Here is a 115343-nt window from a genome sequence, read left to right as displayed (position 1 = left end):
TCAGCTCGTCCAGGAGCGCCACGTCGTGGACCGAGTACGCGTCCCTGCGCAGCGAGCGGGCCAGCCGGCGCACCTCGCCCGGGTTGAGCACCCGGCGGGCCCAGCGGGACAGCCGCTTCTCGTCGGCCATGGCGTCGAGGACCTGCCGCGGGGTGAGCTCGGGCCACCAGGCGTCGAGGAAGGACAGGAAGCTGTCCTCGGTGGAGACGTCCTCGTCGAAGGAGGAACGCAGCTCGGCGGCGAGTTCGGGGTCGCTGTGCCGGGAGCCCGCGCCGGACCTGGAGTACAGGGCGTCGAGCAGCAGCCGGCGGGCGCGCGGGCGCAGCAGGTTGACCGGCGCGGTGCCGCCGAGGACGTTCTCGCGGATCCGCCGGAGGTCGTCGGCCTCCAGCTCCAGGCGCCGCCCGAAGGCGACGACGCGCAGCCGGGTCGGCGTGCCGGCCGGGGCCGCGGGTGCCTCGGGCTCCTCGCCCAGCTCGAGCTGCCCGTCCGCCGGGGCAGCCGCCTGCGCCGGGGCCTCCAGGGCGCCCCTGGCGGCCTTCCGCAGCACCTTGAGCATCCGGGAGGAGCCCTTGATCCGGGCGACCGCCGGCTCGTCGTACGCCGTGGCCTCGACGCCGTCGACGAGCGAGCCGACGGCGCGGATCGCGACCTGGCCCTCCTCGCCGAGCGAGGGCAGCACGCCCTCGGTGTACGAGACGAGCAGCGGCGTCGGGGAGACGATCAGGATGCCGCCCGCGTACCGCCGCCGGTCCTGGTAGAGCAGGTAGGCGGCCCGGTGCAGCGCGACGGCGGTCTTGCCGGTGCCGGGGCCGCCCTCGACGTACGTGACGGACGCGGCGGGCGCGCGGATGACCAGGTCCTGTTCGGCCTGGATGCTGGAGACGATGTCCCGCATGGTGTGGCTGCGGGCCTGGCCGAGCGCGGCCATCAGGGCGCCGTCGCCGATCGCGGGCAGCTCCTCGCCCTCCAGGTACGCGGTCAGCTCGGGGCGCATCAGGTCGTCCTCGACGCCGAGCACCCGGCGGCCCTTGGACCGGATGACCCGGCGGCGCACCACCCGGCCGGGGTCGACCGGGGTGGAGCGGTAGAACGGGGCGGCGGCGGGCGCCCGCCAGTCGATGACGAGCGGGGCGTAGTCGGAGTCGAGGACGCCGATCCGGCCGATGTGCAGGGTCTCGCCGATGTCGGCCGTGTTGTCCGGCCGCAGGGCGTCCTCGGCGGGCTCGACGGAGGTGTACGCGCCGTCCGGGCCCTTCTTGCCGTCCTTGCCGTACAGCAGGTCGATCCGGCCGAAGAGGAAGTCCTCGAACTCGTTGTTGAGCCGGTTGAGGTGGATGCCGGCCCGGAACACCTGGGCGTCGCGCTCGGCGAGCGCGCCGGGCGTGCCGACGTGCCCGCGCTGGGCGGCGTCGTGCATCAGGAACTCCGCCTCGTGGATCTTCTCCTCGAGGCGCCGGTACACCCGGTCCAGATGTTCCTGCTCGACACCGATCTCGCGGTCTCTGACCGTGTCGACCACACCGTCGGCTTCCTGCGCGGCCACCGGGGCCCCCTTCTCAACGTGCACTTGGGCAGCCGTCGAGCGTACGCCACGGTGGCCGTTATGTCAGGCGCCGACCTCCACGAGCCGGTCGCCGTCGAAGGTCCGCACCTCGAAGCGGTCGATCTCGTCCCGGTTCATGGCCGCGCCGCCGTGGACGTACAGCGGGTTCTTCGCGGCCTCGTTCGGGCTGTCCGGGATGCCGTACCCCCATTTGGGGACCGCCCAGGAGGTGACGATCTCCTCCTCCCCCGTCTTGGAGACGGCGACGAGGGTGCACTTCAGCGGACCCTTGACGTTCTTCAGTTCCAGGACCGTATGGGTGCCCCAGCCCTTCTTCTCCATGCCGACGGTGGCGCTGACCTTGGTGGTCGCGTCGGTGGCGGCGATCTTCTCCTCCATGTGGTGGAAGAAGGCGTCCTCGGCGGGGCTGGTGGGGTGCGGGTCGGCGGCGACGTTGTTCCGCCCGTCGCCGTCGCCGGAGGTGGCGACCACGGCCACGGCCGGCCCGCCGATGATCAGCGCGGCGGCCGCGGCGACCAGGTACATGGTCCGCCGGCGACGCTGGGCACGCTTGGCGGCGACCTCGTCGACCAGCCGGTCGAGCAGCTCGGGCCGGGGCGTCACGGGCGGCTCGACGACGGCGGGGCCCGGCGGCGCGGGGCGCGGTGCCGGCGGCCGGGGGGCGAAGGCGTCGAAGGCGTCGTCCGCGTACGGGTCGATGCCCGCCCCGGCGCCGGGGTCGCCGGTGCGCGGTTCGGGGACGGCGGCGGGGCCGGGGCCCTCGGCGAGCATCGCCAGCATCGGGGTCAGCCCGGCGAACTCGTCCAGATGGGCGGCGCACCGGGCGCAGCCGGCGAGGTGGGCCTCGAAGGCCGTGGCGTCCGCGTCGTCGAGCACGCCGAGCACGTACGCGCCGACGGCGTCGTGCGGCGACTCGCGGTCGTGGGCCGGGTCGCTGTCGTACGCGGTCATACCGACACCCCCCTCTCCTCCAGCGCGAGCTTCATCGAACGCAGTGCGTAGAAAACCCGGGACCGCACGGTCCCGCTGGGTATGCCGAGCGTCTCGGCCGCCTCGTTGACGGTACGCCCCTTGAAGTACGTCTCGACCAACACTTCCCGGTGCGCCGGGGTCAAATCGTCGAGTGCGTCGGAGAGGGTCATGAGCCACAGCGCCTTGTCGATCTCGTCCTCCGCGGGCATGACCTCCAGCGGTGACGCGTCGACTTCCTGCGGCCGGGCCTGCCGGCTGCGGTGAGCGTCGATGACGATGCGCCGGGCGACCGTCACCAGCCAGGGTCTGACGGAACCGGTGGCCTGGCCCAGGCTGCCGGCGTTCTTCCAGGCACGGATGAGCGTCTCCTGCACCACGTCCTCGGCGCGCTGGCGGTCGCCGGCGACGAGGCGGAGTACGTAGGCGAGCAGGGGCCCGGCGTGCTCGCGGTACAGCGCCCGCATCAACTCCTCGTCGGGGACGGGGGGCTGAGGACGTGCGGGACTGCCGCGATGCCGGGCCCTGTGCGGACGGTCATCGGCCACGGCGGCATCCTTGCGCACGCTGAACCTCCCGGTCGAGACCCTGTCGGACTGCTGTCCTCCTCCTTTACGCGGGGCTCCGGGATTCTGCTCAACGCGCGGCGGAATTTCTTTTCGCGGGGTGCCGGCGGCGGTGCCGGGCGACGCGTTCGCGGTTGCCGCACACCTCGCTGGAGCACCAGCGGCGGCGGTGTCCGCGGGAGGTGTCGAGGTAGCAGCGGTGGCAGTCGTCGCTCTCGCACTGGCGCAGCAGGGCGCGGGCGACGGGGTCGGTGAGCAGGTCGACGGCGTCGCGGGCGACGGCGGCGAGCAGCGCGCGGCACTCGGGTTCGCCGCTCAACACCCGGACGAGCGCCCCGGTTTCGGTGCGGACGGCGCGGGGCGCGGGCGGGGCGGCGGCCGCGGCGAGGGCGTTGAGGCGGTCCAGCGCGACGGGGTCGGGTCCGGCGCCCTGGAGCTGCGCGCGGACCAACGCGGTGACGCAGTCGCCGAGTTCGCGAAAACGGGCGACCCAGCGGGCGTCCAGGCCGTGCAGCGGGGTGGTGCCGGGGACCAGGCCCTCGGCGTGCAGCCAGCGGTCGAGGGCGTCGGCGCGGTCGGGCGGCTGGGCGGCCAGGTCGAGGCAGATCCGTCCGGCGTCGATCCGTACGGGGGGACCGGCGAGCACGGTCATGTCCCTGTCACCACCTCGCGGTCGGGGGACGGTCGGGGTGCCGCCACCAGAGTGCCCACGCGGGGCGCGGCCGACTAGGGGTGCGGCGGAGGATCGTCGTGCAGGATCCGCTGGAACAGGTGATGGTCGCGCCACGCGCCGTCGATGTGCAGGTAGTTCGGCGCGGTACCGATCCGCTCGAAGCCGGACTTGGCGAGCACGCGCTGGGAGGCGTGGTTGTCGAGCATCGTGCACGCCTCGATCCGGTGCAGCCCCAGCTCCTCGCGGGCGCCCCGGCACACCTCCGCGACCAGCTGGGTGGCGACGCCCTGCCCGGCGTACGCGGGGTCCACCCAGTACCCGAGGGAGGCGCTGCGGAACGGCCCTTCGACGATGCCGGAGAGCGTGGCCAGGGCGACGATCGCGTCCCCGTCCACGGCGACCCAGCGTTCCCCGCCGTCCGTGAGCCGCTCGGCCTGCCCCTCGGCGGTGTAGTACCGCTCGGCCCGGTAGGGCTCCCAGGGGCGCAGATACTCCCGGATGCGCAGCAGCGCGGCGGCGAGGGCGTGGGCGTCGGAGGGAGCGGTGGCGCCGGAGGGCACGACGGCGGGACGTATGTGGATCACCCGACCACCGTAGACGCCCGCGTATGGAACGTGGACGGAAATCCATGGTCCCGGGGGCGGCCGCCCGATTGACTGTGCCCATGACAGAAAACAGGGGCGGGACGGGACGGGGCGCCGTGCTCGGCGTGGCGACGGCGATGACGGGACTGGTCGCGGGGGTGTGGCTGGCCTATGTGTGCTCGGTGATGCCGGCACTGGCGCGCAGCGACGACAAGACCTTCGTCGAGGTGATGCGGAACATCAACGACGTGATCCAGAACCCGGTGTTCTTCACGCCGTTCTTCGGCGCGCTGATCCTCACCGGGGTCGCGGCCTGGCAGCAGCGCCGTACCCCGGCGAAGGGCTGGGTGATCGCGGCGCTGGTGCTGTACGTCGCGGTCTTCGTGGTCACCTCGGCGGTCAACGTCCCGCTGAACGACGCCCTCGCGGCGGCCAAGGACATCACCAAGGCCCGTACGGACTTCGAGTCCCCGTGGGTCGCCTGGAACACGGTCCGCCTGGTGCTGACGGTGCTCGGCTTCGGCTGCCTGCTGCGGGCGATGGCCCTGCGGGAGCGGTGAGCGGCGAGCGCTGAGGGGGCGGGGACGCAGGGACGGGCAGGGGCCGGTGATCGCCGGCCCCTGCCCGTCGCTCAGAGCGCTTCCGCGTCCGCGTACTTCTCCTCCGCCGGGGTGTCCAGGGCCAGCCGGTAGCCGCGCTTGACGACCGTCTGGATCAGCTTCGGCGCGCCCAGGGCGGTACGGAGCCGGGCCATCGCCGTCTCCACCGCGTGCTCGTCACGGCCCGCGCCGGGCAGCGCGCGCAGCAGATCGGCCCGCGAGACGACCCAGCCGGGACGCCGCGCCAGGGCGCCGAGCAGCGCCATCCCGGCCGGCGGGACCGGTCGCAACTCCCCGTCCACGAGGACCGCGTGACCGCGGATCTCCACGCTGCGGCCGGCCACCGGGAGCGTCCGGGCCCGGGACGGCAGCTCCCGGCAGAGCAGTTGCACCAGCGGCCCGAGCCGGAACCGCTCCGGCTGGAGCGTGTCGATCCCCTGGGCCTGGAGCGGCAGCGCGGTGACCGGCCCCACGCAGACCGCCAGCACGTCGTGCCGCAGCGCCGCGAGCAGCTCCGGCAGCGCGCCCCGGTACTCGGCCCGGGTCAGCAGCGAGACCGCCGCAGGGGCGCTGGTGAAGGTGACCGCGTCCAGCGTGCCGGCCAGCGCCCCGTCGAGGAGCCGGTCGAGCGGCGCGATGTCCTCCGGCGGCATCCACCGGTACACCGGTACGCCGACGACCTCCGCGCCGCCGGCCCGGAGCGCCTCCACGAACCCGGGCAGCGGCTCCCCGTGCAGCTGGAGGGCGATCCGGCGGCCCGCCACACCCTCCGCGAGCAGCCGGTCGAGGACCTCCGCCATGGACTCCGAGGACGGCGACCAGTGCTCCGTCAGCCCGGCCGCCCGCACCGCGCCCTTGACCTTGGGGCCGCGGGCCAGCAGCTCCACGCCCCGCAGGCAGGCCAGGAGTTCGTCCCCGTACCCCCAGCCCTCGGCCGCCTCGACCCAGCCGCGGAAGCCGATCGCCGTGGTGGCGACGACGACGTCCGGGGCGTTGGCGATCAGTTCCTTCGTCGCGGCCAGGAGCTCCGTGTCGTCGGCGAGAGGGACGATCCGCAGTGCCGGCCCGTGCACCACCGCGGCGCCGCGGCGGCGCAGCAGCGCGGACAGCTCGTCCGCGCGCCGCGCCGCCGTGACGCCGACGGTGAACCCCGCGAGGGGCCCCTGCTCTTGCTCGTTCATGGCAGTCGAGCCTGGCGGCACCGCGTGACAGTCTCGGTCCTCCCGCATTTCACCGCCGTTACGGACGTTACGGGCCACTGTGTCGCGGACCACTGCGGCTCACACCCCGGCGTAGCCGCGCTGCGCCTCGGCCTCGGCGGTCTCCGCCGCCTCGGCCGTGTCGGGCACCGTCGCCTGCCGGCGAAGGTATACCGCCCAGGTGACGACCATGCACGCCGCGTAGAAGGCCAGGAAGGCGACGAAGGCGGACGTCCCGGTGCCGGCCGTCTGGAAGGACTGCCGGAAGGCCAGGTTGATGCCGAGCCCGCCGAGCGCCCCGACCGCGCCGATCAGCCCCATGGAGGCCCCGGAGAGCCGGCGGCCGTACGCCTCGGCCTCCTCGCCCGCCAGGCCCTTGCGGTGGCCCTGCGCCAGGAAGATCGCCGGGATCATCTTGTACGTGGAGCCGTTGCCCAGGCCGGAGAGGACGAACAGTCCGATGAAGCCGACGAGGAAGACGGTGAGCGACTCGACCACGGACGCGTAGATCACCACGCCGGTCGACAGGGCCATCGCCGCGAAGGTCGACAGCGTGATCCGCGCGCCGCCGTACTTGTCGGCGAGGGAGCCGCCGACCGGCCGGATCAGCGAGCCGAGCAGCGGGCCGATGAAGGTCAGCGAGGCGGCCTGCAGCGGGGTCCGGCCGAACTGCGTCTGGAGCACCAGGCCGAAGGCGAAGCTGTACCCGATGAAGGAGCCGAACGTGCCGATGTACAGGAAGGCCATGATCCACGTGTGCTTCGCCGACACGGCCTCCTTGACCGCGCCGGTGTCGTTCTTCACCGGGGCCAGGTTGTCCATGAAGAGCGCGGAGCACAACGCGGCGACGACGATCAGCGGGATGTAGACGCCGAGCACGATCCGCGGGTGCGCGGCGCCGGCGGTGCCGATGACCAGCAGGCCGACGAGCTGGACCACGGGCACCCCGATGTTGCCGCCGCCCGCGTTGAGGCCGAGCGCCCAGCCCTTCTTCCGGAGCGGGAAGAAGGCGTTGATGTTGGTCATCGAGGAGGCGAAGTTGCCGCCGCCGACGCCGGTGAGCGCGGCCACCAGCAGGAACGTGTTGTACGAGGTCCCGGGCTCCATCACCGCGTACGCGAAGCCGGTCGGCAGGAGCAGCAGCACCGCGCTGACGATCGTCCAGTTCCGGCCACCGAAGCGGGCGACCGCGAAGGTGTACGGGATGCGGATCAGCGCGCCGACGAAGGTCGCGGTGGCGATCAGGAAGAACTTGCCCGCGGGGTCGATCCCGTACTGCGGCCCCATGAACAGGACCATCACCGACCACAGGCTCCAGATGGAGAAGCCGATGTGCTCGGAGAACACGGAGAACAGCAGGTTGCGCCTGGCGATCCGCTCTCCCTGTTCGTTCCAGAAGACCTCGTCCTCCGGCTCCCACCGTTCGATCCAACGGCCGCCCATCTCGCACCTCCACGGTGTCGGGTCCCAGAGCGTCCAGAGCTCTGGACCTCTCGCACTCCAGAAGGTACGGAGGGCTCGTTTCAGGCCGGTGCCGCGAAGTGACGGGTACGGAACCTTGCTCTCACGCGAACCGGCCGGGCCGTGTGAGACGCCGGGCTCAGGGTGCGGGCGGGCCTGACTCAGGGTGCGGGCGGGCCCGGCTCAGGGTGCGGGCAGCCCGGCTCAGGATGCGGGCAGCCCGGGCTCGCCCTCCGGAAGCCAGGAGCCGGGCGGCCGGTCCAGCCAGCCCTCCCTGGCCCCGATCTCCGCGGCCGCCGCGCGCAGGGCGTCCAGGCCCGGGTGCCGCAGCCCGTCGCGCCACACCATCCACACCGGCGAGAGCGGCACGGGATCGGTCAGCGGCCGCAGCACGCTGCCCGGCATCGGCGGGAAGTCGACGACGGCGAGCACCGGGGTGCGGTTCTTGGCCATCAGGCGGCGGAACTCCTCCTTGCCGACCGCGAGCGGCGCGGGCGGGGCGATGTCGATCCCGCGCCCGGCGAACAGCCGGGCCGCCAGATCCGTCCACTCGGACGTGCGGTCGTTGCCGGCGCCCGCGTAGATGCGCTCCCCGGCGAGCGCGTCGAGGGGGACCTCCGCCAGGCCGGCGAGCGGATGGTCCTCGGGCAAGATCACGGCCATCGGCTCGTACCGGACGAACTGCGCGCCGAGCCGCGCCCGCACCGCCGCGCCGAGCCCGCCGTACCGGCCGAAGGAGACGTCCAGCCGGCCGGCCAGGATCTCCCCGGCGGCCCAGGTCAGTCCGCTCTCGTAGCGGGCCATCAGCTCCTGTTCCGGGGCGCGTTCGCGGGCCCGGGCGAGGACCGCGGCGGTGGCCAGACCCGGGCTGTTGAGGTCGACGAGCAGCGGCCGGGCGTCGGCCCGGAAGGCGTCGGCGAGCGCGTCGTGCGCGGCGAGGACCCGCCGGGCGTGCGGCAGCAGCCGCTCGCCGTCGGGGGTGAGGGAGACCTGACGGGTGGTACGGACGAACAGCTCGGCCCCCAACTCCCGCTCCAGGCGCCGGATGTCCCGACTGAGGGCCTGCTGGGCCACGTACAGCCGGGCGGCGGCGCGGGTGAAGTGCAGTTCGTCGGCGACGGCGGTGAAGGCGCGGAGCAGTCGCGGGTCGAGGTCGGAGGAGGAGGCCACGCGGCATTCAACAACAGGAGTGCGTGAATCGCGATCGATTAGGTGTTGGACCCGCGCGGGGCCCCGCCGCGAACCTTGATCCATGCCGCAGACGACCCTCACCCTGACCCCGCACGGCCCCGCCCTCGCCCCCCGCTACCGCGAGGCCGCCGTGCCGCCCCGCCGGAGCACCAACCCGTACGCGCGGCTGTTCGCCGTCCCGGGCGCGAAGGCGTTCACGGCGGGCAACCTGGTGGCGCGGCTGCCGATGGGCATGTTCGGCGTCTCCGCCGTGATCATGATCGCCGGCCGGTACGACTCGTACGCGCTGGCCGGCTCGGTCACCGCGACCGGACTGGCCGCGACGGCGGTCGTGGCGCCGTGGACGGCGCGGCTCGTCGACCGGTACGGGCAGGCCCGGGTGGCCGTCCCCGCCACCGTCCTGTCCGTCCTGGGCACCCTGTCGATGCTGCTGTGCGTACGAGCGGGGGCACCGGCCTGGACGCTGTTCGTCTGCGCCGTGGCGACCGCGACCGCCCCCAACACCGGCGGGATGTCACGGGCCCGCTGGGCGCACCTCCACCGGGACGACCCGGCCGCCCGGCACACCGCGAACGCCTTCGAGCAGGCCGCGGACGAGCTGTGCTTCATGCTCGGGCCGGTGCTCGCGGCCTTCCTCTGCTCAGCGCTCTTCCCCGAGGCGGGCACGCTGGTGGCCGCGGCGCTGTTCCTCGGCGGGGTGCTGGTCTTCGCCGCGCAGCGCTCGACGGAGCCCCCGGTGGCTCCGCGCACCTCGGCGGGCTCTCCGCTGCGCGCGCCGGGCATGGCGCGGCTGCTCGGCGTCTTCCTGGCGACCGGCGCGGTGTTCGGCTCGATGGAGGTGGTGACGCTGGCCCACGTGGACGGACCGGTGGCCGGCCCGGTCCTGGGGCTCCAGGCGGCCGGGTCGTGCGCGGCGGGACTCGCGTACGGCCGGGTCCGCCGCTCGGCGGGGCTGCCCGCCTGCCTGGCCGCGATGACGGCCCTGATGACGCTTCCGCTGCTCGCCGCCGCGACCGGATCGCTGCTCGCGCTGGCCGGAGCGCTGCTGCTGGCCGGCATGGCGACGGCGCCGACGATGGTGACGGGCATGTCCCAGGTCCAGCGGCTGACCCCGCCGTCCCAGCTCAACGAGGGCATGACGCTCGCGGTGACCGCGCTGCTCGGCGGGATCGCGCTGGGCTCGGCGACGGGCGGCTGGACGGCCGATCACGTGGGAGCGGTGTACGGCTTCGCCATCCCGGCGACGGCGGCGGGAATCGCCCTGCTCCTCGCGGGCACCGCCACGCGCACGGCGAAGGCCCGGCTGCCGTAGCGGCCGGACCTCCTCGCCGTCGTCAGCCGGTGACGTCGACGACGTCCTCGCGGCTCCGGCTCGCGAAGTGCGTGGTGCCGTTGTCGTAGAACTGGGCCTGCCAGGTGCCGTCCGTCTTGGCGGTGAACTTCCTGCTGAAGCCGCCGTCGGCGGCGGTCGTGGTCGAGCCCATGTAGCCGTAGGCGGTGCTGCCGGCGGGCTTGAAGTAGAAGCGCACGGTCTGCGCCCCGTACGGCTGCCAGGTCGTGGAGGACGCGGCGCGCTGCTTGAGCTTGCCGGTGAGGGTGAGGTACTGGCCCTTGAGGACCGGCTCGGGGTTCGCGTTGAACTCCGCGACCGTGGTCACGGTCTTGGTCAGGCGAATGCGCGTGGAGGTCGACCCGGCGAGGTCGGCCTTGCCCGCGTACCGCAGTCGCCAGTAGCCGTCGACGGGCGCGTTCTCCAGCGTGGGCAGGTTGAACCACTTGCCGATGACGGTGTCCACGGTTTTGCGGGTGGACCAGGCGGTGCGGCCGTCGGCCGAGTACTGGAGCTCGACGGTGGCGGGGCCCGGGGCGGCCGATGTGGCGCGCTGGACGAGTATCCCCTCCGCCCACACCTTGCGGTACTTGTCGATGCCGATGCCCTCGTTCGTGAAGGCGGTTCCCGCCGTCACCGTGGCCGTGATGTCGGCGGCTGTGTTGTAGTCGAGCCACGGCTGCTGGTAGCCGGCGCTGGCCTTCCATGTCGAGGACTTCAGGACCCGCGCGGCCTTGCTGAACCGGCCCGCCGCGTCGCTCGTGAACTCGGGCAGGTAGGTGTTGGGGATCGTGATCCTCATCGGCGAGGCGACCGGCCTCTGCGTGCCGTCCTTGGCCGTACGCGTGATGCCACCGCGGATGGTGACGTAGGTGCCGTAGGGGGCGGTCACCGAGCGGGAGTCCTCGTCCAGAACGATCTTCACCTGCTGGCGCTCGACCGTGGGGGCCACGGTGACCGAGCCCGTGCCGTTGGCGGTGGAGACGTGCTTGAGGCTGATCCGGACCGAGTTCGAGCTCTCCGTACCCGCGTAGTCCACCGGCGCGATGAGATGCCCGGCGGCGTCGGTCGAGACCGTCCTGGACTGGCTGCCGAAAGCGACGGTCACCTGCTTGCCGGCGAGCGGGGTGGTCTTCCCGTCGCGAGGGTCGAGGGCGACCAGGTCGGAGGAGACGGTGGTGCTCAGGCTGTCGAGGTTGACCGCCTTGGGCACGGTGGTGTTCTGGAATCGGGCGAGCGCGCGGTAGTCGAGTTCCGCCACGTCCTTGCGCAGGATCGTCTCGCCCTCGGTGCCCTTGTACTCGATGTCCACGGTGTAGAGGCCGAGGTCGGCGAGGCTCAACGGGCCGGACCGGTACCAGTCCTCCATGCAGGAGGTGCTGCAGTCGTTGCTGTACGTGAATTCCGTGACGGTCTGTACCCGGGTCTCGCTGTCCTTCTTGCGGATGTGGGCCACGAAGGCCGGCATGGCGCCCACGGACATGATCTCGATGCCCTCGGCGCCAGCAGAGATGTTTATGCCGCCGACCGGGTCCGCGGCCTGCGCGGTACCGGGTGCGAGCAGGGTGCCGAGAACGGCGGTGGCGGCGACGAGCGCCGCCGAGGTGAACCTCTTCAAGGACTTCTCCCCAGGCAATCATTGATGATCATCTGGTGTGACCCGCCGGGCGGCGCCAGGGTTGTACACATGATCAAACAAACTGGCGAACCGGCATGACAAAGGCCCGGCGGTCGTGAGACCACCGGGCCTGTGCCCACATGGGATGAGTGGAGATGGCGGGAATCGAACCCGCGTCCAACGGTGCGGAACCAGGGCTTCTCCGTGTGCAGTCTGGTACGAGTTTCTCAGCCCTCCGGATCACCCAGACAAGTCCGGAACGGGCTCAGTCACTGTTTGATTTCCTCACCGGCCCCGTGACCGGGTCGGTGAGTTTAGATCCCTTGATGATGCCAGGATCCGGGTCGGGATCACCCCCGGGCTGACACTTCGCAAGTCGCTACTTAGGCAGCGAGGGCGAAGGAATCGCGCTTGGTGTTGGCGATTATTGGTTGCGACATATGGTTTACGAGATCATTGCCGCTTCCTCGACACGCTTCCCCTGCTTCGACATCCGCTGTCGAAACCGATCATCCCCATGTTGATTTTTCAAAGGTCGCACCCGCTGTGAGGTGCAGGGCCCATGGTACGTGACGGGCGGGCACGGTTGCCAGCGTATTAACGCCGCAGCTCAGGCGCCGTCGTCCGGCGTCGTCGTCCGGCGTCGCGGCTCGGGCCGTGGCTCGGGCCGTGGCTCAGGCGTCGCGGCTCAGGCCTGGGCCGCCCGCTGGCGCCGCTTCGCCGCCGCGATCGCGCGGTTCGTCTCGCGGGTGTCCTGCTTCTCCCGCAGGGTCTGCCGCTTGTCGTACTCCTTCTTTCCCTTGGCCAGCGCGATCTCGCACTTCACGCGGCCGTTCAGGAAGTACAGCGCGAGGGGCACGATCGTGTGACCCGTCTCCTGGGACTTCGACTCCAGCTTGTCGATCTCCGCGCGGTGCAGCAGCAGCTTGCGCTTCCGCTTCGCGTGGTGGTTGGTCCAGCTGCCCTGCATGTACTCGGGCACGTGGATGTTGTGCAGCCACGCCTCGTGGCCGTCGATCTGGACGAAGCCGTCCACCAGGGAGGCCCGGCCCATCCGCAGCGACTTCACCTCGGTGCCCATGAGGACCACACCGCACTCGTACGTGTCGAGGATGTGGTAGTCGTGGCGCGCCTTCTTGTTCTGCGCGATGAGCTTGCGCTCCGGCCCCTTCTCGGGGGTCTTCTTCTTTGCAGGGGTGCCCTGCACGTTCACGAGTCCCTTTGCCATAGTGCAGTCATTTTCGCACTACGACCCACCCCTGAGGCCACTCAATACCGTCCGGGCCCGCTTCTCCGCCGGTTCGCCCGCTCCGTCCCCGACGGTCAGGTCCGGGACGATGCCCCGGCCGTCCACGCCGTGTCCGGCGGGAGTGCGGTAGTGACCGACGGTGAGCTCGGCGACCGAGCCGCCGGGGAGGGCGCTGGGCATCTGCACGGAGCCCTTGCCGAAGGTGCGGGAACCGACCGTGACGGCCCGGCCGCGGTCCTGGAGGGCGCCGGTCAGCAGCTCGGCCGCGCTCATCGTGCCGCCGTCGATCAGCGCGACCACGGGTCTGTGGGTGTCGCCGCCGCTCTCCGCGTAGACCGCACGCTGTTCGCCTTCCACGTCGTACGTGGCGACCAGGCCGCCGTCGAGGAAGGCGGAGGCGGCCACCGCGGCCTCGGAGACCAGGCCGCCGGAGTTGCCGCGCAGGTCGAGCAGGACGCCGGCACCGGCCGGGGCGGCCCGTACGGCCTCCCGGACCCGCTCGCCCGCACCCTTGGTGAAGGCGGCGACGCGGATCAGCACCGCGCCGTCGTCGAGCCGCTGGACGGTGACCGGCTCGGTCGCGAGCCGGACCCGGTACAGCGTCGCCGTCCAGACCGCCCGGCCGCGCTCCACGCCGAGGGCGACGGCCGAACCGGAGACGCCGTCGCCGCGCAGCAGGGACACGACCTCGGAGACGGAGAGCCCGTCCACCGGCCGGCCGTCGATGCTGCGCAGCCGGTCGCCGGCCTGGAGCCCGGCGCGCCCGGCGGGGCCCTCGGCCCGTACCCGGGCCACCTCGACGCGCCCGTCGGCGGTGCGGCGGGCGGAGAGGCCGACACCGGTGTACGTACCGTCGAGGGCCTGCTCGAACTCCTCGTACTCCCGCCGGTCGTACACCGCGCCCCAGCGGTCGCCGCTGCGGCTGACGAACTCCTCCGCGGCCTGCGTCCCCGACTTCCCGTCGGCGATCGCCTCGGCGGCGGCCGCGGAGAGCGCCCGGCGGTCGACGGTGGCCCCGGCGGGGCGGGCGGCCTCGCTCAGGGCACGCGGCTCGTCGGGCTTCTCGCGCGGCAGCGAGTCGGTGACCACGGCGGCGGCGAGCACCCCGGCGAAGACCAACGTCAGAGCGGCCCCGGCGCCGCGGCGACGGGGCCTGCGACAGGATCCGGGGCCCAACATGCCGCCCACTCTAGGACAAGCGAAGAGCGCCGTACGGCTGTTGGCCGTACGGCGCTCGGGTGTTCGCGCGGTGCTCGTCACACCTTGAGGTACTTGCGCAGGGCGACGAAGGCGGCCATGGCGGGCATCAGCAGACCGATGGCGATGACCAGCGGCAGCTTGGCCAGCACGGCGTCCCAGCCGATGAAGTTGACCAGCTGCATCTTGTCGGCGAGCGCGAGGCCGTGGTCGATCAGGAAGTACCGGCCGACCAGCAGCATCACGCAGGCCACCGCGCCGCCGAGGAGTCCGGCGAAGGCGGCCTCCATGATGAACGGCATCTGGATGTAGAAGCTGGACGCGCCGACCAGCCGCATGATGCCGGTCTCTCGGCGGCGGCTGAAGGCCGAGACGCGCACCGTGTTGACGATGAGCATGAGCGCGATGATGAGCATCAGGCCCATGACGCCGAGTGCGGCGACGTTCATGCCGTTCATCAGGTCGAACAGGTTCTGCAGGATGTTCCGCTGGTCCTGGACGGACTGCACGCCGTCGCGGCCGGCGAAGGCCGTCGCGACGACCTTGTACTTCTCCGGGTCCTTGAGCTTGACCCGGAAGGACTCCTGCATCTGGTCCGGGGTGATGGTGGCGGCGATCGGCGTGTCGCCGTACTGCTCCTTGTAGTGCTTGTACGCCTCGTCGGCGGACTCCTTGTGCACCGTCTCGACGAGGTCCATCTTCTTCAGATCGGCCTCGATCTGCTCCTTCTGCTGACCGGTGACGGCGCCCTTGGCGCACTTCGGCGTGGTGGCCGCGTCACTCTTGTTGCAGAGGAAGATGGAGACGTTGACCTTGTCGTACCAGTAGTCCTTCATCGTGCTGACCTGCTCGCGCATGAGCAGCGCACCGCCGAACAGGGCGAGCGAGAGGGCTACGGAGACGATCACGGCGAAGGTCATCGTCAGGTTGCGCCGGAGGCCGACGCCGATCTCGGAGAGCACGAACTGAGCGCGCATGGCTGTGTTTTCCCCTACCCGCTCAGTGCTGGTATCCGTAGACGCCGCGTGCCTGGTCGCGCACGAGACGCCCACCTTCGAGCTCGATGACGCGCTTGCGCATCTGGTCGACGATGTTCTGGTCGTGGGTCGCCATGACGACGGTGGTCCCTGTCCTGTTGATGCGGTCGAGCAGTTTCATGATGCCGACGGAGGTCTGCGGGTCCAGGTTGCCGGTCGGCTCGTCCGCGATCAGCAGCATCGGCCGGTTGACGAACGCCCGGGCGATGGCGACGCGTTGCTGCTCACCGCCGGACAACTCGCCGGGCATCCGGTCCTCCTTGCCGCCGAGACCGACCAGGTCGAGGACCTGCGGGACGGCCTTGCGGATCTCGCCGCGCGGCTTGCCGATGACCTCCTGGGCGAAGGCCACGTTCTCGGCGACGGTCTTGTTGGGCAGCAGGCGGAAGTCCTGGAAGACGGTGCCGAGCTGGCGCCGCATGTGCGGCACCTTCCAGTTGGAGAGCCGGGCGAGGTCCTTGCCGAGGACGTGCACCTGGCCGTGGCTGGCGCGCTCCTCGCGCAGGATCAGCCGAAGGAAGGTCGACTTTCCGGAGCCGGACGAACCGACGAGGAAGACGAACTCGCCCTTCTCGATCTCCAGGGAGACATCCCGGAGCGCGGGGCGATTCTGCTTCGGATAGGACTTGGAGACGCTGTCGAATCGGATCACGGGTGCACCACGGTCGGCCGGGAGTATGGGTGTGCGTGACACTACGCGACCTGGCAGGGCCCGCGCAGTCGCCGTCCACGCTTGAGTGATTTATCCTCTATGCCCTTCCGGGCGGAACGGGTGGAATCCGACGGGGCGCGCCGAAAGCCTCGAGAGCTGGCACAGTGGTAGGGGAACGGTCGCGTTCCCCGGAGCGTTGTACGCGGAGAACGCGCCGCGCGGAGGACTCGGGAGAGGAGAGCGCATGACCTACGACCGACTGGTGTGCGCCAACTGCGCGGCGCCCGTCGCGGAGGGCCGCTGCCCCGTCTGCCGGGCGAACCGGGAGCGGATGCAGCAGGAGGGCCCCCTCGGCGGCCTCACCCCCGCGATGCTCCTGGCACTGGTGATCGCGCTGGTGGCGGCGGTGGCACTGATCACGGCACTGCAGACCGCATAGCGCAGGACGTACGCGAAGGGCCGGGGCGACTGGAAGGAACAGTCGCCCCGGCCCTCTGCTGTGCGTGCCCGCTTACTTACGCAGCGGCGCCACGGCCACCGGAGACCAGACGCGGCAGCATACGGAAGCCGATGCCACCGGCGATCATGGTCGCGGCGCCGATCAGCAGGAACGAGGTCTCGGCGGCGCCGGTCTCAGCCAGCTCCTCCTTGGCCTTGCCCTGCTCGACGGGCTGCGAGCCGGCGTTGTTGGTACCCGGGTTGTTGTCGACGCACTCGGCGCCGTCAAGGTCCACGGTGCAGGTACCCGTACCGCCGTCACCACCGGGGTTGGTGGGGTTGGGGTCGGTGGTACCCGGGGTGGTCGGGTCCGGGTTCGTCGGACCGGGGTTGGTCGGGTCCGGGTTCGTCGGGTTCGGGTCCGTGGGGCCCGGGTCCGTCGGACCGGGGTCGGTCGGGCCCGGGTCCGTCGGACCGGGGTCCGTCGGGTTCGGGTCCGTGGGGCCCGGGTCCGTCGGACCGGGGTCCGTGGGGCCCGGGTCGGTCGGGTTCGGGTCCGTCGGACCGGGGTCCGTCGGGTTCGGGTCGGTCGGGCCCGGGTCCGTCGGGTTCGGGTCCGTGGGGCCCGGGTCCGTCGGGTTCGGGTCGGTCGGGTCCGGGTCAGCCGGGTCCGTGTCCTCGCAGCCGGGCGAACCCGGGATGCAGGGGTCCTCGTCACCGAGCTGAGCCTCGACGCTCAGGCCGGCGATCTCGACGTCCACACCGACGGCCGAGGCCGCACCCGCCGCCGTGAGCGACGCACCGGCGGCGATCACCGCGCCGGCCGCTATCCGCGCAACGCGGACGCGCGTCTTCTTCGTCATCTGGTTGCTACCCCCAGTAGCTCATATCGTCGTTGGAGCAGCGCTCGGGGCAACGGACAAGGGAGGCGGCGACGTTACTGGTTCCGGCCCCCGTTCACACACGCCCCAGAAATACGCATGCCACGCGCCAGCCTGGCGAGTTTTCAAAGCACCGTCAAGCACGTTGCGCGCGCAATGCCCGATACCTCACGGCTTGCCCGCCATGCGGGGATGCAACTGTGACGTAAACGCGGAACTTCCGCCTCCTCTAGTGCTGTTGTCGTGTCGACAAAGCGCCAGGTTCATCAATTCCTCACTTGCGTCCGCGAATCAAGCGCGACAGGCCGCACGCTGGTAGCGCTACGGGGGCACCACGGGGCGACGACCTCAGCGGCTGTCGGGCTTCCGTGAGAACCCCGCCCCCACCCCGCACAAGTCGTCCTGGTCGTCGGTGAGACACAGCTCCTCCCCGCCTTTCACGACATCGGCGGACAGGTTGCAGCCACCCTGTCCGACTCCGCGGAACTGCAGCGCGACGGAGCGGCCGGACACCGCATCGCTCGAGGACCAGGCCGAGTCGCCGTCCTCGACGAAGAAGGCCCAAGTCCCTTCGGTATCGCCGTCAGGGCATTCCGGATAGATGCCGGAGTGGATCCGCAGCCCCTTCGTACGGAAGGTCCGATCCTGCGCCAACTCCAGTCGCCCTCCGGACTCATCCACCCAGGTGCCGACGAGTTCCGCGTCCCTCACCGTCGCCGACTCCGGGCCCGCCGTACAGGAGACCACCAGCATCAGCCCAACGACAGCCGAAGCCCGGCCAGTTCGCCCCAACGAAGCCACCTCCGCCCTTGAGAGAAAACATGCTCAACGAGCGTGCGCGCGGCGGCAAGGGCAGCACTGGAGGACTTGAGCATCCGACGCGCAATACATCAATCCGGCACATGGACTACCTTTGGTACATGTCGATGAAACGGACGAACGTCTACGCCGACCCCGAAGACCTCGCCATCATCAAGGAAGCCGCGAAGCGACGCGGCATCAGTGAGGCGGAGATCATCCGGCAGGGGATCCACCTCGCCGCGATGGCCAATCGAGTCTGGGATGAACCGCTGTTCTCCCGTACCTTCCAGGGCTCCGGGCGCACCCCGGCCAAGAGCGACGTACGTGACGCCGTGGCCGACGCGGCCGAGCGGGAGCGCGGTACCGCCGCGTGATCATCGTCGTGGCCGACACGTCCGGGCTGATCGCGGCGCTCGACTCGACGCACCCCGAGCATCGCGGTGCGAACGAGGCGATCATGGCCGCCGGGCTGCTGGTCATGTCGCCGCTGCTGCTCGCCGAGCTCGACCATGTCGCGACACGTGAGCTGGGCAGGGAAGCGGCCATGAGTGCCGTGGACGACATCCGGCTCTGGATGCGGCGCGGGCGGGTCACGGTGCCAGAGGTCACCGAGCACCATCTTGGGGCCGCGCAGTCCCTGCGGGCGCGGCACTCCGCGCTCGACCTGGATCTCGCTGATGCAGTGAACGTGGCGCTCGCCGCCGACTACGACACCGATGCCGTGCTCACGCTCGACCGGCGCGACTTCCGTGCGCTGCGACCCCTTGGGCGCCACAAGGCCTTCCGCGTCCTGCCGGACGATCTGCCTCTGTGACGACTACGGCGCCGGCCCCCATCAGGGGTCGGCGCCGTCGTCGTACGGGCGTGAGGGAGAGTTACTTCTCCGTCTGCTTGCGCCAGCGGATGCCGGCCTCCAGGAAGCCGTCGATCTCGCCGTCCAGGACGGACTGGGGGTTGCCGACCTCGAACTCCGTGCGGAGGTCCTTGACCATCTGGTACGGGTGCAGGACGTACGAGCGCATCTGGTTGCCCCACGAGCTGCCGCCGTCGCCCTTGAGGGCGTCCATCTTGGCGCGCTCCTCCTGGCGCTGGCGCTCCAGGAGCTTCGCCTGGAGGACGTTCATGGCGCTGGCCTTGTTCTGGATCTGCGAGCGCTCGTTCTGGCAGGAGACCACGATGCCGGTCGGGATGTGCGTGATGCGGACCGCGGAGTCCGTGGTGTTGACGCCCTGGCCGCCGGGGCCCGACGCGCGGTACACGTCCACGCGCAGGTCGGACTCGTCGATCTCGACGTGGTCGGACGACTCGACGACCGGGAGGATCTCGACGCCCGCGAAGGACGTCTGGCGACGGCCCTGGTTGTCGAACGGGGAGATGCGGACCAGGCGGTGCGTGCCCTGCTCCACGGAGAGCGTGCCGTAGGCGTAGGGGGCCTTCACCACGAAGGTGGTCGACTTGATGCCGGCCTCTTCCGCGTACGACGTCTCGTAGACCTCGGTCGAGTAGCCGTGGCGCTCCGCCCAGCGCAGGTACATGCGCTGCAGGCGCTCCGCGAAGTCGGAGGCGTCGACGCCGCCGGCCTCGGCACGGATGTTGACCAGCGCCTCGCGCTCGTCGTACTCGCCGGACAGGAGGGTGCGGACCTCCATCTCGTCCAGCGCCTTGCGGACGGCGGCGAGCTCGGTCTCGGCCTCGGCGCGGGTGTCCGGGTCGTCCATCTCCTCGGCGAGCTCGAAGAGCACGCTGAGGTCGTCGATGCGGCCGCGCAGCGCCTCGGCCTTGCGGACCTCCGCCTGGAGGTGCGAAAGCTTGCTCGTGATCTTCTGGGCGGCCTCCGGGTCGTCCCACAGGGACGGCGCGGCGGCCTGCTCCTCGAGCACGGCGATGTCTGCCCTCAGTTTGTCGAGGTCCAGGACGGCCTCGATCGACCCCATGGTCGAGGAGAGGGACTTCAGCTCTTCGGATACGTCGACGACTGCCACGCGTCCAGCGTAACGGCTCCGCGCAAGGAGCCGGACCTCCTATGGGTCCGGGCCCCCTCCCTACGGCTGTGTCGTCTGCTTCGAGTCCTGCGGCGCGCCCCCGTCGTCGCCGCTCGTCGCCAGGTACCCGCCGGCGCCGACCGCCGCGGCGAGCACCACCGCGGCCACCGTGAGCGTGATGCGGCGCTTGCGCACCGCCTCCGCCTTGTGCCGGGCGGAGCCCGGCCGGCGGGCCCCGGCGGGGCGCGGGGCGCGGGCGGTGCCGAGCGGGCCGCCGGACAGCTCGTCGGGGGCCGGGACGCGCATCGAGGTGTGGGTGTCCCGGTTGGAGTCCGGGGAGGCGCCGGGGACGAGCGGGACGGACGCCCGGCGCGGGGCCGCGGCGCCGGTGCCGGTGCCCGTACCGGTGGCGTGCTGCTCGTCCTCGTACGACTCGGCGGAGGTCGGCTCGGCGTCCGGCTCGTCGACGTCCAGCGGCGGGATGCCCGCCAGCAGCGGCAGGACGTCGCGCAGCCGGGTGGCCAGCTCGGAGGCGCGCAGCCGGGAGGCGGGCGCCTTGGCCAGGCACTGGACGATCAGCTGCCACAGCTCCTCGGGGATGCCGGGGAGCGGGACGACGGTCTCGGTGACGTGCCGGCGCAGCACGGCGCCCGGGTGCCCGCCGCCGAAGGGCGTGAAGCCGGCCAGGAGCTCGTACAGGACGGTGGCGAGGGCGTAGATGTCGACCGCGGCCCGCGGCGGCAGGCCCTCGACGATCTCGGGGGCCAGGTAGTCGGGGGTGCCGATGATGCGGGTCGCCTTGGTGCGGCGCGGGGTGTCGATCAGCTTGGCGACGCCGAAGTCGGTCAGGAGCGCGGGGTGCGCGCCGCCGGGGCCGAGCGGGCCCTCCATGTCGAGCAGGATGTTCTCGGGCTTGACGTCGCGGTGCACGACCCCCGCGGCGTGCGCGGCGGCCAGGCCGTCGGCGACGTCGGCGATGATCGCGACGGCGGCCTCGGGGGCGAGCCGGCGCTCGCGGTCGAGCCGGGTGCGCAGGTCGGTGCCGCGGACCAGGTCCATGACGAGGGCCAGGTCGTTGCCGTCGACGACGAGGTCGCGGACCGCGACGACGCGGGGGTGGTCGAGTCCGAGCAGGGCCGTGCGCTCCTGGACGAAGCGCCCGACGAGCTCCTGGTCGGAGGCCAGGTCCTCGCGCAGCAGCTTGATGGCGACGGGCCCCTCGGGGCCCTCGCCGAGCCACACCGTGCCGGCGCTGCCCCGCCCGAGGATCTGGTGGGCGGTGTAGCGGCTGCCGATTTTCCGTGCCAAGACTGCTCCCTCAGCGGCTGGAGTTCGCGTCAAAGTTACGCGGCCTCAGTCGCCGGTCTCGACTCCCGGGCGGAATTCACCCCCCGGAAGTCGACAAATCGGCAGAGTCAGCGGCTCGAACCGCTCCGTACCGCCGGTTACTGCCCCGTACCGCCGGTGGATCCGCCACCGCCGGAGACGTTGTCGGCGGTGCTGGTGATCTCGTCGATCCAGTTGGTGAACGAGTCGATGCCGTCGCCGATCGCCTCCCAGTAGCCCTTGCCCTCGGCGACCAGGTCCTGCAGCCCGGTGAACTCCCAGATCAGCCAGCCCGCGACCACCACGATCACGATCATGAACAGGCAGCCCTTCAGGCAGCCGAGCCCGGGGATGCGCATCGGGTTGGCGCTGCGCTGCCGCGGCGCACGCGGCTCGCGCGGCGGACGGGGCGCGGGCTGCTGGGGCGGCGGCTGCGGCGGCGCGTACTGCTGCTGGGGCGGCGGCGCGTACTGCTGTCGCTGCGGCGGCTGCTGGCGCTGCGGCGGGCGCTGCTGCTGCTGGTAGCGCTGTCCCTGCTGCTGGTACGGCTGGGCCTGCGGCTGCTGCTGGTACGGCTGCGGCTGCTGGGGCTGGTACGGCGGGGGCTGCGTGGGGCGTCGCTGAGGGCGGCGGCGCAGCGGGTCGTCGTTCGGGTCCAGGTACTGGACCTGGGTCTGCTCGTTGCGGTCCCGGACGCCCTGGAGCTGGTTCTGCCAGGGGTGCGGGTCCTCCGGGCGCGGCTGCGGCGGGCCGTCCGGGCGCGGCGGTACGGGCGGCATGACCGAGGTCGCGTCGTCGGCCCCGGCCGCGTTCATCGGCATGACGCTGGTCGCGGCGCCGGGGTCGTACAGAGGGGCGGCGGCGCCGCTCGGCAGGACCTGGGTGGCGTCGGCGGAGCCGGGGGCCACGGGGGGCTCCGGGACGGGCGCGGGCGCCGGGTCGGGCGCGAGCAGCGCGCCGACGCCCTCGGCGGCCTCGATCTGGGCCGGGTTGGCGTGCACGCCGATGCCGGCGGCGACCGTGCGCAGGCCGCGGGCCAGGTTCTGGGCGCTGGGCCGGCGGGCGGGGTCCTTGCTGAGGCAGCGCTCTATGACCGTCCACAGCGGGGCCGGGACGGTGGAGGGGCGGCGCGGGTCCTCGCTGAGGTGCCGGTGCAGGACTTCGAGCGCGGTGCCGCCGGCGAACGGGGGACGGCCGGTGACCAGCTCGTACAGCAGGATGCCGGCGCCGTAGATGTCCACGGCGGAGGTCTGCGGGCGGCCCTCGGCCGACTCGGGGGCGACGTACGCGGGGGTGCCGACGAACTCGTGGGTGCGGGTCAGGCCCGGGGAGTCTGCGAGGCGCGCGATGCCGAAGTCGGTGAGCATCGGGTGCATCTGGCCGTCGCGCTCGTCGAGCAGGACGTTGGCCGGCTTGAGGTCGCGGTGGACCACGCCGTCGGCGTGGCTGGCGGCCAGCGCGTCGGCGATCTGCGCGGTGAGCAGGGCGGCGGCGACCGGCGTGAGCGGGCCGTTCTCCCGGATGTAACGGTGCAGGTCGGGACCCTCGACCAGGTCCATCACCAGGGCGAGGACGTCGCCCTCGACGACCAGGTCACGGGTCCGCACGATGTTGGGGTGGGTGAGCCGGAGCAGCACGGACCGCTCGCGCAGGAAGCGCATGACGATGTCCGCGTCGTTGGCCAGCTCCTCCTTGAGGACCTTGATCGCCACGGTCTCCCCTGGCTGGCCCGGCACGGCCGCCTCGGCGCCCGCCGCCTCACGCTGGCGGGCTCGCCAGACGGTGCCCGTGGCGCCGCGGCCGAGCGGCTCCTCGAGCAGGTACTTGCTGCCGATTGGCCGCACGTCACGCGCTCCCTGCTGATCGTGGTCCTGGGGCGTCCCCACGGGGTTCCCGGGTGGATCCCTGCGGGTCCTGTCATCTGTTGTGACCCGTCCGGATGTCCGACCCACTTTAGTGCCGCCGAACGGGTCGCGGCCCGGCCGTCCGGGTTGGATTCGGGCGCCGGACCCGTCCAGGAGTTGTCCGAAAACAAGACGCGTTTGTCGCACCGGTGGTTGCCAGGAGCGTCGCGGGACGAACGCAACCAGGCACTTTTACGTCCACAGCCGACCATTCAAGATCGTTTGAGGCCGACCCGGGGGCGGGTTGTCGGCGGCAGGTGCGAGGATGCCTCCAGCACGTTCCATCGTGGGGTCGGGAGCCCCCGGTCCGTGCCGACCTGTACCGGACGACGCGTCCGTGCCGGGTTGGGGGGAGACACCGGTTCGCCGGGCCGTTCCCCTGCCGGGCACGCCGCGCAGAAGGGACCGCTGACGGCGATGCAGATCCGGCTGACCGTCCTCGCGCCGCCGCACGGCGGCCACTCCGGCTCCGCCGGGCGTTCCTGCGACGTGCTCGTGACCGCCCCCGCGGGCACCGCCCTCTCCGCCGTCGCCTCCGGTCTCGCCGCGGCCGTCTCCGGACCGGACACCTCGGGCCCCGTCGTGCTGTACGCGGGCCGGGAGCGGCTCGACGCGCAGCGCTGCGCGCTGGGCGAGCCGCCGCTGGTCGACGGCGCGGTGCTGTCCCTGGCGGCGCCGGGTCCCGGCGCGGAGGAGTCCGTCGGCGAGGGCGTCGCGGCCCGGCTGCACGTGGTGGCGGGGCCGGACGCGGGCGGGGTGCACCTGCTGCACGGCGGCGCGATCCGGGTCGGCCGTTCCCTGGACGCGGACGTCCCGCTGGACGACCCGGACGTCTCCCGGATCCACTGCACGGTGACCGTCGCGGACGACGGCCGCGTCACGGTCGCGGACCTCGGCTCGACGAACGGTACGAGCCTGGACGGCGCGGAGGTCGGCGACCGACCGGTCCCGCTGGCCCCCGGAGCCCTTCTGCGCCTCGGCGAGTCGGCCCTGCGCGTCACACCCCCGGCCGCCGACGGTACGCACTCCCTGCCGACCACACCGGACGGCGAGGGCCACCTGCGCGTCACCCGCCCCGGCGAGACCCCGGCGCCGACCGCCGCCCCGGGCCCCGTCCCGGGCGGCCCTGCCTCGGGCGGCCCCGTGTCGGGCGGCACGGTCTCCACCGGCGTGCGCGGGTACAGCGGCGCGGACGACCGTACGCACGGCGGGCGCGGCGTGGCGTACGACGTCGCAGGCGCGGCGTACGGGGCGGACCGGCCGGGGCCCGGGTCGGGGCCGGCGACAGGCTCCGCGTCCGGGCCGTACGGGACGGACGACGCCGCGCACGGCCGCGCCCGGGAGGACGAGGGTGAGGCCGAGTCCGGCGCCTCCCACAGCAGGACCGGACAGACCCGCCGGCAGAGCACACCCACCCACGGCACCCCGCTGCCCGACGGCACGGGAGGCCCGGGCGGCAGGAAGCGCGGCCTCGGCGCCTGGGCGCGCCGGTTCACCGGAGCCAGGGACGAGGCGCCACTGCCCGTGGGCAGGCCCGCCACCGGCCCCGGCGCCGTACCCGGAACCGGGGCCGGTACCGAGCCCGTCGGCGCGGCGCCCGCCGCCGAGACCTGGCCCGACCCCGCCGCCGTCCTGCTCACCGCGCTCGGCCCGGGCCCGAGGCTCTGGGAGCGCGGCCCCGACCACCCGGAGGCGCTGGTCGTCCGGCTCGGCACGGCTGACCGGGCCGAGCTGGCGTCGGTCCCGGTGACCGTCGGGCTGCGCGAGGCCGGGTCCCTGGGCCTGGCCGGTCCGGGCGACCGGCTCACCGGGCTCGCCCGCTCCGTCGTGGCCCAGCTCGCCGCGCTGCACTCCCCCGCCGACCTGGAGATCGTGCTGATCGCCGCGGACCGCGGCCGCCCGCTCGACGAGCGGCGGCGGGCCTGGGGCTGGCTCGGCTGGCTCCCCCATCTGCGGCCCGCGCACGGCCAGGACTGCCGGCTGCTCCTCGCGTACGACCGGGAACAGGCCGCGGCCCGCACCGCCGAGCTGACCCGTCGCCTGGACGACGGCCCGCTCGGCCAGGGCTGGCCGAGCGCCGACCGTACGGCCGTCGTGGAGGCCGCGGCCCGGTACGAGGGTCCGCGCACGATCGTGATCGTGGACGGCGACCCCGGCTCGGCCGCGCTGCGCGAGACCACCGCGCGGCTGGCCGGCGCGGGAGCGGCGGCAGGCATCCATCTGATCTGTCTCGCCGACGCGCCGTCCTCCTCGCCCGTCTCACCGGTCGCGGCGACGTACGAGGCGGCCTGCGCGGCCTCGTTGGCGTTCCGCGAGTGCGGGGCCGCCGCGCTGCTGAGCGGCGACGTGGCGACCGCGCTGCGGGTGCTGCGCACGTCGGGCGGCCGGGTGGCCGGGCACGGCACGGTGGCGGCGGTGGACGCGGTGTCGGTGGCCTGGGCCGAGCGGTTCGGCCGGGCGCTCGCGCCGCTGCGCACCGACGCGGCCGCCCCGTCCGCCAGCCGGGCCGCGGCCGCGGCGCTGCCGCCGTCGGCGCGGCTCCTCGACGAGCTGGGGCTGGCCCGTGCCACCCCCGCGTCACTGATGGCCCGCTGGGCATCGGCCGGCGAGGGCACCGCGGTGCTCGGCGCGGGTCCGCGCGGCCCGGTGGCGGTGGACCTGACGACGGAGGGGCCGCATCTGCTGATCGAGGGGCCGGCGGGCAGCGGCCGTACGGAGCTGCTCCGCTCGGTCGCCGCCTCCCTGGCGGCGGCGGGCCGCCCGGACCGCCTCGGGCTGCTGCTGGTCGACGGCGCGGGCGGCGAGCGGGGCGAGGGCCTCGCGCCCTGTACGGAACTGCCGCACGTCACGGAGCATCTGGTCGCCTCCGACCCGGTCCGGATGCGGGAGTTCGCCCAGGCCCTGGGCGCGGAGCTGAAGCGCCGCGCGGAGATCCTGGGCGCGGCGGACTTCACGTCCCGGCAGGCAGCGGCGCGGGAGCCGGCCGAGCGCGCGGCCGAGCCCCGTGTGCCGGACGCCCGCACCAGCACGGACGACCTGACCTCCCGCCCCAGCGCCCGCACGTCCCGCTGGAGCGACGGCGCCCTGGGCGACACGCCGAGCGCCCGAGCCCGCCGGGCCGGCACGTACGGCCCGGGCGCGTACGACCCGAGCGCCGACCTCGACGACCGCCCCAGCGGCCGGCTGCCCGTCGCCGGCGACCTGACCGACACCCCGAGCGGCCGCGCCCGCCGCACCAGCGCCTACGACCCCGGCGCGTACGCCCCCGGCGCCGACCTCGGCGACCGGCCCAGTGGGCGGCTGCCGCTCGGCGGTGACGGGAGTCTCGGTGACGGGCCGAGCGGTCGCGTCGTGCGGGCCGACGCGTACGACGCGGGGGCCGACCTCGGCGACCGGCCCAGCGGCCGGCTGCTGCCGAGGGGCGGCACCGGCGGCCTCGGCGACACGGCCGGCGGCCGTGTGCCCGCGCCGAGCGCACCCGCGGACGGGGAGCTCGGCCGGACCGGCGGCGCCCGGGCGGGCACCGCCACGCGCACCGCGCACGCGGACGCCGCCGGGCTGCCCCGGCTGGTCGTCCTCGTCGACGACTACGACGCCCTCGTGGCTCCCGCGCTGGGCTCCCCCGGGCGGCCCGCCGCCGGTTCGGTCGTACGGGTCCTGGAAGCGGTGGCGCGCAACGGCGAGCGCCTAGGGGTGCACCTCGTCGCGACCTCGTCGCGACCGGACCGCACCGCCGACACCGAGCTGGCGCACGGCGCCCGGCTGCGGATCGTGCTCGACGCCCCGCCCGTGGCCACCGGCCCCGACGATCCCGCGCCCGGCCGCGGCCGGCTCGGTCATCCGGACGGGCGCGTGACACCGTTCCAGGGCGGCCGGGTGACGGGCCGTATCCCGCGCACGGCGACGCTGCGGCCGACCGTGGTCCCGCTGGAGTGGGAGCGGATGGGCGATCCGCCGACCCGCCGTCCGGTGCGCGAACTGGGCAACGGGCCGACGGACCTGGCCCTGCTCGCCTCCGCGCTCGACCGCGCCGCACGCTCGGTGGACGCCGCTCCGGTCGCCCCGCTCACCCCCGCGAGCCACGCCTGACGGCGGGCCGGACGGCCGACGGCACGACCGTCGCTCACAGCCACCCAGGGCCTGACGGCACGTCACGAGCCCATCACGATCGCCCGTTCGACACGGAAGGCGGTATTGCGGGCCCCTCGCCCCCGGCGTAGACCTGTGCGCACGGGATGCACGGGCAAGGAGAGACGGGGCAGGAATGCGTACAACTCTTCGTACACGTAAGGCCGCACTGACGATCACCGCGCTCACCACGATCGCCGCCCTCGGCCTCGCCGGCTGCGGCGACGACGGCGGGAAGGACCCCGGTTCCGGGGGCTCGACGAAGGACGGGTCGACGAAGTCGGACCTCTCGTTACCCTCCCTCAAGGGCGAGAAGATCGAGGTCGCGGCCGTCTGGACCGGCCCCGAGCAGGAGAACTTCACGAAGGTCCTGGACGAGTTCGAGAAACGGACCGGCGCGACGGTCACCTTCGTCCCGGCGCAGGACCCGATCGTGAACTTCCTCGGCACGAAGATCGCCGGCGGCAGCCCGCCCGACGTCGCCATGCTTCCGCAGGTCGGCGCGATCCAGCAGGCCGCGGCACAGAAGTGGATCAAGCCGCTCGGCCCGGAGGCGAAGGCCCAGCTCGCCAAGAACTACGCGAAGGGCTGGCAGGACCTGGGCTCGGTCGGCGGCACCCAGTACGGCGTCTACTTCAAGGCCGCCAACAAGTCCCTGGTCTGGTACAACAGCGCCGCCTTCGAGAACGCGGGCGCGAGCGAACCGAAGACCTGGAAGGACTTCCTGGCCACCGCCGAGACGATCTCGGCGTCCGGCGTCACCCCGGTCTCGATCGGCGGCGCGGACGGCTGGACCCTCACCGACTGGTTCGAGAACATCTACCTCTCCCAGGCGGGTCCGCAGAAGTACGACCAGCTGGCGAAGCACCAGATCAAGTGGACGGACGCGTCCGTCACCCAGGCACTGACCACCCTCGGGGAGCTGTTCGGGAAGCCGCAGCTGATCGCGGGCGGCGCGAACGGGGCGCTGCAGACCGAGTTCCCGGCCTCCGTCACGCAGACCTTCACCGGCGGCGACCAGCCCAAGGCGGCGATGGTCTTCGAGGGCGACTTCGTGACCGTCAACATCGGACAGACGCCGGCGAAGCTCGGGACGGACGCGAAGGTGTTCCCGTTCCCGGCGGTCGGCTCCGGCCCGGCGCCGGTGGTGACCGGCGGCGACGCGGCGGTGGCGCTGAAGGACACCAAGGGCGCGCAGGCCCTGCTGACGTTCCTCGCGTCCCCGGACGCGGCGAAGGTCTGGGCCGGGGCGGGCGGATTCCTCTCCCCCAACAAGGCGCTGGACGCGTCCGCGTACCCGAACGACACGCTGCGCACGATCGCGAAGGCGCTGATCGCCTCCGGCGACGACTTCCGCTTCGACATGTCGGACCAGATGCCGCAGTCGTTCGGCGGCACGCCCGGCAAGGGCGAGTGGAAGGCGCTCCAGGACTTCCTGAAGAACCCGCAGGACGTCGCGGGGACCCAGGCGCGCCTGGAGGCCGACGCGGCCAAGGCGTACAAGAGCTGAGCCGGGACCCATGTCCTCGGCCCGGCCCGTCCCGTACAAGAGCGTGACCGGCACCCGCAGGGCCGTCGCGGCGGGCTTTCTGCTCCCCGCGCTGGTCCTGCTCGGCGCGCTCGTGGTCTACCCGATCGGGTACTCGGTCCGGCGTTCCTTCTTCGACAGGTCCGGGGACTCCTTCGCCGGACTCGCCAACTACGTCGAGCTGTTCACCGACGACACCATCCTGACCGCCGTCAAGAACAACGCGATCTGGGTGGTGTTCGCCCCGGCCGTCGCCACCGCCCTCGGCCTCGTCTTCGCGGTGCTGACGGAACGGGTGCGCTGGGGAACGGCGTTCAAGCTGGTCGTCTTCATGCCGATGGCGATCTCGATGCTCGCGGCCGGCATCATCTTCCGGCTGGTGTACGAGCAGGACCCGGACCGCGGGGTCGCCAACGCGGTCTGGGTGGGCGTGCACGACACGTTCGCCGAGTCGTCCGTCTTCCCCAAGGCGCGCCCGCTGCCCGTCCATCCACTGAAGGCGGCGGGCGACGGCGGGTACGTGACGAAGAGCCCGGTCCGCGCGGGCGAGCCGGCCCGGCTACCGCTGGTCGGCGTCGCGCCCGCGCAGATGCCGGGGGACGCCCGGCCGGCCGCTCGGCCCGAAGCGGCGCCCGGCCGGATCACCGGCACGGCGTGGCTGGACTTCACCCGGGGCGGCGGCGGGAAGCCGAACGTCGTCGACGCGAAGGAGCTGGGGCTCAAGGGGCTGCGCATCGAGGCGGTGAAGGACGGGAAGGTCGTCGCCTTGGCGACGGCGGGCGCGGACGGCGCGTTCAGCCTGCCGGAGGCGGCCGACGGGGCGCTGCTGCGGCTGCCGGCGAGCAACTTCCGGGAGCAGTACAACGGCGTGCACTGGCTGGGGCCTTCGCTGGTCACCCCGGCCGTCATCGGCAGTTACGTGTGGATGTGGGCCGGGTTCGCGATGGTGCTGATCGCGGCAGGGCTCGCGGCCGTACCGCGCGAACTGCTGGAGGCGGCGCGGGTCGACGGGGCGAACGAGTGGCAGGTCTTCCGTCGCGTCACGGTGCCGCTGCTCGCACCGGTGCTCGCGGTGGTCCTGGTGACGCTGATGATCAACGTCCTCAAGGTCTTCGACCTGGTGTTCATCATCGCGCCGGGCTCGGCGCAGGACGACGCGAACGTGCTGGCGCTCCAGCTCTACCGCTCGTCGTTCGGCACGGACGCGGACCTGGGCGTGGGCAGCGCGATCGCGGTGCTCCTGCTGCTGCTCGTCCTGCCGGTGATGTTCTTCAACATCCGCAGGATGCGACGGGAGGGCCGGCGATGAGCGCGAACACGGTGCCGAGCGGGGCGGAGGGCGCGGCGGCCACGGCGGACAGCTCTGTGAACGGCCCCGCCGAGACCGCCCCGGCGTCCTCCCTCGGCTCGCGCCTCGCGGCGCGGGCGGCGGGCGGGACGATGCGGGTCTTCCTCGTCCTCGTCGGGCTGTTCTGGCTGATGCCGACGATCGGGCTGCTGCTGTCCTCGCTGCGCGGCCCGTCCGACATCGCGGCGAGCGGCTGGTGGCAGGTGTTCACCACGCCTGCGCAGTTGACCACCGAGAACTACACCGAGCTGCTCGCCGACGACCGCATCACCGGCTCGCTGCTCTCCACCGTCCTGATCACCGTCCCGGCGACGGTGCTGGTCGTGGTGATCGGCTCGCTCGCCGGGTACGCCTTCGCCTGGCTGGAGTTCCCGGGCCGCGACTGGTGGTTCCTCGGGGTCGTGGCGCTGCTCGTCGTACCGGTGCAGGTGGCGCTGGTGCCGGTGTCCGAGCTGTTCGGCACGCTCGGCATCTTCGAGACGACGCTCGGGGTGGTGCTGTTCCACACCGCGTTCGGGCTGCCGTTCGCGATCTTCCTGCTGCGCAACTTCTTCGCGGAGATCCCGCGCGAGCTTCTCGAGGCGGCGCGGCTCGACGGGGCGGGCGAGGTGCGGCTGTTCACCCGGGTCGTGCTGCCGCTGGGCGGGCCGGCCATCGCCTCGCTCGGCATCTTCCAGTTCCTGTGGGTCTGGAACGACATGCTGGTCGCGCTGATCTTCGCGGACTCGGAGTCGCCGCCGATCACGGTGGCGCTGCAGCAGCAGGTCCGGCAGTTCGGCAACAACATCGACGTGCTGGCGCCGGGCGCGTTCGTGTCGATGATCATCCCGCTGGTGGTCTTCTTCGCCTTCCAGCGGCAGTTCGTGTCCGGGGTGATGGCGGGCGCGGTGAAGTAGCCGACGGGCGGGCGCGTACGGGCGGGCGGTGGCCGGGGAGGCTCCCGTCCGCCCAGCCGTTGCCCGCACGCGGCTACGCCGTGAGCGCGGCGACCGCCGAGCGCGCGAGGTCGTCCAGGTACCCGGCGGGCAACTCGCCGCGGACGACGACGAGCCGCCAGTACAGCGGCCCGACAACGAGGTCGAGCGCGCGGTCCGGGTCCGCGTCCTCGGGCAGCTCCCCGCGGGCCACGGCCTCGCGCACGACCTGGGCGACCACGCCCTGCTGGCCGTCGAGCAGGGCGGCCTTGATCGCGTCGGAGATCTCCGGGTTGCGGGCCGCCTCGACCAGGAGGTCCGGGATGACCTGCGAGGCCACCGGGTGTCGCAGGGCGTGCGCGGCGACCTCCAGGAGCGCGCGGACGTCCCCGTACAGCGAGCCGGTGCTCGGGGCGGGCAGGCCCTGCACGGCGACCGCCCCGACGAGGTCGAGGACGAGCGAGAGCTTGGACTTCCAGCGCCGGTAGACGGCGGTCTTCCCGACGCCCGCGCGGCGCGCGATGCCCTCGATGGACATCCGGGCGAAGCCGACGGCGGCCAGTTCCTCGAAGACGGCGGCGCGGATGGCGTCGGTCACGTCCTCCCGCAGCACGGCGGCGCCTGCGGGGGCGCGGCGGGGACTTGCGGAGCCGGGGGCTGGGGTCATGAACAGGATGATAGCCACGACCACGTCACGACGAGACGGTTGCGTTCCGACGTAGAAGCGTCCTAGTCTCCGCGTAGCGACGATACGGACCCGTCCCATCGCCGAGCCGTCAGGGCTGCCGCACCGTGCGGTACGCCGCACACCGCCGGAGCGAAAGCGACCCCGTGACCCTCCCCGACCCGACGCCCACCGCGGCGCCACCCTCACCCGCCTGGGCCACCGCGCCCGCCCCCGCCGAGGACCTGCGCGCCCTGGCCCTGCGCCACGGCCTGACCGTGAGCGGCGCCCGGCCGAGCCTGCCCGTGTACGTGCGACAGCTCTGGTCGCGCCGGAGCTTCATCACCGCGTTCGCGACCGCCCGGCTCACCGCGCAGTACAGCCAGGCCCGGATGGGCCAGCTCTGGCAGCTGATGACCCCGCTGCTCAACGCCGCGGTGTACTACTTCATCTTCGGCGTGATCATGGACGTCCGGCACGGCGTCCCGGACTATGTCCCGTTCCTGCTCAGCGGCGTCTTCGTCTGGACCTTCACCGCCCAGTCGATCCTCACCGGCACCCGCGCGATCAGCGGCAACCTCGGGCTGGTGCGCGCCCTGCACTTCCCGCGCGCGAGTCTGCCGATCGCGCTGGCACTTCAGCAGCTCCAGCAGCTGCTGTTCTCGATGGCGGCGCTCGTCGTCATCCTGTGCTGCTTCGGCGAGTTCCCCGACCTGTCCTGGCTGCTCGCCGTCCCGGCACTGGCTCTCCAGGCGCTGTTCAACACGGGCGTCGCCCTCACGATGGCCCGGCTCGCCGCCCGTACGCCGGACATCGCTCAGGTCATGCCCTTCGTACTGCGGACCTGGATGTACGCCTCGGGAGTGATGTGGTCCCTGCACCACCTGGCCGCCGGCGGCCGGCTCCCCCACGCGATGGTGATCGTCCTGCAGTGGAACCCGGCGGCGCTCTACATCGACCTCGTCCGGTACTCCCTCGTGGACAGCTTCACCGCGGCGCAGCTGCCGCCGCACGCCTGGCTGCTGGCGGGCGGCTGGGCCCTCTTCGCCCTCGTGGGCGGCTTCATCTACTTCTGGCGAGCCGAGGAGACATACGGTCGTGGCTGACACCCCGCGCGAGGAGCGCACCCCCACCGTCGTCGTGGACGGCGCCCACGTCACGTACACCGTCCAGGGCGGCAAGGGAGGCAGCAGCGGGCGCGGCGGCCGGGGCGGCAGTCGGCGGAAGGTGCGCGCGGTCAGGGGCGTGAGCTTCGCCGCGTACCGGGGCGAGGCGATCGGCCTGATCGGCTCGAACGGCTCCGGCAAGTCCACGCTGCTCAAGGCGATCGCCGGCCTCCTTCCCGTGAACCAGGGCCGGATCTACACCCACGGGCAGCCCTCCCTGCTCGGTGTGAACGCGGCGCTGATGAACGACCTGACCGGCGAGCGGAACGTGATCCTCGGCGGGCTCGCGATGGGGATGACCCGCGCGGAGATCGCCGCCCGGTACGACGAGATCGTGGACTTCTCGGGGATCAACGAGAAGGACGACGCCATCTCCCGGCCGATGCGCACGTACTCCTCGGGGATGGGCGCGCGGCTGCGCTTCTCCATCGCGGCGGCGAAGACCCACGACGTCCTGCTGATCGACGAGGCGCTGTCGACGGGTGACGCGAAGTTCCGCCGGCGCAGCCAACAGCGGATCGACGAACTGCGGGCGAAGGCGGGCACGGTGTTCCTCGTCAGCCACAGCAACTCGACGATCACGCAGACCTGCGACCGGGCGCTGTGGCTGGAGGCGGGCACGCTGCGGATGGACGGCCCGGCCGAGGAGGTCGTGGCGGCGTACGAGGCGTTCACCGGGAAGGGCGCGAAGACCGGGAGATAAGGGGTGAAGCGGACTAAAGTGCGACTCGATGACGAACGATCACGACGCGTCCCCCGAGCCGCCCTCCGAGCCGCCGGTCGCCCGGCCGGCCTCCCCGCCCGCCGTCGGGCCCGCCGTCGGGCCCGCGGTCGCCGAGCGCGTCGCGGACGACCGCGTCGGGCCCGGCCGCCGGGCCCGAGGCGGCGATCACACCGCCCGTGGAGCGGCGTCGACCGGGACCGAAGCCGACCCGCCAGCCGCCGCGCCCGCTGAAGATCCGCCCGCCCCCGCGCCCGGTGACCCGCCCGCGGAGCCGACAGCCGCCGCCCCGCGCACGCCCGCATGGCGCAGGCCCGCATGGCCCGCATGGCGCAGGACGCGGGCCTCCCGGCCGGCCCGGAAGGCCGACCCCACCGACCCCACCGGCCCCACCGACCTCGCCAACCCTGCCGACGCGCCGGCGCCCTCCCTCCGCACGGCGGCCCCGCCCCCCTCCTTCACCCGGTCCCCCTTCGAGTCGGAGACCTTCACCTCCGCGACCTTCGTCGCCACCAGCCACGCCCCGTACATCGCGCTCGCCTGCGTCTGGGTCTTCACCCGCCTCGGCATGCTCGTCCTCCTGTGGCGCGACAACCTCGGGATCGGCGGCGTCGGCCGAGAGGTGTACGTCCTCTACCGCATCTGGTACGACCGGCTGGCGCACGGCACCTTCCCGCCCGACGACCCCACCTGGCAGTACCCGCCCGGCGCCGGCCTCGTCATCGGCTCCCCCGCCGCGCTGCCCTGGCTCACGTACTTCCAGGCGTTCGTCGCCCTCGCCCTCCTCGCCGACGCGGTCGTCGCCGCGGCCCTCGCACGCGCGGACAGCGCCCGCGTCACCCATGGCGCCTGGGTGTGGGTCTGCGGTCTGCCCCTCCTGCTGCACATCCCGCTCGCCCGGTACGACGTACAGGTCACCGCGATCGCCGTGCTGGCCCTGCTGGCGCTCCGCTCGCGGCCCGCGATCGGCGGCGCGCTCGCCGGCCTCGGTGCCCTGGTCAAGGTGTGGCCCGCGCTCACCCTGATCGGCACGCCGCGGGGCCGTACCACCCGGGAGGCCTGGCTGGCCGCCGCCAGTACCGCCGCCGCGCTGATGCTCACCCTCGGCGTACTGTTCACGAACTCGCTGGACTTCCTGCGCCAGCAGGGCGGCCGGGGCGTCCAGATCGAGTCGCTGGGCGGTACCGCCCTGTCGCTGGCCGGCGCCGCGGGGCTCTGGCCGGGCCGGGTCGAGTACCGCTACGGCGCGTTCGAGTACGTCGGCCCGTACGTCTCGTCCGTCGGGCTGCTCGCGCTGCTGCTCACCGGGGCCGCGTTCTGCTGGCTCATGGTGTGGCGGATGAAGGCCCGCCGCTGGACCGCCGCCACCCCGCTGGACGCCGCCTTCGCCGCGGTGCTCCTGTTCACCCTCACCAGCCGGGTGATCAGCCCCCAGTACATGGTCTGGCTGCTCGGCCTCGCCGCCGTCTGCCTCACCTCGCGCGAGACGGTGATGCGCCCGGCGGTGCTGCTGCTCCTGCCCGCGACGGCGCTGAGCGCGCTCGCGTACCCGGTGCTGTACGAGGACGTGCTCGCCGGCACCCCGATCGGCCTGGCGGTCATGACCGCCCGCAACGGGCTGCTGCTCGCGGCCGGCCTGCTGGCCTGCCGCGGGCTGTGGCGCACCACGGTCCGCCGGCCCGTCGGTTGACCGGGGAGGCCCGCCGAACGAACAGGCACCCCCGCCGGAATCCGGCGGGGGTGCCTGTTCGTGACCGCGGGCGAGCAGTGCCCGCGGTCAGCCGATCGTGCCTGCCGTCGACCAGCCGTTACTGCCCTCGGCCGGCCGCGCCTGCCGTCGGCTAGCCGTGCGTGCGCAGCATCGACCGGATCGTCCGCATCGCCACGGACAGGTTCGCCAGGTCGAAGGCGTCCGAGCCCTGGATCTCCTCCAGGGTGGTCCGGGCGCGGCCCAGGATCGCCGCGTTCTTCTCCTCCCAGTCCTTGAACCGCTCCTCCGGCGTCGAGGTCCCGTTGCCCGCCGACAGCACGTCGGCGGTGAGCGCGGCGTGCGCCGCGAACAGGTCCTCGCGGATCGAGGCACGGGCCATCGACTGCCAGCGGTCGTTGCGCGGCAGCTCGATGATCCGGTCCATCAGTTCCGTGATCCGCAGCCGGTCGGCCAGGTCGTAGTAGACCTCGGCGACCGCCAGCGGGTCCTTGTCGGTCCGGTCCGCGATGGCGACGACGTCGAGCGTCGGGAAGGCGGACGAGAAGCCCGCGACCCGCAGGGCCAGCTCCTCCGGAACGCCCACCGAGGTCAGTTCCTCGAGGATCGACTCGTACCACTCCAGGTCCGAGCCGCGCAGCAGCTGCGGCAGCTTCGCCCAGACCTGCTCGACCCGCTCGGAGAAGAACTCGATCGTCTCGGCCAGCTGGAGCGGCTGCGGCCGGTTGCCGAGCAGCCAGCGCGTGCCGCGCTCGACCAGGCGCCGCGAGTGCAGCCGCATCCGGGTCTGGACGTCGGCCGGCACCTTGTTGTCGAGCGCCTCGACGGCGTCCCAGACCTCGCCCAGCCGGAAGATGGCGCGGGCGGCGGTCTGCGCGCGGACGATCTCCTCGATCGACGCGCCGGTCTCCTCGCGGAGGCGGTGCAGGAAGGTCGAGCCACCGGTGTTGACGGTGTCGTTGACCAGGACCGTGGTGACGATCTCGCGGCGCAGCGGGTGGCTGTCCACGGCCTCGGCGAACTTCTCGCGCAGCTGCGTCGGGAAGTACGCGTGCAGCAGACCGCGCAGGTACGGGTCGTCCGGCAGGCCGGTGCCGATCAGCTCGTCCGCCACCGTGATCTTGGTGTAGGCGAGCAGCACGGCGAGCTCCGGCTGGCTCAGGCCTCGGTCGGTGTTGAGCAGCTCGCGGATCTGCCGGTCGTTGGGCAGGAACTCCAGCGAGCGGTCCAGGGCCCCGTCGCGGCCCAGCCGGCGCATGAAGCGCTGGTGGGCGTGGAGCAGGGACGGCGACTGGATGACGGCGTTGGCCAGGGCCGTGTTCTGCGCGTAGTTGTTGCGCAGCACCAGCGCGCCGACCTCGTCGGTCATCTCGGCGAGGATCTTGTTGCGCTGCTTGACGGTCATGTCGCCCTCGGCGACCAGCCCGTTGAGCAGGATCTTGATGTTGACCTCGTGGTCGGAGGTGTCGACGCCGGCGCTGTTGTCGATCGCGTCGGTGTTGACCTTGCCGCCCTCGCTCTCGGGCCCGCCGGTCCGGGCGAACTCGATGCGGCCCAGCTGGGTCGCGCCGAGGTTGCCGCCCTCGCCGATGACCTTCGCGCGCACGTCCTGGCCGTCGACGCGGATGGCGTCGTTGGCCTTGTCGCCGACGTCGGCGTTCGACTCGGCGGAGGACTTCACGTACGTGCCGATGCCGCCGTTCCACAGCAGGTCGACCGGCGACTGCAGGATCGCCTTCATCAGCTCGGCCGGGGTCATCTTGGTGACCCCGTCCTCGATGCCGAGGGCGGCCCGCACATGCGCGTTGACCGGGATCGACTTGGCGCTACGGGGGTGGATGCCACCGCCCGCCGAGAGCAGCTCGGTGTCGTAGTCGGCCCAGGAGCTGCGCGGCAGGTCGAACAGGCGGCGGCGCTCGGCGTACGAGGTGGCCGCGTCCGGGTTCGGGTCGATGAAGATGTGGCGGTGGTCGAAGGCCGCGACGAGCCGGATGTGCTCGGAGAGCAGCATGCCGTTGCCGAACACGTCGCCGGACATGTCGCCGACGCCGACGACCGTGAAGTCCTCGGTCTGGGTGTCGTGGCCCAGCTCGCGGAAGTGCCGCTTGACGGACTCCCAGGCGCCGCGGGCGGTGATGCCCATGCCCTTGTGGTCGTAGCCGGCCGAGCCGCCGGAGGCGAACGCGTCGCCGAGCCAGAAGCCGTACTCCTCCGCGACGCCGTTGGCGATGTCGGAGAAGGTGGCGGTGCCCTTGTCGGCGGCGACGACGAGGTACGTGTCGTCCTCGTCGTGGCGGACCACGTCGGCCGGCGGGACGACCTCGCCCGCGACCAGGTTGTCGGTGATGTCGAGCAGCGCCGAGATGAAGGTCTTGTACGAGGCGATGCCCTCGGCCAGCCAGGCGTCCCGGTCCACGGACGGGTCCGGGAGCTGCTTGGCGACGAAGCCGCCCTTGGCGCCGACCGGCACGATGACGGTGTTCTTCACCATCTGCGCCTTGACCAGGCCGAGGATCTCGGTCCGGAAGTCCTCACGGCGGTCGGACCAGCGCAGACCACCGCGCGCGACCTTGCCGAAGCGCAGGTGCACGCCCTCGACGCGCGGCGAGTACACCCAGATCTCGTACGCCGGGCGGGGCGCCGGCAGGTCCGGGATGGCCTGCGGGTCGAACTTCATCGACACGTAGGAGTGCGGGCGGCCCTCGGCGTCCTTCTGGAAGAAGTTGCTCCGCAGGGTGGCCTTGATGACGGTCAGGAAGGAGCGGAGGATCCGGTCCTCGTCCAGGGAGGCGACCTGGTCCAGGGCGCCGTCCAGCTCCTCCAGCAGGCCGTCGATCAACTCGGTGCCGGCGCGCTGGCGCTCCGGCGCCATCCGGGCCTCGAAGAGGGAGACCAGCAGCCGGGTGGTGTGGACGTTGTTGCGGAGGGTGTCCTCCATGTAGTCCTGGCTGAAGGTCGAGCCGGCCTGGCGCAGGTACTTGGCGTACGCGCGCAGGACCATGGCCTGCCGCCAGGTGAGCCCGGCGGACAGCACCAGCGCGTTGAAGCCGTCGTTCTCGGCCTCGCCGGTCCAGGTGGCGGAGAAGGCCTCCTGGAAGCGCTCGCGGGCGTCGTCGCCGAGGTAGTCGCCGTTGCCGGCGGCCGAGGGCATCCGCAGACCGAAGTCGTAGACCCAGGCGGTCGACCGGTCCGAGCAGCGCAGCTCGTACGGGCGCTCGTCGACGACCTCGACGCCGAGCCGGTTCAGGACCGGCAGCACGGACGACAGGGAGACCTGCGGACCGGGCTTGTAGATCTTGAAGCGGCGCTCGCCGGGGCCGCTGCCCACGGGCTCGTACAGCGAGAGCGCGAACTCCTTGCCGGCGTGCTTGAGCTGCTCCAGGTGGACCAGGTCGGCGACGGCGGCGCGCGGCGAGTGGTCGGCCTTGTAGCCCTCGGGGAAGGCGTTGCCGTAGCGGCGCAGCAGCTCGGCGGCGCGCTCCTCGCCGAGCTCGGCGTTCAGCGCCTCGCCGAAGCCGTCGGCCCAGGAACGGGACGCCTCGACGAGCCGGGCCTCGATGCGGTCCTTGTCGGCGTCGGAGAGCTGCGGCAGCTCGGTGCCGGGCGCGACGCGGACGACGAAGTGCAGCCGGGACAGGATCGACTCGGTGTTCCAGGCGGTGAAGTCGACGTTGGTGCCGCCGAGCTCCTCCATGAGGATGCCGGTCAGGCGCTCGCGGACGGTGGTGTTGAACCGGTCGCGGGGCAGGTAGACCAGCGCGGAGTAGTAGCGCCCGTACTCGTCCTGGCGCAGGTACAGCCGCAGCCGGCGACGTTCCTGCAGGTAGAGGACGGAGGTGACGATGGAGCGCAGCTCGTCGACCGGGGTCTGGAAGAGCTCGTCGCGCGGGTAGGTCTCCAGGATCTGCAGCAGGTCGCGGCCGTCGTGGCTGTTGGGCGAGAAGCCCGCGCCCTCCAGCACCTCGTTGACCTTGCGGCTGATGACCGGGACGCGGCGGACGGACTCGGTGTACGCGGCCGAGGAGAACAGGCCCAGGAAGCGGCGCTCCCCGATGACGTTGCCCTGCTCGTCGAACTTCTTCACGCCCACGTAGTCCAGGTACGAGGGGCGGTGCACGGTGGCCCGGCTGTTGGCCTTGGTGAGGACCAGCAGCTTGTGCTCGCGCGCCTTGGCGCGGGCGTCGGCGGGCAGCCGGCTGAAGGACGGCGAGACCGGGTGGGCGTGGTGGTCCTCGCCGGAGTGGTGCGGGTCGGAGCGCAGGATGCCGAGGCCGGTGCCCGGGACGGCCGCCAGGGCGTCACCGTTGACCAGCTCGTACTCGCGGTAGCCGAGGAAGGTGAAGTGGTCCGCGGACAGCCAGCGCAGCAGCTCGCGGGCCTCTTCGACCTCGGTCGGGCGCAGGTCGTCGGCGGTGGGCTCGTCGGGCAGACCGTCGGCGATGCGCAGCGCGGTCTCGCGCATCTTCTCCCAGTCCTCGACGGTCTCGCGGACGTCGGACAGGACGCGCAGCAGGTCGGCGGTGATCTGCTTGAGGTCGGCGCGGTCGGTCTCGCGGTCGATCTCGACGTGGATCCAGGACTCGGTGAGCGCGTCGTGCGGCAGGGCGCCCTTCGGCTCGGTGGTGAGCACCTCGATGAGCTTGCCGGTGACGTCGCGGCGGACGCGGACCTGCGGGTGGATCACCACGTGGATGCCGCGGCCCTGACGGGACAGCTCGTTGGTGACCGAGTCGACCAGGAACGGCATGTCGTCGGTGACGACCTCGACGACCGAGTGGCTGGAGGTCCAGCCGTTCTCCTCGACCGTGGGGGTGTGCACGCGGACGTTCGCGGTGCCCTGCGGACGGTTCTCGGCGAGCCGGAAGTGCGACAGGGCGGCGCCGAAGACGTCCGTCGGGTCGCGGTCCTCGATGTCCTCGGGGGCGGTGTGCAGGTAGTAGCGCTGGAGGTAGTCGAACAGGGTGTCCCGGTCCGGGCGCTCCCCGTCGGGCCCCGTCGGAAGTCGCCCCCCGGCCGGGCTGTTCTCAGCTACCCGGGCGGCCCGTGAAAGCAGGTCGGCCTTTGCTTCGTCCAGCTTGGTCTGCATGTCCTCTGGCTCCTGTCGCGCGCCGTTGCGTGACGTCGGTGGAAGAAATGGCGCAACGCCACGACGCGGGGTGTCCGGTCGCAGTCGACGTTATGCCGGGATGAGAGATGTCCGAGCCCTTATCGGCCATTTTCGGCGATGAGCCCGCACGGAGAGGATCAGCCGTCGCCCTGCTCGCCCGGGCGCTCTGGCGCTCCGGGCGCGGGCCGGGGGCTTCGCTGCCCCCGCGGCGTATCGCGCTGATCACGGGAAAAGCCTATCGCTCCGGACCCGGGGGCCGTCATGAGCCGTATGTGTACAAAAGCGGGGGGTGAAGTTTGACGTTCTGGACAGCGACACATGTCCTCTTGGCAAAGTGCCGCGGCCCGGGCACCGTGGGCACCGAGACCTTGGAGGCGTCACATGACACCGAAGATCCTGATCGTGACGGGGGACGCGGCGGAGTCGCTGGAAGTCCTCTACCCGTACCAGCGGCTCCAGGAGGAGGGGTACGAGGTCCACATCGCGGCGCCGGCCCGCAAGCAGCTGCGGTTCGTGGTGCACGACTTCGAGCCGGGCTACGACACCTACACCGAGAAGCCGGGCTACACCTGGCCGGCGGACCTGGCGTTCTCCGAGGTCGCGCCGGCGGACTACGTCGCGCTGGTGATCCCGGGCGGCCGGGCCCCGGAGTACCTGCGCAACGACCTCGAACTCCGGAAGATCCTCAAGGCCTTCTTCGACGCGGACAAGCCGGTCGCCCAGATCTGCCACGGCCCGCTCCTGACGGCCGCGGTGGGCGGCCTGGAGGGCCGCCGCGTCACGTCGTACCCAGCCCTGGAACTGGACATGCAGGCCGCAGGGGCGACCTTCCAGGACGCGGAAGCGGTGGTCGACGGCGTCCTGGTCTCCTCGAGGGCCTGGCCGGACCAGCCGACCTGGATGAGGGAGTTCCTGAAGATCCTGAGGGAGAAGACCCCGACGGACTGAGGTGGCCGCGCCCGGCCCCGCGCCCCGGCCCTAGACCAGCTCGTCCGCGACGGCGACCGCCTCCGCGAGCGAGTCCACCACCGGCACCCCCACCCGCGCCAGCGACGCCCGGCTGTGCGATCCGCCGGTGAACAGCACCGCCTTCGCCCCGACATGCGCCGCCGCCACGGCGTCGTCGGCCGCGTCACCGATGACGACGACCCGCTCCGGGGACACCACGGACCCGAGCGCCCGCAGATGCCGCACCATGTGCTCCGCCTTACCGGCCGTCGACGCGTCGACCCGCCCGTCCACCCGGACGAACCGCTCCTCGATGCCGTGCCGCCGCACGATCGGTATCAGCCGGTCGTGCGGGGCGAGGGACAGCAGCGACTGCGTCCGCCCCGCCGCCTGCCGCTCCGCGAGCAGCTCCGCCGCGCCCGCGGTCAGCCCGCAGGCGTCCGCCCGGGCCCAGTAGTGCTTGTGGAACGCGTCGTCCATGACGACCCACTCCGCATCCGTGGGGAGCCGGCCCATCAGCCGCTCGTAGAACTTCGGCACCGGCACGGTGTACAGCTCGCGGTACCGCTCCAGCGTGATCGCCTCGAGGCCGAGCTCCTCGAAGGCGGCGTTGGTCGCCCCGATGACCGCGTGGATGTCGTCGAGCAGCGTGCCGTTCCAGTCCCAGACCAGGTGCTTCCCCATGACCGGCAACGGTACCCGCCCCCACCGACAGCCCGGGTTCGCCCGGGACCGTCAGGCGAGCAGACCGGGAATCTCCTGCACACCGAACCACAGCAGCTCGTGGTCCTCCGCGCCGTCGACCGTGAACTGCGCGTCGTCGTCGCCCTGGTCCGCCGCGCCGAGCGCGGCGGCCGCCGCGGCCACGTCCGCCTCCGCGTCGTCCGCGTCCGCGTGCACCGCGGCCGCCTTCGCCAGCGGTACGGGCCCGGCCACCCGGATCTCGCCCAGCGAGCCCGCGTCGAGTCCGCGGTCGGGGTCGACGGCCGTGTCCTTGTCCGCAACGTCGACCGCGACGACGACCCGGCGCCGCGCGGCCGCGGGGTCGCCGGCGAGCAGCCGCAGCGACGCCGAGGCGGCCCGGTTGAGCGCCGCGTACTCGAGCTCCTCGATGTCGTCGGAGACGTACCACTCGCGCAGCGCGGGCGTGACGGCGTAGGCGGTCAGCGGGCCGGGGCCCAGCTCGCCCGCCTTGTGCGCCTGTGCGAGACCGGGGAGGGTCAGGGGGACGTACACGCGCATGGCTGGCCGCTTTCGTAGTCGGAAACGCCCTCAGGATACGTGCGAAGTCCCCCTTCGGGGCCCGTGAGGGGCGCTCCGGCCCGTCCACCGGCGCACACGTCCTCACCCGTACCTCCGGCCCCTCCCGACGCCTGCCTGACGCCCTCCTCACTCTGATAGGTGAATCCACCGGCCGCCCCGGAAGGCCGCATCGTGCCTTGCGACGGCTCGGAGCCCGCCCGTACAAGATCCCCAACAGAAGTTACCGCCCGGTAGAGACAGCGGCCGGGCACGACGGATCGGGGACCCCCATGACCGGCACCACCCGCCCGCGCAACACCCGCCCGCGCAACACCCGCCCTCGCAGCTCCCACCCGGGGAACGTCCGCCCGGGCCACGCCCGCCCCGGCGAGGGGCTCCGCAGTCGCCCGCCGGTACGGGCCCTGCCACCGCACGCGATGTTCGCCGAGCGCCTGCTGGCCGTCCTGAGCGGCGAACGACCGGTCCACTGGATGCTGGGCCGGACCGTCGGCCCCGCGTACGAGCAGCTCGTCCAGCTGGCCGCGGCGACCCCCTTCGGCGGCCGGGGCGGAGGCAGGGCCGGCGTCCGCCCCGTCGTGCTCAGCTGCCGCGTCCAGTCCGTCCCGGGCGGCCTGGAGGCGTTCGCGAGCGTGGCCACCGGTGACAGGGTCCGGGCCATGGCCTTCCGCCTCGAACCGGGCGCCGACCGGCGCTGGCGCTGCGCGGCCGTGGAGCTCGACGACCTCCCGCCGCGCGTCCCGGCACAGTCCCGGGGCCCGTGGGAATGACGAAGGGGCCGGCCACCCCGACGGGTGTCCGGCCCCTCTCCGTCAATCCGGAGGGCTACTTCTTGCGACGGCGCCCGCCGCCGCCCTTCTGCGCCTTGCGGCGCTCCGCGCGGGTCATGCCGTCACCGGCCGCCTCGTCGGACGCCCAGTCGCCCTCGACGACCGATCCGTCGCCGTCGACCTTGGGCGCGGAGAAGTGCAGCCGGTCCGGACGCTGCGGCGCGTCCAGGCCCTTGGCGCGGATCTCCGGACGCCCGGCGCCCGCCGGCGCGCCCTCCTTCGTGAGCGAGGGCTTCTCCGCGGCGTCCTGCACCGGGACCTCCTCGACCTGCTGCTCGACCTGGACCTCCAGGTTGAACAGGTAGCCGACGGACTCCTCCTTGATGCCCTCCATCATCGCGGAGAACATGTCGAAGCCCTCGCGCTGGTACTCGACCAGGGGGTCCTTCTGCGCCATCGCGCGCAGGCCGATGCCCTCCTGGAGGTAGTCCATCTCGTAGAGGTGCTCGCGCCACTTGCGGTCGAGCACGGAGAGCACCACGCGGCGCTCCAGCTCGCGCATGATGTCCGAGCCGAGCTGCTGCTCACGGGCGTCGTACTGCTCGTGGATGTCGTCCTTGATCGACTCGCCGATGAACTCGGCGGTGATCCCGGCCCGGTCGCCGGCCGCGTCCTCCAGCTCGTCGACGGTGACCTTCACCGGGTAGAGCTGCTTGAACGCGCCCCACAGCCGGTCGAGGTCCCACTCCTCCGCGAAGCCCTCGGCGGTCTCCTGGCCGATGTAGTCGTCGATCGTGTCGTCCATGAAGTGCCGGACCTGCTCGTGCAGGTCCTCGCCCTCCAGGACGCGGCGGCGCTCGCCGTAGATGACCTCGCGCTGCCGGTTGAGGACCTCGTCGTACTTCAGGACGTTCTTGCGCGTCTCGAAGTTCTGGCCCTCGACCTGGGACTGGGCGGAGGCGATGGCGCGGGTGACCATCTTGTTCTCGATCGGCACGTCGTCCGGCACGTTGGCCATGGCCATCACGCGCTCGACCATGGCGGCCTTGAACAGGCGCATCAGGTCGTCACCGAGGGAGAGGTAGAAGCGGGACTCGCCCGGGTCGCCCTGACGGCCGGAACGGCCGCGGAGCTGGTTGTCGATCCGGCGCGACTCGTGGCGCTCGGTGCCCAGCACGTACAGTCCGCCGAGCTCCTTGACCTCCTCGAACTCCGCCTTGACGGCCTTCTCGGCGCGCTCCAGGGCGGCGGGGAGGGCCGCGGCCCACTCCTCGACGTGCTCGACCGGGTCCAGGCCCGCCTGGCGCAGCTCGGCCTCGGCGAGGTCGTCCGGGTTGCCGCCGAGCTTGATGTCGGTGCCTCGGCCGGCCATGTTCGTGGCGACGGTGACGGCGCCCTTGCGGCCGGCCTGGGCCACGATGATGGCCTCGCGCTCGTGGTGCTTGGCGTTGAGCACCTCGTGCTGGATGCCGCGCTTGGAGAGCTGCTGCGAGAGGTACTCGGACTTCTCGACGGACGTGGTGCCGACGAGGACCGGCTGGCCCTTCTCGTACTTGTCCGCGATGTCGTCGACGACGGCGGCGAACTTGGCGACCTCGGTCCGGTAGATCAGGTCCGGCTGGTCCTTGCGCTGCATGGGCCGGTTCGTCGGGATCGGGACGACGCCCAGCTTGTAGATCTGGTGGAACTCGGCGGCCTCGGTCATGGCCGTACCGGTCATGCCGGAGAGCTTGTCGTAGAGACGGAAGAAGTTCTGCAGGGTGATCGTGGCGAGCGTCTGGTTCTCGTCCTTGATCGGCACCCCTTCCTTCGCCTCGATCGCCTGGTGCATGCCCTCGTTGTAGCGGCGGCCGGCGAGGATACGGCCGGTGTGCTCGTCGACGATCATGACCTCGCCGTCGATGACGACGTAGTCCTTGTCCTTCTTGAACAGTTCCTTCGCCTTGATGGCGTTGTTCAGGTAACCGACGAGCGGGGTGTTCACCGACTCGTAGAGGTTGTCGATGCCCAGCCAGTCCTCGACCTTGGCGACGCCGGACTCGTGGATGGCGACGGTGCGCTTCTTCTCGTCGACCTCGTAGTCGCCGGTCTCCTCGATGCCCTTGAGCGGGTTGCCGGGCTCGCCCCTGACGAGGCGGGTGACCAGCTTGGCGAAGTCGCCGTACCACTTCGTGGCCTGGTCGGCCGGGCCGGAGATGATCAGCGGCGTACGGGCCTCGTCGACCAGGATGGAGTCGACCTCGTCGACACACGCGTAGTTGTGGCCGCGCTGGACGAGCTCCTCCGAGGACCAGGCCATGTTGTCGCGCAGGTAGTCGAAGCCGAACTCGTTGTTCGTGCCGTACGTGATGTCGCAGGCGTACTGCTCACGGCGCTGGGCCGGAGTCATGTTCGCGAGGATGCAGCCGACGTTCAGGCCGAGGAACTTGTGGACGCGGCCCATCATCTCGGAGTCGCGCTCGGCCAGGTAGTCGTTCACCGTGATCAGGTGCACGCCCTTGCCGGAGAGCGCGTTCAGGTACGCCGGGAGCGTGCCGACGAGGGTCTTGCCCTCACCGGTCTTCATCTCGGCGACATAGCCGAGGTGCAGCGCGGCGCCGCCCATGATCTGGACGTCGTAGTGACGCTGGCCGAGGACGCGCTTGGCCGCCTCACGGACGGTGGCGAAGGCCTCGGGGAGGAGGTCGTCGAGGCTCTCGCCGTCGGCGTAGCGCTCCTTGTACTCCTCGGTGAGCGCCCTCAACTCGGCGTCGGAGAGGTTGACGAAGTCCTCTTCGATGGAGTTGACCTGGTCCGCGATGCGGTGCAGTTTGCGCAGGATCTTGCCTTCGCCTGCACGCATGAGCTTGTTGAAGACGGACACTGAGGCTGGTCTCCTTGCCGGTCGGGCCTGGCACTGGGTCTGTGATGGACTCTGGCACGGGCACGGCAGGTGGTCCCCACCGCAACGGCCATCGTAAGCGAGGAGGCCGCCGCGCAGGGAGGTCCGCAGTCCTGGATGCGAACTGCCGCCCGGAAAGAGAACGCACGAGGCCCTCGGAAGGTGCCGCAAGTCCCGAAAAGTGTTCGCACCGGGTCCGGAGCCCCCGCAGAATCCCGTCATGGAACCCGTCACGCTGACCACCGAGCGCCTGCTGATCGACTCCTTCGTCCCCGGGGACGTGGAGGCCGTGTACGCGAGCTGCCAGGATCCGGAGATCCAGCGCTGGACGACCATCCCCTCGCCGTACGAGCGGCAGCACGCCGAGTGGTTCGTGAACGAGATGGTGCCCGAGAGCTGGGACTCCGGCACCGGGTACCACCTCGCGGTACGCCTCCGGGAGAGCGGCCCGGTGATCGGGGCGATCGGCCTGCACCACCCGCGCGAAGGCGGCTGGGAGATCGGTTTCTGGATCGACGGGGCGCACCGGGGCCGCGGCTACATGACGGAGGCCGTGCACCGCCTGGCGCACTGGGCCTTCACCGAGCTCGGCTGCACCCGTCTGGAGTGGCGGGCGCAGACCGGTAACACGGCCTCGCGCACGGTGGCGGAGAAGACCGGCTTCACGGTGGAGGGCGTGCTGCGGGCGGGCATGCTGAGCAACGGCACGGTCCGCGACTGCTGGGTCGGCGCGCTGCTCCCGTCCGACCTGGGGCTGCCCACCCCGCTCCCGTACCTCGCGACGCGGGACTGACCGGGCCGGGGCCGACTGTCAGTGCCGGGGCCTAGGGTGCGGTCCATGACGACTGTGCCGCGACCCGCCGCCGAACTGTCCGCAGACGAGGCCCGCCGCATCGCGCTGCGCGCCCAGGGCTTCCTGGGGGCGCCGGACCGCCGCGGCGGGGTGCGGGGCGTGCTGCGGCACCTGGGCGCGGTCCAGCTGGACACGATCTCGGTGCTGGCCCGCTCGCACGAACTGATCCCGTACGCGCGCCTGGGCGCGGTGGGCCGGAGCACGGTCGAGGACGCGTACTGGAAGGCTGTGCCCGATGGCGCGGCTCCGCCACGACCCCACGCCTTCGAGTACTGGTCGCACGCGGCCTGCATCCTGCCCGTCGAGGAGTGGCCGCACTTCGCGTTCCGCCGCCGCGCGTACCGCAGCCGGCCGCAGTGGTACCACGACCTCCCGGACGGCGCGTACGACGCGGTGATCAAGCAGCTGCGGGCGGAGGGCCCGCAGACGGCGACGGAGCTGGGCGGCGCGAAGAACAAGGGCGAGTGGTGGGACTGGTCCGAGTCGAAGGTCGCCGTCGAACGGGCGCTGATGTACGGCGAGGTGGTCTGCGTCGAGCGGCGCGGCTGGAAGCGGGTCTACGACCTCGCGGAGCGGGCGATCCCGGACGCCCTGCTGCACGACGACCTGGACGACGCCGAGTGCGTGCGGCGGCTGGTCCGGCAGGCGGGCGAGGCGCTCGGCGTGGGCACCCGGGCGGACATCGCGGACTACCACCGGCTCAAGGGCGAGCAGTTCGACGCGGTGGTGGCCGACTCGGGTCTGGTACCGGTGACGGTGGCCGGCTGGTCCAAGCCCGCCTGGGCCGACCCGGCGGCGCTGGCGACCGAGCCGCGGGGCCGGCACCGTACGACGCTGCTGTCGCCGTTCGACTCGCTGATCTGGGAGCGGGCGCGGACGGAGCGGATCTTCGGTTTCACGCACCGCCTGGAGGCGTACGTGCCTAAGCAGAAGCGGGTGCACGGCTACTTCGCGATGCCGCTGCTCGCGGGCGGGAAGCTGCTCGGCCGGGTCGACCCGGCGCGGGAGGGGCGCACGCTGGTGGCCCGGCAGGTGTCCCTGGACACGCCGAAGGCGGTCGCGCCGATGGCGCGGGCGCTGCGCGAGGCGGCCGAGTGGGTGGGCTGCGACGCGGTGCGGGTGGAGCGGGTGGACCGCCCCGAACTCACCGCCGCCCTCGTCGCCGCCATCGACTGACCGAGGAGGTCGGCCCGTCACCGGATCTCGAGGATCTTCTCCCGCATCGCGTAGACCACGGCCTCCATCCGGGAGTGCAACTGCAGCTTCTCCAGGATGTTCCGGACATGGTTCTTCACAGTGTTCTCGGAAATACTCCACCTCCCGGGGGACGACCCCCGGACCCCCAGCAGGGGCGCCCCAGGGCGGAGCCTCACCGGATCTCGAGGATCTTCTCCCGCATCGCGTAGACCACGGCCTCCATCCGAGAGTGCAACTGCAGCTTCTCCAGGATGTTCCGGACATGGTTCTTCACAGTGTTCTCGGAAATACTCCACCTCCCGGGGGACGACCCCCGGACCCCCAGCAGGGGCGCCCCAGGGCGGAGCCTCACCGGATCTCGAGGATCTTCTCCCGCATCGCGTAGACCACGGCCTCCATCCGAGAGTGCAGCTGCAGCTTCTCCAGGATGTTCCGGACATGGTTCTTCACAGTGTTCTCGGAAATGAACAACTCCTTGGCGATGTCCCGGTTGTTCATTCCGGTCGCGACGAGTTTGAGCACTTCCAGTTCCCGGTCGGTCAGCCGGGGCGCCGGAACGAGCCGGCGCTCGTCCGTCCGCTGGATCATCGATTTGAACTCGGTGAGGAGTTTCGACGCCATCGACGGGCTGATCTGCGACTGGCCGTCGGCGACCGCGCGAATGGCCGTCGCGACCTCGTCGGTGGAGATCTCCTTGAGGAGGTATCCGGTGGCGCCCGCCTTGATCGCGTCGTAGAGGTCGGCCTCCTCGTCGCTGATCGTCAGCATGATGATCTTCGCGCTGGGGGCCACCTCCTTGATGGAGGTGCACGCCTCGATGCCGCCGCGCTTCGGCATCCGTACGTCCATCAGCACGATGTCCGGCAGCAGGTCCGCGGCCTTGTCGACGGCCTCCGCCCCGTCCCCGGCCTCGCCGACGACCTGGATGTCCTCCTCCTGCGCGAGCACGATCTCGAGACCTCTGCGGAACAGGGCATGGTCGTCCACCACCAGGACGCGAATCGGCTCCTTGCGGGAGTCCCCGCTGTCCGGATCCCGTCCCTCCGGGGTGGCCGGGCCGTCGGGCATCCGCCCGCCGTGCACCGGCCCGAAGCTGTCCGCCATCGTTCCGCCCCCTGAAGGCCGTGGCCTGAAGTACGTGTTCGGTCCACCAACCGCACTCCACGGAGCACCGGTTGGCGTGCACGCCATGATTTCATGCCCGGGCGACAGTGCGGTGATCCCGTGGTCGCACGAGGGTGCCCCTGGGGGCGCACTGGGCGCTCCAGGGGCACCGCGAGGGGTTTCGGGGCCGGCTGCGATCAGCCGCCGAGCGCACCGCCGGCGCCGCCCGCGTCCTCCCCGGCGAGCGGGTCGGACTCCAGGTGGATGACGCCGTAGTCGTACGCGTGTCGGCGGTAGACCACGCTGGGCTGCTTGTTGTCGGAGTCGACGAACAGGTAGAAGTCGTGCCCGACCAGTTCCATCTCGTAGAGCGCCTGATCGAGTGTCATGGGGGCGGCCTTGTGGGTCTTCTCCCGGACCACCAGCGGCCCTTCGCCCTGGACCTGGACGGAGCCCATCATCGTGGTGGGCACCCCGCCGGCCTCCTCCGAACCGACCGGTTCACCGCTTCCGTTCAGGGTGGCGACGCCCGACACGACCTCCGGGACCTCGGCCGCCGACAGCCTTCCGTTGCCGCGGCGCGTGGACCTCTTGGAGTGCTGCTTGCGCAGTCGTGCCTCGAGCTTGCCGTGGGCGAGGTCGAGGGCTGCGTACGGGTCGCCTGCTGCTGCTTCCGCCCGGATCACCGGGCCTCGGGAATGGACGGTGATCTCCACGCGGTCGGACCGGTCGGCCTGCCGCGGGTTGGTCTCCTTGGACACCTCGACGTCGAGGCTGATCACCTTGCCGTCGAGCTTCTGGATCTTCTCCAGGTTCAGCTTCTCGGCCACGTGCTTGCGGAACCGCTCGGGCACCTCGGTCTTGCGGCCCTTGACGACGATGTCCACGCAGAACTCCGTTCCCGGATCGCTCAAGTCGGCTCTGCTGCCGCTGAGCATCTCCCTTTGCACCAAGCTCCGGTGTTGGCCGGAGCCCTCGGACTGGCGACTTTCACCTCCTCCTCCCCAGTCGGCAAGATCCCCACCCCACCAACCGGAGGTTAATTCGCCTTGAACTCCTGTCCTGTAGGCGCACTCGTGCTTTCGGTGAGGCGTAGCATTCGCTGTCCTCACACCCGAACATAGCTCGGTCGGACGGGTGTCGGCACCCGCTACCAGCACTTACCTCCGAAGAGGTGGTTTTCCCCTCTCATCACCTGCAACGATGCGGGTTCCCCGGCAGTTCCGGTTTATTTCGAACGAACGGGGAACAGCGGCCACGACGGCCGCTCCCGTACGGGTGAATCCGGCGGTGAACGAGCCGTGAACGGCACTCAGTGCCCGCGCCGCCTCGGCCAGCGTCGCGCCGGTCGTCATCAGGTCGTCGACGAGCACCACCGGGCCCTCGCGGAGCAGCCGTTCACCGCCCGGCACGACCTCCAGCGCGCCCGCCATGTTCGCCAGCCGGGCCCGCGCGGTCAGCGCCGACTGGTCGGCCACCGCCCGGCCCTGGCGCAGCACCGGGACCACGCGCGCGGCCCGTCCGGTGGTCCGCAGCCGCGCCGCAGCCACCAGCGCGATCCGCCGGGTCGGATCGTGGCCACGTGCCCGTACCGCACGCCGTGAGGAGGGCACCGGTACAAGGAGCAAGGGCGGGGCCCCGGGGGCGGCAGAGGGGCCCGCAGCGGCGCGTACGGCCCCTGCCAGTGCGAACCCCAGAGGTCCCGCGAGCCCCAGCACACCGCGTTCCTTGTGCGCGAGCAGCACGGCGCGCACCGAGTCGGCGTACGGTGCCGCGGCGTGCACGGCCGGCAGCCCGGCCGGCTCCGGCGCCGGCCGCACCCGGCGCGCGGCGGAGCCGTGGAGGGCCCGGGCGCAGGGCGCGCACAGCGGCGTACGAGGACTGCCGCAGCCGGCGCAGGCGACCGGCAGCACCAGCCCGGCGATCTCTCGCCACCACCCCCGCATGCCCCTACTGTGCGCCGGACCCGGGAATCCGGCCACCGCTGTGGACAACTCCCGCGAGGCGAGCGGGAACGACCCGGGCGACCCTCCGTGCCACCTCCGCGCTGTTCGATTTCGCGGGGCGCCCGAACGACCGTCGGACCGCCGTACGGGTGACCGGCCGACCGGCCCAGCGCGGCACGCCCGACGGGCGGACGGTGGGCGTCCCGGCCTGTGGGCGTCCCGACCGGCGGCTATCCCGGGTAGACGGGCGACGATCCGGTCTTGACCATGGGCTGCCAGTTCGCGCCCGGCGCCAGCCGGACGATGCCGTCGTTGACCGAGTCCGCCACGACCGGCGCGCGGTCGTCGTGCGGCGCGGACACCTCCGTCACCCCGTTGAGGCCCGGCAGCACCGATGTCGCGGACGTCGAGCCGTCGGTCTGGACGTACCGCACCTGCTCCACGCCTTCGGCCTCCTTGCCGACCACGACGAGCCGACTCGGTCCCGCCCAGGAGACCGCCGTGACGGCCTCCATCCGCGGCGCGGCGTGCTGCGGGGCGACGACGGACACCACCGGCTGCCCCCCGGCGGTCTGCCGGTCGACCCGGCCGATCTGGAGCGTGGTCCGGTCGCCCTGCTGCAGCAGCAGCGCGACCCGGACGCCGTCCGCGGAGACGCGCAGCGCCTTGATGCGCGAGCCCTCCTCCAGCCAGGGGGTGCGGACCTGGATCGCGGGCCCCTCGCCGTGCGGCACCATCATCAGCCGCGGATTCAGCGGGTTGCGGTCGGCGACCCACAGGTCGCCGCGGCCGTCCCAGCTGGGGGCCGACAGCCGGTCCTGGGGCTTCGCCCCGGTGCTGATCACCTTGGCCGGTCTGGGGTCGTGGTCGGAGATGATCGACGCCACGTGCAGCTGACGGCCGTCGTGGCTCACCCCCGCCGCACGGCTCTCGTCCCGGGACACGGCGACGGACTGCAGCGGCAGCGCGCTCTTGCCGAACGGGCCGAGCGTCGCGCTGGGGCTGCCGACCTCCTTGTCGCCGGTCGGCAGCATCATCAGCGTGCCGTGCTCGTCGACGAAGAACGCGTTCTCCGCCCGCCCGGACTGCCGGACCGCCGCGAACTCCTCCGCCTGCGCCTTGCTCACCACGCACAGCTGCGAACCGTTGGCCCGCTGCAGCTCCACCTGCTCGACCCGTACGGACGGCAGGTCGCCGAGCGTGAACAGCAGCTGCGACGCCATGCGGCGGCACTGCTCCCGGCCCACGTGCGCGGCCTTGTCGTTGAGCGGCACCTTGAGCGTGCTCTGGTCGTCGGCCGTGAGGGTGGTGACCCCCTCCTTCAGCGCCGTACCCGTCGGGAAACGTGAATCGACGACCGGCTTCAACCAGTTCGTGGGCCCTTCGAGCAGCGCCTTGACGGTCTGTGCCACCGGGTCCATGCGGCTGACCGGATCCTGCCGGTTACGGATGTAGACCGGGTCCGCGACCACCCAGTCCTCGCCGGACGCGAAGTAGTACTTGTTGACCGACCGGTAGTTGCGCTGGAAGTCCGACTCGCTGAGCACCAGGCCCGCCGGCAGCCGGTCGATCCGCCACTCCTTGCCCTGACCGTCCTGGGCCGGCTCCTGCACCAGGTGGATGGACTGGGCGTAGTTGGCGGGGCTGATCGGCTGGTACGCGTGCCGGGCGTCGACGGTCGCGACCTGCTTGCCGGCGATCGAATACGTGATGTCCTGCAGGTCGCGGTCGTCGGTGTGGTCGGGCTGCCCGCGGTCGGGGGCGGTGGAGAGCACGGTGATGCGCTCCTCCGGCTTCCAGGTGCGCGCCGCCTGCTTCGTCAGGTACTTGCGCGCCGTGGCGAAGCCCAGGTCGTCACTGGTCATGGCCTCCAGGAAGCCGTCGACGATCTCGTCCGGCTCGGCGCCCTCGCGGGGCTGCACGGCGTACACCCGCACCTGCGAGTCCCCCGGGTTGGAGGCCCGCACCTGCCGCACGTCGCCCTTGTCCGGCATCCCGGCGCACCCGCTGACGAGCACGCCGCCGACGGCGAGCACGACGGCGCCGCGTGCGGCCCCGGAGACATGCGCGGCCGTACGGCGCGGGCGCGGGACGGCCGCAGGACGCACGGCGCACACGGCGCGTACGGGGTCGGGCCCTCCGGCCTCCCCGTCCGCGCGCTCCGCCGCGCCTTCCGCTGTGCTTTCCGTCGTCCCTTCCGTCGTGCGATCCGTCCGGGAAAGCCGGTGCCGGGAGTCAGCTCCCACGTGTCGTGTCCTCCCGCTCCGCCCCTGCCGGCGTCGTCGTCACCTCACCGGCGGCCGTGCCTCCGGCCGCCTCTCCCCCCGTGCGCGCGACCACCCGGGACACGCCGCCCGGCAGCGCCGCCGGGTCGGCAGCGCCGTCCGGCAGCCGCGGCGGGCCCTGCCTGCGGGCCGGCACGGTCAGCCCGGGGCGGTCGCCGCCCGGCTGCGTCGGCACCGCGGGCCGGCGCGCCTGTCCGGCGTCCTCCCGCGGGGCCGCGGCCTGCTCGCGGTTGCGCCGCGAGTCCTCGGGCTCCAGCGGGATCGGGGAACCGCGCAGCGGCTCGTCCGCCGTCCGGGGCAGCGTCAGTCGGAACTGCGAGCCGCCGCCGGGCTCGCCCCAGGCCTGCAGCCAGCCTCCGTGCAGCCGTGCGTCCTCGACCGCGATGGACAGGCCGAGGCCCGTGCCGCCGGTGGTCCGCGCACGGGCCGGGTCGGCCCGCCAGAAGCGGTTGAACACCCGGGTCGCCTCACCGGGCTTCAGGCCGACGCCGTAGTCGCGTACGGCCACGGCGACCGCGCCGCCCGCCGACGCCATCCGCACGATCACGTCCCGGCCGTCGCCGTGCTCGACGGCGTTGACGACCAGGTTGCGCAGCACCCGCTCGACCCGGCGGGCGTCCGCCTCGGCCACCACGGGCTGCTCGTCGCCGACGACGACGATCCGGCCGCCCTTGCGTTCGGCCAGCGGCTCGGCGCCGCCGATGACCCGCCGCACGACGTCACGCAGGTCTATCGGCTCGGCCTCCAGGGCCGCCGCGCCCGCGTCGAACCGGCTGATCTCCAGCAGGTCGGCGAGCAGCGACTCGAAGCGGTCGAGCTGGTCGCCGAGCAGCTCTGCGGAGCGCGCGGTCACCGGGTCGAAGTCGCTGCGCGCCTCGTGGATGACGTCCGCGGCCATCCGCACCGTCGTCAGCGGGGTGCGCAGCTCGTGCGAGACGTCCGAGACGAACCGCCGCTGCATCCGCGACAGCTCCTCCAGCTGTTGGATCTTGCCCTGGAGGTTGGCGGCCATCTTGTTGAAGGCCTCGCCGAGCCGCGCGATGTCGTCCTCGCCGGTGACCTTCATCCGTTCCTGCAGGCGCCCCGCGGAGAGCCGCTCGGCGATGCCGGCCGCCATCCGTACGGGGGTGACGACCTGGCGCACGACCAACCAGGCGATGGCTCCGAGGAGAACCACGACGAACAGTCCGGCGGTCGCCAGCGTGCCCTTGACCAGCGCGAGCGACTCCTCCTCCTGCGCCAGCGGGAACAGGTAGTACAGCTCGTACTGGGTGCCCTCGGCGTCGTTGAGCCGCTTGCCCACGACGAGCCCGGCCTCGGAGTCCTTGCCGCTGGTGTAGTGGATCCGCGTGTACGTCTGGAACGTGCCGGTCCCCTGCGCCACGGAGTGCCGCAGTCCGGCGGGAATGCTGGTGGTGGGGTCGACCTCGCCCGAGGCCCGGGCGCCGCGGCTGGCGGCCCCCTCGGACTCCAGGCTCAGGGCGACCACGTTGTAGGCGCTCTGGCCGCCGCTGGCGAGCATGGCGACGAGTTCGGAGCGCCAGTTCACCGACGAGCCGGCGCGGCCGCCGTCCTGCCCGCCGGGGGCGGTCGAGGTGCTCGCCCGGTCCTGGGCCGCGGCGAAACCGCCGGCGGCCTGGCTCTGGGCGGCCTTCTCCTTGGCGTCGAGCAGGCCGTTGCGCACCTGCCCGATGACGACGATCCCGAGCAGCAGTACGACACCGAGCGACATGAGCAGCGTCGCCGCGACGACCCTCAGCTGGATGTTCCGCCGCCACAGGCGCACCGCCGGCAGCAGCGGGCGGCGCACCCAGCGCGCGACGAGCCGGAGCACCGGCCCACCCGGTGCCCCGTCGTGGAGCAGCCGCCCGCCGAACGGCAGACGGCCGAGCCGCGAGGGCCCGCGCCGAGGCCCGGCAGTCCGCCCCGTACGGACTCCCGGCTCCCCGGGCTTCGGAGCAGTACTGCCTGCGCTCATGATCAGCTCGGTCCGGCCTTGTAACCGACGCCTCGGACGGTCACGACGATCTCCGGCCGCTCCGGGTCCTTCTCGACCTTGGAGCGCAGCCGCTGGACATGCACGTTCACCAGCCGGGTGTCGGCCGCGTGCCGGTAGCCCCACACCTGCTCCAGCAGGACCTCGCGGGTGAACACCTGCCACGGCTTGCGGGCCAGGGCCACCAGGAGGTCGAACTCGAGCGGCGTCAGGGCGATGGACTGCCCGTCGCGCTTCACCGAGTGGCCCGCCACGTCGATGACGAGGTCACCGATGGCGAGCTGCTCCGGAGCGGGCTCCTCCGACCTCCGCAGCCGCGCCCGGATACGGGCGACGAGCTCCTTCGGCTTGAACGGCTTGACGATGTAGTCGTCGGCCCCGGACTCGAGCCCGACGACGACGTCCACCGTGTCGCTCTTGGCGGTCAGCATGACGATGGGCACGCCCGACTCGGCCCTGATGAGCCGGCACACCTCGATGCCGTCCCGTCCGGGCAGCATGAGGTCGAGCAGCACCAGGTCCGGCTTGGCCTCCCGGAATGCGGCGAGTGCCTTGTCGCCGTCCGCCACGAACGACGGCTCGAACCCTTCACCCCGCAGCACGATCCCGAGCATCTCGGCCAGTGCGGTGTCGTCGTCTACGACGAGAACGCGTCCCTTCATATCGACATCATCCCATTTCCGTATCAGTCTCAAGGCGGCTGGTGAGATAGCTCACTGACCAGCGCGAACGTCCCATGATCGTCCGGCGCCGGGCATCTCACCGTGGGTGTCGACGTCAGGCCTCTCGGTCACCCGGTGGCCCCGTGGCCGGCCAGCACCGTACCTTGAGCAGCACGAAGATCACCGGTCGTCGGTCCACGCGAGCCGGGCTCCCGCACGCGGGTTTGTACGCACTGGTCGGTGATCGTCCGGTCTGCCCCGGCGGACCGGTGCGAGGAAGCCGGCAAGGAGATCGCCGGCCAGGCCCGCCGGCGGGCCCCGCGTGGCACGATGGCAGCCGTCCGGCCGCCCCACCAGGCTGCCGGGCGCTGTGACCGAGCCGGCTCGGTGAGCCGGCCCCGCGACCAATCCTCGAGGTGGACGACCGTGAACGACACTCCGGGCTGGGCCTCGCCCGGATCTGCGCCCTCCGACCCCTCCGACGGCCGGGACGGCGCCGCGGTCCCGCGGCCCGCCGGCCAGGCCGACGAGCCGGGTGTCCAGTGGTCGAAGGAGCAGCCGCCCGCCGGCCAGTGGTCGCCGCCGACCGGCACCGGCTCCGGTGGCGGGGGGATCCCGCCGCAGCAGCCCCAGGGATGGGGCGCCGGCTGGGCGCCGCAGCAGCACCAGGCCGCCAAGCCCGGCGTGATCCCGCTGCGCCCGCTCGGCATGGGCGAGATCCTCGACGGCGCGGTGTCGACGCTGCGAAGGCACTGGCGCCCGGTGCTCGCCATCTCGATCACGGTCGCGGTGATCACCCAGGTCGCCAGCATCCTCGTCCAGCGCTTCATCGTCCCGGCCCCGCCGGAGATCAACCCGGACGCGACGCCGTCCGAGGCACTGGCGCAGACCGCCGACTCCCTTCAGTCCACGATGATCGGCATGGTCCCGGCCGCGCTGATCGCGCTGGCCGCGACGCTGGTCAGCTCGGCGCTGCTCACCGTCGTCATCAGCCGCTCCGTCCTGGGACGCGGTGTGACCGTCGCGGACGCCTGGCGCGAGGCCCGCCCCCGGCTGCTGCCCCTGTTCGGACTGACCCTGCTGCTGCCGCTGCTGACCGCCCTCGTGCTGACCGTGGGCGTGCTGCCCGGCCTGCTCGTCGGCGACGCCGGCGGCGCCGCGCTGGCCGCGTTCGGCGGCATCGCCGCCTTCGGCGCCATCGTGTGGTTCACGATCCTGTTCAGCCTGGCCTCGCCCGCCCTGATGCTGGAGCGCCGCGGCGTCGTCGAGTCGCTCAAGCGCTCGGCGAAGCTGGTCAAGGGATCCTGGTGGCGGATCTTCGGCATCCAGCTGCTGATGGCGATCCTCGGCTTCCTGGTCGCGATGATCATCGAAGTGCCGTTCGCGATCCTGGCGCTGATCATGGACGGCGACACCCTCAGCGCCTTCATGAGCAACAGCAGTCCGGAGTTCGGCTGGATGTTCCTGATCGTCACCGGCATCGGCACCGTGATCGCCTCCTCGATCACGTACCCGATCTCCGCCGGCGTGGTCGTCCTGCTCTACATCGACCAGCGCATCCGCCGCGAGGCGCTCGACATCGAACTCGCACGGGCCGCGGGCCTGACCGGTCAGGGCCCCGCCGCATCGGGTGCCACCCCCGCCGGGAGCTGATGGGGTGATCACCACGGGGGGAACGATCGCGGCGCGGCTGCTGCTCCGCGCGCGCACCGACGTGCCGGTGGACACGCCCCGCGACCCCGCCAGGGAGGCGGCGGAGCGGGAGCTGTCCAAGCCGGTGTACCACGAGAACGACCCGAGCCTCCTCCAGCGGGCACTCAACCGGTTCTGGGAGTGGGTGGACAGCCTCTTCGCCGCGGCGTCCGGCGTCGGCCCCGGCGGGGTGCTCGGCCTGATCGCGATCGTGGTGGTGGTCCTGGCCGTGATCGCTGCCCTGTGGTGGCGGCTCGGCACCCCGCGCCGGGTCGCGGTCTCCGCGGACGCCCTCTTCGACGACAGCCCCCGTACGGCCGCCGAGCACCGGGCCGCCGCGGACCGGCACGCGACTGCGGGCAGTTGGAACCAGGCCGTCCAGGAGCGCATGCGCGCCATCGTCCGCTCCCTGGAGGAACGCACCCTCCTCGACCCGCGCCCCGGCCGCACCTCCGACGAGGCCGCCGCCGAAGCCGGCCGCGCACTGCCCGGCCACACCGACGAACTGCGCGCCGCGGCCCGCTCCTTCGACGACGTCACGTACGGCGGCCGCAGCGCCGACGAGTCCGCGTACCGCCGGATGGAGCGTCTCGACACGGCCCTGGAGCGCACGAAGCCGAACCTCGACGCCGTGGACGCCGTCGGTTCGGTCGCCGCCGTCGCCCAGGGGGCCGCCGAATGAGCCGGACACCCACCAGCCCGACGTCGACCGCCGCGTCCGCGCGCCAGATGTGGACCCGCACCCGCGGACTGCTCGTCGGCCTCGCCATTCTCGTGATCGGCGCGGTCGCCCTGGCCGCCGTACGCTCCGGGGACCAGCACGGCCGCCTCGACCCGCGCTCCGCCGACAAGTTCGGCAGCCGCGCCGTCGCCGAGATCCTCAAGGCCCAGGGCGTCACCATCCGCCCGGTCTCCACGCTCGCCGAGGCCACCTCCGCCGCGGGCCCCGACACCACCCTCCTGGTGACCGTCCCCGACCTCCTGATCCCGGCTCAGCAGGAGTCCCTGCGCTCGGCCATGGTCGGCTCCGGCGGCCGCACCGTGCTGCTCGGCGCGGGCCCCGCCTCGGTCCGCACGCTGGTCCCGGGCGTCGACAGCGACTCCGGCTCGCGCGTGAAGAACCGCGAGCCCGCCTGCTCCTTCCCGCCCGCGGTCCGCGCCGGCAGCGTCGAGATCGGCGGCGAGCAGTACACCTCGACGCTTCCCGCGTCGCGCACCACCGCCTGCTACCCGAACGACGGCCGGCCGACCCTGCTCCGCGTCCAGGACGACGCCGACGGCGACACCGTCCTCGTCGGCTCCCCCGACTTTCTCTACAACGACCGCCTCGACGAGCAGGGCAACGCCTCGCTCGCCCTCCAACTCCTGGGCTCCCGGCCTCATCTGGTCTGGTACCTCCCCTCTCTGTCCGACCCCTCCGTCACCGAAGGCGACTCCGACGACTCCTCCGAGGAGGGCGCCGCCGAAGGCTTCCTCTCGCTGGTCCCGTCCGGCTGGCTGTGGGGCACGCTGCAGCTCTTCGTCGCGGCCCTCCTCGCCGCCGTCTGGCGCGCCCGCCGCCTCGGCCCCCTGGTGACCGAACGCCTCCCGGTGGCCGTCCGCGCCTCCGAGGCCACCGAGGGCCGCGCCCGCCTCTACCGCAAGGCCGACGCCCGCGACCGTGCGGCGACCGTGCTGCGCGCCGCGGCCCGCACCCGGATCGCCCCACTGCTCGGCGTCGCCCCGCGCGACGCCCACACCCCCGACTCCCTGCTCCCCGCCGTCTCCGCCCGTCTCTCCGACGGCGCCCACGACGCCGGAGACCTTCTCTTCGGGCCGGCGCCCACCGACGACGCCGCCCTCATCCGCCTGGCTGACCAACTCGACGCCCTCGAAAGAGAGGTACGCACCTCATGAGCGCCCCGACCCCCGCGACCGCTGAGAACTCGGACCGCGCCCGCGCCTCCCTGGAGGCCCTGCGCACCGAGATCGCGAAGGCCGTGGTCGGCCAGGACCCCGCCGTCACCGGTCTGGTCGTCGCCCTGCTCTGCCGCGGCCACGTCCTCCTGGAAGGCGTCCCCGGCGTCGCGAAGACCCTGCTCGTCCGCGCGCTGGCCGCCGCGCTCGAACTCGACACCAAGCGCGTCCAGTTCACCCCCGATCTGATGCCCAGTGATGTCACGGGCTCGCTGGTCTACGACGCCCGCACCGCGGAGTTCTCCTTCCAGCCCGGGCCGGTCTTCACGAACCTGCTGCTCGCAGACGAGATCAACCGCACCCCTCCGAAGACCCAGTCCTCCCTCCTGGAGGCCATGGAGGAGCGTCAGGTCACCGTCGACGGCACCCCGCGCCCGCTCCCCGACCCGTTCCTGGTCGCGGCGACCCAGAACCCCGTCGAGTACGAGGGCACCTACCCCCTCCCCGAGGCCCAGCTCGACCGCTTCCTGCTCAAGCTGACCGTGCCGCTGCCGTCCCGCGAGGACGAGATCAACGTCCTCACCCGGCACGCCGACGGCTTCAACCCGCGCGACCTCCAGGCCGCCGGTGTCCGTCCGGTCGCCGGACCCGCCGAACTCGACGCCGCCCGCGACGCCGTCGCGAAGACCTCGGTCTCCCCCGAGATCGCCGGCTATGTCGTCGATATCTGCCGTGCCACGCGCGAATCCCCCTCACTGACGCTCGGGGTCTCTCCCCGAGGAGCCACCGCACTGCTGTCGACCGCTCGCGCCTGGGCCTGGCTCACCGGCCGGGATTACGTCATCCCGGACGACGTGAAGGCCCTCGCCCTGCCCACCCTGCGTCATCGCATCCAACTGCGGCCCGAAGCGGAGATGGAGGGAGTCACCGCCGACTCCGTCATCACCGCGATCCTCGCCCACGTCCCCGTACCCCGCTGAGGCAGCGACGTGGCACTGACCGGACGCACCGCGCTGCTCGCCGCCATCGGCTCGCTCCCCGTCGGCATCCTCGCCCCCAGCTGGACGGGGATGCTCGCGGTGAACGCGCCCCTCTCCCTCGCAATTCTGTGCGACTACGCGATGGCCGCGCCAGTGCGAACGCTGCAGTTCACCCGAAGTGGTGATACATCAGTTCGACTGGGTGACGAGGCGAACGTACAGCTCACCGTCACCAACCGCTCCCGCCGCCGGCTGCGCGCCCAGCTCCGTGACGCCTGGCCGCCCAGCAGCTGGCTCTCCGGCACGGATCAGGCGGCGTCCCGGCACAAGCTGACGATCCCCGCAGGCGAACGCCGACGCGTCACCACGGTCCTGCGCCCCACGCGCCGCGGCGACCGCAAGGCCGCCCGGGTCACCGTCCGCTCCTTCGGCCCACTGGGCCTGGCGGCACGCCAGAGCAATCACGAGGTCCCCTGGACCGTCCGCGTCCTGCCCCCGTTCACCAGCCGCAAGCACCTGCCCTCCCGGCTGGCCCGCCTGCGCGAGCTCGACGGACGCACCAGCGTCCTCACCCGAGGCGAGGGCACCGAGTTCGACAGCCTCCGCGAGTACGTCCCCGGCGACGACACCCGCTCCATCGACTGGCGGGCCAGCGCCCGCCAGACCACCGTCGCCGTGCGGACCTGGCGCCCGGAGCGCGACCGCCACATCCTCATCGTCCTCGACACCGGCCGTACCTCGGCCGGCCGCGTGGGCGACGTCCCGCGCCTCGACGCCTCGATGGACGCCGCCCTGCTCCTCACCGCCCTGGCCTCCCGCGCCGGCGACCGCGTGGAGCTCCTGGCGTACGACCGCCGTGTCCGCGCCCAGGTCCAGGGCCGCTCCGCCGGCGACGTGCTGCCGGCCATGGTCAACGCGATGGCGCCGCTGGAGCCCGAGCTCGTGGAGACCGACGCCCGCTCCCTCGCCGCCACCGCACTGGCCAAGGCCCCCCGACGCTCGCTGCTGGTCCTCCTGACGAGCCTCGACACGGCCCCGATCGAGGAGGGCCTCCTCCCGGTCCTCCCGCAGCTCACCCAGCGCCACACGGTCCTGGTGGCCTCCGTCGCCGACCCGCACATCGCCGAGATGTCCCGGGCCCGCGGCACGGTCGACGCCGTCTACGAGGCCGCCGCCGGTGCCCAGGCCCAGTCCCAGCGCCTCCGCACGGCAGAACAGCTTCAGCGCCACGGCGTCACAGTCGTCGACGCGACCCCGGAGAACCTGGCCCCGGCCCTCGCCGACGCATATCTGGCCCTGAAGGCAGCCGGCCGCCTCTGAGAGTGGTGCGAGTGGATGTCCTCCTCCTCGGATTCTCGGAGGAGGACATCCACTCGTCGTCGCCAGTTCTTCCCCTGAACGCAGAAAAGCCCCGCACCATAAGGTGCGGGGCTTTCCCACAATGATTGTTCGGCGGCGTCCTACTCTCCCACAGGGTCCCCCCTGCAGTACCATCGGCGCTGAAAGGCTTAGCTTCCGGGTTCGGAATGTAACCGGGCGTTTCCCTAACGCTATGACCACCGAAACACTATGAAGTTGAACTCAACCGGCAAAGGGAGTTCGTTACTTCAGAACTAACACAGTGGACGCGAGCAACTGAGGACAAGCCCTCGGCCTATTAGTACCGGTCAGCTCCACCCATTACTGGGCTTCCACATCCGGCCTATCAACCCAGTCGTCTACTGGGAGCCTTACCCTCTCAAGGAGGTGGGAATACTCATCTCGAAGCAGGCTTCCCGCTTAGATGCTTTCAGCGGTTATCCCTCCCGAACGTAGCCAACCAGCCATGCCCTTGGCAGGACAACTGGCACACCAGAGGTTCGTCCGTCCCGGTCCTCTCGTACTAGGGACAGCCCTTCTCAATATTCCTGCGCGCACAGAGGATAGGGACCGAACTGTCTCACGACGTTCTAAACCCAGCTCGCGTACCGCTTTAATGGGCGAACAGCCCAACCCTTGGGACCGACTCCAGCCCCAGGATGCGACGAGCCGACATCGAGGTGCCAAACCATCCCGTCGATATGGACTCTTGGGGAAGATCAGCCTGTTATCCCCGGGGTACCTTTTATCCGTTGAGCGGGCGCTTCCACAAGCCACCGCCGGATCACTAGTCCCGACTTTCGTCCCTGCTCGACCCGTCGGTCTCACAGTCAAGCTCCCTTGTGCACTTACACTCAACACCTGATTGCCAACCAGGCTGAGGGAACCTTTGGGCGCCTCCGTTACCCTTTGGGAGGCAACCGCCCCAGTTAAACTACCCATCAGACACTGTCCCTGATCCGGATCACGGACCGAGGTTAGACATCCAGCACGACCAGAGTGGTATTTCAACGGCGACTCCACAACCACTGGCGTGGCTGCTTCAAAGTCTCCCACCTATCCTACACAAGCCGAACCGAACACCAATATCAAACTGTAGTAAAGGTCCCGGGGTCTTTCCGTCCTTCTGCGCGAAACGAGCATCTTTACTCGTAGTGCAATTTCACCGGGCCTATGGTTGAGACAGTCGAGAAGTCGTTACGCCATTCGTGCAGGTCGGAACTTACCCGACAAGGAATTTCGCTACCTTAGGATGGTTATAGTTACCACCGCCGTTTACTGGCGCTTAAGTTCTCAGCTTCGCCCTGTCGAAACAGAGCTAACCGGTCCCCTTAACGTTCCAGCACCGGGCAGGCGTCAGTCCGTATACATCGCCTTACGGCTTCGCACGGACCTGTGTTTTTAGTAAACAGTCGCTTCTCGCTGGTCTCTGCGGCCACCCCCAGCTCAGAGTGCAAGACTCATCACCAGACGTGGCCCCCCTTCTCCCGAAGTTACGGGGGCATTTTGCCGAGTTCCTTAACCATAGTTCACCCGAACGCCTCGGTATTCTCTACCTGACCACCTGAGTCGGTTTAGGGTACGGGCCGCCATGAAACTCGCTAGAGGCTTTTCTCGACAGCATAGGATCATCCACTTCACCACAATCGGCTCGGCATCAGGTCTCAGGCTATGTACTGTCCGGATTTGCCTAGACAGCGCCCTACACCCTTACCCCGGGACAACCACCGCCCGGGCTGGACTACCTTCCTGCGTCACCCCATCGCTTACCTACTACCACCTTGGGTCAGCGGCTCCACCACTCCCCTTTGCCCGAAGGCTCCGGGGCGGCTTCACGGCCTTAGCATTAATGGGCTCGATATTGGGCGTTTCAAAGCGGGTACCGGAATATCAACCGGTTGTCCATCGACTACGCCTGTCGGCCTCGCCTTAGGTCCCGACTTACCCTGGGCAGATCAGCTTGACCCAGGAACCCTTAGTCAATCGGCGCACACGTTTCTCACGTGTGTATCGCTACTCATGCCTGCATTCTCACTCGTGAACCGTCCACAACTCGCTTCCGCGGCTGCTTCACCCGGCACACGACGCTCCCCTACCCATCACAGCGGGCGTTGGCCCTATTGCTGCAATGACACGACTTCGGCGGTACGCTTGAGCCCCGCTACATTGTCGGCGCGGAATCACTTGACCAGTGAGCTATTACGCACTCTTTCAAGGGTGGCTGCTTCTAAGCCAACCTCCTGGTTGTCTCTGCGACTCCACATCCTTTCCCACTTAGCGTACGCTTAGGGGCCTTAGTCGATGCTCTGGGCTGTTTCCCTCTCGACCATGGAGCTTATCCCCCACAGTCTCACTGCCGTGCTCTCACTTACCGGCATTCGGAGTTTGGCTAAGGTCAGTAACCCGGTAGGGCCCATCGCCTATCCAGTGCTCTACCTCCGGCAAGAAACACACGACGCTGCACCTAAATGCATTTCGGGGAGAACCAGCTATCACGGAGTTTGATTGGCCTTTCACCCCTAACCACAGGTCATCCCCCAGGTTTTCAACCCTGGTGGGTTCGGTCCTCCACGAAGTCTTACCTCCGCTTCAACCTGCCCATGGCTAGATCACTCCGCTTCGGGTCTTGAGCGCGCTACTGAATCGCCCTATTCGGACTCGCTTTCGCTACGGCTTCCCCACACGGGTTAACCTCGCAACACACCGCAAACTCGCAGGCTCATTCTTCAAAAGGCACGCAGTCACGAGGATCCGAAGATCCCGACGCTCCCACGGCTTGTAGGCACACGGTTTCAGGTACTATTTCACTCCGCTCCCGCGGTACTTTTCACCATTCCCTCACGGTACTATCCGCTATCGGTCACCAGGGAATATTTAGGCTTAGCGGGTGGTCCCGCCAGATTCACACGGGATTTCTCGGGCCCCGTGCTACTTGGGTGTCTCTCAAGCAAGCCGTACAGATTTCAGCTACGGGGGTCTTACCCTCTACGCCGGACCTTTCGCATGTCCTTCGCCTATCCATACGGTTTCTGACTCGCCTCACAGCCGGCAGACTGTGAAAGAGAGATCCCACAACCCCGCATGCGCAACCCCTGCCGGGTATCACACGCATACGGTTTGGCCTCATCCGGTTTCGCTCGCCACTACTCCCGGAATCACGGTTGTTTTCTCTTCCTGAGGGTACTGAGATGTTTCACTTCCCCTCGTTCCCTCCACATGCCCTATGTGTTCAGGCATGGGTGACAGCCCATGACGACTGCCGGGTTTCCCCATTCGGAAACCCCCGGATCAAAGCCTGGTTGACGGCTCCCCGGGGACTATCGTGGCCTCCCACGTCCTTCATCGGTTCCTGGTGCCAAGGCATCCACCGTGCGCCCTTAAAAACTTGGCCACAGATGCTCGCGTCCACTGTGTAGTTCTCAAGCAACGACCAGCCACCCATCACCCTGACCACTAGAGCCAAGTTCACTGGGGCCGGCATCGCGAAGGTTCGACCAACCGGCCGTACCCTCAGATACCCAACAACGTGCCAGGCACGATCCCTCAAGATCTCGTCACGTTCCACGCCGAAGCAGTACTTGTGAAGGACTCTCGTGATCGTGCCAACTAATCAACGTTCCACCCATGAGCTGACCGTGCAGAACGTTTGTCTGCAATCGGTGCTGTGCTCCTTAGAAAGGAGGTGATCCAGCCGCACCTTCCGGTACGGCTACCTTGTTACGACTTCGTCCCAATCGCCAGTCCCACCTTCGACGGCTCCCTCCACAAGGGTTGGGCCACCGGCTTCGGGTGTTACCGACTTTCGTGACGTGACGGGCGGTGTGTACAAGGCCCGGGAACGTATTCACCGCAGCAATGCTGATCTGCGATTACTAGCAACTCCGACTTCATGGGGTCGAGTTGCAGACCCCAATCCGAACTGAGACAGGCTTTTTGAGATTCGCTCCGCCTCGCGGCATCGCAGCTCTTTGTACCTGCCATTGTAGCACGTGTGCAGCCCAAGACATAAGGGGCATGATGACTTGACGTCGTCCCCACCTTCCTCCGAGTTGACCCCGGCGGTCTCCTGTGAGTCCCCATCACCCCGAAGGGCATGCTGGCAACACAGGACAAGGGTTGCGCTCGTTGCGGGACTTAACCCAACATCTCACGACACGAGCTGACGACAGCCATGCACCACCTGTATACCGACCACAAGGGGGGCACCATCTCTAATGCTTTCCGGTATATGTCAAGCCTTGGTAAGGTTCTTCGCGTTGCGTCGAATTAAGCCACATGCTCCGCTGCTTGTGCGGGCCCCCGTCAATTCCTTTGAGTTTTAGCCTTGCGGCCGTACTCCCCAGGCGGGGAACTTAATGCGTTAGCTGCGGCACCGACGACGTGGAATGTCGCCAACACCTAGTTCCCAACGTTTACGGCGTGGACTACCAGGGTATCTAATCCTGTTCGCTCCCCACGCTTTCGCTCCTCAGCGTCAGTAATGGCCCAGAGATCCGCCTTCGCCACCGGTGTTCCTCCTGATATCTGCGCATTTCACCGCTACACCAGGAATTCCGATCTCCCCTACCACACTCTAGCCTGCCCGTATCGAATGCAGACCCGGGGTTAAGCCCCGGGCTTTCACATCCGACGCGACAAGCCGCCTACGAGCTCTTTACGCCCAATAATTCCGGACAACGCTTGCGCCCTACGTATTACCGCGGCTGCTGGCACGTAGTTAGCCGGCGCTTCTTCTGCAGGTACCGTCACTTTCGCTTCTTCCCTGCTGAAAGAGGTTTACAACCCGAAGGCCGTCATCCCTCACGCGGCGTCGCTGCATCAGGCTTTCGCCCATTGTGCAATATTCCCCACTGCTGCCTCCCGTAGGAGTCTGGGCCGTGTCTCAGTCCCAGTGTGGCCGGTCGCCCTCTCAGGCCGGCTACCCGTCGTCGCCTTGGTAGGCCATCACCCCACCAACAAGCTGATAGGCCGCGGGCTCATCCTTCACCGCCGGAGCTTTCCACCCGGGAAGATGCCTTCCCAGGTCGTATCCGGTATTAGACCCCGTTTCCAGGGCTTGTCCCAGAGTGAAGGGCAGATTGCCCACGTGTTACTCACCCGTTCGCCACTAATCCACCCCGAAGGGCTTCATCGTTCGACTTGCATGTGTTAAGCACGCCGCCAGCGTTCGTCCTGAGCCAGGATCAAACTCTCCGTGAATGTTTACCGGTTATCCGGTGACACTCGCGTTGAGCGGAACGTCCGGTCGGAATAGGACCGAACGTTCACAGCGTCCTCGCTGTGTATGTTGCCTACCTGCCACATGGGCCAGTAGGACTTCAAAGGAACCTCGACCATCCGAAGATGGACGGGGTATCAACTAATCTGGCGTTGATTTTTGGCACGCTGTTGAGTTCTCAAGGAACGGACGCTTCCTTCGTACTCACCCTCTCGGGCTTTCCTCCGGGCTTTTCCCTTCGGTCTTTCGTGTTTCCAGCTTAGCAGATCCGTTTTCCGTTTCCGCCACCCGCTGGAGCGGGCTTGCCGTTCCAGGAATTCGCTTTTCGGCGTTTTCTCTTTCCGGCGGTTCCGACTTTATCAGAAGCATTTCAGCCGAGCTAATCGGCTTCGTGATCCGGATAAGGAATCGGGGTGGCTCCGTCGAAATCTCAATTTCGGACCGGAGCGAGCTAGACACTAGCTGTGACTCTCGAACTTGTCCAGTCCGAGGCAACCGTTTGAATCTACCTCCCCGCTCAGACTGTGTCAACAGTTTTTGCGGGCGAAGAGGAGACTAGCAGCTCAGCGGGGTGCTCCGCACATCAGGCGGCCGTGGGGAGCTCCGCGCTCCTGTCGGCGATGTCGACGTCGCCGGTCTCTCCGGCGCGGGCGGCTCGGCCGCCGAGCACATAGACGTACGCGAGGAAGGCCAGCTCGGCGACGACGCCGATGGTGATGCGGGCCCACGTCGGGAGGCCCGACGGGGTGACGAAGCCTTCGATCAGGCCCGAAACGAACAGGACGAGCGCCAGGCCGATGGCCATGCCGATGGCGGCGCGGCCCTGCTGGGCGAGGGCGGCGCGGCGGGTCGTGGGGCCGGGGTCGATGACGGTCCAGCCCAGCTTCAGGCCGGTGCCGGCGGCGACGAAGACCGCGGTCAGTTCGAGAAGGCCGTGCGGAAGGATCAGGCCGAGGAAGGTGTCGATGCGGCCGGCCGCGGACATCAGGCCGATGCCGACGCCCAGGTTCAGCATGTTGAGGAACAGGATCCAGAGCACCGGGAGACCGAGGAAGGCCCCGAGGACCAGGCAGACCGCGGCGGCCTGGGCGTTGTTCGTCCAGACCTGGGCGGCGAAGGAGGCCGCGGGGTGGCTCGAGTAGTACGTCTCGTACTGGCCGCCGGGGCGGGTCATCGCGCGGAGTTCCGCGGGCGCCCCTATCGAGGCCTGGACCTCGGGGTTGGCGGCGATCCACCAGCCGATGGCCACGCCGAGCAGGGTGGAGAGGAGCGCGGTGGGTATCCACCAGCGGCGCGAGCGGTACACCGCCGCGGGGAACCCGGCCGTCAGGAAGCGCACGGCGTCGCGCCACGAGGCGCGGCGGGTGCCGGTGACGGTGGCGCGGGCGCGGGCGACCAGCTGGGTGAGCCGGGCGGTGAGCATCGGGTCCGGAGAGCTGGACTGGATGAGTGAGAGGTGGGTGGCGGTGCGCTGGTAGAGGGCGACGAGTTCATCGGCCTCGGCGCCGCTGAGTTTTCCGCCGCGTCCCAGGAGGTGGTCGAGACGTTCCCACTCGGCACGGTGGGCGGTGACGTAGACGTCGAGGTCCATGATCGGCTGCTGCTCCAGGCACTGGGTGCGTACGGGTCCGTACTACTGCGGCGCGCTGCGGGCCAGCTTGGCAGACTGGCGTTCGGCGGGGACCAGAAGGTCGATGAAGGGTGGGCACGTGAGTGGGGTTGTGACGGGGGACGCCGTCGTACTCGGGCTGCAGGCGGCGCGGCTGCCGAGCCGGGCGCTGGCGATCTTCATCGACCTGGTGGTGGTGTGGGTCGCGTATTTGCTGATCTCCGTCGGGCTCGCGGTGGCGACGTCGTCGCTCGACGACGCGGCGCAGATGGCGATGTCGATCGCCTCGTTCCTTCTCGTGCTGGTCGGTGTGCCGATCGCGGTGGAGACGCTGTCCCACGGGCGGTCCCTGGGGAAGCTGGCCTGTGGGTTGCGGGTGGTGCGGGACGACGGCGGGCCGATCCGGTTCCGGCACGCGCTGGTGCGCGGGGCGATGGGCGTGGTGGAGATCCTGATGACGTTCGGGGTCGTCGCCTGCATCGCCTCCCTCGTGTCGGAGCGGGGGCGGCGGATCGGGGACGTGTTCGCCGGGACGCTGGTGGTGCGGGAGCGGGTGCCCGCGGCGCGGGCCGTGCCGGTTCCCCCGCCTCCGCCGTGGCTGGTGGGGCGGTTCACGCAGCTTGATCTGTCCGCGGTTCCGGACGAGCTGTGGCTGGTGATACGCCAGTACCTGACGCGGGCGCGGCAGCTCGATGCGCAGGTGGGGCGGGCGCTGGCGGAGCGGCTCGCGAACGATCTGGTCGCGCGGACCGGGACGCCTCCGCCGCCGGGGGTGCCGGCCGAGGCCTATCTGGCGGGTGTCGTGGCCGAGCGGCAGGCGCGCGACGCGCGTCGGGTGTTCTCCGGGCCCGCGCCCGGCACCACAGCGCCGGCCGCCCCTACTCCTGTGTCCGCACAGACGCCTGCGCCTGTCCCCTCGTACGCGCCGCACCCGCAGGCGCAGCCGCAGCCGCAGCCGCAGCCGCAGCCGCCGAGCGTTCCGGCTGTCGCGCCCACCGCCTCGACCCCTCCGGCCACCCCACAGAGCCCGCCGGCGACGGGGTTCGCGCCGCCGGCCTAGTCAGCTGGGGTCGGGGAAGACCGAGGGCGGGGTCTCCAGCTCCTCGAGTTCGATGCCGGGGGCGGAGAGGACCACGTCGCCGGCGAGGTGCACGGTGTGCTGCTCCCCCGTGTCCAGGGCGCTGACCTGGTATTCGTCCACGGTCAGCAGGCCGCTGTCAGTGGGGTGCGCTTCACTTTTAACCAGGGCCCAGGACTGGTCGATCGTGAGGGGGGCGAGGACCGGATCCGTGAAGGCGACCAGGCGGACGCGGGTCGCGGGGGAACCGGGGGTGAGACGCAGCAGACGACTGATCGCGACGAGGAACGCCGGGGACGTGCCGGTGAAGGCGTGGGCGCGCACATTGCCTTCTGTGGCGTGGGTTCCGGTGGGGTCCGTACGGACCCAGGTGACGCCGTCGAGGGCGGCTCCGCGGACCTGCCAGCTCAGGGCGTGGAGTTCGAGGCGGATGGGGCGGCCGAGCTCGTCGATGGCCAGGTCGACGGAGCCGGCATGGTCGCCGGAGGGGGTGGTGGTCTGTGAGACGTAGCGCCAGCCGGAGGGGCCGGGCGCGCAGTGGAAGTGCTCTTCACCGAGGGGGGTGTGATCGTGCGGATCGTGGAGCGAATACCTGCCGCGGGGCATGGGTCCTCGGGGTGAGTCGTCGTGGTCTGGAGACGGGGCAGGCCCCCGGCACGGGGGTGCGGGGGCCTGCCTGTTCCGCTAGCGGGTTCCGCCGGGGAAGTCCGTCACCGGACCCGGGGCGGCATCAGTAGCGGTAGTGGTCCGGCTTGTACGGGCCTTCCACCTGCACGCCGATGTACGCGGCCTGCTCGGGGCGGAGGGTCGTCAGCTTCACGCCGAGCGAGGCGAGGTGCAGACGGGCGACCTTCTCGTCGAGGTGCTTCGGGAGCACGTAGACGTCGGTCGGGTACTGCTCCGGCTTGGTGAAGAGTTCGATCTGGGCCAGGGTCTGGTCCGCGAACGAGTTCGACATCACGAAGGACGGGTGGCCGGTCGCGTTGCCGAGGTTCAGCAGGCGGCCCTCGGAGAGGACGATGACGACCTTGCCGTCGGGGAAGGTCCAGGTGTGGACCTGCGGCTTGACCTCGTCCTTGACGATGCCCGGGATCTGGGCCAGGCCGGCCATGTCGATCTCGTTGTCGAAGTGGCCGATGTTGCCCACGATGGCCTGGTGCTTCATCTTGGCGATGTCGGACGCCATGATGATGTCCTTGTTGCCGGTGGTGGTGATGAAGATGTCGGCCGTCTCGACGACGTCGTCGAGGGTGGCGACCTGGTAGCCGTCCATCGCCGCCTGGAGGGCGCAGATCGGGTCGATCTCGGTGACGATGACGCGGGCTCCCTGGCCCCGGAGGGACTCGGCGCAGCCCTTGCCGACGTCGCCGTAGCCGCAGACGACGGCGGTCTTGCCGCCGATGAGGACGTCGGTGGCGCGGTTGATGCCGTCGATGAGCGAGTGGCGGCAGCCGTACTTGTTGTCGAACTTCGACTTCGTCACGGCGTCGTTCACGTTGATCGCCGGGAAGAGCAGGGTGCCTGCCTGCATCATCTCGTACAGGCGGTGGACACCGGTGGTGGTCTCCTCGGTGACGCCGCGGATCTCGGACGCCAGCTGGGTCCACTTCTGCGGGGTCTCGGAGAGGGTGCGGTTGAGGAGCTGGAGGATGTAGCCGTACTCCTCGCTGTCCGCGGTGGACGGGTCCGGGGCGGAGCCGGCCTTCTCGAACTCGACGCCCTTGTGGACGAGAAGGGTGGCGTCGCCACCGTCGTCGAGGATCATGTTCGGGCCGCCGGTGGGCGTGTTCGGCCAGGTCAGCGCCTGCTCCGTGCACCACCAGTACTCCTCCAGGGTCTCGCCCTTCCAGGCGAAGACCGGGATGCCCTGGGGGTTCTCCGGGGTGCCGTTCGGGCCCACGGCGATGGCCGCGGCGGCGTGGTCCTGGGTGGAGAAGATGTTGCAGGAGGCCCAGCGGACGTCGGCGCCGAGGGCGACCAGGGTCTCGATGAGAACGGCGGTCTGCACGGTCATGTGCAGGGAGCCGGTGATGCGGGCGCCGGCGAGCGGCTGCTGGTCCGCGTACTCCTTGCGGATCGACATCAGGCCGGGCATCTCGTGCTCGGCGAGGGTGATCTCCTTGCGGCCGAAGACGGCCAGGGAAAGGTCGGCGACCTTGAAGTCCTGGTTGACGGCAGTCGTCATGGCGGAGCTGCTCCTCGTGGATCGGTTTCGAGGGTCGTTCGGGCACGCCGGCACCGCGGCTTCGGGCACACGAATGCCCGGGAATTCCCGCGGTGCAGTCGTCGGAGGCCCTCTCTCCCTCGGTCGGCCCCTGGGGCCGCCCGACCGCCATCAGCAGCGACGTCTGGCAGTCCCGAATCTACACCGACGGGTGCGAGGGCCCACAGTCCGCCTCGGTCCCGGGGACGGCGGATTCCCGCCAGAAATCTGGCCGCGGGGACGGCGCGGGCCCCCGGACCGGTCGTGGTCCGGGGGCCCGCAAGGGGTCCCGATGAGGGTCGGCCGTCAGTGGCCGGTCGTCGGGGCCGGGCCGCCCGGGGTGGCGGCGGGGTCCGCGCCGGCCTCGGCCGCGGCCTCGCTGTAGATGTCCGGCTCCAGGTAGATCACGCGGGCGATCGGGACGGAGGCGCGGATGCGCGCCTCGGCCGCGTCGATCGCGGACGCGACCTTGGCGGCCGTGTCGTCGTGCCGGACGGCGACCTTGGCCGCGACGAGCAGCTCCTCGGGGCCGAGGTGCAGGGTGCGCATGTGGATGAGGCGGGTGACGGTGTCGCCGTCGACGACGGCCGCCTCGATCTTCTTCACGTCCTCGGCGCCGGCGGACTCGCCGAGCAGCAAGGACTTGGTCTCGGCGGCGAGCACGAGCGCGATCAGGATGAGCAGGACACCGATGCAGAGGGTGCCGATGCCGTCCCAGACGCCGTCGTCGGTCAGCAGGGCGAGGCCGACGCCGCCGAGGGCGAGGACGAGACCGACGAGGGCGCCGAGGTCCTCCAGGAGGACGACGGGGAGCTCGGGGGCCTTCGCGCGGCGGACGAACTCCTTCCAGGAGAGACCGCCGCGGATCTGGTTGGACTCCTTGATGGCGGTGCGGAAGGAGAAGGACTCGGCGATGATCGCGAAGACGAGGACGCCGACCGGCCAGTACCAGGCCTCGATGGGGTGCGGGTGCTTGATCTTCTCGTAGCCCTCGTAGATGGCGAACATGCCACCGACGGAGAAGAGCACGATGGAGACGAGGAACGCGTAGATGTAGCGCTCGCGGCCGTAGCCGAACGGGTGCTGCGGGGTGGCCTCGCGCTGGGCCTTCTTGCCGCCGAGGAGCAGCAGACCCTGGTTGCCGGAGTCGGCGAGCGAGTGGACGCTCTCGGCGAGCATCGAGGACGAACCGCTGAAGAGGAACGCCACGAACTTGGCTGCGGCGATCGCGAGATTGGCGGCGAGTGCCGCCACGATCGCCTTGGTTCCGCCTGACGCGCTCATGGGTGTAGGTGTTCCCTTCGTCGGTGTCGAGCCGTGGACGCGCCCCGTGCAGGGGGCGCTGTCCGGCCGCACATTTTTACATCAGGCCACGACCGTGGCGCGGAAGAGCATCCCCGTACCGGACAGTTCGGTCGGTTCGCCGGCGGGAACGAACACCGACTCCCCCGGCGCGAGGGTGACTTCGCCGGCCTTGGGGCGGCCTGCGGTGGCCAGCAGGATCTGCGGTCCGGCGGCGGTGATGTCGGTGGGCGCGGCGCCCTCGGCCCGGACGTAGCGGGACAGCCGGAACTCGTCGATCGGGGTGTCGTAGACCTCCTCGCCGGACGGCGAGGCCTCCGGGCGCAGCAGGTTCGGCTCGCCGGGCTCGAAGCGGACGACGCGCAGCAGTTCGGGGACGTCGACGTGCTTGGGTGTCAGGCCGCAGCGCAGCACGTTGTCGGAGTTGGCCATGATCTCGACGCCGAGACCGTCGAGGTAGGCGTGCGGGACGCCGGCGCCGAGGAACATCGCCTCGCCGGGCCGGAGTTGGACGCGGTTGAGGAGCATCGCGGCGATGACGCCGGGGTCGCCGGGGAAGTCGTGTGCGAGCCGCACGTACGGGGCGTATGCGTCGCCCAGCTGAGCGGCGGCGGCCGCGGCCTCGGCGACGGTGCGGGCCATCTCCCCGTGTTCGGCGGTCAGCAGGGCGGTGAGGACCTCGCGCAGGGCCGCCTCCTCGGGGTGGGCGCGCAGGAGGTCGACGTACGGCTTGAGCGAGTCGACGTCGAGCGCGGCCATGAGGTCGGCGGTCTCCGCCGGGTCGCGGAAGCCGCAGAGCCCGTCGAACGGCGTGAGCGCGCAGATCAGTTCGGGCTTGTGGTAGGCGTCCTTGTAGTTGCGCTTCGGGTCTTCGACGGGGATGCCGGCGGCCTCCTCGGCGGCGAAGCCGGCCCGCGCCTGCGCGAGGTCGGGGTGGACCTGGAGGGAGAGCGGGGCGCCGGCCGCGAGGATCTTGAAGAGGAACGGCAGGCGGGGGCCGAACCTGTCGACGGTCGCGGCGCCGAGTTCCCGTACGGGGTCGGCCTCGACGACCTCGTTGAGCGGGCCGCGCGGGGTGCGGGAGGGGGCTCCGGGATGCGCGCCCATCCACAGCTCGGCCTGGGGCTCACCGGTGGGGGCGACGCCGAGCAGTTCCGGGATGGCCGTCGTGGATCCCCAGGCGTAGGGGCGGACGGTGTTGGCGAGGCGGTCCATCGGGCGCTCCAGCTTTCCTCAATGCGGCGGGAAGGGCTCGGGACGGGTCACGAGCCGCCGTCGGTGTCGGTCGTCGGCTGGGCAGACGCGTCGGTCGGCGGTTCGGTTGCCGTCCCGGTGGTTCCGGCAGCGTCCACGGCCGAGGCGAGCGACAGGTAAACGGCCGCGAAATCGGTCACGGCCAGCAGTTCGGCGAGGGCTTCGAGTTCGCTGCCCTCCTCCGGCTCCAGTTCGCTGATCGCGGTGTCGTGGCTGAGTGCCAGCTCCCGTGCGGCGGGCGCGGCGGTGAGGCCGCCGATCGGGCGGTCGCGGAGCAGGACGACCCGGGCGCGGCGGGCCTGCGCTTCATCGACGCGGTCGCGGAAGAAGTCGTCCGGGTCGGCGCCGGCCGCGTAGTCGCCGACGAGCAGGACGCCGTGCGCGGGCAGGGCCTCGGGCAGTTCGGCGGCGAGCGCGGGCAGGCCGGCGAGTTCGGCGAGCACGGCGGCGAACCGGCGGCCCGCCGGGCCGGCCGCGTCGCCCTCGGTCCAGATCAGCGGGAGCGTGTCGGCGAGTTCGGCGGCGAGCGTCTTCGCCGGGTTGTCGTACGTGGCGATGGCCGGGCCGCACCGCTCGGCGGTCCGGTCGAGCCGGGCGGCGACCTTCTCCAGGGTCTCGGGCGGCGCGGTGAGCAGGCCGACCCGGTCGAGCAGTGCGAGGAGCGGGGTGAACAGGGCCCAGAGCGAGGCGGGGCTGGCGGCGAGGAGCTCCTCGTCGTACATCGCGTGCGGGGCGATCGCCAGCGGGACGACCATGCCGTGGGCGGCGACGACGGACTCGGCCAGCGGGGAGCTCTGCGGGGCGACGGCGACGACGGTGATGCCGCGGCGGTACGCCTGCTGCGCGAGGAGCGCGAGGCCGGGTTCGGAGCCGTCCGTGGTGGGGATCAGCAGCAGGTCGACGGAGCCCGCCCAGCCGGGGAGCTCCCAGCGCAGGGCCCCGGCGGCGGGTGCGACGCCGGTGGGCTGGAGGCGGATGACCGGGGCGGCGGCGCCGGCGAGAGCGCCGACCAGGTCGGCGACGCCGACGGCGGCGGTGCCGGGCCCGGCGACGAGGACGGAGCGGGGACGGCCGTCGGGGCGCAGGTCCGCGATGCCGGCCTCGGCGGCGTGCCGGGCGGCGGTGCGCACGCGCGCGCCGGCCTCGGCGGCGGCCCGGAGGAGGCCGCGGCGGTCGGCGCGGGCGAGGGCGTCCGGAGCGTCGAGCAGGGTCTCGTCCAGCATGGGGCCTCCGTGCGGATCGGGTGCGGGCGGGGGCGGGGTGCGTGGTGCCGCCCGGCCGCCGGCCGGGCTCGTGCCCCGCCCGCACCGCCCGTACTGCGGGGACGCCGGCGGCTGCGCCGGGCGCCTTCGGGCGGCGGCGCGCCTACTCCGGGCGGCGGGCCTCGTCCACGAGGAGGACGGGGATGTCGTCGCGGACCGGGTAGGCCAGGCCGCAGTCGGCGCCCGTGCAGATCAGCTCGGGGGTCTCCGCCGCCGTGCGGTCGTTCAGCGGCGCGTGGCAGGCCGGGCAGGCGAGGATCTCCAGAAGGCCGGCTTCGAGCGGCATGAGGTGGGTCCCTTCGAACAAACCGAGCAACGATGTGGGTGCCCCGTCGGGGCCACGTCAGCCTACCGCCGGGGGGCCTCCCGCGCGGCCCGGGCGGGCCGCGCGGGAGCGCAGGTCAGCCGGTGGCCCGCACCATGCCCAGGACGTGCTGCGTGATCCACTGCGTGGTGACCGGGTCGTCGGACTCGACGTTCAGGCGGAGCAGCGGCTCGGTGTTGGAGGCGCGGAGGTTGAACCACCAGTCGTGGCCGGTCACCGTCAGTCCGTCCAGCTCGTCGATGGTGATCCCGTCCTGGTCGGCGTAGGACGCCTTCACCGCGGCCATCCGCGCGGCCTGGTCGGCGACGGTGGAGTTGATCTCGCCGGAGCCGAAGTAGCGGTCGTACGAGGAGACCAGCTCGGACAGCGGGCCGTCCTGGCCGCCGAGCGCGGCCAGGACGTGCAGCGCGGCGAGCATGCCGGTGTCCGCGTTCCAGAAGTCCTTGAAGTAGTAGTGCGCCGAGTGCTCGCCGCCGAAGATCGCCCCGGTCTTCGCCATCTCCTCCTTGATGAAGGAGTGCCCCACTCGGGTACGTACGGGCGTGCCGCCGTTCTCGCGGACGACCTCGGGCACCGACCACGAGGTGATCAGGTTGTGGATGACGGTGCCGCCGGGCTCCTTGGCCAGCTCGCGCGCGGCGACCAGCGCCGTGATCGCGGACGGGGAGACCGGCTCGCCCTGCTCGTCGACGACGAAGCAGCGGTCGGCGTCGCCGTCGAAGGCGAGGCCGAGGTCCGCGCCCTCGGCGCGCACGCGGGCCTGGAGGTCCACGATGTTCTTCGGGTCGAGCGGGTTGGCCTCGTGGTTCGGGAAGGTGCCGTCGAGCTCGAAGTACATGGGCACCACGTCGAGCGGCAGCCCGTCGAGGACGGTGGGGACGGTGTGGCCGCCCATGCCGTTGCCCGCGTCCACGACGACCTTCAGCGGGCGGATGGTGGTGAGGTCGACGAGCGACTTCAGGTACGCGGCGTAGTCGGCGAGGGTGTCCCGCTCGGTGACCGTGCCGGGCTGGGCGGCCGCCTCGGGCGCACCCTGCTCCGACCACTGCTCGACGAGGCCGCGGATCTCGGCGAGGCCGGTGTCCTGGCCGACGGGGGCGGCGCCGGCGCGGCACATCTTGATGCCGTTGTACTGCGCCGGGTTGTGCGAGGCGGTGAACATGGCGCCCGGCAGCGAGAGCTGCCCGGAGGCGAAGTACAGCTGGTCGGTCGAGCAGAGCCCGATCAGTGTCACGTCCGCGCCCAGGCGGGCCGCGCCGCGGGCGAAGGCGTCGGCGAGGCCGGGGGACGAGGGCCGCATGTCGTGGCCGACGACGATCCCGTCCGCGCCGGTCACGCGTACGAAGGCGGCGCCGAAGAGCTCGGCGAGCTCCTCGCCCCACTGGTCCGGGACCACCCCGCGAACGTCGTACGCCTTCACGATCTGCGAGAGATCAGCAGTCACGGACTCACCCTCCTGATGTCACCTGCACGCGTGTGCGGCGCGTGTACGGAACGCCCAAACTACCCGGCGTGGGTACGAGCGCGGCAGGGCGGCTCAAGGAGTGTCAGAAGTACCGCACCGTCGGCGGGTTCGGCGGGTCAGGAGTCCGGGGAGCGGAGCACCCGCAGGTGGCCCCGGCGGCCCACCTCGATCGGGTCGCCGCCGCGGCCGCCCTTGCCACCGCCGCCCGCCTCGGCCGCCCGCTGGGGACGGGCCGCCTCGCGCACGGCGTTGGCGAGTGCTTCCAGGTCGTCACCGCTGGGGCGGGCGGGGGCGGATCCGTCGGTGAGCCGGACGACCTCCCAGCCGCGCGGGGCGGTGAGGCGCTCGCTGTGCTCGGCGCACAGGTCGTAGCAATGGGGCTCGGCATAGGTGGCGAGCGGGCCGAGGACCGCAGTCGAGTCGGCATAGACGTACGTCAGTGTCGCGACGGCAGGGCGGCCGCACGCGGTGCGCGAACAGCGACGTACAGGGCTCACGACGTTGGACGGTACCGCACTCTTGAGCGGGCCGCGACGACTCTCCACCAGGTCACTCCACCGTGTCGCGCTGTGACGTCGGCCACGGGGCTTCTCCGGGTCGCGGTCCTGACCTGCGCGGGAGAAGCAGCGGGCAGTTGGCGGCGGCATGGGATCCGGACATCGTTCGATGGAAAACCGGTCAACCACGGCCAGAAAGGCGATCGCGGGGACGAATCGTTTCGCGCCCATGCTTGGCCGGAATGTTCAAGTATCGACAGTCCTGACGGGGTGGGGGTGACCCCGGCGTACGGGGCGGCCGGGGACCGGCGCGCGGGCGCGAGCGGCGCACGCCGGGTCGCTTCCGGGCCGGGACCGGCCCGGGAGGGCTACCCTGCGTGAGTGATGGACAGTCCTGTGCCGCCCCGCCCGACCGAACCGCGGGTCCGCCGTCGCGACCGCCACGGCCGCGGCATGCGCGGCCCCGTCGCGCCCCCGCAGGTCCCCCTGTCGGCGAGCCGCGCCGACACCTTCCGCGATCTGGTCCTGGACTCGGTCGAGCGCCTCGAACGGCGCTTCCCGCAGCTGGTCGACGTCGAGTTCATGGTCATGCAGGTGCCGTCGGTCTCCGGGGAGGACACGGTGCCGCTCGGCGGCTCCGCGCCGGCCGGGAAGGACACGCCGGCCCGGATCGTGGTCTACCGGCGGCCGGTCGAGATCCGCACCAAGAGCCGGGACGAGCGCGCGCTGCTGGTCCACGAGGTGGTCGTGGAGCAGGTCGCCGAACTCCTCGGCCTCTCCCCCGAGTCGGTCGACCCGCGGTACGGGCAGGACTGACCCGGGGCGGGGCCGCCGGCGCGTGCTCAGTCGTCCAGGACCGTCAGGTCCTGCCGGGCCGCCGGGACCTCGACCGTGCCCCGGTCGTCCGCGATCGTCTGGACCGTGAACATCGGGATGCCGTCCTTCGGCAGCGCCAGCATCCGGGCCGCGTGCACCGGCCCGCCCGAGACCGGCTCGATCGTCAGCGCGTAGGAGCCCTTGAGGCCGGACGGGACCGGCGGGACGAACGACATCGTCGTACGCCCCTTGACCGTGACGGTCTTGGAGACGGTCGCGCCGCCGCCGCTGCCCGCCGAGGCGGTCACCTTCACCTGGGCGGTCTCGCCCGGCGCGGTCAGCAGCAGCGTCGAGCCGGCGGCGCGGTTGTCCGCGGCCGTGCCGCGGGCGGCGAGCGGCCCGGTGGCCTGCACGAAGGCGGTCTCCTGCTTGCCCGCCGCGCCGCGCACCAGGCGCAGCGCCGCGACCACGGGGGTGGCGCGCTTGGGGTCGGCGGGGGTGAGCAGCAGGGCGCCGGCCTCGCCGCGGGTCAGGTTCGGCAGGTCGAGCGCGGCCGTCATGCCGGACTTCACCGTCAGCGACTCGCCGGCGGCCGGGACAATGGTCCCGGACGCGCCGACGAACTGGATCTTGAGCTCGGCGTCGTCCTCGCCGGGCGCGTACGCGACGAGCCGGACGCCGGTCGCGTCGGCGGGGATGCCGGGCAGCACGGCGGTGGCGGTGGGGTCGGCGGAGGCCGGCAGCCAGTCGCTGCCGATCTTGTCGTCGGCGACCCTGACGACCGCGCCGACCCGGCCGGTGCGGGTGGTGACGTGCACGGTCACGTCGGCCGCGGGCGGCTCGGCGGTGAGCGTGGACAGCAGCACGGGGACGCTGGAGCGGGCCGGGACTGCGATGCCCTCGGTCAGCTGGGACTTGAGCTTGCCGCCGGGGCCGTACAGCTCGATGTCGGCGACGGCCGCGGTGTCGTCCGGGTTCGTCAGGTGGACGTAGTCCTGGCGCGTCTTCGCCGTGGAGGCGGCGGGGAACCAGAAGTCCGTGTCGGGGGCCGCGCAGGCCGTGCCGAGCAGGCCGCGCGAGCCGCCGGCGGGGACCACGGTGGTCTGCTGGGTGGTCCAGCCGGGGGCGAGGGTGCCGGTCGCGGAGCCCACGAGGGCGGGGGCGGCGCCGCCGTTCGCCGAGGCGACGACGGGCGTGCCGGTCTTGGTGAGGGTGACCGTGGGCTTGGCCGGGGCGGGCTTCTTCGCCGCGTCGGCAGCCTTCTTGGGGTCGGTCGCGACGAGGGCGACGGTGGACGGCAGCAGCTCCGCCTTGTCGGCGGCCTTGTCCGCGCCCGCCTTGCCGTCGGCGCCCTGCGCCGCGCCCGATCCGGTCGTCCCCGCCGGGGTGTAGGACGTGTAGACCGTCTCGGCCACCTCGGAGCTGCTGGGCGCGGGGCACAGCAGGCTGGAGCGCTCCACGGGCAGCCGGGTCGGGGCCTTGGCCCCGGCGGCCGCGTCGCCGTCGGGGGCGGTCAGGGCGGCGAAGCCGGTGACGGCGGCGAGGGCGGTGGCGGCCGCGATCAGGGAGAGGGTGGTGCGCTTCACTGGTTGCTGCTCCCGTCGGGACGCTGCTCGGTCTCGTTGCCGTAGTCGTAGCCCTGGCCGTAGGCGTCGTACTGCTGGGGCTGCTGGGCCTGCTGCTGCCCGTACGGGTCGTAGCCCTGCTGGTCCGCGTACCCCTGCTGGGCGTACGGGTCCGCGTACGGCTGCTGCGGCTGCGCGTACGGGTCGTACGCCTGCTGGTCCCCGTAGCCCTGCTGGGCGTACGGGTCCGCGTACGGCTGCTGCGGCTGCGCGTACGGGTCGTAGCCCTGCTGGTCCCCGTACCCCTGCTGGTCCCCGTAGCCCTGCTGGGCGTACGGGTCCGCGGCGTACGGATCGGTCTGCTGCGCGGGCACCGGGACCGGCTGGGGCTCCGGCTCGGACTCGGAGGTCTCGGCCGCGGCCGCGGCCTCCGCCTCGGCGGCGGCGCGCAGCCGGCGGGCCCGGCGGCCGTCGCCCTCCATCGCCTGCGCGGGGATGACGAGCTCCTCGTCGGGGAGGTCGTCGTCGATCTCGCGGCGGCGGCCGGGCAGGGCGAGGATCAGCAGGACGACGGCGAGGCCGACCTGCGTCCAGATCCACACGGTGTGGGTGAGCGGCTCGTCGTACGTGAGGTCGAGCCGGCCGCCCTCGGCGGGGAGTTCGAAGCCCTGCGCCCAGCCGTCGACGACGGTCTTCTTCAGCTCCTTGCCGTCGAGGGTGGCGGTCCAGCCGTCGTCGGCGCGGTCGGCGATGCGCAGGATCCGCCCGTCGGGGCCGGAGGGGATCTTCGCGTGCGCCTCGACCGGGTCGGAGGCGACCGGCATGGGCTCGGCGGGCTGGTCACCCCGGGCGGGCGGGACGACGGTGGCGCGGGCGACCTGGCGGTCGACGCGCCACAGGGCGCTGCCGTCGAGCTGGCTGAGCCGGCTCAGGCCGGGGGTCGCGTCGAGGACGCGGCTCATCTGGCGGGGCGCGCCGTCGCGCACCAGGACGTAGCGGATCGCGAAGCCGCTGAGCTGGTCGGTCTGGTCGGCGCCGGAGCCGGCCACCAGGTTCGCGACGACCTTGTCGAGGCGCGGGTCGCCGCCGCCGGTCGCGGCGAGTTCGGCGTCGCCGAGGCGGCCGCCGGAGCCGCGGACCAGGGTGTACTCGACCTCGCCGGGCGAGCTGCCGCCGAGCACGAGGGTGCGGGGCTGGTCACGGGTGCCGGACTCCTCGGCGACGAACGCCGGGACCTGCACGGGGTCGCGCCGGCTCAGCGGCCCGTCCGCGCCGCCGATCATCCAGCCGCCGGCGGCGGCCAGCGGGCCGAGCACGGCGGCGACCGCCACCAGGCCGACGACGGGCTGGCGCCAGCCGAAGCCGTGCGCGGCCATCCGGGTGCGGCCGCCCTCGGCGCCGAGCATGCCGGCGACGAGCAGGGCCGCGCCGTAGACGAGGGTGGCCGGGCCGGCCCAGCCGGAGGCGTTGGCGAGCGCGGCGAAGGCGAGTCCGGTGAGGGCCGCGGCCCAAGCGGTGCGGACGGCGAACTGCCGCTCCTCTCGCAGCAGGCCGGCCAGGGCGGCGAGCACGATGCCGATGAGCAGCAGCCCGCCGGTGGTGTTCGGGCCGCCGGGGCTGAGCGCGAGCAGGTCGAGCGCGGAGGCCGAGCCGGCGCCGAGGTCGAGTCCGGCCTCGCGCAGGAAGGCGGAGGGGCTGGTCAGCAGGGTGAGCGACCAGGGCGCCAGGACGAGCAGCGGGGTGCCGACGGCGGCGAGGAAGCGCAGCCCGTACGCGGTGATGTCGTTGCGGCGCAGGGCCAGGACGGCCAGGCCGAGGACGACGGCGAGCGGCCACACGATCGGCGTGAACGCGGTCGCGAAGGTGAGCAGGAAGGCGTACGCCCAGGTGGCGCGCCAGCTGCCGCGGTCGGGCCGGTTGAAGCCGTGGGCGGCGACGGCGGCGCGGGCGATCAGCGGGAGCAGGATCGCGAGCACGGCGGTGCCGAGCCGGCCGGTGGCGAGCGCGCCGGTGACGGCGGGCAGGAAGGCGTAGGCGATGGAGCCCCAGGCGCGCAGCAGCCGGGACTCGACGAGCGGGCCTGCGGCAAAGTACGCGGTGAAGCCGGCGAGCGGGACCGAGCAGACGAGCAGCAGGGTCAGCGCGAAGCCGGTGGAGCCGAGGAACAGGGCGGAGATGCCGGCGAGCACGCCGAGGTAGGGCGGTGCGGTCTGGGTGCCGCCGGTGCCGAGCGGGTGCCAGGCGTCCGCGTAAGCGCCCCAGAGGTCGGAGACGGCGTCGGGTGCGGGCAGCAGGGCGCCGCCGGCGAGCGCGCCACCCGCGTACAGGCCGCGGCAGGCGACGACGGAGACGAGGAGCAGCAGGGCGAAGAGGACGGGCCCGGGCTTGCGGGCGATCTTCTTCAGCCGGGCGAACTGCTCGATCTCCAGGTAGTCGGCGTCGTCGCCGCCGGGGCCGGACTCGACGACGCCGTGCCGGGAGCCGCCGGAGTCGGCGTCGTCGCCTCCGAAGTGGGAGACGGCTTGTTCGGCGGTGGCGCGGACGGTGGCGCCGGGGGCCGGGAAGAGCGGCTTGAGCTCGTTCGGGGCGACGGCGGGGTTCTTGCGCCGGCGGCGGGCGGCGAGGATCCGCTCGGGCCGCAGCAGGACGCCGAAGAGGCCCATGACCTCGTCGACGGCCTGGCCGGGGACCTTGCCGACGAGGTACGTGAGGGTGCGCAGCAGGGTGCCGAGGACGAGCCGGAGCAGGACGTAGAGCAGCGCGGCGCCGCGGGTGTTGGCGAGCAGCGTGTAGACGGCGCCGGCCTTGTCGACGCGGTGCGGGCTGGCCGCCGAGCGGCCGACGCAGTCGACGGTGCGGCGTTCGCGGGCGGACGCCTCGGCGTGCCGCAGGACGGCGTCGGGGGCGACGAGGACGCTGTGGCCGGCGGCGTGGGCGCGCCAGCACAGGTCGACGTCGTCGCGCATCAGGGGCAGCCGGCGGTCGAAGCCGCCGAGTTCCTCGAAGACGTCGCGGCGGATCAGCATGCCGGCGGAGGAGACGGAGAGGACCGAGCGGACCTGGTCGTGCTGGCCCTGGTCCTGTTCGCGGCGGTCGAGGCCGGTCCAGCGGCGGCCGCTGCGGGCGATGGAGACGCCCACCTCCAGGAGCTGCTTGCGGTCGTACCAGCCGCGCAGCTTGGGCCCGATGACGGCGGCGTACTCGTCCGCGTCGGCGACGCGCAGGAGTTCGGCGAGGGCGTCGGGGGCGGGGGCGGAGTCGTCGTGCAACAGCCAGAGCCACTGCACGGGTTCGCCGTGCGGCAGTTCGGGCATGTCGTACGCGTCGTCGCTCCAGGTCCGGCTGACCGGGTCCCAGCCGCTGGGGCGCTTCAGGTACGGCAGTTCCTCCGGGCCGAGGAGGGGCGCGGTGCGCGCGGCCTCCTCGACGGCGGCGCCGAAGCCGGTGCGGCGGGCGAGGTGGAGCACGCGGTCGTCACCGATCGCCTCGGTGACCAGGCGGGCCGACTCGTCGGCGCTGCCGGTGTCGGCGGCGATCACGTTCTGTACGGGGCGCTCCTGGGCGAGCAGCCCGGCGAGGACGTCGGGCAGCCAGCGCGCGCCGTCGTGGGAGACGAGCACGGCGGTGACGACGTGTCGCGGAAACTCGGGAGTTGCGGACATCGAGGTACGGGCCCTCCGGCACCGGGGGTCGCCCGCGGGGGGCGTGGGAGCGTCTCGGACGGAGGCCCACACTAACGGCTGGCACGAAGAGGGTTCGCCGCCCTGTGGACAAAGCGGTCCGCCGCCCGTGGACAGAGCACAGGCGGCGGACCGTTGTTCGGGTGCCGGTGTCCGGGTAGCGGTGTCCCGGAATCGCGTCTCAGACGGCGGCCTTCTTGAGACGGCGGCGTTCGCGCTCGGACAGCCCGCCCCAGATGCCGAATCGTTCGTCGTTCTGCAGGGCGTATTCGAGGCATTCGGAGCGGACCTCACACGCGAGACAGACCTTCTTGGCTTCTCTGGTCGAGCCGCCCTTCTCGGGGAAGAAGGACTCGGGATCGGTCTGGGCGCACAGTGCGCGCTCCTGCCAGCCGAGTTCGTCGTCCGCGTCCTCGACCAGCAGTTCCTGGAACAACTCGGTCATGTGCGCCCCTCGTCCGTCATTGCGTCCCCGTGCGTTGCCGTTGCCTTTCGGCCGAACGACACGAGTGAAATTACAAGTTCGTAGCTCCGCGCGAGTCAAGCCGAGATCTGCTATTGGGCCCCGTATTCACTCTGCGGAACCAAGGCTAAGCGGAAAGTGATCAAATCACCAAAAACCGTGACACAAGCCGCCGCCTCGATGACACCGCCCCTCCTCACGGAGGAGGACGCCCGAAACTTCGATCTTGTTGCGATCCAGCCACGGAAGCGATCCGGATCACAGTCCGATCACGGGACCCCCGCCGTGTTTACGGGCACGGTTGCTGCGCCATGTCTCCCGGCCCATGGCTGCACAAACCTTTCTCCGCATGGAGTAACCGGATGAGGTGAAACATTACCCCCAAATCGGGCATTGGGTTGACAGTCGGGCCGCCCTCCCGTCACCTTTGATGCCATGCCAGCGACCACAGCGCCTTCCGCGACCCACGCCCGTGGGTACCGCAGCGCTGTCCAGGCACGCTGTTGCTGTTGCTGTTCCAGCTGTTGATGCCCTAGCGCTCCAGCGACCCCGCCGACGCCGACGTCCCTGACGTCCCTCGTGTCCGGCCCCCTTGCGACACCGCGTCTCTCGCGACACCCCGCACCGCGCCATCCCCCGCACGCTCTGCCGAGGAACCACCGCACCCATGAACAGCGACAGCGACCTTCAGATCGCCGGCGACCTCCTCGAGGTCCCGCACCTCCTCCAGCCGGCCAAGCAGCACCCGACCACCGTGGCCGAGTTCGCCGGCCTCGCCCGCGAGATCGCCGCCGACCGCGCCCAGTGGGCGCACCTGATCGAGTACGACGCCACCACCCGCTGGTACCACCGGCTGCGTACGGGCCCCGGCTACGAGGTCTGGCTGCTCTCCTGGGTGCCCGGCCAGGGCAGCGGAACGCACGACCACGGCAGGTCGTCCGGTGTGCTGACCGTCCTGGAGGGCGAGCTGACGGAGCGTACGGAACGCGGGCGCCGCGCCCTGAGGGGCGGGTCCCAGCGCGTCTTCGCGCCCGGGTACGTCCACGAGGTCGTCAACGACTCCCTCGAACCGGCCGTCAGCCTGCACGTCTACTACCCGGGCCTGACCGAGATGCCGATGCACGAGAGCGCGCACGTGGCGGCGCAGTGCGCCCCGGCGGCGGAAGAGATCGTCCCCGCCTGACAAACTGCTGTGCATGCGCATTGTGGTTCTGGCCGGTGGCATCGGTGGTGCCCGTTTCCTGCGCGGTCTCAAGCAGGCCGCCCCCGACGCCGACATCACGGTCATCGGCAACACCGGTGACGACATCCATCTGTTCGGGCTGAAGGTCTGCCCCGACCTCGACACGGTGATGTACACCCTCGGCGGTGGCATCAACGAGGAGCAGGGCTGGGGACGTACGGACGAGACCTTCCAGGTCAAGGGCGAGCTCGCCGCGTACGGCGTGGGGCCGGAGTGGTTCGGCCTCGGCGACCGTGACTTCGCCACGCACATCGTCCGTACCCAGATGCTGGGCGCCGGCTACCCGCTGAGCGCCGTGACCGAGGCGCTGTGCGCACGCTGGAAGCCGGGCGTGCGGCTGCTGCCGATGTCCGACGACCGCGTGGAGACGCACGTCGCGATCGAGGTCGACGGCGAGCGCCGCGCGGTGCACTTCCAGGAGTACTGGGTGAAGCTGCGCGCCTCCGTGGACGCGCAGGCGGTCGTGCCGGTCGGCGCGGAGGCGTCGAAGCCGGCGCCGGGCGTCCTGGAGGCGATCGCCGAGGCGGACGTGATCCTGTTCCCGCCGTCCAACCCGGTCGTGTCGGTGGGCACCATCCTGGCCGTCCCCGGTATCCGCGAGGCGATCGCCTCTGCGGACGTCCCGGTGGTCGGGCTCTCGCCGATCGTCGGCGACGCGCCCGTGCGCGGGATGGCGGACAAGGTGCTGGCGGCGGTGGGCGTGGAGTCCACGGCGGCCGCGGTGGCCGAGCACTACGGCTCGGGGCTGCTCGACGGCTGGCTGGTCGACACGGTCGACGAGGGCGCGGTGGCGCGGGTGGAGGCGGCCGGGATCCGCTGCCGCGCCGTGCCGCTGATGATGACGGACGTCGAGGCCACGGCGGCGATGGCGCGCGAGGCGCTGGCGCTCGCGGACGAGGTCCGGACGTGACGGGGGCGCCGGAGAGCGGTTCCGCCGCGTACCGCGTCTGGGCGCTGCCCGGGCTGCCCGAGGTGAGGGCCGGGGACGACCTGGCGAAGCTGATCGCCTCCGTGTCGCCGGACCTGGCGGACGGGGACGTCCTGCTCGTCACCTCCAAGATCGTCAGCAAGGCGGAGGGGCGGATCGTCGCCGCGGACGACCGCGAGGAGGCGATCGACGCCGAGACGGTGCGCGTCGTGGCCCGCCGGGGCACGCTGCGGATCGTCGAGAACCGGCAGGGTCTGGTGATGGCGGCGGCCGGTGTGGACGCCTCCAACACCCCTGCCGGGACGGTGCTGTTGCTGCCGGTCGACCCGGACGCCTCCGCACGCGCCATCAGGCAGGGGCTGCGCGAGGCGCTCGGCGTGGACGTGGGCGTCGTCGTCACGGACACCTTCGGGCGGCCCTGGCGCGGCGGGCTCACCGACGTGGCGATAGGCGCGGCGGGCGTACGCGTCCTGGACGACCTGCGGGGCGGGACGGACGCGCACGGCAACCCGCTCAGCGCGACCGTCGTCGCCACCGCGGACGAACTGGCCGCGGCGGGCGACCTGGTGAAGGGCAAGGCGACCGGGCTGCCGGTCGCCGTCGTCCGGGGTCTGCCGCACGTCGTCGGCGGGGACGACGAGCCGGGGGCACGGGCCCTCGTGCGCGGCGCCGCCGACGACATGTTCCGGCTCGGGACGTCGGAGGCCGTACGGGAGGCGGTGACGCTGCGGCGCACCGTACGGGAGTTCACCGACGAGCCCGTCGACCCCGGCGCCGTACGGCGGGCGGTCGCCGCGGCCGTCACCGCGCCGGCGCCGCACCACACGACGCCGTGGCGGTTCGTGCTGCTCGAGTCGGCGGACTCGCGGACCCGGCTGCTCGACGCGATGCGCGAGGCGTGGATCGCCGACCTGCGACGCGACGGGAAGTCCGAGGAGTCGATCGCGAAGCGGGTGCGGCGCGGGGACGTCCTGCGGGCCGCGCCGTACCTCGCGGTGCCGTGCCTCGTCGCGGACGGCGCGCACCACTACGGCGACGCGCGCCGCGACGCGGCGGAGCGCGAGATGTTCGTGGTCGCGGCGGGCGCGGGCGTGCAGAACTTCCTGGTGGCACTGGCGGGCGAGCGGCTCGGCTCGGCGTGGGTGTCGTCCACGATGTTCTGCCGCGACGTCGTACGCGAGGTGCTTGCGCTGCCGGACGACTGGGACCCGATGGGCGCGGTCGCCATCGGGCACGCGGCAACCCCACCGAAGGAGCGGCCGGCACGGCAGGCGGGCGCGTTCATCGAGGTGCGGTAGCCGCGGCGGCTCGCTTCAGAGCGACGCGATGTTGCCGGGCGTCATCCGCGGCGCCCGGCGGGGCGGGACGCGGCCGCTGAGCAGGATCAGGCGGGCGGCGCGGTGCCGCTGACCCTCGTAGGGGGCGAGCAGTTCGAGCATCGCGGCGTCGTCCGCGGTGCGGTCGCCCGCGAGGGCGTAGCCGACGATGCCGGGCAGGTGCAGGTCTCCGACGGTGACCGCGTCGGGCGCGCCGTTGCTGCGCTGGATCGTCTCGGCGGAGGTCCAGGGGCCGATGCCGGGGATGAGCTCCAGGCGCTCCTGGGCCTTGCGGCCCTCCATGCCGGCGGCCTCCTCCATGCGGGGCGCGACCCGCACCGCGCGCAGGATCGTCGCGGCGCGCTTGTCGTCCACGCCGGCGCGGTGCCACTCCCACGACGGGATCTGCCGCCAGGTCCGCGTGTCGGGCATCACGTGCATGCCGTCCGGGGCGGGGCCGGGCGCGGGCTCGCCGTACTTGCGGACGAGGAGGCGCCAGGCGCGGTACGCCTCGTCCGTCGTGACCTTCTGCTCCAGGATCGACGGGATCAGCGACTCCATGACCAGCCCGGTCCGGGTCAGCCGGAGGCCGGCGCGGCGGCGGTGCGCCGCGGCGACGAGGCGGTGACGGGGGACGAAGGCGGCGGGGTCGTCGTCGGCGCCCAGGAGGGCGGGCAGGCCGTCGAGCAGCCACTGCGCGCCGGGGCCCCAGGCCTCGGCCGCGACGCCGCCCCCGGCCCGGACGGCCACCCTGAGGGTGCCGGGGCCGTCGGGGGTGCGGCTGGCACGCCAGACGGAGCCGTCGCGGCCGGCGCGGAAGGTGGGGTCGGCGGGGCCGCGGCGGAGCGGGCCGAGCGTGAGGCCGAGGTCGACGCCCTGCTCCAGGTCGAACGAGCGGGGGACGGGGACGTGGCCGCCGCGCAGGGTGGTGCGGGTGGTGGGGGTACGAGGGGCGAAGCGGCCGGCCATGGGTACGAGCGTAGCCCTCGCCACCGTGTGCCTCTGCGGGCGCGTTCCGCACATGTGCCTACCCGCACCACGGGCGTGGGGCGCTTGCAAGGCGCGGCGCGTACGGGGTGCGGGTACGAACCTGGGGCGGAGGCGCCCGCCAAGGCACCGTTCCGTTGTGCCCACCCTCCCCCAAGCTCTCGGCTTCGCTCGAGCAGGGGGACCCCCATCGCCCCAGCGGAACGAATGCCCACAACTAAGGGCTTACGCGCTTCGGCGGTTACTCGTCCGAGGAGAAGCGGATTGCTCTCGGGGGGAGTTCCGTGTCGCACCAGACTCTCGCGCCGGCGCGGAGTTCGTTGTCGGGGCCCACCGTCGCGCCGTCGCCGATGACCGCTTCCGTCAGCGTCGTACGGGCGCCGACCGTGGCGCCGGCGCCGACCAGGGAGTCGGTGACGACCGCGCCGGCCTCGACGACCGCGCCCGCCAGGATCGTGCTGCCGGTGATCCGCGCGCCCGCGCCGATCACCGCGTCCTCGCCGACGACCGTGCCGCCGGTGAGCTTGGCGTCCGGGGCGACCCGGGCCGTCGGCAGGACGAGGCGGTCGCCGCAGCGGCCAGGGACGGCCGGGGACGGGGCGCGGCCCAGGACGAGGTCGGCGGAGCCGCGGACGAAGGCCTGCGGGGTGCCGAGGTCGAGCCAGTACGTGGAGTCGACCATGCCCTGGAGGTGCGCGCCGGAGGCGAGCAGTTCCGGGAACGTCTCGCGTTCCACCGAGACCGGCCGCCCGGCCGGGATCGTGTCGATGACCGAGCGGCGGAACACGTACGCCCCCGCGTTGATCTGGTCGGTGACGATCTCCTCGGGCGTCTGCGGCTTCTCCAGGAACGCGCTGACGCGCCCTGTCGGGTCCGTCGGCACCAGGCCGAACGCGCGCGGGTCGTCGACCCGCGTGAGGTGCAGCGAGACGTCCGCGCCCGACGAGCCGTGCGCGGCGACCAGGGCCCGGATGTCCAGGCCGGTCAGGATGTCGCCGTTGAAGACGAGGACCGGGTCGTCCGGCCCGGAGTGCAGCCGGGACGCGACGTTGCGGATCGCCCCGCCGGTGCCGAGCGGTTCCTCCTCGGTCACGTACTCCAGGCTGAGCCCGAGGGCCGAACCGTCGCCGAAGTACGGCTCGAAGACCTCGGCCAGATAGGACGTGGCCATGACGACGTGCTCGACGCCGGCGGCGCGGGCCCGCGCCAACTGGTGGGTGAGGAACGGCACGCCGGCCGCCGGGATCATCGGCTTCGGCGTGTTCACCGTCAGTGGCCGCAGCCGCGTGCCCTTGCCGCCGACGAGAAGGATCGCTTCTGTCACCTGTCGTCTCTGCTTCCTGCTCGGGCCGGTCACACCGCTGGTCTTGCGATGCGACCGGTCAGTTTATGCAGATGATCGGACCGATGACCGGAACGGGTCGTGTCAGCTGCGTCCCTGGTACTTCGCGGAGGCGGTCCGGGTGGCGCCGAGCTTCTTGTAGAGCCGGGCTCCGGGGCACGAGGTGGCGAAGCCGTCCCGGTGTCCGGAGATGACGTTGAGCCTGACCTTCCTGCCCTTCTTGTACAGGTTTCCGCCCCCGGAGGTCAGGGTGGTGGTGCCACGCGGGTTGGCCCCGAACAGCCCCAGCTTCCACGCCGTCAGACGGGCGACGGCGGTCACCGCGGCCGCCGGCGGGGTGCTCGAACCGAAGGTGCCGAGGACGGCGATGCCCATGCTGTTCGTGTTGAAACCGCGGGTGTGGGCGCCGAGGACGGGCTTGGACACTCCCCCGGCCCGGCCTTCGTAGATGTTTCCGCACTTGTCGACGGCGAAGTTGTAGCCGAAGTCGCGCCAGCCGCTGCTCACCACGTGGTAGCGGTAGATACTGCGCAGGACGGAGGGGGCCTGCTTGCAGGTGTAGTTGTTGCCGGTCGCGCTGTGGTGGACGAAGGCGGCCTTCACCTTCTTCGTGTACACGAACTTCTTCTCGCGCAGCCGCTCGTCGGCGCCCCAGCCCTTCCGGGTGATGATCCGGGGGCGGGGTCCGATGTACGGCTTGGCGCGGAGCGCGAGGTTCTCCGCGTACAGCGCCCGGGTCTCGTCCTGCGAGAGCGCCGGGATCACGGTCCCCTCGGCGGCGGCGAGGGACACGCTCCGCACCCCGTCCGCCGCGTCGTCGGAGACGGCCGCGGCGGCGGCCGAGGCCGCCTCCACCGCGCGGTCGGCCGCCGGATCGGCCGGGACCTCGGCCCAGGCCTCCGCCGCCGGGTCCTCGCCCGGGTCGACGAGTTCCAGGTGCAGGCCCTCCGGCAGCGCCGCGGCGCGTTCGGCGCGGACGCGCACCTCGACGCCGTCCGAGTCGCCCACCCACAGCGGGGCGGTCGCGCCGCGCACCGGGCCGGACGCGCGCTCGGCGGTGCCGGGGTCGGCGGCGTGTTCGAGGTTGTGGGTCTCCACGTCCTGCCACTCCGACCAGGCCGTGCCGCCGGTGGCCCGGGTCCGCACCTGGACGGTGCCGTGCAGCTCGGTCTCGGCGTCGTCCCAGACGACACCGACCAGCGAGAACGGTCTGACGTCCCGTCGGGTCAGCCCCTGCACGGCTGCGGAGCCGGCCACACGCGGGCCGCCGAGGTTGCCCAGTGCGAGCGACTGGGTCCCCCCGGCCGGGGAGTCGGGCGCGCGCGACGAGGCCGCCGGGGCGGACGCGCGGGAGAGCGGGTCGGAGGGCGGCGGCGCCGCCGCACCGGCCGCGGGAGCGAGAGGGAGGACGAGGGCAGCCGTGCACACGACGCCGATGGAGGTAGCAAGGTAGGCACGCATGTGGCGATCGTGGGCGGCCGGCGGCCGTTCCGCTCGGCGGGAGCCCGGCCCGAAACTGACGGCCCGTCGGTCCGACCGGAGGACGGGGTCACCGGTACGGCGGCCCCCCGCGTCCCCTGCCGCGTACCCTTGCGCGCGTGAACGCCACCGACCGCACCCCCGCCGACCTGCTGCGATCCGCGCTCGCCGCGGACCCGGCCCGCCCCTTGGTCACCTTCTACGACGACGCCACCGGTGAGCGCGTCGAATTGTCCGTGGCCACCTTCGCCAATTGGGTGGCGAAGACCGCCAACCTTCTTCAGGGCGAGCTCTCCGCCGAGCCGGGCGACCGGCTGGCGCTGCTGCTGCCGGCCCACTGGCAGACCGCCGTCTGGCTGCTGGCCTGCTCGTCCGTCGGCGTGACCGCCGAGATCGGCGGCGACCCGGCCGGCGCCGACCTGGTGGTCGCCGGTCCGGACCGGCTCGACGAGGGCCTCGCCTGCTCCGGGGAGCGGATCGCGCTGTCGCTCGCCCCGCTCGGCCGCCGCTTCCCGGCCGCGCCGGCCGGGTACGCCGACTACGCGGTCGAGGTGCCGAGCCAGGGCGACCGGTTCGCCCCGTTCGTCCCCGTCGACCCGGACTCCCGCGCGCTCGTCGTCGACGGCGTCGAGCTGACGGAGGCCCAGCTCGTGGAGCGGGCGCGGGCGGACGCGGAGGCGCTCGGCCTGGGCCCCGGGGCCCGGCTGCTCTCGGGCCGCCCGTACGACTCCTGGGAGGGCGTCTCGGCCGGGCTGTACGCGCCGCTGGCGGCCGGCGGCTCGGTCGTGCTGTGCCGGAACCTGGACCTGCTCGACGCGGACGGGCTGGCGAAGCGGGTGGAGAGCGAGCGGGTGACACGCACCGCGGAGTGACGCGTACGGCGGGTCCCGTGTACGACGCGTAGGACGCGTACGGCGACCGACCCGTACCGCCGCCCGCCCGCCGCCCCGCCATTCACCCGCCCGTCGCCCGCTGTCGTCCGACCGGCGAACGTCCGCCACCCGTACGGCGCAGCGACGCGCCGACTCCCCGGGCCTGCACGTCAACGCCGGTACATGATCGGCGGGTACGCGCCGCAGACCCCTCGACGGACGGGACCCAGACGTGACGGACAGTGCAGGCACGCCCGCCGGGCCGGAAGGGCCGGCGGGCGACGGGGAGCCGGGCACCGGCGCGGACGGCCCGGAGCCGGGCACCCCCGCGCGGAAGCGGCACTGGCTGCGCTGGACGGCCCTCGGCTGCTCGGTGGTCCTGCTGGGCGCGGCCGCCACCGGCTGGTGGCTGTACCGCAAGCTCGACGGCAACATCACGACGGACACCTCCGCCGAGGCCGAGCTGCGCGCCTACGAGAAGGAGCGCCCCAGCCCCGGGGCGCTCGGCGCGCAGAACATCCTGATGATCGGCTCCGACACCCGCTCGGGGAAGGGCAACCGCAAGTACGGCCGCGACAAGGGCACCCAGCGCTCGGACACCACGATCCTGCTGCATCTGTCGGCGGGCCGGAAGCGCGCGACGGCGGTCTCGGTGCCGCGCGACCTGATGGTCTGGATCCCGAGCTGCCGCGCGGCGGACGGGACGCGCACCCGGGAGCAGTTCGCCCAGTTCAACTGGGCCTACGAGTTCGGCGGGACGGCGTGCACGATCCGCACCCTGGAGCGGCTGACCGGGATCCGGATCGACCACCACATGGTGGTGGACTTCCGCGGCTTCAAGAAGATGGTCGACGCGGTGGACGGGGTGGAGGTCTGCCTGAAGGAGCCGGTGAACGACCCGGACGCACATCTGAAGCTGCCGGCCGGACGGCAGACGCTCCGGGGCGAGCAGGCGCTGGGCTTCGTGCGGGCCCGCAAGTCGCTCGGCAACGGCAGTGACACCGAACGCATGGACCGCCAGCAGCAGTTCCTCGGCGCACTCGTCAACAAGGTGCAGAGCAACGGCGTCCTGTTGAATCCCACGAAGCTGTACCCGGTGCTCGACGCGGCGACGAAGGCGATCACCACCGATCCCGGGCTCGGCTCGCTGCGCGACCTCTACGACCTGGCGCGTTCGATGCGGAGCGTGCCGACGGACAAGGTGCAGTTCCTGACGGTGCCGAGGCGGCCCTACACGTACGACCCGAACCGGGACGAACTGGTTCAACCCGCCGCGAACGAACTGTTCAAGCGGCTTCGCGAGGACGCACCGGTGGTCGTCGCGCCGGGCAGCGAGGACGGGGAGCGGGCCGCGGCCGACGGCAAGCCGGACGACACGGGCAGCCGGAGCCCCGAGCCGGCGCCGACCTTCTCGGGGCGCAACGCCGCCGAGGGGGCGTGCTCGTGACGTGTTCGCTCCGTCACGCGCAGGCGCGCAGGTAAAGCGATGTCCAAGCCGTGCCCCACAGGAAACGGTGTTTGGGCAAATTGCCCGGTTGTAAGGTGCGTGGAATTTGTCACGGACGTCGCCCCACGCTGAACTGGGCGGATAGTGTGACGCGATCCGGTGCTACGACCGCGTGGTCGCGCACTCTGATGATCGAACGAACGGAGCGCCCGCCGGGGGAGGCGCCTCGCGTGGCACCGACGGAGGACTCAAGCAACCGTGGACGCGCACAGCCGTGGACGGGCGGACGAGATCGATCCCGCCGACCAGTGGGTCCTCAACCCGCGGACAGGCAACTACGAACTGCGACTGGACCGTTCCGCTGGGCAGTCGGCACCCGTCTCCCGCCCGCGCGGCGTGACCCCACCGGGCCCCAGAACGCCGGACCGTACGCGTGGCGGTGAGCGGCGTCCCGGCGCCGCCGACGCCCCACCGGTCCCCGGCCAGCGTCGGCGCAGGGTCGCCGAGGGGCACGGCGGCGACGGGCCGCCGGCCGGCCGCCGCAAGCGCAGGCCGGCGAAGTCCCGCAAGAAGAAGGCCCTGATGTGGACCGGCGGCGTGACGGCCTTCGTCGTCGTCGCGGGCGCCGTGGGCGCGTACGCGCTCTACGAGCACTTCAACGGGAACATCAAGACCATCGACGTGCCCTCGGCCAGCGGCGGGTTCAAGAAGGGCCAGGCCTTCAACATCCTGCTGATCGGCACGGACAAGCGGACCGGCTCCGGCAACGCGGGCTACGGCGACAAGAACAGCCCGGGTCACGCCGACACCACGATCCTGTTCCACGTCTCCGCGGACCGGACGAACGCCACGGCGATGTCGATCCCGCGCGACCTGAAGACGGACATCCCGGACTGCGAGACCAGGACGGCGGAGGGCACGAAGGTCATCCCCGGCGATCAGGACGTCCGGTTCAACACCAGCCTCGGCCAGGCGGGACGCGACCCCGGCTGCACGATGAAGACGGTCCAGGAGCTCACCGGGCTGACCGTCGACCACTTCATGATGGCCGACTTCAACGCCGTCAAGGAGATGACGACGGCCGTCGGCGGCGTGAAGGTCTGCCTGAAGAAGCCGGTCAAGGACAAGGACTCGCATCTGAACCTGCCGGCCGGTGAGTCCACCGTCGCGGGCGAGCAGGCGCTGGCCTTCGTACGCACCCGGCACAGCTTCGGCAACGAGAGCGACCTGGACCGCATCAAGGTCCAGCAGCAGTTCCTGAGTTCGATGATCCGTCAGATGAAGTCGGACGAGACGCTGACCAGCCCGACCAAGCTGTACGGGCTCGCCGAGGCGGCCACCAACGCGCTGACCGTCGACACCGGGATAGGGAGCATCTCCAAGCTCTCCGACCTGGCCAAGGAACTCACCCCGATCGACCCGAAGAACATCACCTTCGCGACGCTGCCGGTCGTCGACAACCCGGCCGAGAAGATCAAGGCGACGGTCGTTCCGCACCCCGAGAAGGCGGAGCAGCTGTTCGCGCTGATGAAGTCGGACACCTCGCTCACCGAGGTGAAGAAGAAGGAACAGGACGCCAAGAACGCCAAGGCGAACGCCCAGGCCGCGCTTCTTCAGGGGCCGCGCGCCGAAACCGCCAAGGTGCGGGTGGACGTCTACAACGGCAGCGGCATCCAGGGCGCGGCGCAGAACACCATCAACTGGCTGCAGAACGAGCAGGGTGTGTCGCGTTCCACGAACAAGAGCAACGCCCCGGAGAAGGCGGCGCTGACGACCCTGACGTACGCCCCGAACCAGGCCGACCAGGCCCGCAAGCTCGCGGACCTGATGGGCCTGCCCGCCACGGCACTCAAGCCGGGCACGGCGGACGCGGGGCCGATGGAGCCGATGACGCTGATCCTGGGCGCGGACTTCAAGGGCGCGGGGGTGCCCATCACCGGACCGGCGAAGGTGCCGGACATCGACAAGGTTGAAGCAGACAAGAAGGTGTGCGCCGCGTGACCCCGGAAATCCCGGGCCGCGGGCGCGCCTGATCACCGAGGGGGCCTGGGGTGGGCAACAAAAGCGTGCGTAGGGAGGGGGCGCGGGAACGCGTTCCGCACGCCCGTGAACACGGCTGGGACGACAGCCTGTACGAGGACGGCGGCACCATGGGCCTCCGCGTACGTGGCGGTGGTTCCGGGGACGGATCGGACGGCGACGTCGGCGGCGGTACGGGCCACCGGCGCGGCGGCCCGCGCCGCCGTGCCAAGAAGTCCGGCAAACGCCGGATATTCAAGTGGGTGGCGGCCGTGCTGTCGCTGCTGATACTCGGCACGGCCGGCGCGGGGTACCTGTACTACCAGCACCTCAACAGCAACCTGCGCGGCGGCGGCCGCAGCGGCGGCGACAGCGGCGTGAAGAAGGCCGCGCCGAACGCGCTCGGCAACACCCCGCTGAACATCCTGCTGATCGGCTCCGACGACCGGAGCGACCCGCGCAACGTCAAGCTGGGCGGCGGCAAGGACCTGCGCAACCAGCAGCCGCTCGCGGACGTGCAGATGCTCGTGCACATCTCCGCGGACCGGAAGAGCGCCTCCACCGTCTCCATTCCGCGCGACACGATCGTCAAGATCCCGAAGTGCACGGACGCCAAGGGCAAGACGTACGCCGCGACGACGACCCGGCCGATCAACGAGACGCTGGGGCGCGGTGGTCCGGGCTGCACCCTCACCACCTGGGAGTCGCTCACCGGGGTCTACATCGACCACTGGATGATGATCGACTTCGCCGGTGTGGTCTCCATGGCGGACGAGGTCGGCGGCGTCCCGGTCTGCGTCGAGACCGGCGTGTACGACAAGCCGACCCGGATGGTGAAGGGCGGCTCAGGTCTGAAGCTGAAGAAGGGCACCACCGAGGTCAAGGGCGAGCAGGCCCTCCAGTGGCTGCGCACCCGGCACGCCTGGGGCAACGACCAGGGCCGTGCCAAGGCGCAGCACATGTACATGAACGGCATGTTCGAGAAGCTGCAGAAGCAGAACGCCTGGACCGACACGGGCCAGCTGCTCGGCCTCGCCGAGACGGCCACGAAGGCGCTCCAGGTCTCCGACGAGATCCGCTCGGTGAAGTCGCTCTTCGATCTGTCGATGCAGCTGAAGAACGTGAAGCTGAACCGGATGACGACGGCCACGGTCCCGACGGTCGAGTCCAGGATCGACGACCAGAAGCTGGAAATGGTCCCGAGCAAGGCCGAGAAGATCTGGGGGATGCTCCGCGAGGACGTCGCCTTCGACAAGAACGGCGACCCGAAGGACGCCGCGAAGCCGTCCGCCCCGGCGACGCCGAGCGGCCCGCCCGCCGCGGCACCGGCCTCGGTCGGGGTGACGGTGATCAACGGCACCGGTGTGGACGGCCAGCAGCCGGTCAAGGGCCGGGCCCGCGGAGTCGCGGAGACGCTGCAGGGCAAGGGCTTCACGAAGGCCGAGTCGTCGCAGAGCGCGGAGCCGCGCAAGGACTCGGTGGTCAAGTACGCCAAGGACGCCGGCGCGCAGGGCAAGTCGGACGCCCTGTCGGTCGCGACCGCGCTCGGGCTGCCGGCCACGGCCGTCAAGGCGGACGCCGACGTGACCGGGGTCACCGTGGTGATCGGCGCGGACTGGCGCGAGGGCACCGCGTACAAGCAGCAGAAGCCCGAGGCCGGTGACCTGCCGGAGGGCTCGGACGTCGTCCGGGCCGACGAGAAGAAGTGCATGCCGGTGTACTCGGTCTACCGCTGGGACGGCAAGAGCTGACCCGGTCGCGGTGAACGCGAAGAGGCCGCCCGGTGCATGACGCACCGGGCGGCCTCTCGCGTGTGGTTTCGTTCCGGGTTGCCGGGTCAGGCGTCGGTCGTCGCCCGCACCGCCGGGCGGCGGCTCGCGATGACCTTCTTCGCCAGCGCGCGGGGGCTGGTGAGGAAGCCGTAGCCCCACGACATGTGCATGGTCGCCATCGCCACCGGGATCTGCAGCCGGGCCTTCAGCGGCAGGCCCTTGCCCGCCGGCAGCGAGCCGACCGTGATCGCGGCGAGGTAGCCGGCCGGGATCACGAAGCCGAGCGGGCTGACCGCCGCGCCGACCACGAGGCCCGCGGCGATCGCGCAGACCGCCGTCGGCGGGGCGAGGTAGCGGAGGTTGATCGAACCCTGGTGGTAGCGGGCCACCACGTGCCGCCAACGCCCGTAGTCCTTGTACTGCTTGGCCAGCGCCCGCACGCTGGGCCGCGGCCGGTACTGGACCCGCAGCTCGGGCGAGAACCAGATCAGGCCGCCCGCCTCGCGGATCCGGAAGTTCAGCTCCCAGTCCTGGGCGCGGATGAACTCCACGTTGTAGCCGTCCTGCTGCTCCAGCGCCTCGCGGCGGAAGACACCCAGGTACACGGTCTCGGCCGGGCCGGCGGTGCCGCCGGTGTGGAAGGCCGCGTTGCCGACGCCGATCTTCGAGGTCATCGCGGCGGCGACCGCGTGCTCCCAGTCGTTCTCGCCCTCGGCGTGCATGATCCCGCCGACGTTCTGCGCGCCGGTCTCCTCCAGGAGCCGGACGGCGGTGGCGATGTAGTTCGGCGACAGCATGCCGTGCCCGTCGACGCGTACCACGATCGGGTGGCGGGACGCCTTGATCGCCGCGTTGAGCGCGGCGGGCGTACGGCCCGTGGGATTGGGCACGGTGTGGACGCGGGGGTCCTCGGCGACGAGTTCGGCGGCGATCTCGTCGGTGCGGTCCGTGGACGGCCCGAGCGCGATCACCACCTCCATCTCGCCGTCGTACTCCTGCTCGAGGATGTGGCGGACCGAGTTGCGCAGGTGCCGCTCCTCATTGAGGACCGGCATGATCACGGAGACGGGAGGCGTGGCGTTCATTGCCCGCCACGTTACCGCGAACGGGGGACACGGTCGCGCGCCGCGGGGGCCGGTGCCCGCTGTCGCTGATCGTATGGGCCTACGGTTCACACGGTCCCCCTTCACCCAAGCGGAGGTGCCCCCGGTGCCCACACCGCCCCGCCCACCCCGTCCCCGGCCGGCCGGCCGTCGTCCCGCCCCGGCCCGCCGCGTCAGACGGGAAGAGCGGCCCCGGTGGGGGATGCGGATGGCGACGACGCTGTCGGTGCTGGTCCTGGCCGCCGGCGGGATCGGGCACGCCCTGATGACCGGCCTGGACACGGGCATCGACCGGGTCGACCCGTTCAAGGACATGAAGAACCGGCCCCAGGCCGGGCACGGGATGAACGTGCTGGTCGTCGGCACCGACGGCCGGGAGAAGATCACCAAGGCGGAGAAGGCGAAGTACCGGCTCGGCGGCGCGCCCTGCCACTGCACCGACACGGTCATGCTGGTGCACCTCTCCGAGGACCGGGAGCGGGCCAGTGTGGTGAGCCTGCCGCGCGACTCGTACGCCGAGATGCCCGAGCACGTCGACGGGACCACCGGCAAGCACCACGACGCGCACCCGGTGAAGCTGAACGCCGCGTACGCGGAGGGCGGGCCCGCGCTGACGGTACGGACCGTCGAGAACATGACCGGCGTCAAGATCGACCACTATCTGGAGGTCGACTTCACCAGCTTCATGAGGACGGTGGACGCGGTCGGCGGCGTGGAGATCTGCACCGCGAAGCCGATGAAGGACTCGTACACCGGCCTCGACATGCCTGCGGGCCGGCACCGGCTGAGCGGCGGGCAGGCGCTTCAGTACGTCCGCTCGCGGCACGTCGACGGGGCCGCGGACCTGGGCAGGATGCAGCGCCAGCAGCGCTTCCTGGCGGCCCTGATCAAAAAGATCACCAGCAATGGGGTGCTGCTGAACCCGGTGCGGTTCCGCGAGGTGGCCACCAGCGTGCTCGGCGCGGTCCGGGCCGACCAGGGTTTCGGCACGGACCAGATGCTGGCGCTCGCGAAGGCGATGCGCGGTTTCGGCCCGGCGTCGTCGGAGTTCGTGTCGGTGCCGGTGGGGGACGTGAGCTTCCCGGTGAAGGGGATCGGCTCGACGGTGAAGTGGGACGCGAAGAAGGCCCGCAAGCTGTTCCGGGCGCTGCGCGAGGACAAGCCGCTCGCCCCGCACCGCGGAGGTTCGGGGCCGCGGCGGATCGTCGTGGACGTCCCGCCGCAGCAGATCCGGGTCCAGGTCTACAACGGGACCCGGACCGACGGCCTCGGCCGCAAGGTGGACGCGGCGCTGCGCGGCACCGGCTTCGACACCACCAGCGCCCCGCTGAACGGCACGGGCCCGCAGTTGCGGCGCACCCTCGTGACGTACGACCCGCGCTGGGACCGCTCGGCGCGGTCGCTGGCGGCGGCGCTGCCGGGGTGCGAGCTGAAGGCGGTCAAGGGACAGGGCCGGACGCTGCGGGTGACCGCGGGGGCGGACTACCGGGGCGTGACGCCGGTCCGGCCCGAGGAGACCCACCAGGGCGAGTTCGACGCGGTCACGGGGGACCAGGTCGTGTGCGGGTGAGCAACCGTCCCGGGACGGCTCAGTCGTCGTAGCCCTCGGCCGCGCGGCTCTCGCGGAGCTCCTTGATGGCGCGTCGACGGGCCAGGCGGTGGGTGCGGCGGATCTGCGCCTCCTGGTAGCGGCGGCGGTCCCGCTCGGTCTCGGGGATCACCGGCGGCACCGGGCGGGGCTTGCCGTCCGCGTCGACCGCGGCGAAGACCAGGTACGCGGAGCCGACCTGCTGGGCCGGGGTCGACTCGTTCCAGCGCTCGGCGAGCACCCGGACGCCGACCTCCATCGAGGACCGGCCGGTCCAGTTGACCTGCGCCTTCACATGGACCAGGTCGCCGACGCGGACGGGCTCCAGGAAGGCCATCTCGTCCATGGACGCGGTCACGGCCGGGCCGCCGGAGTGGCGGCCGGCGACGGCCCCGGCGGCGTCGTCGACGAGCTTCATGATCACGCCACCGTGCACCGTGCCCAGGAGGTTGGTGTCGTGGCTCGTCATGATGTGGCTGAGGGTGGTGCGCGACGCGGAGGTGGGCTTGCCCGGGATATCGCCCTGATCTGTCATGCCGTCCACCTTATGCCGAGCTTTGCCCCACGCTTCGGCCCGGTCACCTTTGCATCAGCTTGGCAACAGCGCCGGTCCGATTTTCCACCCGGCCTGTCCGGCCCCGAGGGCCGGACGGCACACTGTTCCGCATGAATGACTGGCAAGGCGGATACGGTCACGGCAGCCCCGGCGACGAGCCCGAGGGCCCGCGCGCGATGCGTCACGTGCAGCGTCGGCGTCCGCCCGTACCGCCGCAGCAGGGGCAGCAGCGGTACGACCAGGGCTACGGCCAGGGCCAGGGCGGCTACGACCAGGGCTACACGCAGGCCCAGGCCTCCGGCTACGACTCCGGCTACAGCAGCGGCCAGGTCTACGGCGGCCCGCAGGGCGGCGGCCGCGGCTCCGTCCCGCCGCCGCGCGACCCCTACTACGACGACGGCTACGGTCCGGCCGCGCCCGACTGGCGCCGCCGGATCAAGGTCGGCTCGATCGTGCTGGTCGTCGCCGTGCTCGCCTGGGGCGTCGGCACGTACGCCTGGGCCAGCTCGCAGATGCGCAACGAGGTCGACCTCGCCAAGGTCATCGAGCGCCCCGAGGAGGGCGACTGCACCACGTACCTGATCGTCGGCTCGGACAGCCGCGAGGGCATGTCCGCCGAGGAGAAGAAGAAGCTCCACACCGGCTCCGCCGAGGGCAAGCGGACCGACTCGATGATGATCCTCGCCGCCTGCTCCAGCGGGAACACGATGGTCTCGCTGCCGCGTGACTCGTGGGTGACGATCCCCTCGTTCGTCGGCTCCGAGTCCGGGAAGACGTACAAGGCGCGCGGTGGCTCCAAGCTGAACGCGGCGTACGCGATGGACGGGCCGGAGCTGCTGGTCCGCACGGTCGAGTTCAACACCGGGCTGCGCATCGACCACTACGCGGAGATCGGCTTCGCCGGTTTCGCGAACATCGTCGACGCGCTCGGCGGTGTCGACATGAACATCGAGAAGGGCTTCAAGGACAAGAACTCCGGCGCGAACTTCCAGGCCGGCGAGCAGACTCTGAACGGCGAGCAGGCGCTCGCGTTCGTCCGGACCCGGTACGCCTTCGCCGAGTCCGACCTGGCGCGCACGAAGAACCAGCAGAAGTTCCTCTCCGCGCTGGCCAACCAGGCGGCGACGCCGGGCACGATCCTCAACCCGTTCAAGCTGTACCCGACGCTGGGCGCCGGCCTGGACACGCTGATCGTCGACAAGGACATGTCGCTCTACGACCTCGGCAAGATGTTCTTCGCGATGAAGGGCATCAGCGGCGGCTCCGGCAAGTCCATGAACATCCCGATCTCGGGCAGCGCGCCGCAGGGGTCCCTGAAGTGGGACATGCCGAAGGTGAAGCAGCTGGTCAGCCAGATCCAGAACGACGAGCCGGTCACTGTCACGTCCAACCGCTGATGACCGGCGGGTAGCGGCCTAGCCTGGTGGGAGGGGCTCCCTCCCATCGAGGTGGTGTGCCATGACGGAGGACAGCAAGTTCTGGGCATCCGGCAACTGGCGGGTCTCCGAGGGCAAGGAGGACGAGTTCGTCGAACGGTGGACGGCCTTCCTGACCTGGACCAAGAAGGACAACGAGGGCTTCCGGTTCGCCCGGCTCATCCGTGACGCGGGCGAACCGGGCCACTTCATCTCGTTCGCGTCCTGGAGCGACGAGGAGTCGATGGCCGCCTGGAAGACCAAGCCCGAGTTCGGCGAGCACTTCGGCGCCTGCAAGGCCCTGTGCGACGAGATGCGGGCCGGCAGTTACGTCCTGGCGGTGTCCGTCTAGAGCTCCCGCTCAGTTCGCGAACGGGTTCGCGTGTCCCGGCAGCTGCTGGCCGGGGCGCAGGAACCGCTGACGTCCGTGCTCGTCGCGGACGGCGGCGAACCCGGCGGCGGTCAGCCGCTCGGTGATCTTCCGGCGCCGTACGTCACCGATCCTGAAGGCGAACAGCAGGAAGCCGGACAGGAGCGCGCCGCCGACGAGGGCGCCGAGGTAGTACCCGGCGATCAGCAGGGTCAGCACAAGGCCGGCCGTGATCGCCCAGACGAACCGCTTCTGCTTGGGGCCCGCGGCCTCGGCCGTCACGTCGAAGGCGATGCGGTCCTTGAGGTGTGCGACCGTCTGCTCGGCCTCGGGGAGCGGCTTGAGGGTGCCGGGCCGCATCCCGGGCACGGGGCCGCCCCGGCCGGCCTGCGGGAACGCGGCGATGGTGGCCGCCTCCCGCGCGCGTGCCTCGGGACGGGTGTCGCGGTACAGGCACGCGACCAGGGTCGACTTGTTGTGCCCTTCGCGCCAGGCCCCGCCGTACTCGAAGCCGTACTGCTCGACGACGGCGGCCCGCGCGGCGACGCGCCTGAGGCCGCCCATCTCGTCCCGCACCTCGACGACGTCCTGCGTGGCGATCTGCCGCAACAGACCCGACACCGTGGAATCCACGCTCATGACTCTCCCGCCCCTTTGCCTCGCGATATGCGCGGGGAGTGTAACCAGGGGCGGGAGCCACGGCGGAGGGCACCCCTCCACTTACCTCAGGGCGCCCTCGGCCCTCGCCCGGATCTCGGGCCGCAGCGAGGCGTCCGCGGCGAGACGGGCCAGGACCTCGCGGCCGTACGGGAGCTCGTTCATGTAGGTGAGCATGTACAACGCCTCCTCGGCGGCGGCATCGCACTCCACGTACCGCCGGGCGAGGTCCATCGCCCAGGGCGTGACCTCGTCGGGCCGGCGGTGGCCGAGGAACCCGAGGTGGTGGAACGCCCCGGCGGCTGTCTCCGCCCGGATCCGCGTGACCTGTCGCTCGACGAAGTCCGCGGCGCTCACGTCCAGTCCGAGGAGTTCGCACTCGCTGCGCAGCTCGGCCGTCCGCTCGTGGGTGACCTGGGTCGGATGCGGCATCAGGTCCCGCGCCACGAGGCCGATGTCGAACCACTCCGGCCGCTCCGAGTAGTCCACCTCCTCGCCCTCGTCGTCGTGGTGCCAGTCCGCCGGCGGCTCCTGCGGGACCAGCCGCCCGGCCGGCAGCAGCGCCTCCAGGACCCGTCGCAGGAGATCGGGGTCGTCCGGCCACTCGACGCCGCCGCCGTGGGGGGAGACGGGGAGGTCCCGCACCACCCCGGGCAGCAGCGGCTCCTCACCCTCGACGGCCTCGCGGGCACGGGCGCGGTTGTCCTCCCGGCGCAGCTTGATCAGCCACTCGCGCGCCCAGGCCCGGTCGTACTCGTCCACCGACGGGTCCCGCACCAGCCGCAGCAGGGCCTCCTCGCCGACCGGACGACCGAGCGTGTGCAGGAGGCTCACCGCCTCATGCGCGACGAACCGGCTCCGTACGCAGCGCTCCGCCAGGTCCGCGGCCTCGGCCTGCCCGGCGGAGTCCAGGTCGCCGGCCTCCAGGTGCTTCTCGAGGGACCACCACGCTTCGTGGGCGGAGGACGACAACCGCTGCCGCTCCCGCTGGCTCTCGAACTTCTGCCGGTACTCCTGCGGGAGCTCCACCTCCGGATCGCGCAGGAACCGCTCGTACAGGTCCTGCATCTCGTCCGTCCAGCCGTACCCGACGGGTGGCAGGGCGGCGAGCGCCGCTGCCACCACGTCGAGCTCGGAACGTCCGTTCGTCACGTCACTTCCAGGTATTTCATGGCCGTAGCCGGGTCCTTCATCTTGCCGGTCATCCGAGCCTCGTACTTCTCCGACTCCGACTTGGCGTTCCACTTGTCGTTCATCTGCTTGAGCTGGGACGGCGAGAGGTCCCAGCCGCCGACGCGGATGCCGACGTCGTTCTGCGCCATGTGAGTCGCGGGGGTGCCCTCGGGCCGCGTCTTGGGCACACCGTTCCGCTTGTCCGTCTTGCTCTGGTGGTTGTACTGGAACTCGTCGAAGATCTTGTCCCAGCGCTCCGTGCTGCCGAGCTCGTAGCGGGCCTTGCGGCCGGGTTCCGCCTTCTGCCAGTCGCCGAGTCGCTTGACCTGAGCGGGGACGGACGCCTGGGTGGCCGCGTTCGCCTTGTTCTTGACCTCGACCACGTTGACGGTGCCGTCCTTGCCCCGGTACAGGACGTCGGCATCGGGGATGCCCTGGATGTCGAACTCGCCGCCCTTTCCGTCCGGCATGACCGAGCGCTTCTTGTTGTCTCCCACACCCGAGTACACGGTGGCGGCGGGATCCGCCTCGTTCGCGGCGACGCGCTGGGTGATGTTGGCCTCGGCCAGGTTCTCGGCCAGCTTGTCGGAATCCTTGGCGTTCATCACGTTCTCGGACAGCTTCTGACGGCTGAGCGGTTCGATGTTCTTCTGCCGCGTCAGCTGCGTGAGGTCGTCGATCGCGTCGGCCGCCTCCTTCTTCCCGATCTCCTTCTTGGCCGGGTCCGGGTTGTCCTTCGCCCGGTTCAGCAGGCCGTCCAGGAGCTGCGGCTGGGTGTTGACGCCCTCGTTCCTCTTGGCGTCCTTCAAGGCCTCGCGGAGGATGTCCGCACGCGCGTCCAGGACCTTCTGCTGCGCGTCGACGGCGTCCTTGGCGTCGTCCTCGTCGCACGACTTCCTGGCGAACACGATGGCGCGCACCTGGGAGGACGCGAGGACGCCGTGGCCGGAGCCGGGCACGCCGAAGCTGCCGTGCGAGCCGTCCCGCTCCCCGTACGGGACGCGCACCCGGCCGCCCAGGGCGATCTTGCAGCCGCCCTGCTCTGCCTTCTTGCGCGCCTCGCTGGCGTGCCCCTGCGCGATGTCGGCCTGGTTGCGGGCCTCGTCGAAGTCACCCTTCTCGGCGGCCTTGCGGGCCTTGTCGGCGGCTTCGCCGGCCGCGTCGAGGGGCGAGGGCTTCTTGCCGTCGACGTCGCCCTTGTCCTTGCCGACCTTCTTGAGGTTCTTGAAGTTCTTGATCGTCTTCGGGCTGGTGATGCCCACGAGGTTGAGGGCCGTGTTGCCGATCGCGGCGCCGTAGTTGCCCTTCTTCCAGTTCTCCTTGTCGACGAACATGTCGGTGGCGAGGTCGGAGACGAAGCCCGTTGGCGTACCGAAGACCTCGAGTCCGGCCTCCAGGTAGTCCCCGTCGCTCCAGGCGTCGGATATGCGGTCGCCGCGCTCGGAGAACCAGTCCGTGGTGTAGTCCTTGAGGCCCACGACGGCGCCCTTGATCTCGCCCGCCGGGTCCGAGATGAAGTCGCCGACCCCCTTGGTGAAATTCTTCGCCGGTGACACGAAGAACCCGCGGAAGTGATCGCCGAAGGTCTTGTCGTGCCGCTCGTTGTCGGCGGCCCACTCGTCGAGGCCGAAGGGGAGGCTGAGACCGGGTCCGGTCTCCCACGGCCCGGGAGCGAGCTGGACCGGGCCGTCGCCCGACATCGTGGCGAGGTTGGAATCGCCCGGCTTCGTCCCGCCCGCGGGCTTGGCCCCGCCCACGGGTTTCGTCCCGCCCTCCGGCTTCGCGCCGTCGCCCGCGGGGCCCTCGTCCGGGCCCTCGGCCACCGGGTCCGAGCCGTCGCCCTCACCGTCGCCCGAGCCGCCGCAGTCGCCGCCGCCCGTGACGGTGCAGATCGCCTGGCTGAACCGCGACGAGAGCTCCGGGCCCATGTTGGTGGCCAGGAGAGCGGCGATGATGGCGACCACGATCAGCGTCAGGCCGACGTACTCGAGGCTGTTCTGGCCCTCGTCCCGCGACCGCCACAGGATCATCCGGGCGAAGCTGAACGGCCGGGGCTCCGACCGCTCGTCGGGCGGCACGACGAACCACTCCCGGGCCGCCGGGCGGCACAGCAGCACGATCAGGGTCACCGGCAGCACCAACTGCGTGAAGCCGCGCGGATCGCCGTACCGCAGCGAGCCCAGCGCCTGCAGGGCGACGACCGCGGCCACCGCGAGCAGCCCCCACCGGACGTACCGCCCGCCGGTGCGGACCCGGCGGGCCAGGACGAGGCCCGCGACGGCGGGCAGCGAGTCGTAGGTGAGCAGACCGAGCAGTTCGCCGCTGTAGTACGGCAGCATGGCCAGCACGGTCACGACGTAGACCATCGCCAGGCCGAACTGGCCGTACAGCAGCAGCTGTGCGGCGAGCACGCTCCGCGGCGCCTCCCGGCGCTTCCGCCCGGTCGCCCAGCCGACTCCACCCGCTCCGGAACCACCCGGCACGCGCGCCGCCGACCAATCCCCCCATGTAACAGACATTCCACGTACGTTAGTACGAAGAATGATCTTCAGCGTGGGCCCTCGGACCCAAAGTTGATCATGCGTGGGCCCTCAAGGGCCCACGCGGACGGACCGGTTCGCCGACAGGGTCGGTTACGGGAGGTTGCGGGCCATGACGATGCGCTGGACCTGGTTGGTGCCTTCGTAGATCTGGGTGATCTTGGCGTCGCGCATCATGCGCTCGACGGGGTAGTCGCGGGTGTAGCCGTAGCCGCCGAGGAGCTGGACGGCGTCGGTGGTGACCTCCATGGCGACGTCGGAGGCGAAGCACTTGGCCGCGGCGCCGAAGAAGGTCAGGTCGCCGTCGACACGCTCGGACTTGGCGGCGGCGGCGTAGGTGAGCTGGCGGGCGGCCTCGAGCTTCATGGCCATGTCGGCGAGCATGAACTGCACGCCCTGGAAGTCGGCGATCGGCTTGCCGAACTGCTTGCGCTCCTTGACGTAGCCCTTGGCGTAGTCGAGGGCGCCCTGGGCGATGCCGATGGCCTGGGCGGCGATGGTGATCCGGGTGTGGTCCAGGGTCTTCATCGCGGTGGCGAAACCGGTGCCCTCGGCGCCGATCATCCGGTCGGCCGGGATGCGGACGTTGTCGAGGTAGACCTCGCGGGTCGGGGAACCCTTGATGCCGAGCTTCTTCTCCGGCGCGCCGAACGACACCCCCTCGTCGGACTTCTCCACCACGAAGGCGGAGATGCCCTTGGAGCGCTTGTCGGGGTCGGTGACGGCCATCACCGTGTAGTACTCCGAGACGCCCGCGTTGGTGATCCACCGCTTCACGCCGTTCAGCACCCAGGAGTCGCCGTCGCGCACCGCGCGGGTCTTCATGCCGGCCGCGTCCGAGCCGGCGTCCGGCTCGGAGAGGGCGTAGGAGAACATCGCGTCGCCCTTGGCCAGCGGGCCGAGGTACTTGTGCTTCAGCTCCTCCGAGCCGGACAGGATCACCGGCAGCGAGCCCAGCTTGTTCACCGCGGGGATCAGGGAGGAGCTGCCGCAGGCGCGGGCGACCTCCTCGATCACGATCACCGTGGCCAGCGCGTCCGCGCCGGCGCCGCCGTAGGTCTCCGGGACGTGCACCGCGTGCAGGTCGGCCGCGACCAACGCGTCCAGCGCCTCCTGCGGGAACCGGCCCTCCTCGTCGACCGCCGCCGCGAACGGAACGATCTTCGCCTCCGCGAGCGAACGGACCGTCTCGCGGAGCATGCCGTGCTCCTCCGACGGCCGGTACAGGTCGAAATCAGCCGAACCAGACACGCGCAGTCACTCCCACAGTTGCTAACTACCGTTAAGTAACTCAAATGGTAGGGCGTGCGGGGGCCCCGGGCCAGGGCCCGACTATGCTCGGGCAGGCATTCCGCCCGACGTCACTGGAGTCCCCGCATGGCCCTCAAGATCACTGTGATCGGCACCGGCTACCTCGGCGCCACGCACGCCGCGGCGATGGCGGAGCTGGGCTTCGAGGTGCTCGGGCTCGACGTGGTCCCGGAGAAGATCGAGATGCTGTCCTCCGGCCGGGTCCCGATGTTCGAGCCGGGCCTGGAGGAGCTGCTGGCGAAGCACGTCGCCGGGATCGAGGGCTCCAGCGGGCGGCTGCGCTTCACGACCTCCTGGGAGGAGATCGGCGCGTTCGGCGACGTCCACTTCGTGTGCGTGAACACGCCGCAGAAGCACGGCGAGTACGCGTGCGACATGTCGTACGTGGACGCCGCCTTCGCCTCGCTCGCGCCGGTGCTGCGCTCGGGCGCGCTGGTCGTGGGCAAGTCGACGGTGCCGGTCGGCTCGGCCGAGCGGCTGGCGGCGACGCTGCCGGAGGGCGTCGATCTGGCGTGGAACCCGGAGTTCCTGCGCGAGGGCTTCGCCGTGGACGACACGCTGCACCCGGACCGGGTCGTGGTCGGCGTCCGGAGCGAGCGCGCGGAGAAGCTGCTGCGCGAGGTGTACGCGGTGCCGGTCGCGGAGGGCACGCCCTTCGTGGTCACGGACTACCCGACGGCGGAGCTGGTGAAGACCTCCGCGAACTCCTTCCTCGCCACGAAGATCTCCTTCATCAACGCGATGGCCGAGGTCTGCGAGGCTGCGGGCGGCGACGTGGCGAAGCTCGCGGAGGCCATCGGGTACGACGAGCGGATCGGCGCGAAGTTCCTCCGGGCCGGGGTCGGCTTCGGCGGCGGCTGCCTGCCGAAGGACATCCGCGCCTTCATGGCGCGCGCCGGTGAGCTGGGCGTGGACCAGGCGCTGACGTTCCTGCGGGAGATCGACTCGATCAACATGCGGCGCCGCGGCCAGATGGTCGAGATGGCGCGCGAGGCGGTCGGCGGCGACTCGTTCCTCGGCAAGCGGGTGGCCGTGCTCGGCGCGACGTTCAAGCCGGACTCGGACGACGTGCGGGACTCGCCGGCGCTGAACGTGGCGGGCCAGATCCAGCTGCAGGGCGGCCAGGTGACGGTGTACGACCCGAAGGGCATGGAGAACGCCCGCCGACTGTTCCCGACGCTCGCGTACGCGGCGTCCGCGGTCGAGGCGGTGCGCGGCGCGGACGTGGTGCTGCACCTGACGGAGTGGCGGGAGTTCCGCGAGCTGGACCCGGAGGAGCTGGGCGCTGTCGCGTCGTCCCGCGTCGTCCTGGACGGCCGCAACGCCCTCGACCCCACCCGCTGGCGCGAGGCCGGCTGGACGTTCCGCGCGATGGGCCGCCCCTCCGCGTAAGGCTCTGCCCGCCTGGGGGGTGTCTTCCGGATCAGGCCGGATCAGGGAGCGGCGTCTGGTGCGTGCGGGAGTCGACGCGGAGCGTTGGCGACTGACGTCAACGCGGCGTGGGGGTACCTCCCGTGCCCGAAGGGCTACGGGGGAGTGCGCGCCTGGCGTCGCGAGCCCGGCATGATCCGGAAGACACCCGCTAGCCCTGGCGGGTTCGATAGGTGCGCATCTTGGCCCGGGCGCCGCAGACGCTCATCGAGCACCAGCGGCGGCGGCCGCCCGGGCTGCGGTCCACGTAGGCCCAGTGGCAGTCGGCCGCCTCGCAGGCCTTCAGGCGCGGCCAGGTGCCGTCCGCCGTCGTCGACGCGATCGCCGACGCCACCCTGGCCACCAGGGCGCCCTCGCGCGCCGGGCGGAGGCTCGCCGCGCCCGTCGCCGGGTCGACGGCGACCACCAGCGGCGCCTCGGCCAGCAGTTCCGACAGCGGCCGGACCTCGGTGTGCGACCCGTGGCCGGCGTGCGCCAGACACGCCACGCGCAGCGATTCGCGGAGTTCCCGCGCCTGCTCCAGTTCGCCCCCGGCCAGGCCGAACTCCGCCTCCAGCCGGTCTTCCCCGGTGTCGATGCTCAGCGTGTTCAGCAGCGTTTCGAGCAGCGCGAGGTCATTCATGGTTGCGACGTTACTTCCTATGCGGGAGTATGCGGTAACGCGTTACCGGTTGAGCCTCTCAAGGAGTAACCATGGCCATCGCCTCGCTCGGGACCGTCGTGCTCGACTGCCCCGACCCGCATGCCCTCGCCGCGTTCTACGCCGGACTGCTCGGCGGCGAGCCCGTCCCCGACGGCGACACCTGGGTGGAGCTCAAGGGCACCCTGCTCGCCTTCCAGGCCGCTCCCGGCCACGTACCGCCGCAGTGGCCGTCCGCCGACCACTCCCAGCAGGCGCACCTCGACCTCACCGTCGAGGACCTCGACGCCGCGGAGGCGAAGGCGCTGGACCTCGGCGCCAAGCCGCTCGACGCCGAGGACCGCGACCGGACCTGGCGGGTGTACGCCGACCCGGCCGGCCACCCGTTCTGTCTCTGCGCCTGCTAGCCCCTAGGAGGCCGGGGCCGCGCCGTCCAGCTCGGCGAGCGTCGCGTTCGACGGGCCGCGCCGGCCGCGTACGTCCCGCGCCACGGACTCGGCGTCCCGCAGCACCCGGACCGCGTTCGCCCAGGTCAGCTTGGCGAGGTCGGTCCGGGACCAGCCGCGGCCGAGGAGCTCGGCGATCAGGTTCGGGTACCCGGCCACGTCCTCCAGGCCGTCCGGGGTGAACGCGGTGCCGTCGAAGTCGCCACCGATGCCGATGTGGTCGACGCCCGCCGCCTCGCGCATGTGGTCGAGGTGGTCGGCGACGGTGGCCACCGTCGCGACGGGGCGCGGCCGGGCCTCCTCGAAGGCCGCGTGCACCTTCATGGCCTCCGGCGTGGTGTCGAGGTGGTGCAGGCCGTGCGCCCGCATGTTGTCGTCCGCGGCTGCCGTCCACTCCATCGCGGCCGGCAGCACGAACTTGGGGACGAACGTGGCCATCGCCACTCCCCCGTTGCCCGGCAGCAGCTCCAGCACGTCGTCGGGGATGTTCCGCGGGTGGTCGCAGACCGCGCGGGCCGACGAGTGGGAGAAGAGCACCGGCGCCTCGGTCGTCGCCAGCGCGTCCCGCATCGTCGTGGCGGCCACGTGCGAGAGGTCGACCAGCATGCCGAGCCGGTTCATCTCGCGGACGACCTCGCGGCCGAAGGCCGACAGGCCGCCGACGCGCGGGGCGTCCGTCGCCGAGTCCGCCCAGGCGATGTTGTCGTTGTGGGTGAGCGTCATGTAGCGCACGCCCAGCGCGTACAGCGCCCGCAGCGTCGCGAGGGAGTCGTTGATCGAGTGGCCCCCCTCGGCGCCCTTCAGCGAGGCGATCCGGCCGGCCGCGCGCGCCGCCTCCATGTCGTCGGCGGTCAGCGCCGGCGCGAGGTCGGCGGCGTACCGGACGAGGAGCTGGTCGACGACGTCGATCTGCTCCAGGGTGGCGCTGACCGCGTCGTCGCCCGCCAGGTCGGAGCGCACGTACACGGACCAGAACTGCGCGCCGACGCCGCCGGCCCGCAGCCGGCCGAGGTCCGTGTGCAGCCGGCCCGTCTGGTTCTCGGCGATGTCGAGCCGGTCGAGGTCGTAGCGGACGTGCTCCCGCAGCGCCCACGGCAGGTCGTTGTGGCCGTCTACCACGGGGTGCGCGGCGAGCAGCTCCCGCGCTTCCGCCAACAGCGCCGCGGTGTGCACGCCCGCCGCCGTCACTTCGCGAAGCCGAACGACGTCGAGCCCTCGACCTTGGCCCGCAGGCGCTTGCCCTTCTCGGTCGCCTGGGCGTTGAGATCCTGCTGGAACTCCTTCATCCGGGCGAGCACGTCGGCGTCGTGGGCGCCGACGATCCGGGCCGCGAGCAGGCCCGCGTTGCGCGCGCCGGCGACCGACACGGTCGCGACCGGCACGCCGGCCGGCATCTGCACGATGGAGAGCAGCGAGTCCATGCCGTCGAGGTACTTCAGCGGCACCGGGACGCCGATCACCGGGAGCGGCGTGACCGAGGCGAGCATGCCCGGCAGGTGGGCGGCGCCGCCGGCGCCCGCGATGATCGCCTTCAGGCCGCGGTCGGCGGCGTCCTCGCCGTACGCGATCATCTCGCGCGGCATCCGGTGCGCGGAGAGGACGTTGACCTCGTACGGGATCTCGAACTCGTCCAGGGCCTGGGCCGCGGCCTCCATGACGGTCCAGTCGGAGTCGGACCCCATGGCGATGCCAATGAGCGGATTACTCAACGATCGTTCCTCGCAGGTAGCCGGCGGCGTGGCGCGCGCGCTCCAGCACGTCGTCCAGGTCGTCGCCGTAGGTGTTGACGTGCCCGACCTTGCGGCCGGGCTTCACGTCCTTGCCGTACATATGGATCTTGAGCTGCGGGTCCCGGGCCATGCAGTGCAGGTAGGCCGCGTACATGTCCGGGAAGTCACCGCCCAGAACATTGCACATGACCGTCCACGGGGCACGCGGGCGCGGGTCGCCCAGCGGCAGGTCGAGGACGGCCCGGACGTGGTTGGCGAACTGCGAGGTGATCGCGCCGTCCTGCGTCCAGTGGCCGGAGTTGTGGGGCCGCATGGCCAGCTCGTTGACGAGGATGCGGCCGTCCCTGGTCTCGAACAGCTCGACCGCGAGGTGGCCGACGACGCCGAGCTCCTTGCCGATCCGCAGCGCCAGCTCCTGTGCCTGGCCGGACAGCTCCTCGGAGAGGCCGGGCGCGGGCGCGATGACCGTGTCGCAGACGCCGTCGACCTGCTGGGACTCGACGACCGGGTAGGCGACGGCCTGGCCGTGCGGGGAGCGCACGATGTTGGCCGCCAGCTCGCGGACGTAGTCGACCTTCTCCTCGGCGAGGACGCCGACGCCCGCCAGGAACGGGTCGCGGGCATCCTCCTCGGAGCGGACGAACCACACGCCCTTGCCGTCGTACCCGCCGCGCACCGTCTTCAGGATGATCGGGAAGCCGCCGACCTCGGCGGCGAAGGCCGCCGCGTCGGCCGGGTCCGCCACCAGGCGGTGCCGCGGGCTGGGCGCGCCGATCTCGTCGAGCTTCGCCCGCATCACCCCCTTGTCCTGGGCGTGCACCAGGGCGCCGAGCCCGGGGCGGACGACGACACCGTCCGCCTCCAGGGCCTTCAGGTGCTCCGCGGGCACGTGCTCGTGATCGAAGGTGATCACGTCGCAGCCGCGCGCGAAGTCACGCAGCGTGTCCAGGTCGCGATAGTCGCCGACGACGACCTCGCTGACCACCTGGGCCGCCGAGTCCTGGGGAGTGTCACTGAGGAGCTTGAACTTGATGCCGAGGGGGATGCCTGCCTCGTGTGTCATACGAGCGAGCTGTCCGCCGCCGACCATGCCGACTACCGGGAACGTCACCCTCTTAGGGTATCCGCCCAGCCGGGGAGCCTCGTCCGGCTGTGCGTTTCGACAGGCGGGGCGGGGGATTGCGGTGTCCACAGGCGGTCGCGGGGGCCGGTCGTTAGCATGGCTGGGTTGACGAATCCGATCGGACGGGGCGAGCAATCACCATGAGTGAACGAAGCGCACTGCGTGTGCGGCTCGACCGGCTGGCACGTGAGTTCGCGAAGTTCGGTGCGGTGGGCGGGGTCGGGCTCCTCGTGGACCTCGGCGTCTTCAACCTCGTCCGGCACGTCACGGAGCTGCCCGTCGTCCGGGCCAGCGTGATCGCCACGGTCGTCGCGATCGCGTTCAACTACGTGGGCTTCCGGTACTTCACGTACAAGGACCGCGACAAGAGCCGCCGGACCCGCGAGCTGACCCTGTTCTTCGTGTTCAGCGCCATCGGCCTGGTGATCCAGAACGGACTTCTGTACGCGGCGACCTACGGCTTCGGCTGGGACACCCCGCTGCAGAGCAACTTCTTCAAGTTCTTCGGCATCGGCGTGGCCACCCTGTTCCGCTTCTGGTCGTACCGGACCTGGGTCTTCCGCGCCCTGCCGGAGCCCGAGGTCGTGCACACGTCGGAATCGCTCCTGGGGCAGACCCCGAAGCAGGCGGTACGCCCCCAGCCGGACCGCGTCGCCTGACCCCGGCGGCCCGACCCGTCCGTCGCTAGCGGACCGGGCGCTCCCGCTCCGCCCTGCGGCCGCGGACCTCGCGGCCGAGGAACAGGGCGAAGACCGGTGGATGCTGCTGGAGCAGCTCCAGA

At 71.6% G+C, this 115343-nt stretch carries 93 protein-coding genes, 3 rRNA genes and 1 other RNA gene (2 of these 97 cut by a window edge); 36 read left to right on the top strand and 61 right to left on the bottom strand.

Annotated elements, in window-relative coordinates:
• The 5 genes from R2D22_RS23020 to R2D22_RS23000 form a co-directional block, all read right to left on the bottom strand.
• Positions 1-1546, bottom strand: the 5' portion of a protein-coding gene (locus R2D22_RS23020; protein WP_318106547.1) for a HelD family protein. The gene continues 815 nt to the left of window position 1, outside the view; only the first 1546 of its 2361 coding nucleotides appear in the window; the start codon lies at positions 1544-1546; its stop codon lies beyond the left edge, outside the window.
• Between the two features lie 63 nt (positions 1547-1609).
• Positions 1610-2518 carry a zf-HC2 domain-containing protein gene (locus R2D22_RS23015; protein ID WP_318106546.1) on the bottom strand — a complete coding sequence of 303 codons (909 nt, stop codon included), beginning with the start codon at positions 2516-2518 and terminating at the stop codon, positions 1610-1612.
• Positions 2515-3102 (bottom strand): sigma-70 family RNA polymerase sigma factor, encoded by a 588-nt coding sequence (locus tag R2D22_RS23010; protein WP_318106545.1) that lies wholly within the window; start codon positions 3100-3102, stop codon positions 2515-2517. Before R2D22_RS23010 ends, R2D22_RS23015 begins: the two co-directional genes overlap by 4 nt.
• 70 nt (positions 3103-3172) lie before the next feature.
• A complete protein-coding gene (locus tag R2D22_RS23005) occupies positions 3173-3754 on the bottom strand; it encodes an ABATE domain-containing protein (protein WP_318106544.1) in 582 nt (193 codons plus the stop codon).
• 74 nt (positions 3755-3828) lie between these two features.
• Entirely contained in the window at positions 3829-4359 is a 531-nt protein-coding gene (locus R2D22_RS23000; protein WP_318106543.1) for a GNAT family N-acetyltransferase, read from the bottom strand.
• A gap of 80 nt (positions 4360-4439) precedes the next feature.
• Between R2D22_RS23000 and R2D22_RS22995 the strand changes: the two genes are divergently transcribed.
• Positions 4440-4919, top strand: coding sequence for an anthrone oxygenase family protein (locus R2D22_RS22995; protein ID WP_318106542.1), 480 nt, complete (start codon positions 4440-4442; stop codon positions 4917-4919).
• Positions 4920-4990: 71 nt separating this feature from the next.
• On the opposite strand, the gene R2D22_RS22990 is transcribed toward R2D22_RS22995, so the two are convergent.
• From R2D22_RS22990 to R2D22_RS22980, 3 genes are all read right to left on the bottom strand, one after another.
• On the bottom strand, positions 4991-6139 hold the full coding sequence (locus tag R2D22_RS22990; protein ID WP_318106541.1) for a uroporphyrinogen-III synthase: 1149 nt from the start codon (positions 6137-6139) through the stop codon (positions 4991-4993).
• Between the two features lie 99 nt (positions 6140-6238).
• Positions 6239-7600 (bottom strand): nitrate/nitrite transporter, encoded by a 1362-nt coding sequence (locus tag R2D22_RS22985; protein WP_318106540.1) that lies wholly within the window; start codon positions 7598-7600, stop codon positions 6239-6241.
• A 222-nt stretch (positions 7601-7822) separates the two neighbouring features.
• Positions 7823-8788, bottom strand: coding sequence for a LysR family transcriptional regulator (locus R2D22_RS22980; protein WP_318106539.1), 966 nt, complete (start codon positions 8786-8788; stop codon positions 7823-7825).
• Between the two features lie 82 nt (positions 8789-8870).
• Between R2D22_RS22980 and R2D22_RS22975 the strand changes: the two genes are divergently transcribed.
• Complete coding sequence (locus R2D22_RS22975) at positions 8871-10121, top strand: MFS transporter (protein WP_318106538.1); 1251 nt, start codon at positions 8871-8873, stop codon at positions 10119-10121.
• A 22-nt stretch (positions 10122-10143) separates the two neighbouring features.
• On the opposite strand, the gene R2D22_RS22970 is transcribed toward R2D22_RS22975, so the two are convergent.
• The 6 genes from R2D22_RS22970 to ftsE all read right to left on the bottom strand — a co-directional run bounded on the left by R2D22_RS22970 (position 10144) and on the right by ftsE (position 15892).
• Entirely contained in the window at positions 10144-11757 is a 1614-nt protein-coding gene (locus R2D22_RS22970) for a hypothetical protein (RefSeq protein WP_318106537.1), read from the bottom strand.
• A gap of 147 nt (positions 11758-11904) precedes the next feature.
• Positions 11905-12274, bottom strand: a transfer-messenger RNA (tmRNA) gene (ssrA, locus tag R2D22_RS22965).
• A 171-nt stretch (positions 12275-12445) separates the two neighbouring features.
• On the bottom strand, positions 12446-12985 hold the full coding sequence (gene smpB, locus R2D22_RS22960; RefSeq protein WP_318106536.1) for an SsrA-binding protein SmpB: 540 nt from the start codon (positions 12983-12985) through the stop codon (positions 12446-12448).
• 18 nt (positions 12986-13003) lie between these two features.
• Positions 13004-14185, bottom strand: coding sequence for a S41 family peptidase (locus R2D22_RS22955; protein ID WP_318106535.1), 1182 nt, complete (start codon positions 14183-14185; stop codon positions 13004-13006).
• A 77-nt stretch (positions 14186-14262) separates the two neighbouring features.
• Positions 14263-15180, bottom strand: coding sequence for a permease-like cell division protein FtsX (ftsX, locus tag R2D22_RS22950; RefSeq protein ID WP_318106534.1), 918 nt, complete (start codon positions 15178-15180; stop codon positions 14263-14265).
• Between the two features lie 22 nt (positions 15181-15202).
• Complete coding sequence (gene ftsE, locus R2D22_RS22945; protein WP_318106533.1) at positions 15203-15892, bottom strand: cell division ATP-binding protein FtsE; 690 nt, start codon at positions 15890-15892, stop codon at positions 15203-15205.
• A 244-nt stretch (positions 15893-16136) separates the two neighbouring features.
• On the opposite strand from ftsE, the gene R2D22_RS22940 reads away from it, so the two are divergent.
• The gene (locus R2D22_RS22940) at positions 16137-16331 is read left to right on the top strand and encodes a hypothetical protein (RefSeq protein WP_318106532.1); all 195 of its coding nucleotides are present in this window, start codon (positions 16137-16139) and stop codon (positions 16329-16331) included.
• 76 nt (positions 16332-16407) lie between these two features.
• Here the strand turns inward: R2D22_RS22940 and R2D22_RS22935 are convergent, their stop codons facing one another.
• Positions 16408-17193: an LPXTG cell wall anchor domain-containing protein gene (locus tag R2D22_RS22935; RefSeq protein ID WP_318106531.1), complete on the bottom strand. Its 786-nt coding sequence runs from the start codon at positions 17191-17193 to the stop codon at positions 16408-16410.
• A 366-nt stretch (positions 17194-17559) separates the two neighbouring features.
• A complete protein-coding gene (locus R2D22_RS22930; RefSeq protein WP_318106530.1) occupies positions 17560-17964 on the bottom strand; it encodes a hypothetical protein in 405 nt (134 codons plus the stop codon).
• A 167-nt stretch (positions 17965-18131) separates the two neighbouring features.
• On the opposite strand from R2D22_RS22930, the gene R2D22_RS22925 reads away from it, so the two are divergent.
• Positions 18132-18386, top strand: coding sequence for a ribbon-helix-helix domain-containing protein (locus tag R2D22_RS22925; protein WP_318109943.1), 255 nt, complete (start codon positions 18132-18134; stop codon positions 18384-18386).
• Positions 18383-18826, top strand: coding sequence for a PIN domain-containing protein (locus tag R2D22_RS22920; RefSeq protein ID WP_318106529.1), 444 nt, complete (start codon positions 18383-18385; stop codon positions 18824-18826). The genes R2D22_RS22925 and R2D22_RS22920 overlap by 4 nt, the downstream gene beginning before the upstream one ends.
• A 61-nt stretch (positions 18827-18887) precedes the next feature.
• Here R2D22_RS22920 and prfB read toward each other — a convergent pair whose 3' ends face one another.
• The 3 genes from prfB to R2D22_RS22905 form a co-directional block, all read right to left on the bottom strand.
• Entirely contained in the window at positions 18888-19994 is a 1107-nt protein-coding gene (gene prfB / locus R2D22_RS22915; protein ID WP_318106528.1) for a peptide chain release factor 2, read from the bottom strand.
• Between the two features lie 60 nt (positions 19995-20054).
• Entirely contained in the window at positions 20055-21302 is a 1248-nt protein-coding gene (locus tag R2D22_RS22910; RefSeq protein WP_318106527.1) for a serine/threonine-protein kinase, read from the bottom strand.
• A gap of 137 nt (positions 21303-21439) precedes the next feature.
• The gene (locus tag R2D22_RS22905; RefSeq protein ID WP_318106526.1) at positions 21440-23164 is read right to left on the bottom strand and encodes a serine/threonine-protein kinase; all 1725 of its coding nucleotides are present in this window, start codon (positions 23162-23164) and stop codon (positions 21440-21442) included.
• A 477-nt stretch (positions 23165-23641) separates the two neighbouring features.
• Here R2D22_RS22905 and R2D22_RS22900 point away from each other — a divergent pair, with 477 nt between their 5' ends.
• From R2D22_RS22900 to R2D22_RS22885, 4 genes are all read left to right on the top strand, one after another.
• The gene (locus R2D22_RS22900) at positions 23642-27313 is read left to right on the top strand and encodes an FHA domain-containing protein (RefSeq protein WP_318106525.1); all 3672 of its coding nucleotides are present in this window, start codon (positions 23642-23644) and stop codon (positions 27311-27313) included.
• A gap of 175 nt (positions 27314-27488) precedes the next feature.
• A complete protein-coding gene (locus R2D22_RS22895) occupies positions 27489-28862 on the top strand; it encodes an ABC transporter substrate-binding protein (protein ID WP_318106524.1) in 1374 nt (457 codons plus the stop codon).
• 10 nt (positions 28863-28872) lie between these two features.
• Positions 28873-30189, top strand: a complete 1317-nt coding sequence (locus R2D22_RS22890) for a carbohydrate ABC transporter permease (RefSeq protein ID WP_318106523.1) — start codon at positions 28873-28875, stop codon at positions 30187-30189.
• Between the two features lie 131 nt (positions 30190-30320).
• The gene (locus R2D22_RS22885; protein ID WP_318109941.1) at positions 30321-31124 is read left to right on the top strand and encodes a carbohydrate ABC transporter permease; all 804 of its coding nucleotides are present in this window, start codon (positions 30321-30323) and stop codon (positions 31122-31124) included.
• Between the two features lie 73 nt (positions 31125-31197).
• On the opposite strand, the gene R2D22_RS22880 is transcribed toward R2D22_RS22885, so the two are convergent.
• Positions 31198-31809, bottom strand: coding sequence for a TetR/AcrR family transcriptional regulator (locus R2D22_RS22880; RefSeq protein WP_318106522.1), 612 nt, complete (start codon positions 31807-31809; stop codon positions 31198-31200).
• Positions 31810-31973: 164 nt separating this feature from the next.
• On the opposite strand from R2D22_RS22880, the gene R2D22_RS22875 reads away from it, so the two are divergent.
• From R2D22_RS22875 to R2D22_RS22865, 3 genes are read left to right on the top strand one after another with little or no spacing between them, the layout of a single operon-like run.
• Complete coding sequence (locus R2D22_RS22875) at positions 31974-32912, top strand: ABC transporter permease (protein WP_411977066.1); 939 nt, start codon at positions 31974-31976, stop codon at positions 32910-32912.
• Positions 32905-33675 carry an ABC transporter ATP-binding protein gene (locus R2D22_RS22870; RefSeq protein ID WP_318106521.1) on the top strand — a complete coding sequence of 257 codons (771 nt, stop codon included), beginning with the start codon at positions 32905-32907 and terminating at the stop codon, positions 33673-33675. Before R2D22_RS22875 ends, R2D22_RS22870 begins: the two co-directional genes overlap by 8 nt.
• Before the next feature lie 28 nt (positions 33676-33703).
• Positions 33704-35383, top strand: a complete 1680-nt coding sequence (locus R2D22_RS22865; RefSeq protein ID WP_318106520.1) for a glycosyltransferase 87 family protein — start codon at positions 33704-33706, stop codon at positions 35381-35383.
• A 151-nt stretch (positions 35384-35534) separates the two neighbouring features.
• On the opposite strand, the gene R2D22_RS22860 is transcribed toward R2D22_RS22865, so the two are convergent.
• A complete protein-coding gene (locus R2D22_RS22860; RefSeq protein WP_318106519.1) occupies positions 35535-40487 on the bottom strand; it encodes an NAD-glutamate dehydrogenase in 4953 nt (1650 codons plus the stop codon).
• A 402-nt stretch (positions 40488-40889) separates the two neighbouring features.
• On the opposite strand from R2D22_RS22860, the gene R2D22_RS22855 reads away from it, so the two are divergent.
• A complete protein-coding gene (locus R2D22_RS22855) occupies positions 40890-41456 on the top strand; it encodes a DJ-1/PfpI family protein (RefSeq protein ID WP_318106518.1) in 567 nt (188 codons plus the stop codon).
• Positions 41457-41486: 30 nt separating this feature from the next.
• On the opposite strand, the gene R2D22_RS22850 is transcribed toward R2D22_RS22855, so the two are convergent.
• Both R2D22_RS22850 and R2D22_RS22845 read right to left on the bottom strand, forming a co-directional pair.
• Positions 41487-42140 (bottom strand): HAD family hydrolase, encoded by a 654-nt coding sequence (locus tag R2D22_RS22850; RefSeq protein WP_318106517.1) that lies wholly within the window; start codon positions 42138-42140, stop codon positions 41487-41489.
• A gap of 51 nt (positions 42141-42191) precedes the next feature.
• A complete protein-coding gene (locus R2D22_RS22845) occupies positions 42192-42698 on the bottom strand; it encodes a DUF6912 family protein (protein ID WP_318106516.1) in 507 nt (168 codons plus the stop codon).
• Between the two features lie 290 nt (positions 42699-42988).
• Here R2D22_RS22845 and R2D22_RS22840 point away from each other — a divergent pair, with 290 nt between their 5' ends.
• Positions 42989-43486, top strand: coding sequence for an Rv3235 family protein (locus R2D22_RS22840; protein WP_411977065.1), 498 nt, complete (start codon positions 42989-42991; stop codon positions 43484-43486).
• Between the two features lie 55 nt (positions 43487-43541).
• On the opposite strand, the gene secA is transcribed toward R2D22_RS22840, so the two are convergent.
• A complete protein-coding gene (gene secA / locus R2D22_RS22835; protein WP_318106515.1) occupies positions 43542-46349 on the bottom strand; it encodes a preprotein translocase subunit SecA in 2808 nt (935 codons plus the stop codon).
• 238 nt (positions 46350-46587) lie between these two features.
• On the opposite strand from secA, the gene R2D22_RS22830 reads away from it, so the two are divergent.
• Together R2D22_RS22830 and R2D22_RS22825 are read left to right on the top strand one after the other, a co-directional pair.
• On the top strand, positions 46588-47160 hold the full coding sequence (locus R2D22_RS22830; protein WP_318106514.1) for a GNAT family N-acetyltransferase: 573 nt from the start codon (positions 46588-46590) through the stop codon (positions 47158-47160).
• Between the two features lie 45 nt (positions 47161-47205).
• Complete coding sequence (locus R2D22_RS22825; protein WP_318106513.1) at positions 47206-48396, top strand: winged helix-turn-helix domain-containing protein; 1191 nt, start codon at positions 47206-47208, stop codon at positions 48394-48396.
• 17 nt (positions 48397-48413) lie between these two features.
• Here R2D22_RS22825 and R2D22_RS22820 read toward each other — a convergent pair whose 3' ends face one another.
• The 8 genes from R2D22_RS22820 to mtrA all read right to left on the bottom strand — a co-directional run bounded on the left by R2D22_RS22820 (position 48414) and on the right by mtrA (position 56410).
• A complete protein-coding gene (locus R2D22_RS22820; RefSeq protein ID WP_411977064.1) occupies positions 48414-48593 on the bottom strand; it encodes a response regulator transcription factor in 180 nt (59 codons plus the stop codon).
• Positions 48590-48769 carry a response regulator transcription factor gene (locus R2D22_RS22815; RefSeq protein ID WP_411977064.1) on the bottom strand — a complete coding sequence of 60 codons (180 nt, stop codon included), beginning with the start codon at positions 48767-48769 and terminating at the stop codon, positions 48590-48592. Before R2D22_RS22815 ends, R2D22_RS22820 begins: the two co-directional genes overlap by 4 nt.
• A complete protein-coding gene (locus tag R2D22_RS22810) occupies positions 48766-49521 on the bottom strand; it encodes a response regulator (RefSeq protein ID WP_411977063.1) in 756 nt (251 codons plus the stop codon). Before R2D22_RS22810 ends, R2D22_RS22815 begins: the two co-directional genes overlap by 4 nt.
• Before the next feature lie 197 nt (positions 49522-49718).
• Positions 49719-50408, bottom strand: coding sequence for a ribosome hibernation-promoting factor, HPF/YfiA family (gene hpf / locus R2D22_RS22805; protein ID WP_411977157.1), 690 nt, complete (start codon positions 50406-50408; stop codon positions 49719-49721).
• Positions 50409-50681: 273 nt separating this feature from the next.
• The gene (locus R2D22_RS22800; protein WP_318106511.1) at positions 50682-51467 is read right to left on the bottom strand and encodes a ComF family protein; all 786 of its coding nucleotides are present in this window, start codon (positions 51465-51467) and stop codon (positions 50682-50684) included.
• A gap of 230 nt (positions 51468-51697) precedes the next feature.
• Complete coding sequence (locus tag R2D22_RS22795; RefSeq protein WP_318109933.1) at positions 51698-53461, bottom strand: LpqB family beta-propeller domain-containing protein; 1764 nt, start codon at positions 53459-53461, stop codon at positions 51698-51700.
• Between the two features lie 241 nt (positions 53462-53702).
• Positions 53703-55730: an MtrAB system histidine kinase MtrB gene (gene mtrB, locus R2D22_RS22790; RefSeq protein WP_318106510.1), complete on the bottom strand. Its 2028-nt coding sequence runs from the start codon at positions 55728-55730 to the stop codon at positions 53703-53705.
• Positions 55731-55732: 2 nt separating this feature from the next.
• The gene (mtrA, locus tag R2D22_RS22785) at positions 55733-56410 is read right to left on the bottom strand and encodes a two-component system response regulator MtrA (protein WP_009333493.1); all 678 of its coding nucleotides are present in this window, start codon (positions 56408-56410) and stop codon (positions 55733-55735) included.
• A 426-nt stretch (positions 56411-56836) separates the two neighbouring features.
• Here mtrA and R2D22_RS22780 point away from each other — a divergent pair, with 426 nt between their 5' ends.
• The 5 genes from R2D22_RS22780 to R2D22_RS22760 are packed head-to-tail and all read left to right on the top strand — an operon-like array spanning position 56837 to position 62298.
• Positions 56837-58063 (top strand): DUF7847 domain-containing protein, encoded by a 1227-nt coding sequence (locus R2D22_RS22780; RefSeq protein WP_318106509.1) that lies wholly within the window; start codon positions 56837-56839, stop codon positions 58061-58063.
• A 4-nt stretch (positions 58064-58067) separates the two neighbouring features.
• Positions 58068-58784, top strand: coding sequence for a DUF4129 domain-containing protein (locus tag R2D22_RS22775; RefSeq protein WP_318106508.1), 717 nt, complete (start codon positions 58068-58070; stop codon positions 58782-58784).
• Positions 58781-59998, top strand: coding sequence for a DUF4350 domain-containing protein (locus tag R2D22_RS22770; RefSeq protein WP_318106507.1), 1218 nt, complete (start codon positions 58781-58783; stop codon positions 59996-59998). Before R2D22_RS22775 ends, R2D22_RS22770 begins: the two co-directional genes overlap by 4 nt.
• Positions 59995-60978, top strand: coding sequence for an AAA family ATPase (locus tag R2D22_RS22765; protein WP_318106506.1), 984 nt, complete (start codon positions 59995-59997; stop codon positions 60976-60978). The genes R2D22_RS22770 and R2D22_RS22765 overlap by 4 nt, the downstream gene beginning before the upstream one ends.
• Positions 60979-60987: 9 nt before the next feature.
• The gene (locus R2D22_RS22760) at positions 60988-62298 is read left to right on the top strand and encodes a DUF58 domain-containing protein (RefSeq protein ID WP_318106505.1); all 1311 of its coding nucleotides are present in this window, start codon (positions 60988-60990) and stop codon (positions 62296-62298) included.
• Between the two features lie 127 nt (positions 62299-62425).
• Here the strand turns inward: R2D22_RS22760 and rrf are convergent.
• From rrf to R2D22_RS22740, 4 genes are all read right to left on the bottom strand, one after another.
• A 5S ribosomal RNA gene (rrf, locus tag R2D22_RS22755) occupies positions 62426-62542 on the bottom strand.
• A gap of 73 nt (positions 62543-62615) precedes the next feature.
• Positions 62616-65728: ribosomal RNA gene (locus R2D22_RS22750) — 23S ribosomal RNA — on the bottom strand.
• Positions 65729-66012: 284 nt separating this feature from the next.
• Positions 66013-67536, bottom strand: a 16S ribosomal RNA gene (locus tag R2D22_RS22745).
• The 16S, 23S and 5S rRNA genes sit together here, the layout of an rRNA operon.
• Positions 67537-68138: 602 nt before the next feature.
• Positions 68139-69146, bottom strand: coding sequence for a stage II sporulation protein M (locus tag R2D22_RS22740; protein ID WP_318106504.1), 1008 nt, complete (start codon positions 69144-69146; stop codon positions 68139-68141).
• 118 nt (positions 69147-69264) lie between these two features.
• On the opposite strand from R2D22_RS22740, the gene R2D22_RS22735 reads away from it, so the two are divergent.
• Positions 69265-70224, top strand: a complete 960-nt coding sequence (locus R2D22_RS22735; protein ID WP_318106503.1) for an RDD family protein — start codon at positions 69265-69267, stop codon at positions 70222-70224.
• Here the strand turns inward: R2D22_RS22735 and R2D22_RS22730 are convergent, their stop codons facing one another.
• The 8 genes from R2D22_RS22730 to R2D22_RS22695 form a co-directional block, all read right to left on the bottom strand.
• Positions 70225-70848: a hypothetical protein gene (locus R2D22_RS22730; RefSeq protein ID WP_318106502.1), complete on the bottom strand. Its 624-nt coding sequence runs from the start codon at positions 70846-70848 to the stop codon at positions 70225-70227.
• Positions 70849-70972: 124 nt separating this feature from the next.
• On the bottom strand, positions 70973-72427 hold the full coding sequence (ahcY, locus tag R2D22_RS22725) for an adenosylhomocysteinase (RefSeq protein WP_318106501.1): 1455 nt from the start codon (positions 72425-72427) through the stop codon (positions 70973-70975).
• 324 nt (positions 72428-72751) lie between these two features.
• Positions 72752-73729, bottom strand: a complete 978-nt coding sequence (locus R2D22_RS22720; RefSeq protein WP_318106500.1) for a cation diffusion facilitator family transporter — start codon at positions 73727-73729, stop codon at positions 72752-72754.
• 81 nt (positions 73730-73810) lie between these two features.
• Entirely contained in the window at positions 73811-74962 is a 1152-nt protein-coding gene (gene manA, locus R2D22_RS22715) for a mannose-6-phosphate isomerase, class I (RefSeq protein WP_318106499.1), read from the bottom strand.
• Positions 74963-75009: 47 nt separating this feature from the next.
• Complete coding sequence (locus R2D22_RS22710) at positions 75010-76224, bottom strand: SIS domain-containing protein (RefSeq protein ID WP_318106498.1); 1215 nt, start codon at positions 76222-76224, stop codon at positions 75010-75012.
• A gap of 142 nt (positions 76225-76366) precedes the next feature.
• The gene (locus R2D22_RS22705) at positions 76367-76549 is read right to left on the bottom strand and encodes a Trm112 family protein (protein ID WP_318106497.1); all 183 of its coding nucleotides are present in this window, start codon (positions 76547-76549) and stop codon (positions 76367-76369) included.
• A gap of 115 nt (positions 76550-76664) precedes the next feature.
• Positions 76665-78032: a phosphomannomutase/phosphoglucomutase gene (locus tag R2D22_RS22700; RefSeq protein ID WP_318106496.1), complete on the bottom strand. Its 1368-nt coding sequence runs from the start codon at positions 78030-78032 to the stop codon at positions 76665-76667.
• 137 nt (positions 78033-78169) lie between these two features.
• Positions 78170-78598 (bottom strand): DUF3499 domain-containing protein, encoded by a 429-nt coding sequence (locus R2D22_RS22695; protein ID WP_318106495.1) that lies wholly within the window; start codon positions 78596-78598, stop codon positions 78170-78172.
• Between the two features lie 336 nt (positions 78599-78934).
• Between R2D22_RS22695 and R2D22_RS22690 the strand changes: the two genes are divergently transcribed.
• A complete protein-coding gene (locus tag R2D22_RS22690; RefSeq protein ID WP_318109931.1) occupies positions 78935-79366 on the top strand; it encodes a metallopeptidase family protein in 432 nt (143 codons plus the stop codon).
• A gap of 26 nt (positions 79367-79392) precedes the next feature.
• Here R2D22_RS22690 and R2D22_RS22685 read toward each other — a convergent pair whose 3' ends face one another.
• The 3 genes from R2D22_RS22685 to R2D22_RS22675 all read right to left on the bottom strand — a co-directional run bounded on the left by R2D22_RS22685 (position 79393) and on the right by R2D22_RS22675 (position 85056).
• Positions 79393-80952 carry a DUF5719 family protein gene (locus tag R2D22_RS22685; RefSeq protein ID WP_318106494.1) on the bottom strand — a complete coding sequence of 520 codons (1560 nt, stop codon included), beginning with the start codon at positions 80950-80952 and terminating at the stop codon, positions 79393-79395.
• The gene (locus R2D22_RS22680) at positions 80949-84593 is read right to left on the bottom strand and encodes a glycosyltransferase (protein WP_318106493.1); all 3645 of its coding nucleotides are present in this window, start codon (positions 84591-84593) and stop codon (positions 80949-80951) included. Before R2D22_RS22680 ends, R2D22_RS22685 begins: the two co-directional genes overlap by 4 nt.
• 199 nt (positions 84594-84792) lie before the next feature.
• On the bottom strand, positions 84793-85056 hold the full coding sequence (locus tag R2D22_RS22675) for a WhiB family transcriptional regulator (RefSeq protein ID WP_318106492.1): 264 nt from the start codon (positions 85054-85056) through the stop codon (positions 84793-84795).
• Positions 85057-85741: 685 nt separating this feature from the next.
• Here R2D22_RS22675 and R2D22_RS22670 point away from each other — a divergent pair.
• Genes R2D22_RS22670 through R2D22_RS22660 form a run of 3 tightly spaced genes read left to right on the top strand, consistent with a single transcriptional unit; the run spans position 85742 to position 88543 of the window.
• Positions 85742-86257, top strand: a complete 516-nt coding sequence (locus R2D22_RS22670; protein ID WP_318106491.1) for a cysteine dioxygenase — start codon at positions 85742-85744, stop codon at positions 86255-86257.
• A 13-nt stretch (positions 86258-86270) separates the two neighbouring features.
• Complete coding sequence (gene cofD / locus R2D22_RS22665; RefSeq protein WP_318106490.1) at positions 86271-87227, top strand: 2-phospho-L-lactate transferase; 957 nt, start codon at positions 86271-86273, stop codon at positions 87225-87227.
• Positions 87224-88543 carry a coenzyme F420-0:L-glutamate ligase gene (locus tag R2D22_RS22660; RefSeq protein WP_318106489.1) on the top strand — a complete coding sequence of 440 codons (1320 nt, stop codon included), beginning with the start codon at positions 87224-87226 and terminating at the stop codon, positions 88541-88543. The genes cofD and R2D22_RS22660 overlap by 4 nt, the downstream gene beginning before the upstream one ends.
• A gap of 15 nt (positions 88544-88558) precedes the next feature.
• On the opposite strand, the gene R2D22_RS22655 is transcribed toward R2D22_RS22660, so the two are convergent.
• From R2D22_RS22655 to R2D22_RS22645, 3 genes are all read right to left on the bottom strand, one after another.
• Positions 88559-89530 carry a DNA-3-methyladenine glycosylase family protein gene (locus R2D22_RS22655; RefSeq protein ID WP_318106488.1) on the bottom strand — a complete coding sequence of 324 codons (972 nt, stop codon included), beginning with the start codon at positions 89528-89530 and terminating at the stop codon, positions 88559-88561.
• Positions 89531-89789: 259 nt separating this feature from the next.
• Positions 89790-90872 carry a mannose-1-phosphate guanylyltransferase gene (manB, locus tag R2D22_RS22650; RefSeq protein ID WP_318106487.1) on the bottom strand — a complete coding sequence of 361 codons (1083 nt, stop codon included), beginning with the start codon at positions 90870-90872 and terminating at the stop codon, positions 89790-89792.
• A 102-nt stretch (positions 90873-90974) separates the two neighbouring features.
• Positions 90975-92351 carry a peptidoglycan recognition protein family protein gene (locus tag R2D22_RS22645; RefSeq protein WP_318106486.1) on the bottom strand — a complete coding sequence of 459 codons (1377 nt, stop codon included), beginning with the start codon at positions 92349-92351 and terminating at the stop codon, positions 90975-90977.
• A 137-nt stretch (positions 92352-92488) separates the two neighbouring features.
• Between R2D22_RS22645 and R2D22_RS22640 the strand changes: the two genes are divergently transcribed.
• The 4 genes from R2D22_RS22640 to R2D22_RS22625 all read left to right on the top strand — a co-directional run bounded on the left by R2D22_RS22640 (position 92489) and on the right by R2D22_RS22625 (position 98458).
• Positions 92489-93241 carry a TIGR03089 family protein gene (locus R2D22_RS22640; RefSeq protein ID WP_318106485.1) on the top strand — a complete coding sequence of 251 codons (753 nt, stop codon included), beginning with the start codon at positions 92489-92491 and terminating at the stop codon, positions 93239-93241.
• A gap of 232 nt (positions 93242-93473) precedes the next feature.
• Positions 93474-94688: an LCP family protein gene (locus R2D22_RS22635; RefSeq protein ID WP_318106484.1), complete on the top strand. Its 1215-nt coding sequence runs from the start codon at positions 93474-93476 to the stop codon at positions 94686-94688.
• A 258-nt stretch (positions 94689-94946) separates the two neighbouring features.
• The gene (locus R2D22_RS22630) at positions 94947-96689 is read left to right on the top strand and encodes an LCP family protein (RefSeq protein ID WP_318106483.1); all 1743 of its coding nucleotides are present in this window, start codon (positions 94947-94949) and stop codon (positions 96687-96689) included.
• Positions 96690-96838: 149 nt separating this feature from the next.
• Positions 96839-98458, top strand: a complete 1620-nt coding sequence (locus R2D22_RS22625) for an LCP family protein (protein WP_318109929.1) — start codon at positions 96839-96841, stop codon at positions 98456-98458.
• A gap of 86 nt (positions 98459-98544) precedes the next feature.
• On the opposite strand, the gene R2D22_RS22620 is transcribed toward R2D22_RS22625, so the two are convergent.
• On the bottom strand, positions 98545-99564 hold the full coding sequence (locus R2D22_RS22620) for a glycosyltransferase family 2 protein (RefSeq protein ID WP_318106482.1): 1020 nt from the start codon (positions 99562-99564) through the stop codon (positions 98545-98547).
• Positions 99565-99688: 124 nt separating this feature from the next.
• Here R2D22_RS22620 and R2D22_RS22615 point away from each other — a divergent pair, with 124 nt between their 5' ends.
• Complete coding sequence (locus R2D22_RS22615) at positions 99689-101152, top strand: LCP family glycopolymer transferase (protein ID WP_475638838.1); 1464 nt, start codon at positions 99689-99691, stop codon at positions 101150-101152.
• Positions 101153-101171: 19 nt separating this feature from the next.
• Here R2D22_RS22615 and R2D22_RS22610 read toward each other — a convergent pair whose 3' ends face one another.
• Positions 101172-101705 (bottom strand): acyl-CoA thioesterase, encoded by a 534-nt coding sequence (locus R2D22_RS22610; protein ID WP_318106480.1) that lies wholly within the window; start codon positions 101703-101705, stop codon positions 101172-101174.
• Between the two features lie 131 nt (positions 101706-101836).
• On the opposite strand from R2D22_RS22610, the gene R2D22_RS22605 reads away from it, so the two are divergent.
• Complete coding sequence (locus tag R2D22_RS22605; protein ID WP_318106479.1) at positions 101837-103123, top strand: LCP family protein; 1287 nt, start codon at positions 101837-101839, stop codon at positions 103121-103123.
• A gap of 61 nt (positions 103124-103184) precedes the next feature.
• A complete protein-coding gene (locus tag R2D22_RS22600; protein ID WP_318106478.1) occupies positions 103185-103493 on the top strand; it encodes a putative quinol monooxygenase in 309 nt (102 codons plus the stop codon).
• Between the two features lie 9 nt (positions 103494-103502).
• Here R2D22_RS22600 and R2D22_RS22595 read toward each other — a convergent pair whose 3' ends face one another.
• From R2D22_RS22595 to R2D22_RS22580, 4 genes are all read right to left on the bottom strand, one after another.
• The gene (locus tag R2D22_RS22595; RefSeq protein ID WP_318106477.1) at positions 103503-104150 is read right to left on the bottom strand and encodes a hypothetical protein; all 648 of its coding nucleotides are present in this window, start codon (positions 104148-104150) and stop codon (positions 103503-103505) included.
• An 81-nt stretch (positions 104151-104231) separates the two neighbouring features.
• Positions 104232-105320 carry a hypothetical protein gene (locus R2D22_RS22590; RefSeq protein WP_318106476.1) on the bottom strand — a complete coding sequence of 363 codons (1089 nt, stop codon included), beginning with the start codon at positions 105318-105320 and terminating at the stop codon, positions 104232-104234.
• A complete protein-coding gene (locus tag R2D22_RS22585; protein WP_318106475.1) occupies positions 105317-107752 on the bottom strand; it encodes a DUF4398 domain-containing protein in 2436 nt (811 codons plus the stop codon). The genes R2D22_RS22590 and R2D22_RS22585 overlap by 4 nt, the downstream gene beginning before the upstream one ends.
• A 222-nt stretch (positions 107753-107974) precedes the next feature.
• The gene (locus R2D22_RS22580) at positions 107975-109132 is read right to left on the bottom strand and encodes an acyl-CoA dehydrogenase family protein (protein ID WP_318106474.1); all 1158 of its coding nucleotides are present in this window, start codon (positions 109130-109132) and stop codon (positions 107975-107977) included.
• A 126-nt stretch (positions 109133-109258) separates the two neighbouring features.
• Here R2D22_RS22580 and R2D22_RS22575 point away from each other — a divergent pair, with 126 nt between their 5' ends.
• Positions 109259-110584, top strand: coding sequence for a UDP-glucose dehydrogenase family protein (locus tag R2D22_RS22575; protein WP_318106473.1), 1326 nt, complete (start codon positions 109259-109261; stop codon positions 110582-110584).
• Positions 110585-110774: 190 nt separating this feature from the next.
• On the opposite strand, the gene R2D22_RS22570 is transcribed toward R2D22_RS22575, so the two are convergent.
• A complete protein-coding gene (locus R2D22_RS22570) occupies positions 110775-111245 on the bottom strand; it encodes a CGNR zinc finger domain-containing protein (protein WP_318106472.1) in 471 nt (156 codons plus the stop codon).
• Between the two features lie 71 nt (positions 111246-111316).
• Between R2D22_RS22570 and R2D22_RS22565 the strand changes: the two genes are divergently transcribed.
• A complete protein-coding gene (locus tag R2D22_RS22565) occupies positions 111317-111670 on the top strand; it encodes a VOC family protein (protein ID WP_318106471.1) in 354 nt (117 codons plus the stop codon).
• 3 nt (positions 111671-111673) lie between these two features.
• Here R2D22_RS22565 and R2D22_RS22560 read toward each other — a convergent pair whose 3' ends face one another.
• Genes R2D22_RS22560 through R2D22_RS22550 form a run of 3 tightly spaced genes read right to left on the bottom strand, consistent with a single transcriptional unit; the run spans position 111674 to position 114529 of the window.
• Positions 111674-112897, bottom strand: a complete 1224-nt coding sequence (locus R2D22_RS22560) for a dipeptidase (protein ID WP_318106470.1) — start codon at positions 112895-112897, stop codon at positions 111674-111676.
• Positions 112894-113391, bottom strand: a complete 498-nt coding sequence (purE, locus tag R2D22_RS22555; protein WP_318109927.1) for a 5-(carboxyamino)imidazole ribonucleotide mutase — start codon at positions 113389-113391, stop codon at positions 112894-112896. Before purE ends, R2D22_RS22560 begins: the two co-directional genes overlap by 4 nt.
• A gap of 19 nt (positions 113392-113410) precedes the next feature.
• Positions 113411-114529: a 5-(carboxyamino)imidazole ribonucleotide synthase gene (locus R2D22_RS22550; protein WP_411977156.1), complete on the bottom strand. Its 1119-nt coding sequence runs from the start codon at positions 114527-114529 to the stop codon at positions 113411-113413.
• A gap of 173 nt (positions 114530-114702) precedes the next feature.
• Here R2D22_RS22550 and R2D22_RS22545 point away from each other — a divergent pair, with 173 nt between their 5' ends.
• Complete coding sequence (locus R2D22_RS22545; protein WP_318106469.1) at positions 114703-115221, top strand: GtrA family protein; 519 nt, start codon at positions 114703-114705, stop codon at positions 115219-115221.
• A gap of 25 nt (positions 115222-115246) precedes the next feature.
• On the opposite strand, the gene R2D22_RS22540 is transcribed toward R2D22_RS22545, so the two are convergent.
• Positions 115247-115343: the final stretch of an ATP-binding protein gene (locus R2D22_RS22540; RefSeq protein WP_318106468.1), read on the bottom strand. Its footprint extends 1172 nt past the window's final position; 97 of the gene's 1269 nt are visible here — the last part of the coding sequence; the start codon falls outside the window, past its right edge; the stop codon is at positions 115247-115249.

It is taken from the genome of Streptomyces sp. HUAS YS2, from assembly GCF_033343995.1.
Lineage (GTDB): Bacteria > Actinomycetota > Actinomycetes > Streptomycetales > Streptomycetaceae > Streptomyces > Streptomyces solicathayae.
Note: the sequence above shows the minus strand (reverse complement) of the source record. Positions and strands in the feature narration are given on the sequence as shown.

What these genes read in the sequence shown, in the direction of transcription:
- R2D22_RS22770 (WP_318106507.1), top strand. Translation starts at nt 58,781, where the DNA reads ATGAGCCGGACACCCACCAGCCCGACGTCGACCGCCGCGTCCGCGCGC.
- R2D22_RS22765 (WP_318106506.1), top strand. Translation starts at nt 59,995, where the DNA reads ATGAGCGCCCCGACCCCCGCGACCGCTGAGAACTCGGACCGCGCCCGC.
- R2D22_RS22575 (WP_318106473.1), top strand. Translation starts at nt 109,259, where the DNA reads ATGGCCCTCAAGATCACTGTGATCGGCACCGGCTACCTCGGCGCCACG.
- R2D22_RS22550 (WP_411977156.1), bottom strand. Translation starts at nt 114,529, where the DNA reads ATGGTCGGCGGCGGACAGCTCGCTCGTATGACACACGAGGCAGGCATC.
- R2D22_RS22975 (WP_318106538.1), top strand. Translation starts at nt 8,871, where the DNA reads ATGCCGCAGACGACCCTCACCCTGACCCCGCACGGCCCCGCCCTCGCC.
- R2D22_RS22710 (WP_318106498.1), bottom strand. Translation starts at nt 76,224, where the DNA reads ATGCTGGACGAGACCCTGCTCGACGCTCCGGACGCCCTCGCCCGCGCC.
- R2D22_RS22845 (WP_318106516.1), bottom strand. Translation starts at nt 42,698, where the DNA reads ATGCGCGTGTACGTCCCCCTGACCCTCCCCGGTCTCGCACAGGCGCAC.
- R2D22_RS22595 (WP_318106477.1), bottom strand. Translation starts at nt 104,150, where the DNA reads ATGAGCGTGGATTCCACGGTGTCGGGTCTGTTGCGGCAGATCGCCACG.
- R2D22_RS22545 (WP_318106469.1), top strand. Translation starts at nt 114,703, where the DNA reads ATGAGTGAACGAAGCGCACTGCGTGTGCGGCTCGACCGGCTGGCACGT.
- R2D22_RS22565 (WP_318106471.1), top strand. Translation starts at nt 111,317, where the DNA reads ATGGCCATCGCCTCGCTCGGGACCGTCGTGCTCGACTGCCCCGACCCG.
- R2D22_RS22900 (WP_318106525.1), top strand. Translation starts at nt 23,642, where the DNA reads ATGCAGATCCGGCTGACCGTCCTCGCGCCGCCGCACGGCGGCCACTCC.
- R2D22_RS22890 (WP_318106523.1), top strand. Translation starts at nt 28,873, where the DNA reads ATGTCCTCGGCCCGGCCCGTCCCGTACAAGAGCGTGACCGGCACCCGC.
- R2D22_RS22705 (WP_318106497.1), bottom strand. Translation starts at nt 76,549, where the DNA reads ATGCCGCTCGAAGCCGGCCTTCTGGAGATCCTCGCCTGCCCGGCCTGC.
- manA (WP_318106499.1), bottom strand. Translation starts at nt 74,962, where the DNA reads ATGGACCGCCTCGCCAACACCGTCCGCCCCTACGCCTGGGGATCCACG.
- R2D22_RS22865 (WP_318106520.1), top strand. Translation starts at nt 33,704, where the DNA reads ATGACGAACGATCACGACGCGTCCCCCGAGCCGCCCTCCGAGCCGCCG.
- R2D22_RS22985 (WP_318106540.1), bottom strand. Translation starts at nt 7,600, where the DNA reads ATGGGCGGCCGTTGGATCGAACGGTGGGAGCCGGAGGACGAGGTCTTC.
- R2D22_RS23015 (WP_318106546.1), bottom strand. Translation starts at nt 2,518, where the DNA reads ATGACCGCGTACGACAGCGACCCGGCCCACGACCGCGAGTCGCCGCAC.
- R2D22_RS22610 (WP_318106480.1), bottom strand. Translation starts at nt 101,705, where the DNA reads ATGACAGATCAGGGCGATATCCCGGGCAAGCCCACCTCCGCGTCGCGC.
- R2D22_RS22830 (WP_318106514.1), top strand. Translation starts at nt 46,588, where the DNA reads ATGGAACCCGTCACGCTGACCACCGAGCGCCTGCTGATCGACTCCTTC.
- R2D22_RS22840 (WP_411977065.1), top strand. Translation starts at nt 42,989, where the DNA reads ATGACCGGCACCACCCGCCCGCGCAACACCCGCCCGCGCAACACCCGC.
- R2D22_RS22605 (WP_318106479.1), top strand. Translation starts at nt 101,837, where the DNA reads ATGAATGACTGGCAAGGCGGATACGGTCACGGCAGCCCCGGCGACGAG.
- R2D22_RS23005 (WP_318106544.1), bottom strand. Translation starts at nt 3,754, where the DNA reads ATGACCGTGCTCGCCGGTCCCCCCGTACGGATCGACGCCGGACGGATC.
- R2D22_RS22720 (WP_318106500.1), bottom strand. Translation starts at nt 73,729, where the DNA reads ATGAGCGCGTCAGGCGGAACCAAGGCGATCGTGGCGGCACTCGCCGCC.
- R2D22_RS22885 (WP_318109941.1), top strand. Translation starts at nt 30,321, where the DNA reads ATGCGGGTCTTCCTCGTCCTCGTCGGGCTGTTCTGGCTGATGCCGACG.
- R2D22_RS22850 (WP_318106517.1), bottom strand. Translation starts at nt 42,140, where the DNA reads ATGGGGAAGCACCTGGTCTGGGACTGGAACGGCACGCTGCTCGACGAC.
- R2D22_RS22670 (WP_318106491.1), top strand. Translation starts at nt 85,742, where the DNA reads ATGAACAGCGACAGCGACCTTCAGATCGCCGGCGACCTCCTCGAGGTC.
- R2D22_RS22800 (WP_318106511.1), bottom strand. Translation starts at nt 51,467, where the DNA reads ATGCGGGGGTGGTGGCGAGAGATCGCCGGGCTGGTGCTGCCGGTCGCC.
- R2D22_RS22855 (WP_318106518.1), top strand. Translation starts at nt 40,890, where the DNA reads ATGACACCGAAGATCCTGATCGTGACGGGGGACGCGGCGGAGTCGCTG.
- R2D22_RS22740 (WP_318106504.1), bottom strand. Translation starts at nt 69,146, where the DNA reads ATGGACCTCGACGTCTACGTCACCGCCCACCGTGCCGAGTGGGAACGT.
- R2D22_RS22810 (WP_411977063.1), bottom strand. Translation starts at nt 49,521, where the DNA reads ATGGCGGACAGCTTCGGGCCGGTGCACGGCGGGCGGATGCCCGACGGC.
- mtrB (WP_318106510.1), bottom strand. Translation starts at nt 55,730, where the DNA reads ATGAGCGCAGGCAGTACTGCTCCGAAGCCCGGGGAGCCGGGAGTCCGT.
- smpB (WP_318106536.1), bottom strand. Translation starts at nt 12,985, where the DNA reads ATGGCAAAGGGACTCGTGAACGTGCAGGGCACCCCTGCAAAGAAGAAG.
- R2D22_RS22795 (WP_318109933.1), bottom strand. Translation starts at nt 53,461, where the DNA reads ATGCCGGACAAGGGCGACGTGCGGCAGGTGCGGGCCTCCAACCCGGGG.
- R2D22_RS22995 (WP_318106542.1), top strand. Translation starts at nt 4,440, where the DNA reads ATGACAGAAAACAGGGGCGGGACGGGACGGGGCGCCGTGCTCGGCGTG.
- ftsX (WP_318106534.1), bottom strand. Translation starts at nt 15,180, where the DNA reads ATGCGCGCTCAGTTCGTGCTCTCCGAGATCGGCGTCGGCCTCCGGCGC.
- R2D22_RS22675 (WP_318106492.1), bottom strand. Translation starts at nt 85,056, where the DNA reads ATGACCGAGTTGTTCCAGGAACTGCTGGTCGAGGACGCGGACGACGAA.
- R2D22_RS22955 (WP_318106535.1), bottom strand. Translation starts at nt 14,185, where the DNA reads ATGTTGGGCCCCGGATCCTGTCGCAGGCCCCGTCGCCGCGGCGCCGGG.
- R2D22_RS22895 (WP_318106524.1), top strand. Translation starts at nt 27,489, where the DNA reads ATGCGTACAACTCTTCGTACACGTAAGGCCGCACTGACGATCACCGCG.
- R2D22_RS22690 (WP_318109931.1), top strand. Translation starts at nt 78,935, where the DNA reads ATGGACAGTCCTGTGCCGCCCCGCCCGACCGAACCGCGGGTCCGCCGT.
- R2D22_RS22925 (WP_318109943.1), top strand. Translation starts at nt 18,132, where the DNA reads ATGTCGATGAAACGGACGAACGTCTACGCCGACCCCGAAGACCTCGCC.
- cofD (WP_318106490.1), top strand. Translation starts at nt 86,271, where the DNA reads ATGCGCATTGTGGTTCTGGCCGGTGGCATCGGTGGTGCCCGTTTCCTG.
- mtrA (WP_009333493.1), bottom strand. Translation starts at nt 56,410, where the DNA reads ATGAAGGGACGCGTTCTCGTCGTAGACGACGACACCGCACTGGCCGAG.
- R2D22_RS22930 (WP_318106530.1), bottom strand. Translation starts at nt 17,964, where the DNA reads ATGCTGGTGGTCTCCTGTACGGCGGGCCCGGAGTCGGCGACGGTGAGG.
- purE (WP_318109927.1), bottom strand. Translation starts at nt 113,391, where the DNA reads ATGGGGTCCGACTCCGACTGGACCGTCATGGAGGCCGCGGCCCAGGCC.
- R2D22_RS22880 (WP_318106522.1), bottom strand. Translation starts at nt 31,809, where the DNA reads ATGACCCCAGCCCCCGGCTCCGCAAGTCCCCGCCGCGCCCCCGCAGGC.
- R2D22_RS22825 (WP_318106513.1), top strand. Translation starts at nt 47,206, where the DNA reads ATGACGACTGTGCCGCGACCCGCCGCCGAACTGTCCGCAGACGAGGCC.
- R2D22_RS22990 (WP_318106541.1), bottom strand. Translation starts at nt 6,139, where the DNA reads ATGAACGAGCAAGAGCAGGGGCCCCTCGCGGGGTTCACCGTCGGCGTC.
- R2D22_RS22860 (WP_318106519.1), bottom strand. Translation starts at nt 40,487, where the DNA reads ATGCAGACCAAGCTGGACGAAGCAAAGGCCGACCTGCTTTCACGGGCC.
- R2D22_RS22680 (WP_318106493.1), bottom strand. Translation starts at nt 84,593, where the DNA reads ATGTCCGCAACTCCCGAGTTTCCGCGACACGTCGTCACCGCCGTGCTC.
- R2D22_RS22570 (WP_318106472.1), bottom strand. Translation starts at nt 111,245, where the DNA reads ATGAATGACCTCGCGCTGCTCGAAACGCTGCTGAACACGCTGAGCATC.
- R2D22_RS22655 (WP_318106488.1), bottom strand. Translation starts at nt 89,530, where the DNA reads ATGGCCGGCCGCTTCGCCCCTCGTACCCCCACCACCCGCACCACCCTG.
- R2D22_RS22600 (WP_318106478.1), top strand. Translation starts at nt 103,185, where the DNA reads ATGACGGAGGACAGCAAGTTCTGGGCATCCGGCAACTGGCGGGTCTCC.
- ahcY (WP_318106501.1), bottom strand. Translation starts at nt 72,427, where the DNA reads ATGACGACTGCCGTCAACCAGGACTTCAAGGTCGCCGACCTTTCCCTG.
- R2D22_RS22645 (WP_318106486.1), bottom strand. Translation starts at nt 92,351, where the DNA reads ATGCGTGCCTACCTTGCTACCTCCATCGGCGTCGTGTGCACGGCTGCC.
- R2D22_RS22730 (WP_318106502.1), bottom strand. Translation starts at nt 70,848, where the DNA reads ATGCCCCGCGGCAGGTATTCGCTCCACGATCCGCACGATCACACCCCC.
- R2D22_RS22625 (WP_318109929.1), top strand. Translation starts at nt 96,839, where the DNA reads ATGGGCCTCCGCGTACGTGGCGGTGGTTCCGGGGACGGATCGGACGGC.
- R2D22_RS22940 (WP_318106532.1), top strand. Translation starts at nt 16,137, where the DNA reads ATGACCTACGACCGACTGGTGTGCGCCAACTGCGCGGCGCCCGTCGCG.
- R2D22_RS22935 (WP_318106531.1), bottom strand. Translation starts at nt 17,193, where the DNA reads ATGACGAAGAAGACGCGCGTCCGCGTTGCGCGGATAGCGGCCGGCGCG.
- R2D22_RS22620 (WP_318106482.1), bottom strand. Translation starts at nt 99,564, where the DNA reads ATGAACGCCACGCCTCCCGTCTCCGTGATCATGCCGGTCCTCAATGAG.